We start from the raw sequence: 84,815 nt of genomic DNA, 5'->3' as shown, positions 1-84,815 counted from the left end.
ACCGATGATCCAAACGAAACTGCCTAGTCCGTCTTGCCGTACCGGCCCAGCCACTGCCGGCCAACATGCGCGGTAGCGGTGCCGTCCTTGCGGTCCCCGGAGTCGTCGATCACGATGACCCCGCCGTCGTGCGGAGCCGTAGCCGGCTCCTCGCGTAGCAGCTCAAGCCGCCGGTCGTTGATCTGCTCGGCCTCCCAGGGCGACTCGGACAGGAAGAACTGCGGCCACTGCGCCCCTGCCAGGGCAAGTGACACGGCCTACGACCAACCGAAACGGCACCCTCAACCCACATCACCACCGGACTTAACGAACTACCGGTAATCGCTCCCCTGCCGGAGAAGTGCATTGGACATAGCCGAGAGCCTGCGGGCGACAGGCCGTCGGCTGTACGGGCGGAGGCTGCGGCCCCGTGACCGCCGCCTCGGACCTGGCCATCAGGACGTGTGGCATCCCGTCAGACGTGGCTCACCCAACGCCATCCGTACTGCCGTCCGGCACGCCGTCTGCCATGCCGGCCGCCAGCGTCGTACCGTCCACCGGGTCGATGAGCAGAAAGGAGCCTGTACGCCGTGATTGTGCGTACGAATCCAGCGCCAACGGCTCGGTCGTACGCACCCGAACCCGACCGATGTCGTTGGCGAGCAGCTCGCCGGGCGCCGGCTGTTGCGAGAGATCTTCCAGGGTGAGCCGCGACGAAATCTCCTCGATGATCGCCTTGACCGTGCGGGTGGTGTGCTTCAGCAGCACCCGCTGGCCGGCTGTCAGCGGCCGGTCGGAGAGATGGCACACGGTCGCCTCGACATTGCGCGTGAGGGTGGGCGCGACGGCCGTCGGCGCGATGAGATCGCCACGCGAGACGTCGATGCCGTCGCGCAGCCGCACGGTCACCGACTGCGGAGCCCACGCGGAGTCCACGGCCCGGCCGAGCAGGTCGATGGCCTCAATGGTGCTGGTGCGGCCGGACGGGAGCACGGTCACCGGCTCGCCGACGCACAGCGCGCCCGAGGCGATCTGGCACGCGTAGCCGCGGTAGTCGGGGTGCTCGGCGGTCTGCGGACGGATGACGTACTGGACGGGCACGCGGGTCGGCTCCTCGCCCGGGCGGTGGCCGGCCGGCACGGATCCCAGGTGCTCGAGAACCGTCGGGCCCCCGTACCAGTCCATGCTCCTCGACGGCTCGACCACGTTGTCCCCGGCGAGCGCCGAGACCGGGATCGCGGTGACCTCCAGGACGCCCAGCTCGCGCGCGTATGCGCTGAACGCGTCGGCGATGGCGGCGAAGACGGACTCCTCGTGTGCCACGAGGTCCATCTTGTTGACGGCCAGGACCACATGGGGGACGCGGAGCAGGGCCGCCACGGCGACATGGCGCCGGGTCTGCTCCACCACCCCGTTGCGGGCGTCGACGAGGACCACGGCCAGGTCGGCCGTGGAGGCCCCGGTGACCATGTTCCGCGTGTACTGGACGTGCCCCGGCGTGTCGGCGAGGATGAACCGCCGCCGCAGCGTGGCGAAGTACCGGTAGGCCACGTCGATGGTGATGCCCTGCTCGCGCTCGGCGCGCAGGCCGTCGGTGAACAGCGCCAGGTCCGGTGCCTCCTGGCCGCGTGATCGGGAGAGGCGTTCCACTGCCTGGAGCTGATCGGCGAGGACCGACTTGGAGTCGTGCAGCAGCCGACCGACCAAGGTGGACTTCCCGTCGTCCACCGATCCGGCGGTGGCGAAGCGCAGCGTGTCGATGGCCATCGTCAGAAGTACCCCTCGCGCTTGCGGTCTTCCATGGCGGTTTCGGAGAGCCTGTCGTCGGCGCGGGTCGCGCCGCGCTCGGTGAGCCGGGAGGCGGCGATCTCGGCGATCACGGCGTCCAGCGTGGTGGCGTCGGAGTCGACGGCACCGGTGCAGGACATGTCCCCGACCGTGCGGTACCGGACCAGCCGGGTCTCGACGGTCTCACCGTCCTTCGGCCCGCCCCAGTCGCCGGCGGCGAGCCACATGCCGTCGCGCGCGAACACCTCGCGCTCGTGGGCGAAGTAGATCCCGGGAAGCTCGATGTGCTCGCGGGCGATGTACTGCCAGACGTCCAGCTCGGTCCAGTTCGAAAGCGGGAAGACGCGCACGTGCTCGCCGGGGGCGTGCCGGCCGTTGTACAGGTTCCACAGCTCGGGGCGCTGGCGGCGGGGGTCCCACTGCGAGAACTCGTCGCGCAGCGAGAACACCCGCTCCTTGGCGCGGGCCTTCTCCTCGTCCCGGCGCCCGCCGCCGAAGACCGCGTCGAACTTCTCCGCCTGGATTTTCTCGGTCAGCGGCACCGTCTGCAGCGGGTTGCGCGTTCCGTCGGGGCGCTCGCGCAGTCTGCCGGTGTCGATGTACTCCTGCACCGAGGTGACGTGCAGCCGCAGCCCGTGCTTCTCCACCGTACGGTCGCGGTACTCGATGACCTCGGGGAAGTTGTGCCCGGTGTCCACGTGCAGCAGCGAGAAGGGGATCGGCGCGGGGGCGAACGCCTTCAGCGCCAGGTGCAGCATGACGATGGAGTCCTTGCCGCCCGAGAAGAGGATCACCGGGCGTTCGAACTCGCCCGCCACTTCGCGGAGGATGTGGACGGCCTCGGACTCCAGCGTGTCCAGGTGGGAGAGCGCGTACGGGTTGTCGGTTTGCGGGTGGTCCGCCACGACTGTGGTCATGCCAGTCCTCTCTCTTTGAGCACTGTGTGCAGCGTCGTCGCGGATTGCGCGGCGGTCTGCTGGTGCGTCTCGATTCGCAGGTCGGGGTTCTCCGGGATCTGGTACGGGTCGTCCACGCCGGTCAGGCAGGAGATCTCACCGGCCGCCTGCCGGGCGTACAGCCCCTTCACGTCGCGCGCGCGGCACACGTCGACGGGGGTCGCGACATGCACTTCGACGTAGGGGGTCGCGCTGCTCGCGTGGCGTTCGCGTACGGCCGCGCGGCTGTCCGCGTACGGGGCGATCACCGGCACCAGCGCGATGACGCCGTTGCGGGCCAGGACCTCGGCGACGAGGCCGATGCGCTGGACATGGGTGTCCCGCTCCGCCCGGCTGAAGCCGAGCCCGGCGGACAGCGAGGAGCGGATCTCGTCGCCGTCCAGCACCTCGACACGGCGGCCTTCGGCGCCCAGCCGCCCGGCGAGTTCATGGGCGATCGTGGTCTTGCCCGCGCTCGGCAGTCCGGTCAGCCAGACCGTCGCACCGGGCAGACACGTGCAGAACTTCTGCGAGGTCATGAGCCCCTCTCCTTATTCGCGGTCGTGTCAGGCGGAGGCTTGAGGGAAGCTCCCTGCCTGCGCGGGGCCGGGCGTGCCGAGCTCCGCGCAGGAGATGTGCACCGTGGTGCCGGCCCCGGCGAGCGCTCGGCTGACGGGTTCGGGCGTGCGTCCGTCCGCGATGCGTACGGTGGTCACTCCGCCGGCGAGTGCTTCGCGTGCGGCGATCAGTTTGAGCGCCATGCCGCCAGTGGCGGACGGGTCGGGAGGGCCGGTGGGAGCTATCCGGCAGGTGCTCTGCACGCTGGTGGGGTCGTCGGGGTCGGCAAGTACGCCGGGCGCGCCGGTGAGGAGGAGGAGTCGGTCGGCGCCGAGTGCCGCTGCCAGCGCCGCTGCGGCGCGATCGGCGTCGACGTTGACGGGGCGGCCCTGTTCGTCGATGGCGGGCGGTGAGACCACGGGTACGTACCCGGCGCGCAGGAGCGTCTCGGGAAGTTCGGTGCGCACCGTGGCGATGCGGCCGCTGTGGTTGTCGCGGATCAGGACGGTGCGGCCGTCGACAACGGCCCGGACGACCGATTTCCGGCGGGCGCGGAGCATGCCGCCGTCCATGCCGGTGAGGCCGACCGAGGGCACCTTGTGACGGGAGAGCTCCGCCACGAGCACGGGCTTGACCGCACCGGCCAGGGCGAGGACGACCACTTCGAGGGTGTCCGGGTCGGTGTAGCGGGTGGTCACGTTGTCCGGGGCGACGAGGGTGCGCTGGGCGACGCCGAGTCTGCCGGCAAGGCGCCCGATCTCGCCGGAGCCCCCGTGCACCAGGAGGATGGAGTGTCCTTCGTGGACGAGACGGGCGATGTCGGCGCAGATGCCCGCAGCGTCCACGGCCGGATTGCCGCCGCATTTGACGACGGTCAGCGGTTTGGTGGTCACGCTCTCTCCGGTGGGCCGGGATTTACAGGGGGTGGAGGCCGGGGAAGGTCAGGCCGAGGGTCTCGGGCCACCCCATGCGGATGTTGAGGCACTGCACGGCGTTGCCTGCTCCGCCTTTGACGAGGTTGTCCAGGGCGGCGATGGTGGTCAGGCGGCCGGTGTCCTCGTCGAGGGCGTAGCCGACGTCGCAGTAGTTGGATCCCAGGAGGATCTTCGGGTCGGGGTAGCGGAAGATGCCGCGTTGGTGCGCCACTACTCGGACGAAGGGCTCCGCGGCGTACTGCTCACGGTAGGCGCGGCGCACGGTCTGGTTGTCGACGCCGGTGCGCAGGGTGGCATGGCAGATGGTCTGGACCCCTCGGACCGCTTCGACGCCGGTGGCGGTCATCGCGGCCGGCAGGCCCAGGTGCTGGGAGATCTCGGCCTCGTGCCGGTGGCCGGTGGGTGCGAACACCCGCATGGCGCCGCTGCGTTCTGCGTGCAGGTTGGCCGGGCCGGCGGTGGCACCCGAGCCGCTGGACCCGGTACGGGCGTCGAACTGTGCTCCTCGCTCGGGATCGATCAGACCCCGAGTCACCAAGGGGTACAGGGCGAGCACGCCGGCCGCGGCCATGCAGCCGGGAACACTGATCAGGTCTGCGGTGCGCAGGTCCTCGCGGTGCAGTTCGGGGAGGCCGGGCACGAAGTCGTCGAGCAGATGGGGGGCTTGGTGCTCCTCACCGTAGTAGCGCCGGAAGACTTCGGCGTCGTTGAGCCGGAAGTCCCCTGTCAGATCGACGACGAGTTTCGCGCGCCGGGTCCACTGCTCGACCTGTGTCATCGCGACGCGGTGCGGCAGGGCCAGGAACACCACGTCGCACTCGTCCACCTGATCGGCCGAGCAGAACAGCAGATCCGTGGCGGACCGCAGATTCGGATGCACCCCGTCGACCCGCTTGCCCGGGAATCGCGAGGAGACCGCGCCCACCACCTCGACCTCGGGATGGCCGATCAGCAGCCGCAACAATTCTCCACCGATATAACCCGCCGCACCGACTACCACCACCCGGGTCACGACCAGACCTCCCCCGTCGACATATTCGGATTCCCCACCAGGGTTCGCTTTCGTAGGAATCAACACCGATATGCAAGGAATCTACGAACCCGCCCGCATGATCCGCGTCCGCACTGCGCTTACTTCTTCGTTCACCGATTCAGGACCGGGTTCCCTGTGTAAAGGACACGTTCGATCTCGCGCAGCTTCTCGTAGTCCGCGCGGAGCTGTGCCGGATCGTCGGAGATGAGAATCACGTAACCCGGCTGCGAGGGGAAGTCGACCGTCCGCGTCAGCGGTTGGCCTTCCGGGTGCATCAGAACGGTATGGGCCCAGGACGGCAGCGCGCGGACGACACCCATGTCCTCGTGGGAGGGTGCGACGCCGTGGTCGTTCGGGTTGACGAGATGCACGTAAAGGGTGTGCCGCAGCAACCGGTGCACGCTGATGGGCAGGCGGTTGAACTCGTCGGGTCTGGCCACCGAAAGGGCGAGGAGATCGATCTGGTTGGCGGCCATACTGCGGCTGAGGATCTGCGGGGCCGCGCCACCGCCGAGACGGCCGGCGCACTCGACCAGTACGGGGCCGTCGGCGGTCATCATGATCTCGGCATGTGCGGCGCCGTTGTGGATCTCCAGCGCGTCGAGCACCTGGTGACAGTAGGACTCCAGCCTCTGGGCGTCCGGATCGTCCGGCGACAGCGGCTCGACGTAGTCGTGGATGATGTGGCCGCCGGGAATGCGGCTTTTGCAGTATCGCCAGATCTCGGCCGTGTGATGCCGGCCGTCACGGCTTACCGTGTTGACGAAGTATTCGGTGCCGGCCAGGAATTCCTGGGCGAGCACCAGGGTGTTGATCCGGCCCTGGCGGTTGGTGCTGCTCCGGATCTTGTCGTGGGCGGCGCGCACCTCCTCCGCGGACGCACAGGCCATGACGTTGTCCTGCCCGGCGCTGGAGACCGGCTTCAGGACGACCGGGTAGCCCGCAGTCGTCTCGGCCCACTCGACGATCTCGTCGGCGTCGGACGAGACGATGGTGGCCGCGTGCGGGAGTCCGGCATCGCGTACCGCCAGGACCATCTCGTATTTGTCGCGGCGACAGGTCGGCCGGCTCATCCCGTTGCCCGGCGTGCCGAGTTCCGCGTTGAGCTGATCGGCCAGTTCGACGCCCGACTCGCCACCGGCGATCACGCAGTCGATCCCCCACTCACGCAGCGCGGCGGCCGTGGCCGCGAGGTCGCCCTCGTGCCTGATGTCGTCGATGAAGCCGTCGGGGAACTTCAGCTTCACCATGTTGACGTCGGGTTCGGGTGACCGGACGTGCACACACTCCACGCCCTCCCGGTTCAGCGCGGGAATCAGCAGATTCCCTGCCGAGTAGGCGTCGACCAGAGCCACTCGTGTCGTGGGGGAGCACAAATCGGTTGCCATAGTCAGGTACCTCCGAACAGGGGGCTGGTGTCGTGGTCGGAATGGTGTTCGGTGATGCACCGGCCGGGCGGGCCGGCGCCGCGCGGGCGGCCCGCTGGGCTACGTCTGGCCCCGGGGCCGTAGCCGTAGACCGTGCATGCCGTTGTCCACGGCGAGCACCGTGCCCACCGAAGCGCTGGACAAGGGGCTGGCCAGGTAGGCGATCGCACCCGCGACCTCGTCGGCCGTCACCAGGCGGCCGGTCGGCTGGAAGGCGTCGAGCGCGGCCCGGGCGGCCACTGGATTCGCTGCCTGCTGGAGTGACCTGTCGATCCAGGGGGTGTCCGCGGAGCCGGGGGCGACGCAGTTGACCCGGATGCCCTCGCGCACGTGATCGGCCGCCATGGCCAGCGTCAGCGCGTACACGGCCCCCTTGCTGGCCGAGTACAGCACCCTCTGTTCCACCCCGGCCCAGGCCACGATCGAAGAGGTGTTGACGATCGAGGCGGCGGGTGAGCGCCGCAGATGCGGTACCGCGTGCCGGGCGACCCTGACCATCCCGACCACGTTGACGTCCAGCACGCGCGACCACTCGTCGTCGTCGTTCGCGGTGACGTCCCCGACAGCGCCGATCCCGGCGTTGTTCACCACGACGTCCAGCCTGCCGAACCGCTCGACCACGGCGTCGATGGCGGCTTTGACCTCGGCGTCGTCGGTGACGTCGGCCTGGACCCCCATGATGCCGTCCGGGAGCCCCTCCGGCTTCAGATCGAGAGCGGCGACCCTGGCTCCCCTGCTGCTCAGCAGCTTCGCCGTGGCCAGACCGATTCCCGATGCGCCGCCGGTGACGATGGCGACCAGTCCTGCGAAGTCACTCATGAATCCCTCTCCCGTCCACTCGGTGGCAAAGTCGCCTTCGTCAGGCGCGTGCGTCGGTGGACCCGGTTCACCCCAGTACGTCGGCTATGATGTCGACGCCCAGGTCGATCTCCTCGTGCGTGACGACCAGCGGGGGTGCGACCCGCAGGTGGCCCTTGGCCTCCTTGCACAGCAGACCGCGCTCGGCCAGTTCCTCCGTCACCCGGCGTCCGGCCACCCGCTCCTCCGCGAGCTGCACACCAGCCCACAAGCCGCGCCCCCTGACCTCCGTCACGCCGTCCAGGTCGGCGAGGCGGGAGTGCAGGTGCGCACCCAGTTCACGGGAGCGGGCCTGGAACTCCCCGGTCGCCAGGAGCCGCACTGCCGCTCGGCCGACCGCGCACGCCAGCGGGTTGCCGCCGAAGGTCGATCCGTGGTCGCCGGGCGTGATCACGCCCAGCACGTCGGCGCGGCCGATCACCGCGGACACCGGCAGAAGTCCGCCGCTGAGGCTCTTGCCCAGGGTGTACATGTCCGATCGGACACCTTCGTGGTCCAGCGCCAGGGTCGAGCCGGTGCGGGCCATTCCGCACTGGACCTCATCGGCGACGAACAGCGTGTTGCTGTCGTCGCACAGTTCACGGACCTCGCCGAGGTAACCCTTCGGCGGAACGACCACACCGGCCTCGCCCTGGATCGGTTCCAGCAGGACCGCCGCCGTGTTCTCGGTGATCGCCGAGCGCAGCGCCTCGATGTCGCCGAACGGCACCGCCTTGAAGCCGGGCGTGAACGGGCCGAAGCCGGCCCGGTGGGCGGCCTGCGTGGAGAACGACACGATGGTCGTGGTCCGGCCGTGGAAGTTCGCGCCCGCGACGATGATCTCGGCGGCTCCGTCCGGCACGCCCTTGACCTGGTAGGCCCACTTCCTGGCGATCTTCACGGCCGTGTCGACGGCCTCACCGCCGGAGTTGGAGAGCAGCACCTTCTCGGTGCCTGTCAGCTCGGCCAGCTCACGGCAGAACGGCCCGTACTGATCGTTGTGGAACGCCCGGGTGCTCAGCGTCATCCTGTCGAGCTGCGCCTTCGCCGCAGCGACGAGTTCGGGGTGCCCGTGGCCGAAGTTCAGCGCGGAGTACCCACCGTGGAAGTCGAGATAGCGTCGGCCCTCCACATCGGTCGCCCAGGCACCCTCCCCCTGGGCGAGCACCACCGGGAACGGCACGGAGTCATGTGCTCCCCAGCGCTCGGCGAGGCTGATGTGGTCCTGAGCGGAGAGGACGTCCACAGTCATGGCGAAACTCCTCGTGCGGGCTCCTCGTCGGAGCCGCTGTCGTAGAGATGGTCCTGCTGGGTCTGCCGCGGTCTTCGCGCGTCCGTCATGTCGCCGCCCCTACACCTTGCGGCCGACTCCGGCATAGATGGCGAGGTCGGGCTTTTCTCCGGAATTTCCCTCGGCCGGGTGCCATTGGGCTGCGGGCACCACACCGGGCGCGACCATTTCGAAATGGCCGAAGAATTCGGTGACCTGCGCCCGGGTGCGGGGATACATGTCCTCGAAGGCGCGCCTCAGCGTCTCTTCGTTGTTGCGTTCCGCCCAGGGGATGTCGCCCGCGATGTGGGAGACGACCAGATAGCTCCCCTGGGGCAGGGCTTCACGCAGAACCGCGGTGATCCTTTCGGGATCCCCGTCCTCCGGCACGAAATGCAGCACCGCGGCCAGCACACAGGCCACCGGGCGGCCGGAACGGATCAGCTTCTGGATGGCCGGCTGAGCCACCAGCTCCTCAGGGTCTCGAATGTCGCCCAGGACGAAGTCCGCCCCCTTCGTGCCGGCGATGAGCGCGCGCGTGCGCCTCCCCACCTGGGGATCGACGTCGCAGTAGACGACGGAACCCGAAGGTGACATCGACAAGGCGATCTCGTGCGTGTTCGGCGGGACGGGGAAGCCGGAACCGATGTCGATGAACTGATCGACACCCTGCCGGCTCAGCCAGCGCACCGCCCGCGAAAGGAAGAACCGGTTCTCCTGCATGGCCGCAAGCAGGTCGGGCGCCTGCAGTCGAATCCAGGCACCGGCCGACCGGTCGGCTTCGAGACCGCTGTCGCCACCTATGAAGTAGTCGTAGACGCGTGCGGGGTCACTGCCCCCGGCAGGCCGCTGAGTCACATTCTCGATGGTCATGGCGCGACTGCTTCCCCTCGACGATCCACTTCTGCCGACCCGTGGCCGGTCGCCTGGCAGGAAAAGAGTGGCACGGACCGCGGGAGCACCGAGGTAAGCAGGACGCTTATCCACAGCGGAGAAAATTCAACGTACCGTGTCCTCGCCAACGAACCTGTCACAGACGCGTGTTCGACCTCCGCGTGGAAGCATTGATGCGCACCGTTGACACTGAAACGCTGGGGGATTGATGCCGCTTCATCCCGTCGTCAAGGGAATCAGAAACTTTCGCATGGCAACCGGGTTCACCCCGCTCTACACGATGTCGGTGGAGGAGGCCAGGAAAGCGGACAGTGAAACCGAAGCCGAGATCTGGGAGTGGATCAAGCGACCCGAAGAGATATTCGATCTGGACATCGACGGTCCGGCGGGTCCCCTGACCCTCAGGGTGTACCGCCCGGAGAAGGAGAGCGACGAGCCACTTCCCGTCCTGGTGTATTTCTTTGGCGGCGGTTTCGTCGTCGGCTCGCTGGACACCTCGGAGGCGATCTGCCGCGCACTGGCCAGCATGGTTCCCTGCGTGGTCGTTTCCGTGGGCTACCGGCTGGCGCCCGAGCACCCCTTCCCGGCGGCCACCGAAGACTGCTATGCCGCCGTGCGATGGGTGGCGGAGAACGCCTCTCGGATCGGTGCGGACGGCGAGCGGATCGCCGTCGCGGGGGACAGCAACGGCGGGACCCTGGCCGCGGCGATATCGCTGATGGCCAGAGATGCCGACAGACCTCGGATCTCCGCCCAGGTGCTCATCTACCCGGCGATGCGCCATGGATCGGTGACGGCTTCCATGCGCGACAACAAGGACCCGATGTTCTTCAACGCCCACTCGGTCCCCTGGTTCTGGAACCATTACCTGGCTGATCCCGCGGACGGCGCCTCGCCCTACGCCTCACCGCTCAACGCGACCGACCACAGCGGGCTTCCCGCGACGCTGATGATCACCGCCGAATTCTGTCCACTGCGTGACGAGGGCGAGGCCTACGCGGACGCGCTCTCGGTCGCCGACGTGCCGGTGGAGTACCACCGGTACAAGGACCTGCCGCACGGTTTCATGTCCATGACATCAGTCCTCGACACCGCCAGGGAGGCACTGGACGAGATCGTCGCGTTCCTGCGCCGGCGACTGGCCTCGGACGACATGGAACAGAACCGTCCCGAGCACTGATCGGAGTACTGATCGACGTGCATAACCCGACCGCTAAGCGAGGTACAAGGTGAGCGACTCGGACGTCCTGCGACAGACGGAAGCAGACCCCGCCCCTCGCACTCCGCAGAAATCCATCGGTGGCCGCAACACAGCGGTCCTGGTCGGCTTCACCGCCGTGACGAGCCTCGCCGACGGCGTCATGAGGACGGTCCTGCCGTTTCTCGCGGCGCAGCTCACCGATTCCCCCACCCGGATCACCGCGGTCTCGATGACGCTCACGCTGCCCTGGTTGCTGATCGCGCTGCACATCGGTGTACTCGTCGACCGCTTCGACCGGCGGCGGCTGCTGTGGGTGGCGAACGGGATGCGGATGGCGGTGATGAGCTGGCTCACCCTCTCCGCCCTGAGCGGTGGCGTCGGCCTGACCCAGCTCTTCGCCGCCGGCGCGGTCCTCGGCGTCGCCGACGTGCTCGCGTCGGTCTCCGCCTCCGCCCTGGTGCCCGCAGCGGTCCCGGAGGCGGGCCGGGAACGGACCAACGCCTGGATGCTCGGCGCCGAGACCGTGGGCTTCGAATTCGCCGGGCCGTTCATCGGTGGCCTGCTGTTGGCCGCGGGGACCGCGCTGGCGCTGGGGGCCATCGGCATCTCGTACACCGTGGCAGCGCTCGCGCTGCTCCTGCTGGTGGGCCGGTTCCAGGCGGCCGGGCGCGCTCCCGCGGCGGCTCCCGCCTCGGTCGGCAGCCGGATCGCCGAAGGGCTGCGCTTCATCTGGCGGAACCGGGTGCTGCGCACCCTGATGTTGGTCGTGGCCGTACTGAACGCCACGTGGGGCGCGTGGCTGGCGCTGTTTCCGCTGTACGCCACCCAGACCCTGGCGCTGAGCCCGCAGGGGTACGGCCTCGCGCTCAGCGCTCTCGGCATCGGCGGACTGACCGGCACGCTGGTGGTGGCCCCGGTGAACCGGCTTCTGGGCGCGCGCTGGGCCATGTTCGCCGCCCCCTTCGGGACCACTACCCTGGTCGCTCTGCCCGCCCTGACCACCAGTGTGTGGCCGGTGACGGTCGGGGCCTTCCTCGGTGGCATGGGAGGAACACTCTGGACCGTCAACGCCCGCACCGTCACCCAGCGGTTGGTGCCCGACGAGATGCTCGGCAGGTTCAGCGCCACGTTCCGCTTCTTCGCCTTCGGCGCCCTGCCCGTGGGCGCCGGCCTGGTGGGCGTGCTGGCCGAACTCGTCGACGTCCGGCTGGCCTTCGGGGCGTTCGCCGTGGCCACGACGGCAACCCTGCTGCCCTTCTTCAGGAACGTCACCCCCTCGGCGCTGGGATCACGCTGAGTCGGGCCGCCGTACCGTCCGGATGAAAAGACCGTCCGGCCCGGCGAGCGAGATGGAGAACATCTCGCTCGCCGCGCCGGACGGTCTGGTGCTGCGTCAGCCCCGTACCGACGACCGCCCGCCGGAGACCAGCCGCGCGGCTTCGCCGACGAGCTCCGCGCCTTCGTGCACGGTCAGGTCCGGCCGCGGTCCACGCACCGCGAGCGCTCCCACGTACGGGGCAGGCAGCGGAAGGTCGCACAGAGCGAAGTCACCGGAGCGGCCGAGCTCCTCGGGGAGCTCGGCCGGCGTCGAGTCGAGAACCTCGATGCGCCTCGGGTGGATCCCAAGGCCCTTGCCGACGGACTTCAGCAGGGCCTCCTTGCGCGTCCACAGCCGCGCGAAGTCCGCGTAGCTCGCACAGGTCGCGCGCTCCCGCTCCGTCAGCGCCGACGCCAGTGGCTGCTCGCCCACCGCGGCATCCTCGATGTCGACGCCGACGGCCCGATCCGACACGGCCACCACGGCGAGCCCTCCGACGTGCGAGAGTGAGAAGTCGGGACCGGCGCCCGCGGTCTCCACGACCGGTTTCCCATGTGTCCGGTCACCGCAGTGGGCGCAGGTCCGGTCGAAGCTCAGCGCCGCCGGATCCACTCCCGTCCTCTCGCCGAGGACGAGCCGTGCCAGAACCCATGCGGCGAGAAAGCGCTGCCGGTCCGCCTCGCGCAGGATCCGCCGGCCGCGGGCGCGGTCGTGGTCGTCCAGGAGTACGGCGAGCGACTCGGGCACCTGGTCCACGCCGACGTACCAGACGTCGGCCGCGGACGCTGCGCTCCTGCCCGCAGCCCGGATCGCCGGGTCTGCGGCCGGCACCGTCCCCAGCGGTCCTGCCATTCTTCTCGGCCTCCGACTCGGGTAACTCCCTCGGCGGCCACGGCGAGTTCGTGTGGCCAACGCCGCATGGAGCGCCGCGGAACATGAGCACGGTGTCCACGACGCTCCTGCGTTCTCGACGTCGAGTCGTTCCGTCAGCCCACCGGCATGAGGAACTTCGCGCTGATCCGGTCGAGCGTACGGAAATCACTGACGTCCAGCGAGCCGACGTCGATCGGCTCTCCGGACAGCTCCTCCAGCAGTGCGACGAACTCCAGGAACGAGACCGACGCGATGAGCCGGGATTCGATGAGATCGGTGTCCCCGGTGATCTCCGTCTGCAGATCCGGGTTCTTGGACCGGATCCAGTTGATGACTTCCTCCATGCCATTCCTCCTAAGCTACGGACTCGTTGAGCGCGGCGAGCGCCCGCTGAGGGTCGCCGTACACCTGCAGTGCGGCATGGACCCAGCGCTCCACACCGAAGGCCAGGCAGCCGCTGTAGGCGGCCTCGTCCCCGAAGGAGATCCCCAGACGCTCACCGAAGAAATTGCGGTGCCGATTGACCGATGCGATGGCCGTCCCGTCCTCCGACACGAACTCGAACTTCACGGGATCCATCTGGTTGAGGAGCGCCCGCGATCCGCTGCCGAGGTAGAACGGATCAGTCGCGGGTTCGTGACGGACCTTGATCCCCAGCCGGTCGGCCAGGTCCAGCACGAGCTCGGTGGAGCGGGTCAGGTGGTCCACCACGCCTTCCCTGGTGCCGACGTAGAGCGCTTCGCGCATGTGGAAGGAACGCAGCCGGCGCAGGCCGTCGTAGTGGTCCTCGTTCCTGAAGCAGCGGCCGATCGACGTGATGACCTCCGGCGTCCCCAGGCGGCGCCCCCCGAGACTCAGGAGAAGGCCGTAACAGGTCGCCGTCGGGAGGCAGTTGCCGGTCGGCGCGAGAGTGTGTCCGCCGGACGGAGCCGTGGCCTCTCCGCGCGCCAGCACTCCGCGGGCCTCGTCCGTGAGCGTGGCCACGGGCAGCGCGAGGTGCGGGAAGTTGCGGAAGAAGTCGAGGCGCGCCAGGTCCTCCACGGGGAGCAACGCCGGGCCGGCCACCGGACGTGCCCCCAAGGTGACAGCGATTTCCTGGAAGCGAGCCTCCAGTGCGTCGAATAGGGCGACCTCCTCAGATTCAAGAACCGTGATTCCAGGGGCGACAAACGCCGGCATGAGGATCTCCCGTCAGCGGAACAGGCCGATGCGTCGGTAGAAGTTGTTGGTGCGTCGGGTGATGCGAGCCGTGATCGCCGCCCTCGCCGGGTCGGCGATGACAGCGGCACGAAACCGTGCCGGATCGGGAATACCGGCATCCTGGTAGGCTTCGCGGCTGTAGAGCATCTGGATGATCAGATCGATGTATCCGCGCAGATACCGGCCAACCTCTTCGATTTCTTCGGCGGAGTGCTTCCGCCGGACCTCGTCGAAGAGTGCCGATACCAGCTTGCCGCCGAACGCGATGTGCCGGGACTCGTCGCGGTGGTGGATGCGGTTGACTTCGCGCACCGTCTCCGGAAGATCCTCGTCGGCCGCCATCTTGGCGTTGAAGTAGTCACCGATCTGCTCGAAGATGAGTATCTGGCTGAAGACGATGAAGTTGTTCATCTCCGGCGAGCGGTCATCTGTCGGGAACACCATGCGCCGGTCGGGATAGATGCGGCCGGCGTACCGCAGACAGAACTCGGCGAAGAACCACATGTGCTCGTTCTCTTCACCGATGAAGTGATGGAAGTACGGCGTGGGAATCTCGTAGCCGGGCGTGTGGATGCGGCGCATCACCTCGATGAGCAGTTCCCTGATGCCATGAGCGATCAGGCTGTAGAGGTTGACGCTTTCCCATCGCGAGAGTTCGACGAGCTGCTCCCGGCTCAGTTCCTGTTCCGCGAGTGTGCCGTGGACGGACAGCAGATCCCGGCTCATCCACAGGTCTTTGGGCTCGATCGATTCGGGCCACTGGAAAGCGCGGTACGGATTGTAGTAGTCATCGACGGAAACGTCGATCAGCCGGTGCACGGCTCGGGAGAACTCTTCCGTCCACTCGATCGTCGTCGGGGCTGACACGTGACCTCCGCAATAGGACCATTGGTTGACCGGCCGACACCACCGGTTGCCGCGCCTGGAACAACGCTACGACCGGGCCGGCGTCAGGAGCGTCCGCAACGATTTCATTCGCGGGGACCCAGTGCGTTGACCTTCTCCCCCGCCGCTAGACGTCCCGCTTACCCGCCGGGGACCTCATGCCGTCGTGGACTCGGGCCGACCTGGAATCCGGACCCGACCAGCGCTCCCTGGAAGTGGTTGAGCACGTCCTTGCCCGCCTCGGCAGGGGCGCTCCGGGTGAAGAACCCACCGTGCCCGCAGGCCATCATGACCACCCCCCAGCTCACGATCCAGGGCCGGGATCCGCCGTCCGGCTCGGGGAAGGGCTCGGGGACCGGATGGATGCGCCGCTGCAGCACGTAAGGACCGTCCATGGCGTCGAGCAGCAGCTTGCGCCACTGGTCCGAGGAGACGTCGGACGACCAGCCGGGGACGACACCCTGACCACCGTGCAGCAGGGTGGGCTTGAGGATGAGCTCGTGCTGCTCGGCCATCGCGTGATCCAGCAGCGAGGTCTCCGTCCCGTCCTCGAGGATGACCGGTCCCGATGTCACCGGTGAGGTCCACGGAAGCAGCCGGTCGATGACATCCAGCTCCTCCTGCGAGAACAGATGCCGGTGTGCCCGGTCGGAGAGCATGGCCAAGGAGGCCTTGCTGCCGTACAGCTCCGACTCCAGCGAGGTGAACATGCGCACCTCGCCGTCTTCCAGCGCCCCGAGCAAGGGCTCCATCAGCGCGTCGGCGTCGTCCGAGAGGAGGTCCTCCATGAGGAACTGCCGGTAGACGATGTCGATGGGGCGATCCTCGAGCCACAGCCTTCCGTCCCGCCTTTCGAGCTGCCCGACGTGGCACGGACGGGCTTCCAGTCCGTGGTCACCCCACCGCTTGCACATGGCGCTCATGTACGGCTCGTTCACCGCGAAGTGCCGGGGCCATTCCACGTGCGCGACGAACGGGCGGGCGTCGGGCGCCAGCCCCATCTCGGCCCGGACGGTGCGGACCTGCTCCGACAATGAGTGGACGTGCTGAAGTCCTTCCTCTGCGGCGAACCGGCTGAATTCGGGGTCCTCCAGGAACCCGCGGCAGATGTCGAGCTCGAAACCGATCGTGCCGCCCATGTTGAATTCCATGAGGCGGAAACCCGTCCGGTCCTGGTAGAGATCCGCCCGCCCCATACTCGTAGGAGGGTTCGGCACGCCGGCGGAGGCGCACTCGATGGCGCGTACCTGCACGTCCTCCATTCCGTTGGCACGTGCGAACGCGGCGAGATCTCCGTCGAACAGAAGACCCGGGAGGCGGAAGAGCGCATCGCGCAGCACTTCCAGGTCCCGGTGCAGCGCTTCGGTCTTCGCCGCGGAGAGGAACACCGGGCGCGGAGCGTACGCGTCTCCGTAGGAGGCACGACCGGCTTCGCTCCTGTGGACCGGTCCCAGGAGTCGTCCCCCTATCCGCTCCAGGTACTTCTCGGTCAGTGCGTGGTCACGTGACATCTTCCTGGCACCCCTCAATATCCGGTGGGACCGCGGTGAACCGCCGGTCGGACGTCGTCGATGCCCGGCTCCCGCGGGCCGGCCTCCCGCTGGGCGGCGAGCCATGCCTCGACCTCGTGCGAATCCGTGGGGAGCGCCTCGGTCAGCAGACGGTGGCCATGGGCCGTGACCAGGACGTCGTCTTCGATCCGCACCCCGATACCGCGCAGCTCCTCGGGTACGAGTTCGTCGTGCGGCTGCAGATAGAGGCCGGGTTCCATGGTCAGTACGTGGTTCTCCCGCAGCACACCGCTGCCGTAGGCCTCCGGCCGGGCGTGCCCGCAGTCGTGGACGTCCAGGCCGAGCATGTGCCCGAAGCCGTGCAGCGACCAACGGCGGTAGGCGAGGGAGGACGGGTCCATCGCCTCATCCGCGCTGCCCTTCAGGAGGCCGAGAGACCTCAGCCCCTCGGCCAGCACGCGCATGCAGACGTCGTGGATCTCCGCGAAGGCCGCGCCCGGAGCCAGCGCCGCCAGCCCCGCGTTCCGCGAGGCGTGCACGATGTCGTACACATCGCGCTGGGCCGGACTGAACGTCCCCGAGACCGGCAGTACGCGCGTGACGTCCGCGGTGTAGCAGTTGTTGTTCTCGATGCCCATGTCCATGAGCAGGATCTGTCCGGGTTCGACGCTGCCGTCGTTGCGGGCCCAGTGCAGGATCGTGGAGCGGGGTCCGCCCGCCACGACGGAGCTGTAACCGAGGGCGTTGCCGTCGACGCGGGCACGCCAGGAGAACACCCCCTCGATGTACCGCTCGGATGTCGGGGCGTCGGGCCGCAGCCGCCGGGCGACGTCCTCGAAACCGCGGACGGTGGCGTCCACCGCATCCTGGATCTGGGCGAGTTCCCACTCGTCCTTCTCCATCCGCAGCTCGCTCAGCACGCTGGCCAGCATGGCGTCGCGGCCGGTGTTGTCGGGTGTCACGGGCAGCATGCCGCGGTCGAGGCCGCCGTCGAGGCCGGCGTCGTAGCCGCGCAGGACACGCAGCCGGTCCGAGGAGGCCACCGCGCTCAGCACCGCGGGCAGCCGGTGCAGCGGGCGCGTGTCGATCGCCAGGACGGCGGCCTTCTCCTGCGGGGACTTGCGCCGACCGACCCAGATCTCGCCGTCCGTCCGGTCGAGGTACTGAGCACCGGACTCCGCGTTCGAACGGGGCCGCGTGTAGAGGACGGCGTCGTGTCCGCCGGCCGTCGGGTGCATCACGAGCACCGAATCGGGCTCCTGGTCGCCGGTCAGCCACAGGAAGTCGCTGCCCGCCCGGAAGGGGTAGGGGGAGCCGAACGTGCGCGAGTGGATGGTGCCCGTGGGGATCACCAGGGTGTCGCCCGGGAACGCCGCCGAGAGCAGGTCCCGGCGCCGGGCGAGGTGCTTCACCTGGGGAACAGGGGTGAGATCTGTTTCCTCGGTGCGCCAGCCGGTCGTCATGAAGTCGAGGAATCGCTGAGGGAGCGCCCGATCGTGGCCGCCCGAGCGCTCTTCCCGTCCGATGTTGGCCAACCTCTTGTCCTCATCCGTGTGTGGTCGGTGATGCGTCGTGGTTGAGCAGATGGGCGCAGGTGATCAGGTCGAGGTAGGCGCACCCGGTGGACGCGAAGACCGTCCGCCGTTGCGCGAAGCCGGCCGAGGCGGGGCCGGTCAGGACGTCGAGTTCCGCGGCCGCCGCGTGGCTCTCGCCGGCCTCGGCGACCGCCGTGGCCAGGTCCTCGACGATCACGACGCTGGTCCGCAGGAGTTCAGCGGGCAGCTCGCGGGATTCGGTGGTGTGCGCACCCATGCAGTTGATGTGAACGTGGGCGGGCAGGTCCGCCGAGAGCGACAGCGGTGCCGCGGACGTGGTCGCGGTCGACAGGATGTCGACTCCCCGGCTTGCCTCTTCGGCCGAGTCGCACACCACGACCTCGACCCCGGACCCGGCGGCGCTCGCCATGGTGGCGATGTCACGGGCGAACGCCGTTGCCCGGCGTGCGTCACGGGAGAAGACCCGCACCTCGGCGAGGTCGCGCACCGCCGACACCCCGAGGAACTGCTGCCGGGCCTGGACTCCCGACCCGATGATCCCCAGCACCCGGCTGTCCCGCACGGCGCACCGATCGGTCACCAGCGCCGTCACGGCCGCACACTTCACGTTGGTGACGGTCTCTCCGTCCAGCGTGCCGAGGTGGCGGCCGGTGGAGAAGGAGAACGTCGGAACCCGCGCGGTGACGGTCGCGCCCCGGCCTGCCACGGGGGCCGCCACGATCGTGGCGACCTTGTTGATGTAGAGGTCATGGTCGGGGGACACGGCGGGCATGGAGATGAACTTCGCCCCCGCCCCGTCCTCGATGGTCTCGCGCGGCGGAACAAGCATCCGCGCCACGGATCCGCTGCACAGGGCTTCGCCCATCGCCTCGGCCAGCGAGCGGACGAACCGCGCGGACGACGTGAGCTCTGTCGCCGTTGCCGTCACAGAAATCCGTCCAGCACGTCCTGGAGGGTGTCGACGAACTTCTCGGTCATCGCCGTGGTCATGTCGCCGCGCAGCATCAGCCGGATGCCGGCCTGCCCACGCGGCACCACCGGGAAGAACATCGCCGAACAGTAGTAGCCGCGCCGGAAGAGCTCGGTGGCCAGTTCCACGGCCCAGTCGTTCTCGCCCACGGTGACGAACTTGATGTGCGATCCGACGCCGCGGATCGGCCGGTTCTCCATCCGCCGGTCGAACAGCGCGATGTTCTCGGCCAGCTGTCGCTGGCGCTCACCGAGCTCCGGAGACCGGTGGACGGCGATGCTGCCCAGGGTCGTCCCGATGGCGGCGGTACGCAGTCCCTGGGACCAGCCCATCGGGCCGGAGCGGTACAGGAAGTCGAAGACACCGGACGAGCCGAGCATCGCGATCCCGCCGGTGGAGCCGAACGCCTTGGCTATGGAGGCGACGATCATGGTGCGTTCGTCGAGTTCACGGAACACCGACCGGGCGTAGCCCTCGCCGTTCGGGCCCTGGGTGGACAGGGCGTGGGAGTCGTCCATGTAGACGTACATGCCGTACTTCTCCTGCAGGACCCTGATGCCCTCCAGGTCGGCGAGGCCGCCGGTGGAGTAGGCGCCCTCGCAGACGTACGCGACGCGCGGGTACTTGCGGCACACGTCTTCCAGGAAGTTCATGTCGTTGTGCGGGGAGGTGAGCACGAGCGTCTCGTCGGCCACGACCGGTTTGAGGAAGTTCATCGAGAAGTGCGCGAACCGGTCGAAGACGACGACCAGGGGATCGGTCCCGGTGATATGCCCGGACGCCAGCAGCGGCAGCACCGCCGCGCTGATCACCCCACACGAGATCGAGGGCAGCACGGGCGTGCCGAACAGCGCCGAGAGCTCCTCCTCGAGGCGGTGGGCGGCCTCCAACCGGATCCGGAACTCGGCCATGGCCAGTCCGGTGACGTTCTCGGTCCGCAGCGCCTCGACGCCACTCTCGACGACCGTCGGATGGCTGTTGAGGCCGAGGTAGGAACAGGAGGCGAGGTTCAGGAACTCATGCCCTGTGCGTACGTCGCGCAGCCGGTTCTGGCCGCCACTCGCGTCGACGCGGATGTCGAGCATGCCGTGCTCCGCGGCCAGGTTCCAGGCTGCCTCGCCCGCCGGGACCATGCGCTGGTTGTTGCGGAACCGGTGCGGTCCCATCGTGGTGTCGTAAGGGCGGTCGATCACGGTGTCGCGGGTGTGCATGCGTCTCCTCGTCGGGGCGGATGTGAGGGAGGGCGGCACCGGGCGTGGATCGTCCCCGGCCGGACCACGGCGGCGGCCGGTGCCCGGTACCGGCCGGCTCGATCCCGGACCGCCGGCCGCCGCCGTCAGCCTCGGGCGGACGGTCCGTGGGCCGTGAGGACGCGGTCCACGCCCCGGTGGTAGCGGTCGTGGTCCGACGTGTTCACCTCGGGCACCCTGACGTTGACCTCGGGCATGTCGAGGCGGTAGTGGCGGTACCAGTTGTTCAGGTTCTGTCCGTCCGCGAACTGCAGCTCCATGTGGCGCAGCGGGCGCTTGCCGGGCTTGTCGGGGTCCACCAGCCGCGGCATGGAGCCCGCGTGCGCGAGCCCCCCGTCGACCTCGTTGTTGAGGACGACCATGATCATGTCGTTGAGGAGGTCGCTGTCCACGACGACCGCGTGGTCGGCGAGGATCGCCTCGACGTGCTCCTGCTTGACCGCGACGTTGTAGCTGTGCGGCATCAGTTCGATGAGGTCGGCCGGATCCACGCCGGCCCGGCTGCAGTACTCACGGGTGTTGCAGACGATCGGCCGGCCGCCGTCGATGTTCGTGTTGGGGCCGTAGACGTTGGCGATGAACGTCGTGGCGGCATCGAAGTGGACGCACTTGGTGGTGAGGAACTCACGGGAGTCGGTGTGGTCCGAATTGGGCGTGAAGCTGGTGTTCTTGTTGAACCCGTCCACGTCCATGCTCGCCACCTGGTCGTAGTCCATGACGACCGGGGTGTGCCGCGAAAGGTCGGTCTGCGCGGTGAAGGAGCGGAAGATCGCCTCGAGGTAGTCGCGCGCGGCCGCGGCGTCGGCCTCGTCGTGGATGTCCTTGCCGTGCTTGGCCAGCAGCGTGCTGAGGCCGTGGCACACCGCCAGACCGGCCCCGTCCGCGACCAGGTCCTCCAGGCGGGCCGTGAGATGGGCCGGCACGGGGCCGAACCGGCCGTCGGTCAGCTCGACCTCGTAGTCGGAGATGTCGACCATCGCCTGCTGCGCGATGTCCTTCATCGGGATGCTCACTGTGCTCCTCCTCGGGTGGCGGTGTTCGGTTCAGCGGACGGGACGTGCGATGCCGCTGTGCAGCGCGATCGTGCGCCGGGCTTTCAGGACGAAGGGCGGCGCGAGCACCCGGTCCTTGCTGACGGCGAAGCCGGCCTCGTCGGCCTCGTAGTCCTTGATGGTCTGGTAGTGGCGGTCCAGTTCTCCGGGTGAGGTGCCGAACGTCTCGACGATGACGTCGACCTGCTTCGGGTGGATGGCCGCCTTGCCGGTGTAGCCGCACTGTTTCGCCGCCTCGCTCTGGGCCAGGACGACGTCCATGTCCCACAGCTCGAAGGAGTTCGTGTCGATCACCGGCAGGCCGTAGCGGGATGCCGCCACACACATCCGGGCCCGCGCATGGGCCAGGTAGGACTCGTCCGGCGCCCACATCTCGGCCACCAGGTCGGCTTGTCCGAAGCACAGGCCGTCGCTGACCGCCGCGATCTCGAAGGCGTTCTCGACGGCGTCCACCGTCTCGATGAAGCTGCAGATCTCCGGCGGGTCGGACAGGCCGGACAGCAGCGACCGGTAGATGGAGACGTCGCGGGCGCCGCAGATCTTCGGCACCAGCACCGTCTCCACGGGCAGACCGCCGATCCGCCCGTCGAGCGCGAGGAGCGTCTGGATGTCGAGCAGACCCTCCGGCGTCTCGATGCTGTTGATGCGCACCCAGACTCCGGCATGACCCGTCCCCGTCAGATCGACTGCGCCGAGCCGCTCACGGGCGGCGCGCTTCGCCTGCTTCGGGACGGAGTCCTCGAGGTCCAGCACCAGCGCGACCGACTCGCGCGGCACGTGCTTCAGCAGCTTGTCGACGCGCGAGGCGGGGACGTAGAACAGGCAGGGGTGAACCTTCACGAGCGGACCTCCTCCCGCCCGAAGAGGGCGTTCAGCTTCTCCAGCGAGAACTTCTCGTAGGGGGCCGGCTCATACGCGTCCGGCAGCGCCTGGGTGTATGTCGGGAACCACTCGATGACGGCGTCGTCGCGAGTCGGTTTGAAGAGCGCGATCGACTGCCTCGGCCGGTCCCCCTGTTCGTCCGTCCTCTGCGCGGAGAGGCGGGCCTCGTGCGACCAGCGCACCTTGAACGCGCCGGTGCTGACGAGGAACCAGTCCCTCCCGGGGACGTCCACGTCGATCCAGTCGCCGGCCGGATCGCACAGCTGCAGCCCTGGGCCGTCCTTGGTGAACAGCGTGATCAGCGAGTCGTCGACGAACTCGCCCAGTCCCAGCGCCACCGTCAGCATCCCGGTCACCCGGTCGGCGACGGTCCGGCAGGCGGCGAAGTAGGTCTTCATCGCGTCGCGCAGTGCAATTCCCCGCTTGTCGGCCGGGAAGGGGAGCTGCTCGGAGCCGTCGAGCACGAGCCGTCCCACGCCCGACTTCTCGGTGTGCTTCGCCGGCCTGCCCTTCCTGCCGGTGTACGCGCAGGGACTCTCCGGCGCCTGCCGGAAGAAGTCGTGGGCCAGTTCGTAGGCGTTGTCGAAGACCTGCCGGTCGATGCCGTGGTCGCACACGATCAGGAATCCGGTCTCGGTGCAGGCCCGGAAGATCTCGGCGGCGATCTCCACCTCGTCTCCCTGCTCGGCCTGGGCCAGACTGATCACGGGAATATCGGTCATGGGCGTTTCCTGTCTCGGAACGAGGCGCCTGCGGCGGGATCCTCCGGGTCGCGCATGGTGGCCAGGAGGGTGCGGTCGAACTCGACGACCTTGACCCCGTCCTGGTTGCGGCCCACGGTGTGGACCGTGACGATGCCCTCGCCGGGCCGGGTGGCGGAGGGGCGCTTGGAGACGATCGTGGTCTCGGCGTAGAGCGTGTCCCCGACGAACACCGGTGCGCTGAGCCGGACCTTGTCCCAGCCGAGGTTGGCGACCCCCTTCTGGCTGATGGTCCTGACCGTCATCCCGTTCACGATCCCGAACGTGACCAGGCTGGACACCAGCAGCTTCTTGAACGGGGTCTCGGACGCGTACACCTCGTCGATGTGGAGGGGGTGCTGGTTGAGGCAGAGCAGCGAGCTCCAGATGTTGTCGGTCGTGGTGACGGTGCGGCCGGGCCGGTGCTCGAAGACATGGCCGACGACGTAGTCCTCGTAGCTCAGGCCGGGGTCCTCACGGAACCGCCCGGGTTCGACTTCGACGTACGGCGTCGGGATCGGGTCGTTCACTGGCCCCCCTCCCGTGCGCCGGCGAGCTGCGGCACGGAGCCGGCGTCGCCCACCCGGGCACCGCTGCGGTGCAGGGCAGACAGCACCGCCCGTACGGCCGCCTCGTCGGGGCTCGCACCGAGTCCCGCTCCCCACACCGGCTCGTGCGCCACGATCAACCGCGCGTAGCAGACGTGCCGTGCACCGGAACCCGGCCCGCTCTCGTCGCAGACCAGGTGCTCCAGGTGGGCGTCCACGCCGTACGCACGGGCCTCGGCCAGCAGCGCCTCGACCGGGTTGTCGGCGGAGGCGTGCGCCGCGAAGCCGGCCCAGTCACCGGCATCGCAGTACTCGGCGCGGAAGATGTCCCAGATCCGGCCCGGATCCACCTCGGTGCCGGAGAGATCGGTGACCCGCTGCATGACGCGGGCGAACTCGGCGCGCAGCGCGACGGGCAGCTCGATCCCCCATCGTGTGCGCAGCACATGGGCGATGCCGCCCTTGCCCGACTGGCTGTTGACCCGGATGACCGCCTCGTAACTGCGACCGAGGTCCTGCGGATCGACCGGCAGGTAGGGCACGTCCCACGGCAGCTCCGCGGTCGGCACTCCGGCGGCGGAGGCCTGGTCCTCCAGGTGCCGCAGTCCCTTGGCGATGGCGTCCTGGTGGGTGCCGGAGAAGGCGGTGAAGACGAGATCGCCGGCGTACGGGTGCCGGTCCGGCACCGGCATCTGGTTGCACTCCTCCACAGCGCGGCGGACGGACGGGATGTCGGAGAGGTCGAGCTGGGGGTCGACGCCACGGCTGAACAGGTTCAGCGCCAGGGTGACCAGGCAGACGTTGCCGGTCCGCTCACCGTTGCCGAAGAGGGTGCCCTCGACCCGGTCGGCGCCCGCGGCGAGCGCGAACTCCGCCGCGGCCACCGCGGTACCGCGGTCGTTGTGCGGGTGGACCGAGAGGATGATGCCGTCCCGCCGATCGAGATTGCGGCTCATCCACTCGATCTGATCGGCGAACACACTGGGCGCGTGCATCTCCACCGTGCTGGGCAGGTTGAGCGTCAGCGGACGCTCCGGCGTGGCCTCGACGATCTCGGCCACCGTGTTCGCGATCTCCAGCGCGAACTGCGGCTCGGTGACGTTGAACGTCTCCGGCGAGTACTCGAACCGGATGGCCGAGTCGGCCCGGTCGGCCAGCCGCACCAGACGCTGCGCGCTCTCCTGCGCCAGCGCCATCACCTCGGACGGCGTCTTGCGGAAGACGACCTCGCGCCAGAGGCAGGCCGTGGCGTGGCAGAGATGGACGACGACGCGGTCCGTGCCACGTATGGCCTCGAAGGTGCGGTCGATCAGCTCCGGGATGGCCGGGGTGAAGACCGTGACGGTGACGTCGTCGGGTATGTGGCCGCCGGTGATGAGGTGGCGCACGAACTCGAACTCGGTCTCACTGGCCGAGGGATAGCCGATTTCGATGTCCTTGAAGCCCAGGCGGACCAGCAGGTCGAACATCTTCCGCTTGCGCCGCAGGTCCATCGGGTTGGCCAGAGCCTGGTTGCCGTCGCGCAGGTCCACCGAGCTCCACAGCGGAGCGTGTGCGGGCGCACGGCCGAGCCAGGTACGCGTGCCGGGCTCGAGGAGTTCCTGCGGCTCGGCACGCTGGTAGCGGTGAATCGGCATGCCGGATGGTTGCTGAGCGTTCCACCAGGGCTGTGTGTGCAGCCGCTGGTCCGCGGATGTCTTCGTCTTCATGAATCCCCTTGGCTCGTTGCTTTTCCGGCAGTTCTCCAGTCGGCGGTTCACCGTGGTGGCGAGCTCGGAGGCGGCGGGCTGTCCGCACCGCGGGGCAGGTCACGCTGCCCGGCGTTCCCGCCGTCATCCGGACGCCCTGGTCTCGCCGGCACGTGCCCTCCGCAGTGGGACCTCTGATCGACCGGACGTCCACGTCCGTTCCTCCGCGTAGGAGCACGGTACGAGCGGGTCGCCACCAGGTGCGTCTGCGGCAAGTTCATTCGGGGGGACGCGTTGCGTCGACTTCGGGCCCCTGCCGCTGCGTATTTCACTTACCCGTCGCCCGCGGCGCGGTGAGATGCCCGGCCGCCTTCACCTGTGTGCCGCGGTGGGCTTCGTCCGCGTGGGCCCGGCGTCGCGGGACCCGGCCGGCACGGGCAGACCGTCGGACCTGCCGCGGAAGGGCCGGGTCCTGGCGGCCTGCCGCGTGCGCGGCGGGGGTCACCGCGCGGTGTAGGCCATGATCAGGACGTCGCGACGACCCGGTTCACCGTCGTCCTCGGGATGCACCGCCGTGACCTCGTGGAGGGTGCGGCGGTCGTCACCGAGCAGGATGTCGCCGGGCTCACGGAGCGTGGTGGTGACGAGTGGATCGCCGTCGTCCGCGTACACCGTGCTCTGCCCGCCGGTCACGTTGCGGCGACCGATCATCAGTGACGTGATGAAGGTGACGCCGTCCTTGTGCCGGCCCTCAGGAGTGGGCTCGCCGGCCTCGTCCTTCGTGGCGGTGGTCCGGATGGGGGTCACCTTGATGTTCCACTTCTTGGTGCCGTCGACACCGGTGAAGATCTCGGCCAGCCCCACCAGCACGTCGCGCAGGACGGGGTCGCCCACGAACGCCTCGGTGAGCGGTTCGTACACCCGGTCGACGCCGCCGTGCAGCTTGTTGACGTCTGCCTCCTGGCGGTACGGACCGTGCGGAAGCTGGGTGAGGTCACCGGTTTCCATGTCGAGCTCGAACTGGCCGTACCTGCGGTAGCGATAGGTGCCGCCGTCGGCCATGTAGGGGTCGCGCCGGAGGACCTCCCAGTTCTCGGCGAAACGCGCCCAGTCGGCGGGACGGACGCCCGTGAGGGCAGAGAACTCGTCGTGCCGGATGAGATGGGCACCGGAGTCGGACAGGTCTTTGATTGCGGCGAGCGCGACGTCGCTGGTCAGCTTTGCAGTGATCATCGGTACTCCATGGGTACTTCAAGGTGAAGCGTGAGCGGCAAAGTCCCCGGCAGCCATCGCCTGGCCTCGGGACAGGTGCGCCTGACGGGTTCGAACCTGTCTTCGGTCGTCACTCCCCCCAGTCCTCTTCGACCTCGGGCGCGAGGGCGAGCACGAGGGGGCTCAGCGCCACGATCTCCAGTTCGCTGCGGCAGCCCGCGCACTCCAGAATCTCGTTGAGCCGCACGGATGGGCCGATCTGTACCGGCTCCTCGCAGCTCGGGCAGGCCTGTGCAGTGGTCGTGATCATGAGATGAGTTCCTTCCGATCGGTCTTTGCGGGGCGGGCCGCGGTGTCGAGGGCGGCACGAACCGCCCTCACGACCCGCTCCGCGGTGAGCTCGTAATGCGCGACGAGATGTTCCTGGTTGCCCACCTCGTCGACGAACTGATCCGGCATGCCCAGCCTCAGCACCCGAGTGGGCGCCTCCTCCGCCAAGGTCTCGGCCACCACGCCGCCGAGACCGCCGCCGCGCCAGTGCTCCTCCAGCGTCACGACGACCTGGACCGGCCGGGCCGCGGCCACCAGCGTCTGCGTGTCGAACGGCCGCAGAGTGTGCACGTTGAGGACCGTGGCCTCGATCCCCTGTCGGGCGAGGACGTCCGCCGCGGTCAGACAGGCGAGCACCGGGTACGGGCCGCAGCAGGCGAGCACCACGTCACCGCCCTCCCGCAGCGTCTGCGCCTGCCCGATGACCGGTGGCGGGGCAGCCGACAGTTCGGGGGTCGGTTTGCGGCCGAGCCGGACGTAGAGCGGTCCGGGCAGGTTCAGACTCTGTTCGACGAACGCCTCCGTGGCGGCCGCGTCGGCGGGCACCACCACGGTCATCGAGGGCAGCACCCGCATCACCGCGAGATCTTCCAGTGCCTGGTGCGTCGGACCCAGATGACCCGCCGCGAGGCCGCCGTGGGTGGCCATGATGCGGACCGGCAACCGGTTGTAGGCGATGTCGATCTTGATCGCCTCCAGAGCCCGGGAGGTTGCGAAGGCAGCCATCGTGTTGACGAACGGGACGCGTCCGCACGCGGCCATCCCCGCGGCCATGCCCATCAGGTTGTGTTCGGCGATGCCGAGATTGAGGTACTGGTCGCCGGCCGCCGCGGCGAACTCGGCGCTGAACAGACCGGTGTCGGAGTCCAGGCACATCAGTTCGGGATGCCGCTTCAGGAGCGGAAGCAGGCTGTCCCGGTACGCCTCCCGTGTCGCACGGCTCATGTGGCGTCCTCCGCGGCTCGCAGTCCTCGGACCGCCCGTGCGTGGTTGCGCGGCGACAGCGTCACGTAGTGGCTGACACTGCGGCCGGCGAGGAACGGCAGCCCCTGGCCCTTGACCGTCCGGGCGATCAGCACACTCGGCCTGCCCGGCTCCCAGGGCGCGGCGCCGAGGTGCACCGCCAGCTCGTCGGGGTCGTGCCCGTCGACCTCGCGGACCGCCCAGCCGAAGCCGCGCCAGCGGTCGGCCAGCGGTTCCATCGGCGCGATGCCGTCGGTGGGGCCGGTCAGCTGCAGTCCGTTGCGGTCCACTACGGCGACCAGCCGGTCGAGGCGCAGCGACACTGCCGCGATGGCCGCCTCCCACACCGAGCCTTCCTGGAGCTCGCCGTCGCCGAGCAGGACGAAGCTGCGCGCGGGGCGGCCGGCGTACCGGGCGGCCAGCGCGAAACCGCAGCCCAGCGCGAGTCCGTGGCCGAGCGATCCGGTCGGCAGCTCCACGCCGGGCACCGCGCGAACCGGATGGCCCATCAGCCTGCTGCCCGGGCGTCCGTACCCGGCAAGCTCCTCGACCGGGAAGAAGCCGCGTTCGGCGAGCGTCGCGTAGAGGCCGACGGCGGCGTGGCCCTTGCTGAGCAGGAAGCGATCGCGATCCGGGTCGTCCGGACGCCGCGGGTCCACGTTCAGCACCGAGAAGTACAGCGCCGCCAGTACGTCCGCGCAGGAGAGCGCGCCGCCGAGATGCCCGCCTTCGGGTCCCGCGCACATGTCGACGACGTGCGAGCGGATGCGTGCGGCAACCGCGTCCAAAGAGGTCCGCTCCAGGACCGGGGTCGCGTTCATGAAGCCGCCTTCGCGAACGTGGCCACCATGTCGCGGTTCGCCCACACCTTCTCGAAGGCGTCCGCGTACAGGCCGAGCAGTTCGCCCGCTCCTGGATGGAGGTGGCGCTTTTGCAGGGTCAGGGAGTCGGCGATGACCGCGCGGGTGACCGGGTAGTCCTCACCGGCGACGGTTCCGGGCGCGCCGGTGACGGACCACGGGTAGCCCGAGCCGAAGCCGGCGCGGTCCACGAACACCTTCTGGTCGGGCAGCGGCATGAGCTGGTACTGCGACATCGGCACACCCTCGGCGCGCAGCAGCCGCCGCAGAGTCCCGCGCAGTGCCTCCGGCCGCACCCCGTCCAGACCGAACGCGGCCGGGTCGAACCGGAACCGCAGGATGTGCCAGGCGTGGGTGGTGTCCGGCAGCGCGGTCGGCACTCGCAGACCGGGGAGCTGTGCGAGCCGGGCGAGGAACTCGGTGACGTTGTGCTGCCGCGCACGCTCGTACTCCTCATACCGGTCGAGCTGCGCGATGGTGAACGCGGCTTGGAGAGCGTTCATCTTGTGATTCCAGCCCAGGCCGTACGAGATGTAGTCGCGTTCCCGACCGGCTTCGATCACCTCGCCGAACTGCCTGCCGCGGCGCATCGCCTCGGCCAGTTCCGCGTCGCGGGTCACCAGCAGGCCGCCTTCACCGCAGGTCGGTATGTTCTTGCTGACCTGGAGGCTGAAGGCGCCGGCGTCACCGATCCCGCCGACCGGTCGACCGCGGTGGGTCGCGCCGGGAGCCTGTGCGGCATCCTCGATCACCGCGATGCCGTGCTTACGCGCGATCTCGGTGATGCGGTCCATGTCGGCGGGCGCGCCGTGCAGGTGCACGGGGATGATCGCCTTGGTCCGGGCCGTGATCCGGCGCTCCACGTCGTCCGGGTCGATGTTGAAGGTGACCGGGTCGATGTCGGCGAACACGGGAGCGGCCATCTGGTGCACCGGTGCGAGCCCGGTGGCGATGAAACTGAGTGCGGGCACGATCACCTCGTCCCCCGGTCCGACACCGAGCGCGGCCAGCGCGAGGGACAGCGCCGCGGTGCCGTTGGACACCGCGACGCAGTGCTCGAAACCGAAGCGACGGGCCCACCCCTCCTCCAGAGCGGACACCGGGTTCACGCCGTCCGTGTCGGACACCAGTCTCGCCCCGTCGAGCGCGTCCAGAACCGCCTTGCGGTCCTCGTCCTGCACCAGGGGCCACGGCACGTGACGCCGGTCCGTCGGCACGGTCACGGTGCCGCCGAGCGCTGCCAGCTTGCTCATCACTCTCCACTCCACAGGTTCACGGTGATCGATGCGTACGCGGTCACAGCCGGACCGCCGCCGCGCCGACGGCATCGATCGCGAGGGCGTACGCGCCGCGCAGCCGCGTGACGTGGCGCGCGATGTCGGGTGCGGCGGCGCGCGGGTCCGTGAGCCCGTGCGCGCCGGTGAAGCGCAGGCCGGTCCAGGCGTGTGCGACGCACTCGACCGCTCGTCCGGCTCCAGCGAGCACCGGATCGTCCCATCGGCGACCGCAGCGGCGCAGGAGCTCACCGTGCAGTGACGCCTGCGCCTGCATGCCCCAGCCGAAGGGGTACAGCTCGCGCAGTGCGCCGGCGTCTGCGGCCCGGCACCGGTCGAGGAGTTCCGCGGCGAACTCGTCGTATCCGGCGAGACCGGTACGAGCCGAGGTGGCCACGGTGAAGCCGTCGACGTCGGTGCGCAGGAACTCGCCGAGCCGTTCGGGCGTCAAGGGCTCGGGCGGGGCGTCGAGGCGGACGTCGAGACAGCGCCGGCCGATCCGTGAGTCGCTGAAGAACGCGTCCTGGACGTCGGACGGGTTCGCCGAGCCCCAGCTCCGCAGGAAGTCCTCGATCGGGACGGCACCGTGGAACGCGGGCGGCATCGCGTCCGAGACATGCACCACCCCGCGCGTCTCGTCCAGTCCGTGGACGATCACCAGGTGTGCGGCGTGCACGTCTCCGTACGCGGGCCGGAACGGCAGGTGGAAGTTGTCCACGGCGGCGATGACCAACCGGTCGTCGTCCAGCGTCTCGCGCACCTCCCGCCAGACGTCGTTGTCGTCGGCAGGTTGCCACCAGCGCGCGTGCAGCTCGTGGTGGGGCGCCAGCGCGGCACCGAGGTCGGTGACGCCGGACTCGTCGGCGAGGCAGGGGTAGTAGAACTCCTCGGACCTGACGTCGCCCGGCAGGTGCAGGAACCGCCAGCCCGCGCCGAGCACGGCCAGCGGATCGGCGCCCGCCCGTGCCAGCACCGAGCCGAAGGTGGACTGCAGGCAGCTGATGAGATCGCGGTACCACAACTCGGGTTCCGGCCCGGTGATCATGTAAGTGCGTGCCGTCGTGTCGACGGTCATCTCAGAGCTCCGTCCGCTGGAGGGTGACCGCGAAGAGATGGATCGCCACGTTGCGCGGCAGCAGGATGCCGGTGAGCCCGGCCCGCCGGGTGACCGGCACCCGTTGCGCCCACATGACGGCGGGAATGCCTCGTTGCACGTGGTGCGGGTAGTGCATGACCAGACTCTCGAACGCCTTGACCTCGCCGAACCACGCCGGCGCCGCCCAGAAGTCGGAGACCCGCAGCGCTTCCGCGTCGACGAATCCGTCGGCGAAGCTCAGCTCGACGGTGTCCTCACAGCGCCGTTCGGACGCCGCCAGGACATGGATCCAGTCGTAACGGCCTTCAGGCACACGAATGAACTGTCCGGCGCAGCGGACATTGTCCGGTCCCTCACAGACCGGAGGGAACTCGAAGGGAACACCGTCCACGTGCACAAGGCTCTTGCCCGTCGGCAGATAATCGGCAGAGAACGAGTTTCCCCATACGTTGAACTCTCCCGCCTTGGTCTCCGTGGCAGCGGAGACGGCTACATTGTTGCGATGGCCGGAAATGTCCACCGGTTCGCACAGGCCTGTCCTGGCGGAGAACACCGAATTGCCCCTCAAGTGATCCACCTCACTGAAGCACCGTCTTAAGCCCCAAACCTAGCCCGGTCATTCAAGTCTTTCGTCCGGGCCGCACCTACCTTGAACAAGCGAATTGCCGTGCTGCGCATCCCCCCGTGCTGATGTATTAATTTCACCAACCCCGGGGTGTCCGGTCAATGGATTCTCGATCGGCTTAGGGAATCGCGGGGTTCGGACATTCTGATGGGTCGCGGTTCCGGGTCGGGAGCGGCGGCCGGTCGAGAATTCAGGCGGCTATTCGATCGGTTTCTTCGGTCAGGAATTCACTGACCTTTTCCGCGAAGACCCGCATTCCCATGGTCAGTCGTGTGCCGCGGCGCCACAGGAGCTGGGTGCTGACCTCGAAGGGTGGCCGCCAGGCGAGCGGGGCGAGGACACCGGTGTCGATGTCGTCCGCCACGGCCACGGCGGGCAGCAGGGCGATCCCGAGCCCGGCTGCCGCCCAGCGCTTCGCGGACTCCACGGTCCCGGATTCCAGCAGCGGCACGGGCTCCCGCCCGCTCCACAGCTCCCGTTCCAGCAGCCTGCGGCAGCGCGGCCCCGCCTCGGGCACCAGGAGGGGCGTTTCCCGCAACTGGTCCGCGGTCACCCGCCGGCGTGCGGCCAGCAGGTGGTCCGGACAGACGACGGCGACCAGCGGCTCGGTGCGCAGCACGACGCTCTCCATGCCGGCGTGCCGGGTCTCCACGTCCATCACCAGCCCGAGGTCGAGGGCGCCCCGTCCGAGTGCCTGGAGGGTGTCCTCGCCGGAACCCGGCCGCAGTACCACTTGCAGTCCCGGGTGGCGGTGATGGAAGAACTCCAGCATCGGCGGCATGCGGTAGGTCGCGATGCTCTCCATGGTTCCGATGAGGACCCGGCCGACCGGCTCACTGCCGCCCCGGGCCGCGCTGCGGGCCTCGTCGGCCAGGCAGAGCAACTGCTCGGCGTACGGCAGGAACCGTTCCCCGGCCTGGGTGAGCCGGACGCTGCGGCCCGAGAGCCGCTCGAACAACTCGATGCCGAGTGCGTTCTCCAGGCCCCTGATCTGGCCGGTGACGCTGGACTGGGCGTAGTTGAGCTCCGCTGCCGCCCGGCTGAAGCTGAGCAGGGTGGCAGCCTTCTGAAAGGTCGTGAGCTGGCGGATGTCCACGTGGTCCTCCGGGGGTTGTCGCGCCGCTTGCCGGTCAGTCGCCGTACGTGCTTCCGTCGCTGCCCTCGCCGAGGCCTGCCTCGGCCAGTTCCCGGGCGACGGCGGCGATGTCCACCAGCAGTTCGTCGATGTCCGCCTCGGTCGTCGCCGGGTTGAGGAAGACGAGCTTGAGGTGGACCCGGGGTTCACTATCCGGGCCAGCCACCTTGGTGCGGGCCACGAGCGCGCGTCCCCGCGCCATGAGCGTGCGCCGGACCGCGGCGTTCCAGGCGCTCTCGTCAGTCACGCCCCACGCGGGCGGCCGGCAGCGGAAGATCACCGTGCTGAGCAGCGGCTCGGCCAGCAGGTCCAGGTCCGTGCCGGCCGTGATGCGGGCCGCGGCGTACCGGGCCAGGCCGTGGCACCGGTCCATCCAGGCGCCCATGCCCTCCCGACCCAGCGTCAGCAGGGACGCGGCCATCTTGAAGGCGTCCGAGCGACGCGTGGTCTGCATCGAGGTGCCCAGCAGCGCGGTGAACCCGGCCGCCTCGTCGTCCGCCGGGTTGAGGTACACAGCCTGCTGGTCCAGGCACCGCAGGTGCCGCTCGTCGCGGACCAGGAGCACGCTCGACGAGGCCGGCGTCCAGCCGAACTTGTGCAGGTCGAAGGCGACGGAGTCGGCGCGGTCCAGCCCGGTCAGGAGCGGGGCGAGCGTGGGGGAGAACAGTGCCCCGATGCCGTACGCCGCGTCGACGTGCAGCCACATGTCCCGCTCGGCGGCCAGGTCGGCCAGCTCGGGCAGCGGGTCGAAGGAACCGCGGTCCGTCGTGCCCGCCGTCGCGACCAGCGCCAGGGGGAGCTCGTCGGGGCCGAACCGGTCGAGGATGCGGCGTGCTTCGTCCACCCGCATCCGGCCGAGGTCGTCCACCGGCACACACACCACGGCGTCCTGGCCGAGGCCGAGGAAGCCGGCCGCGCGGGCCACGGAGAAATGGGCGGCCGCCGAGCACAGGATCCTCGGCCCGACCCGCAGACCGGTCAGGCCCGAGCGGGACACCTCGCCGCTCTCCCGCAGCGCGTGCTCCCTGGCAACCAGCAGACCCATCAGGTTGGAGATGCTGCCGCCCGGTGTGAGGGTGCCCGACGCCCCGGCGCCGAAGCCGGCCCACGACGCCATCTCCGCGAGCAGCCGCCGCTCCAGCTGCAGGGCGAAGGGACCGCTCTCCCAGGAGTGCAGGGACTGGTTGAGGGCGGCGGCGAGCAGCTCGGCGGCGACGGAGGCGGCCGTGGGCGCGCATTGCATGCGGGACACGGCGGCCGGGTGCGCGAGGTCGGCCGCCCCGGCGGCGTACGCCTCAAACAGCTCGGTCACCCGCCGGGGGTCGGGGCTCTCGGCGAGGAACGCTCCCCCCTCGAGGAACCGGTCCATCGCGGCGGCCGCCGCCTGGGGGCCGCCGGCCGCGACCGGTCCGCCCCGCTTCAGCGAGGCGTCGTGGAGCGCGCCGAGCGCGGAGTCCACCAGTGTCCTCAGCTGTTCGAAGGCTTCCGGCCGGCCGGCCAGCGCCGCGTTCCTGCCCGTGTCGATCATTGGCGGAGTCCTTGCTCTCGTGAGTCCGGTATGTCTCGTGAACTGGCGTCCCGCTCGACGGGGGCGCCGCGTGTGCCGCGGATGACGCCGATCGACGCGACGACGACGGCCGCGAGGCCCAGCGTCTGCAACGGCGAGATGGTCTCGTGCAGGACGAGCAGGGCCACCAGGGCGCCGATCGCCGGTTCCAGGCTGAGCAGCACCCCGAAGACGAGCGCGGAAACCCGGCGCAGCGTCTCCATCTCGCAGGTGTACGGCACCAGGGACGACAGCATCGCGACGCCGAACCCGAAGGCGAGCACCGCCGGGTCTGCCAGCGCGGAGCCGCCCTCGGACAGCCCGGCCGGCAGCGCGCACAGCGTGCCGAAGGCCATCGCGAGCGCCAGTCCGCCCCCGCCGGGCAGCAGCGCGCCGACCCTGGCCGACAGCGGCACGTACGCGCCCCAGAACACCGCGCAGGCCAGGGCGATGAGCAGCCCGGTGATCCCGGCGGCGCCACCCTGCCAGCCGAGGAGGGCGATGCCGCACCCGGCGAGCACCGCCCACAGCCGGTCGCGGGCCCGACGTGAGGACAGGGCCGCGACGGTGAGCGGCCCCGCCATCCCGACGGTCAGCGCGACACCGACGGGCATTCGGGCCATGGCCAGGTAGAAGCACAGATTCATGCCTGCGATGGCGATGCCGAGGACGGCGACCGCACCCGTCGTGCGCCGGTCCAGGCGCAGCGACGGCCGCCAGAACAGCAGCAGCACCGCCGCGGCGAAGCCGAGCCGCAGCACGGTCATCGCGGCGGGTCCCACGGTGCCGAACAACTGCTTGGCGAAGGCGGCCCCGAGTTGGGTGCTCACCATCCCGACCAGCATCAGCACCGGTGCCGGGACGGCACCGATGCCCCGGGGGGCGGTGCCGCCGGCCGGGACCGCGGTCACCTCGGTGGCTACGTCGGCGCTCATGATGTAGTCCTTCCTCCGCTTCCACAGCGGCTGCGGGTACGGCTCGGGGTACGGCCGGCGGCGGGGCCCGGCCGGTGCGTCATGGCGCGAGGAGGACCTTGCCGGTGGTGGCCCGGCTCTCCAGCAGGGCGTGGGCCCGTGCCGCCTCGGCCAGCGGCAGCCGTTCACCGACGCCGGGACGGACCACGCCGTCGGCGACGTGCGTGAAGAGCTCGGCGGCCGCCGCCCTGAGCGAGGCGGCGTCCGGGACGTGGTCGGCGAGGGTGGGCCTGGTCAGGTACAGGGAGCCCGCCGTGCGCAGCAGTTCGACGTCGACCGGCGGGACCGGGCCGCTGGACAGCCCGCACACGGCGAGGGTGCCCCGGCGGCGCAGTGCCATGACGCTCTCCTCGAACGTGGCCGCGCCCACCGAGTCGTAGACCGCGTGCGCGCCCTCGCCGCCGGTGAGTTCGCGCACCCCGGCCGCGAAGTCCCCGTACGGCAGGGCGTGGTGGGCGCCCGCGGCCAGGGCGGCCTCTCGCTTCTCCTTGGTGGAAGCGACGGCGACGACCTGCGCGCCGCGGTGTGCGGCCAGCCGTACCAGGAGCTGCCCCAGCCCCCCGGCGGCGGCCAGTACCACCACGGTTTCGCCGGCCGCCACGGGGTGCGTGGTACCGCTGAGGTACAGCGCGGCGAGCCCCTGGAGCAGGACCGCTGCCGCGTCGGACAGCGTGACGCCGTCGGGAACGGGCACCAGCTTGGCCTGGGGGACGGCGGTGTACTCGGCGTAGGCACCGAGCTGGGTGGCGTACGCGACCCGGTCGCCCGGGGCGAAGTCCGTGACGCCGTCGCCCACGGCGGTGACCACTCCGGCGGCCTCCTGGCCGGGGACGAACGGGTAGGCCGTGGGGTAGGTGCCGTCGCGGAAGTAGACGTCGATGAAGTTGAGGCCGACGGCCTCGTTGCGGACCACGACCTGGCCGGGCGCGGCCTCGGGGCGGGGCAGGTCGGTGACGGCCAGGACGTCGGGTCGGCCGGGGCGGGTCACTTGCAGGGCACGCATCAGTTCCTCGATTCGCCGGGTGCGATGGGGGTGGCGGCCGTCGCGTTGCGCCACCGCTCAGGTCCGTGGGCCCCGGTGTGCGGCTCGGACTCGCGAAAGAGCCCGCGGAAGTAGTTGATGTCGCCGGTGAGGCCCGCCATCAGGGTGTCGATACCCGGTTCGCCGAGGCCGTCCACGCGGTGCAGCAGTTCCTCGTTGCGGCGCAGCCGGGCCGGGGCGAAGGGCAGGGCGCCCACGGTCCGGTAGCGGATGGCGCCGGTGGCGTCGCGCCGCGGGATGATGTCGGATCGGGCGGAACGGCTGGCGCTGAACGGTATGTCCAGCCGCCCCTCGGCGAACGCCTCGACGACCGCCTCGATCAGATCGGGGCGCTGCAGCAGCGGCTCGACGAGATCAGCGACCTCGTCGAGGATCCACCTCTGCTCCTCGGTGACCCGGCCGTCGTCGACGGTGACGAAGTCAAGCAGCGGCGAGTTGGCCCGGTTTGCCAGCCGCAGACCGGCCACGTTGGCCGCGGTGTCGGGGATGCCGTACGCCTCCTGGTACGTCTTGGTGATCAGTTTGGAGGCCCCGCCGAGCCGGGCCGCCAGTGCCCCGTAGAGGATGAGGTCCTCGGCGTTGTCGCGCTTGCGGGGGAAGACGCCCATGAACTCGTGCAGCACCGCGTGGACCTGGACGCCGGCGGGGAGATAGCGCTCGGCGAGGACCGGAATGCTGCGCAGGGCCGCGACGTCCTGGACCAGGTGCCCGCCCTGCGGATAGGCCACGGATACACAGCGGACACCGGCCCGGGTGGCGAGCACCGCCTCCAGCACGCTGACGGCGAGGCTGATCGACGGCGGCACGAGCACCGCGGTCAGGGTGCCGAACAGCTCCCGGTCGACGATCACCCCGTGCTCGGCCAGTTCGCCGCAGGCGCGGTCCACGTCCTGCCATGCCGTCAGGGACTCGGCCAGCGGCACGGCCTTGGAGTAGGGCAGGTTGTACGAGATGCCGCCGCCCTCGAAGGAGGTGATGCCGGAGGCGACGGAGACGTCGAAGAGGAGGCGGGCGTCGGGGGATCCGTGCCGGATCTCCAGTGGCGCGTCGACCAGTTCGTTCAGTTCACGGCCGCGCTGCCAGCCGTGGGCGACCAGCGGGTAGCCGTTGAGGTCGGCCGGCCGCAGGTGCAGGGTGCGGCGGGCCTCGCCGAACCGCTTGAGACGGGTGTGGGAGTCGATGGTCAGTGTCAGGATGTCGGGGCGGGCCTCCTCCTCCAGGGTCGTCAGAAGCCGCTTCATCTCCTCGTGCCCGCCCACGCCGCAGCGCGGCTGCAGGGCCACCCGGCCCCGGTCCTTGCAGTCCTGGAGGATCTGGGCGGCGGTGGGCTTGCCGAGCGAGGCGATGTACGCGGCGGACTGGGACGGCGTGGGCAGTGAGGTGGCGCAGGCCAGTGGGACGGTGGCGGAGCCGCCGGCGGACGGGATGGACGTGACGCTCATGACGCCGCCAGGTCGGTGAGCCTGGCACCGCGGCGGTCGAGCCGCAACCGGTCGAGCAGGCGGGGCAGTTCGGCGGCGTCGGCCAAGATGTGATCCACTCCGGCGGCGTACAGGCGGTCGTGGGCCGAGCCGTCCTTGTGGCTGCCCACGGAGAGGTTGCCGCCGACGACGACCGGGCAGGTGATCCGGCCCGACCGCTTGGCCTGGTCGAGACCGCGCAGGTCCTCGTGGACATGTCCGTTGAGACTGCCGATGACCACGGCCTCGGCTTGCGGGTACTGCTCGCAGGCCTCGGCGAACTCCTCGACGGTCGTGCAGGTGCCGAGGTTGACGACGTGGTAGCCGAGGCCGCGCAGGGAGTGGGCGATGAGATGGTTGGCGACCGCGTGGCTGTCGCTGGCCGCCACGCCGAGGACGACTGTAGGAGGTGCGGAGTGCTGGTTCGGCAGAGTACGCATCGAGCTTCCTGGTTCGGGGTCGGTCGTTGGTGGGGTGCCGGTGGCTGTGCGGTCAGTCGTCGAAGGCGGCGAAGAGCTCCCGTTTGCTCACGGACCTCAGCCGGTCGACGTCGAACTCGCCGGGGTCGGCGGCGGCCAGTGAGTCGAGGACGTGACTGATCGCGGGCACCAGGCCCCATACCTCGTGGTAGGGCGGCTGCCCCGGCGTGAGGCGGTCGGCGTCCTCCTGGCGGGCGAAGACGTAGTTCGGCCAGTCCGCGGCGCGCGGGTGGCGGTGGTGGAAGTCGTGGACCACGGTGTCGCCGGTCAGCACGAGGTAGCGGGACGGGGCGTGCACGAACAGCAACCGCAGGGTCCAGCGCGTCCACGCCAGGGCGCGGCGCCCGGCGGGCAACTGCGGCGCGGGGACCGGGTCGCCGAGGAAGATGGCGTTGGTCAGCGAGGCGAAGTACGCCCGGCTGCGCCGGTCCTCCAGGCCGGGCTCGGGGAAGGTGTGCTTGACGCACAGCCGCAGGGTGTTGCTGACCTGGAACAGCGGGACGAGCGGCACGAACCACACGACGAGCAGGGCCGGCCAGGTGCCGGTCGCCGCCGTGACCAGGGTGAGCGTGCCGTAGAGGGTGACGGCCGCCACCTTCTCGGTGCGCACCGACTCGCTCCAGAAGGAGCGCACCCGGGAGACGGCGAAGGCGAAGTGGAAGCGCGGGGAGAGCAGCTTGCCGAGGAGCCGGCGCCACATTTGGCGGCGGGTCATGCCCGGGTGCAGGCCCAGGCTGACCAGGAAGGCCTGGACCGTGGGGTCCTTCAGCGTCATGTGCTCGAGCGCGTGGTGGTCGCTGACGTGCTCGCGGCTGTAGCGCTGGAAGTTCTGGATGATCAGGAGGCTGGACACGGCGTGGCCTATGGCCCGGTCCGGCCCGCGGTGGCGGTACATGTTCCGGTGCGAGCACTGGTGGTAGATCATCATCCGCAGGTTGCGCATCCCGTGCAGGGTCACCGCCCAGCCGGCCGCGAGCAGCAGCAGGAACGGCCCGCCCATGACGTAGGCCAGCGTGCTGAGCAGGACACCGGCGGCCATGGACGCCGTGGCGGTCACCAGGTGGAAGGTGGGTGTCCAGCCCGGCGACCGCTGGCCGGGCAGCGCCTTGCCGGTGAGGATCGTCAGCGGGAACTGGAGGAATCCCGGGAGCACGGTCATGGACTCGCGCGGGTCACGGGCCGCGGCGGCAGGGGAGGCGGCAGGGGCGGAGAAGCCTTGCTGGTCGAGCAGTGCCATCGGGGCTCCTAGAGGGAGGAGAGGGCGGGGAAGGGCGCGCTGTTCAGCCGGACGCCGACGGAGCAGGCCACGGGCGCGGACCGCTCGGGGGCCGACATGAGAGCACGGGCGTCCTGCTGGGTGAGGACGACCTCGATGTGGTCGGCCTCCTCGGGCCGCAGGCCGCTGTCGCGGATCGTGATGCGGAACGAGACATGGCCGTCGGCGTCCACGCAGGACGTGACCGTGCCGTCCACGACGCCGGGGATCATGGTGTGCTGTCGCATGGTGTTCCTCCACTGAGGTGGTGGGGGGAGGCGGTGCCGTGCCGGCCTGCGCTCACTGCTGCACGACGCGGACGGTCGCGGCGCCCAGGAGGCGGCACTGGCAGGCGAGCCGGTGGTTCCCGTCGGCCCGGCCGAGGTCCTCGAGGAAGTCCCTCTCGTCGGGATCGGCCTCCCCGAGCGACGCGGAGCCGTCGAGGACCTCGATGACGCAGGCGCCGCACGCGCCTGAGCGGCAGCCGAACGGGATCAGCTGTTCCGGCCTCTCGTACTCGATGTCGGTGAGGCAGGAGCCGTCGGGCAGCAGGATCTCCACCCTGTCGGGCATGAGGGTGAGTTTGTTGAGCGGCATTGCTGTGCAGCCCCCTTGAGGCGGGTCGGGCATCCCGGCGCGCGGGATGCGATGCGGTGACCGAGGCGCCGGTGTCACGCGGCCGACGCGGACGGGACGGCCGCGCGGTCGCCTGCACCGGGGAACGTGTCGGAGGAGTGCTCGGGCGCGAGCCGTTCGCCGGGGCGCAGGGTCACGGCCGCGTGGTTCACAGCGGTGCCGGCCTCGCCGAAGCCGACGGTGATCAGCGGGACGCGGCCCGGGTAGGTGCACACGTCGCCGACCGCGTGGACGCCGGGCAGGTTGGTGCACATGGACCGGTCGACCCGGATCCTGCGGTGCTCCAGGTCGATTCCCCACTCGGCGACGGGACCGAGGCCGGAGGTGAAGCCGAGGGCGGCGACCAGCGCCTGCGACGGCAGGGTGAACACCTCCTCGCCTCGCCGGAACTCGACCTGTTCGAGCCGCTGGGCACCGTGGCAGGCGACCACCTCGGCGTCGGTGACGACCCGGACGGCGGAGGCGTACAGCTGCCGCACGCTGTACTCGTGGGCGCGGAAGGTGCTCCGCCGGTGGACGAGGGTTGTACTGCGGGCCAGCGGGGCCAGGGCCAGCGCCCAGTCCACGGCACTGTCGCCGCCGCCGACCACGACTACGTCCCGTCCTGCGTGCGCCTCCGGGCGCGGGACGTGGTAGGCGACGCCCCTGCCCTCGTACGGCACCGAGCAGGGCAGCCTGCGGGGCACGAACCTGCCGAGCCCGGCGGCGATCACCACGGCTCCGGCGTCCACTCTGCCGCCGTCGTCGGTGCTCAGGGTCCAGCCTCCGGTTCGGCGGGCGAGGCCGACCACCGTCCGGCCGAGCAGGTACCGCGTATCGAACGGGGCGGCCTGCTCCAGCAGGTTGTCGATCAACTGCCGCCCCTTGACGGCGGGGTGACCGGCCACGTCGTACAGCAGCTTCTCCGGGTAGAGAGCGGACACCTGGCCGCCGGGCTCGTCGAGCGCGTCGACGACCACCGCCGACAGGCCGCGGAACCCGGCGTAGTACGCGGCGTACAGCCCGGCGGGTCCCGCGCCCACGACTGCGACGTCCACCGCCGCCTCGGCGGGCCGGTCGACGGCGCTCACGACTGCTGGCATCTCACGCTCCTCCTGCCTCGATTGCCGCGTACCTGTCGATACGCGGTGTGGGGGCGGGCGCTGCCCACCCCACCAGCCGACGATTCCGGCCGGCATGCTCACGGCTGGAGCGCGGCGGCGCGCAGTTTCTCGTAGTACGGCTGGTGGTAATCGCGGTAGGCGCGCAGCACAGGGTCCGCCTCGACCGCCTCCGCTCCGCCGCTCCTGACCCGCGTGAAGCCGGTCGTCTCGCTGGTCGACCTGTGCCACTTGCTGGTCGACTGCCATTCCGACCGCATGCCCGGCGCCCAGCTCAGCGCGTCCGGACGGAAGTCGATGCCCACCGCCGCGCAGTAGGCCCGCACGGTGCCCTCCGGCCGGTCGAGCAGATCGTCGGAGTCGATCACGACCGGCGTGCTGCCGGTGGCGGCCTGCACGGCCGTGAAGATCTCGTACAGCCGGGCGAAGCCGATCTCGTCGCGGCCGACGCCCGGGTGGAGCGCATGGTGCGACGCGATGGCCTCGGCCGGGTCTCGGATGATGAAGGTGTGGGTCGCCGCCGAGAGGAAGGACCCGTCGGCGAGAAGCGCCGGGTAGTGGAAGTCCGTGGTGTCCTTGAAGAACACCGGCGTCCTGGCCGCCATGGCCCGCAACGCCGCGAGCACGTCCCACTCGTTGTGCGCGACCGTGTCGCCGACCTCCACCTCACCGAAGTCGACGACCCGGGAGAACGGCTCGTGCACGACGGCACAGTCGCCCCGCTCGGCCATCATCCGCGCGAAGGCGGTTGAGCGGCAGCGTGGTGCGCTCCACAGAGCGAGCACCGGGATCCGCTCCGGTTGATGTACCACGTTTTCCCCCTCTTCCCTGCTGGCCGTAAACCATTGCGGCGGCGTTCGAATCAATTCGAGAGTGACACGATGGCGGCCCGGGCGAGGTAACCAGAATTCGCAAACCAAGGGACGAGAAGTCAACGAAATACGCCCCCGTGAATACTCTTGACGCGGACGCATACGGTGCCGGCGCACTCGTAGTTTCCTTTCCACGCGGTAGGCCGGTGTGCCGCCCTGTGAACCGGTGGCCCTAATACGGAGGTCATGTGTCAGCGGCATCAGAGCGCCCAAGTGGCCGCAAGATCGCCATACTCGCCAGCCGGGTCGGCGCGGACGAGAAAAGACTGTTCGACGCATTCGACCGGCGCGGTGTGCCCTTCGACCACGTCGACACGCGCCGGCAGTGGTTCCTGGCCGGCCGGTGCGACGTGCCGTGGACTCTCGCGCTGAACCGCGAGATAGGCCAGGTCCGCGCGGCATACGCGGCCCGCAGCCTCACCGCGGCGGGAGTCGAGGTGGTCAACAGCGCGGAGGCGACCGAGGCATGCGGCGACAAGTGGCGCACCACCATGGTCCTGGAGGCTGCTCGGGTGCCGACACCGCGCACCGCGCTCGGCCTCACTCCGCAGGCGGCGCTGGACGCCCTCGACTCCATCGGCTACCCGGCGCTGATCAAACCGCTGGTCGGCTCGTGGGGCCGGCTGGTGGCCCGGCTGCCCGACCGCGTCAGTGCCGAAGGTGTGCTCGAGTACGTCGCCGCGCTGTCCGGACCGCAGTCGCATCTCGGGTACGTGCAGGAGCTCATCGACAAGCCGGACCGGGATATCAGGGTGATCGTGGTCGGTGGTCAGGTGCTGGGCGCCGTCTACCGGACCAGCGAGTCCCTGCGTACCAATGTGGCACTCGGCGGACAGGCCCGGCCGTGCGAGGTGACACCGGAGATCGCCAAGCTATCCCTCGACGCGGCCGCGGCCGTCGGCGCCGAGATCGCCGGTGTCGATCTGATCGAGGACCAGGACGGTCGGCTGCTGGTCCTGGAGGTCAACCACCGGGTCGAGTTCACCGGTTTCCAATCCGCACTCGGCGATCGGGTCGATGTCGCGGGCCTCGTCGTCGACCACCTACTGGAACGGGCGCAACGATGAACTGGGCGTTCACTTCATCCGGCACCGTCACCGAGACGTACGCCGCCGGACTGCTGCGCAACATGCTGGAGATCCCCTCCTCCTCCTATCAGGAGCGGGCGCTGGCCGACTACTTGGCCGATGCGATGTCGGACCTGGGGTTCGAGGCGCACATCGACGGCGTGGGCAATGTGATCGGCGTGACCGAGCGCGGTGCCGGCCCGACCCTGATGCTCCTCGGGCACATGGACACCGTCCCGGGCCATGTCCCGGTCCGCTCCGAGGACGGACGTCTCTATGGCCGAGGCGCGGTGGACGCGAAGGGACCGCTCGCGGCGATGATCTGCGCGGCGGCCGGGGCGGTGGACTTCCCCGGCCGGATCGTGGTGATCGGCGTCGTCGAGGAGGAGACCCCGCAGTCCCGTGGAGCGATGGCGATCCGGGCCACGCACGACCGGCCGGATGCGCTGATCATCGGCGAACCGAGCGGCTGGTCCAGCGTGGTGCTCGGCTACAAGGGCAAGCTCGACCTGCGCTACACCGTGAAGTGTCCCGCCACGCACCCGAGCAACCCGGTGCCCAAGGCGTCCGAACTGGCCGTCGCGTGCTGGCACGCGCTGGTCGAGCTGCTCGGGCCGGACGCGAGCCACGGCGTGTTCGACCAGCCCGGCGCGACCCTGTGCCGGCTCAACGGCGACCTGACCACGGCGACGGCGGACCTCAGCGTCCGCACTCCACCGGAATTCGACGTCGACGGGTTCGTGCGCGAGCTGCGTGAGCGTCTGCCGGCCGGTGATCTCGACGTGCTGAACTCGGTGGCGGCCTGCCGAGTGGGACGGGCCGACCCTGCTGTCCGCGCGCTGGTGTCCGGTATCCGGCGGCTGCACGCCCAACCGCGCCTGGTGGTGAAGACGGCCACCTCGGACATGAACACGCTCGCCGAGGCCTGGGACATCCCGATGGCGACCTACGGGCCGGGCGACAGCAGTCTCGATCACGCCGACGACGAGCACATCGTGCTCTCGGACTACCAGCGAGGCATCGACGTGCTGACCGCCGCCATCTCGGAGTTGGCACACCTGCCCGTGCGCCCGGACGGCCGGGTGGCCGACGCACCACCGCGCGTTAGGAGTCTCAGGTGACAGACATGGCCCAGCGCCTCGCCGCGTTGCCCGCTCAGCGCCGCGCACGGTTCCTCGCCCGGCTCAGGGAGCATGCGGAGGTCGTGGCGAGGCGTGGCCCGACGTCACGCGGTGACACGGGCCCGACGCCGCTGTCGTACGAGCAGGAGTCGCTCCGGTTCTTCCCCCACCCGGCAACGGGCGTCCCGCGCACCCCGCTGTGCCTGCGTCTGCAGGGTGAGCTGGACGCGAAGGCGTTGCACTCGGCGCTGTCCGCGGCCGTGGCGAGGCACGAGGCGCTGCGGACCTCGATCGCGCAGCGCGAGGGCGGCCCGATGCAGGTCGTCGTGGCCACGGTCCCGGTCGAGATGCCGGTCCTCGAAGCGGAGGGCGAGGACCACGGGCAGAGGCTGGCCGCGGCTCGGGCACTGGTCGAGCGACAGGTCGCGAGCCCGTTCGACCTGAACCGCACGCCGGTGTGGCGCGCGATGCTGGTCAAGGTGGCGCCGGACGACCACCTGTTCCTCTGCGACGTGCCCGCCGTCGTCTGCGACGCCTCGTCGCGTGACCTGCTGCTGCGCGAACTCGCCGAGTCCTACCGGTCGTCGCGCGAAGGTGACGCACCGCGGCTGCCCGACCTGCCCGTGCAGTACCCGGACTACGCCGTGTGGCAGCGCGACCGCCTCGGCGGCGGCCGGGACCGGCTCGCCGCGTACTGGCGCGACAAGCTCGCAGGTGCCGAGGTGCTGGAGTTCCCGACCGACCGGCCCCGGGGCGAGACGCGGACCCGCGCGGGCGGCAGAGCCGACTTCACCATCGGGCACGAGGCGCTGGAGCGGGCGGAGGAGCTGGCCCGGCAGGAGGGCGCGAGTCCGTTCGACGTCCTCGTCGCCGCCTTCTTCACCCTGCTGCACCGCTACACCGGCCTGGACGACCTGGTGATCGGCTCGCCCGAGGCGACCCGGCGGCACGACGAGGTGTCCTCGGTGATCGGACTCTTCACGGACATGCGGGTGCTGCGCGCGGACCTCTCCGGTGACCCGACCTTCCGCGCACTGGTCCAACGGGTCGGGCGTGTGACGCGCGAGGCGTCCGAGCACGGCGGTCTGCCGTTCGGCGAGCTGGTCGCCGCGGTCGATCCGGTCGTCGACCCGTCGCGCCCACCGATCTTCCAGATCGTGTTCGGCGTGGAGCACGCGATCCCCCCGGCGGACTTGTCCGACCTGTCCGTCTCACCCGAGGACGTCCGGACCGGCACCACCCCGTTCGACATGACCTGGACCCTGGTGGAGCAGCCAGATCCCGGCGCCGATCCCCACCTCGCCATCGATTTCGACACGGACCTGTTCGACGCCAAGAGCATCGCCAGGTTCGCCCGGCACTACGACGGACTGCTGCACACCCTGACCGCGACCCCCGACGCCCCCCTGTCCGCCGCCGAGATGCTGAGCCCGGCGGACAAGGAGTTCCTGGCCCGCGCCGCCCAGGGACCGGTGCGCCCGATACGCGAGTCCACCGTCGTGGCCGAATTCGAGGCACGTGTCCAGGAGTCCCCGGACAGCGTGGCGGTCGTCGTCGACGGCGTCGCGACCAGCTACGCCGAACTCAACGCCGGAGCGAACCGACTCGCCGCCTTGCTGCGCCGGCGCGGCGTCGACCCGGGCGCACGGGTCGGCCTCTGTCTGAGCAGGAACGTGGACGTGCCGACCGCGATGCTCGCCGTGCTCAAGACCGGCGCGGCCTACGTGCCGCTCGACCCGGCGCATCCCCCCGGGCGGGTGGCGGAGATCGCCGCCGACGCGGACCTGCGGGTGGTGATCGCGCACGCCGGGGCCGACCGGGCCCTGAGCGAGGTCCACGTGCCCGTCGTGACGCTGGACGACGTCCGTGGGGCACTGGCGGCGCTGCCCGATCACAACCCCCCGCTCGCGGCACGGCCCTTCGACGTCGCGTACGTCATCTACACCTCCGGCAGCACCGGCAAACCGAAGGGGGTACTCCTCGAGCACCGCGGCCTGGTCAACTTCGTCGACTCCACACGAGAGCTGTTCGACCTGACACCGGCCGACCGGGTGCTCGGGTTCGCTTCGATCACCTTCGACGTCTCTGTGTTCGAGACGTTCTCGGCGCTGCTGACCGGAGCCCGTCTCTGCCTGGCGACCGACGAGGAACGGCTGTCCGTCGACCGGCTCCAGTCGCTGATGGAACAGGCCCGCGTCACCGTCATCGACCTGCCCCCGACCGTGATGCCGCTGCTGGAGCCGGAACGGTTCACCGACCTGCGGATCGCGTTCGTCGGCGGCGAGGCGTTCAGCGGTGAACTGGTGAACAGGTGGAACCCCGGCAGGCGGCTGTTCAACGGCTACGGACCGACCGAGTGCACGGTGACGATGATCGTCGAGGAGTGCCCAGGTACCTGGGACGCCTCGCCGCCGATCGGCCTGCCCATGACCAACCATGTGGCGCACGTGCTCGACCGCGATCTGCGCCAGGTGCCGACCGGCGTACCGGGTGAACTCGTGATCGGCGGCGGTGGTCTGGCGCGTGGCTACCTCAACCGGGACGAGCTGACCGCCCAGAAGTTCATCGCCGATCCCTTCGGCACCGCGCCCGGTGGGCGGCTGTACCGGACCGGGGACCTGGTGAAGCGGTTGCCGGACGGACGCCTGGTCTTCCTCGGCCGGATCGACCAGCAGGTCAAGATTCGCGGACTGCGGATCGAACTGGGCGAGGTGGAGTCGGCGCTGACCGGCTTCGACGGGATCGGCCCGGTCAGCGTACGGGCGTGGACCGACGACAAGGGAGTCAAGCACCTGGTCGGTTATCTGACCGGGGTCACCGAGCAGCAGGCACCGGCGGTCCGCGAGTATCTGGGCACACTCCTGCCGTCGTACATGATCCCGTCGTACTTCGTGGTCCTCGACGAACTTCCGCTCACCAGCAGCGGCAAGGTCGACTGGCGCAGGCTGCCCGCGCCGGACCTGAGCCGTGCGGGCGACGGGTACAGCGACGAGTCGCTCACCGCGACGGAACGCGGGCTGCTGCGTGAGGTGCTCGCTCCCCTGCTGCGCGACGACCGGATCGGCGTGCGCGACGACTTCTTCCTGGCAGGCGGCAACAGCCTGCAGGCCGTCCAGCTGATGTCGGCGATCAACCGCAGGTTCGGAGTGGAGATCGCGCTCGGCGACTTCTTCGTCTCGCCCACCGTCGCGCACCTGGCCGCCACCATCGACGCCGTGCGCGCCGCACGGGGCGATGACGACGGCGATCCGCTCGACGCGTTGGAGAGCCTGTCCGGGCAGGAGGCCGCCCGGACCGCCGCGCCGGGTGAGGACCGGCCACCGGTGGTGATGCGTGCGTCGGGTCCGGCGCAGGCCATCCTGCTGCACCCGTCGGGCGGTGAACTCTTCTGCTACATGCCGCTAGCCAGGGCACTGCGCGAGGACATCGGTGTGACCGGTTTCGCCGCCGATCCACGCGACGCCTCCGTGGCCCCGCGGGACGGACTGGCGACGACCGCCGCCAGGATCGCGCAGTCCCTGGTCGAGAGCGGCCTGCCTCGGTCGTGTTGCCTGGCCGGCTGGTCCTACGGCGGTGTGCTCGCCTTCGAGGTCGCCCGGCAGATCGAGCAGAAGACCGGAGAACAGCCGCCGGTGGTTCTGCTGGACGCCGCCTACGACGAGGACTCCGTCCCCCTCGACGAGGAGACGGTGCGGCAGCGCTTCGTGCACGACGTCGCGAGGCTGACGGGGCGCGACGGCCCTAGGGTGCGCGCGGTCCTCGACGACCCCGCCGCCGACGTGGCCGACGTCAGAAGGCAGTTGACCGGCCTCGGCGTCGAACTGGAACTCACCGAGGCGGAGCTGACCGCCCGGTTCGAGACGTTCCGGTTCTGTGCCCTGTCCATGCAGGCGTACCGCCCGCCGGGCCCGTACGGCGGACCGGTCACCGTGCTCACCGCCTCAGCTCACATCGCCATGGAAGAGCAGTGGCGGACGGTGTGCACGGGCCCGTTCCGGGCCGAAAGCGTGCCCGGGGACCACTACACCCTTTTCGCAGAGCCGGCGTTGAGCCGGGTCGTCGCGGCGATCGAAGAGACGCTCGCCCCTTGAGGAGACGTACATGCGGTTCGGATTCACCGAAGATCAGCAACGGTTCCGGGCGGACGTGCGAAAGACTTTGCGTTCCGCCGAGGTACGCGCCGCGGCGGCGGAGGCCACCGGCGCGGACGGTGTCGAGCCGGACGCGCGTCCGCTCTACCGTATGCTCGGAAAGCTGGGCCTGCTCGCCGTGCACTGGCCCGTCGAGTTCGGCGGAGAGGGCCGCCCGCTCACCGACGCCGCGATCGTCGCCGAGGAACTGGTGCACGCGGGAGTGCCGGACACGTTCCACGTCAACACCATCCAGATCGTCGGCCAGTTCCTTCTGATGGCGGGCAGCGACGAGCAGAAGCGCCGGTACCTGCCCGCGATGGCCCGCGGGGAGAGCTTCGCCTCGGTGCTCTACACCGAACCGGACGCGGCATCGGATCTCGGTGCCCTGCGGGCCGTGGCCGAACCCGACGGCGACGGATACCGGATCACCGGCACGAAGGTGTTCAGCCTCAAGACACGGTTCGTCGACCTCGGGCTGTGCGCGGCCCGTACGACGCCGGGTGCCGGGAAGTACCAGGGCATCAGTCTGTTCCTGGTCGACATGGGCGCTCCCGGTGTGGCGGTGTCGGTGATCCCCGGTGTCGGCGACGAGCACTTCCACCGGGTGGACCTCGACTCGGTCCCGGTGTCGGGCGACGACCTCCTCGGTCCGCGCGACGAGGGGTGGCCGCTGCTCAACGAGGCACTGGCCATCGAACGCACCGGGCTCGACTACTACCTCAAGGCGGAGCACTGGCTGCAGGCCGCGCTGGACGCACTGATCGACAGGGCCCCCGACTCTCCGCACGACGACCGCCTCGAGCAGATCGGCCGCTGGTACGGCGCGCTGACGGCCGACCACGTCCTCGCCTGGGAGGTCCTCACCGGCCTTGCGTCGGACCAGGTCGACCAGGTCTCGACGGCCGTCGCCAAGTACCACAGCAGCGAACTCGCCCAGAGCATCGCGGTGTGGGCCGCCGGCATTCCGAGCCCGGAGCAGCGGGCGAACCGCACGAGGGCGGCTGTGACCCTGGACTCCGCCTACCGGGAGGCGCCGGGGCTCACGCTGTCGGCAGGGACCTCCGAGGTGATGCTCCAGCTCGTGGCCGCCGCGTTCGACTCCATCGGACAGGAAGAGCACTGAAATGGACCTCACCCCCGATCCGCTCGTCATCCGGTTGCGCAAGGCATTGCGTACGGGTCTGGCCGGCGTCCCCGCCCGGATCGAGCTGCACGGCCCGCCGGTGACCGACGGACCCTCCGGTCCGACCCGGGCGGTGCTCGACGCGCTGGGCGCGGCCGGCTTCGAACAGCCGGCCTCCGCCGGCGGCCTCGGCCTCGGCCTCACGGCCGGGGTGCTGGTCAGCGAGGAGCTCGGCCGCGCGGCCTGTGGCAACTCCTACCGGGCCGACGCAATGGCTGCCGACATGAGCGGTCCGGCAGGCGCGGCGCTGGCGGGGCTGGAGGCGCTGCCGGTCGGCAGTGCGGTCACCGCGACCCCGCGAGCGGGTGGCTGGGAGCTGACCGGTGCGGTCACGGTCGACGACGTGAACGTCCGCACGCTTCTGGTGGCCACCAGGACAGGCGGCGAGTCGGTGCTTGTCGCGGTGGGGCGCGAGGCGGCCGGCTGCACCACGGAGAGCGGGTGCTGGCCGCCGGTCGCCCGGTTCGAGGCCACGCCGGTCACCCCGGCGGACGTGGTCGGGACCCTGGACGACTCGCCCACGGGTCCGCTCACGCGGGCGCGGCTGCGGCAGGCTGCCTACCTGCTGGGCATCGCCGACGGCGCGCACCGGATGGCGGTGGAGTACGCCGGCTTCCGGCAGCAGTTCGGCACCCGGCTACGTGATCTGCCCGCTGTCTCCTTCCCGTTGGCGCGTGCCCTGGTCGCGTTGCGCGCGACCAGGGCAGCGGTGTACCGGGGCGCCTGGTCGGTCGACTTCGAGCCGGACGCCGTCGGCACCGCGCCAGTCATGGCGCTGGCGATGGCCGCCGAGACCGCGCGCGACGTCGTGCGGCTGAGCATGCAGAGCTGCGGGGTGCGCGCGATGACGTCCGAGCTGGGCCTGCACCGGCACTTCCGGCTGGCCGCGGCCGAGTCCGCCCGGTACGGCGATCCCGCCGCGCTGTGGCGGATGGTCGGCGCCGACCGCATCCGATCGGCCCGGCGCGCCGCGGTCGGCGGGAAGCCTCCGGTCGCGGCGACCACCCTGGCATAGCCGGTCAACTGGCACGCAGGCCCCCCGGCGACAGCACCCTCTCGTCGCCGAGGGGCTGTCCGGTCGAGTGGATGAGTCCGGTCCTGTAAGCCAGTGACACGAGCTCGGCGCGGTCGCGGACGCCGAGCTTGGTGCGCACTCGGTAGAGATGGGTACGGACCGTGGCCTCGCCGATGACCAGTTCGCTGGCCACCTCCTCGGTGGACATGCCCAGCGCCACCATTCTCGTCACCTCCCGTTCCCGCCGGGTCAGTTCGGTCACCTCCGGGCACGTCTCGGCCTCCTGGGGCTCCGGCTGCGCGCGGAACCAGGTGACCAGACGCTGCGCGATGTCCGGCGCCAGCATGGTCTGTCCGGCGGCTGCCGCCTGGATCGCGTTGATCAGCTCCTGCGGACTCGCGTCCTTGCCGAGCAGGCAGCTCGCGCCGGCGTGCAGCACGTCGCTCACCGTCTTGTCGGTGTCGGCCGCGGTGAACACGACGACGTTGGGAGGCTCGTCCTCCTTGCCGAGCCTGCGGATCATCTCGAGGCCGGAGATGGTCTGGAGGTTCAGATCCGTGACCACGACGTCGGGCCGCGTGGTGCGCACAAGGACGATGGCTTCCATGCCGTTGTGTGTCGTGCCGACCACGTCGATGTCCGGCACCGCGTCGAGGAGGGTCTTCAGACCGTCCGCGATCACGGGCAGCTGGTCGCAGATGAGCACCCGAATGGTCATTGTGTTCCCCCTCAATAAGGACAGGCGAGCGATGCGAGGCCGGACGGGAGGGGCGCAACCAGTGGTTGCGGCCCACTCGCTCAGCCGTTGCCGTTGTTGTCGCCCGGCCCGAGGACGATCGTGTCCGTCACGGGGGCGGAGGCGACGGTCCGCTGCTGGACCGTCTTCTCCGGCGCGGCGGCGGCGGAGGAGGCCGTGAATCCCCCCAGAACCGCCCCGAGAGCGATGACGGAGGTGGCGGCGACAGGGGCGAAGCGCATGAGTGAACTCCCTTTGGAAAGGATGGCCTTTTCGATGGAGCTGATACTTCCGATCTGTCTTCCCTGCTCGTTCCCCTCTGGATACCCGCCAGATCCCCGAGTGGTGGGCCGAACGACGCGCAGGTCTCAACGTGCGGTATCGGGCACCTTCATGAGGGAGAAGAGGTTGTCCGCTGCCGAGCGGTGCTGCCGGGCCATCTGCGAGTGCCCCTGGGCCTCGGCGGTACGGCCGAGACCCCACAGCGCGCACGCCTCGTCGTAGCGCAACTCCATACGGCAGGCGATCTCGTGGGCCAGCAGCTGCTGGGCCTGCGCCATGTCCAGGTCCCCCTGCGCGTACCGCACGCGCCCGACCGAGAGGTGCACGGTGGCACGGTGGATGTCGTCGGTGCTGCTGGTGGCCTTGGCGAGTGCGTGGTCGGCGCTGTCCGCCGCCTCCTCCAGCTTTCCCATGCGCACCAGCACGTCCGCTCTGCGGGCGAGTACGAGCGGCAGCACCGAGGGCATGCTCATGCGCTGGCACCGTTCCAGCGCCGCGTCGGCCCAGGCGAGCGCCTCCTCGAAGCGGCCGAGGTGCTCGATCGCCTGGGAAAGATTGCTCAGCGCGTCCACGGAGAGCTGTACCTCCTTGATGGAGTCGAAGATGGCCACCGCCCGCTCCGCCGCCTCCGCCGCCTCGTCGAACCGCCCGAGCCGCACCTGGACCAGGCTGAGCGTGCTCAGCGACGAGCCGTCGAGCCGGGTGAAGCCCAGCTCCTGCGCACGCGCGTTGGCCTCCTGGCAGAGCTGCAGCGCGCGTTCCAGCTCCCCCATGCTGCTGCACGCCTGTCCCAGCCGGGCCCGGCACTCCGCCTCGCTGTGCACGTCCCCCATCTGCCGGGACAGGTCCATGGCTTCCTCCAACCGGGCGACCGCCTCGCTCAGCTGCCCCAGCCGCCACTTGCCCATGGCCAGATTCATCAGGTTCAGCCGGGTCAACGACCGGTCCCCGAGCCGACGCGACGCGCTGACGCCCTTCTCCAGCGCCGCGTTCGCGCTGGCGTCGTAGGCGCGGATGCTGGAGTGGAAGCCCAGCTCACGCGGCAGCCGCGCGGCGTGCCACAGCAGTCCCTCCTGATACGCGGCGTCCACCGCCGCCAGCAGACTGTCGCGGTGCTGGTCGAGCCACTGGAGCGCCTTGTCCTCGTGGTCGAACTCGTCCGCGCGGGCTCCCTCGTCGCGGTCGCCGAAGTTGCGCCGGCCGGGGAACAGCGTGTCGCAGGCGCGTCCCGCCGTGTTGAGGTAGTGATCCATCAGTCGCCGCACCGCCTGCCCGTCCTCCGGTGCCTTCTCGCCCTGTGCGACGCGTTGCACAAAGCTGCGCACCAGGTCGTGCAGCGCGTACACCCCCGGCTCCCTGGCCTCCAACAGCCGTACGTCGACGAGTTCTTCCATCACGTCCTCGGCCGTCAGGACGTCGGTGTCCAGCAGTGCGGCGGCTTCTCCGGCGTCCAGATAGCGTCCGGGGTGGTGCCCCAGAAGCCGGAAGGCCGTTCGCTGTTCCTTGGGCATGGACTGGTACGACAGCAGCAGCGCGCCCGCCACTCCCCGGCCCTCGCTGGTGAGTTCCTCCAGGCGCCGGTTGTGGTCCCTCAGTCGTTCGACGAGTCGCTGGACGGTCCAGTGCGGACGGTTCGCCAGCCGGGCGGCCGCGATCCGGACCGCCAGCGGGAGTCCTCCGCACAGCCGCAGCAGCTCACGGGCCGCGTCCGGTTCCTTCTCGACGCGTGCGGCGCCGAGGGTGTTGCGCAGGAGCTGGTGGCTGTCCAGCTCTGGGAGGGCGCCCACGGAGAGCCACTCGGCGCCGTCCAGTCCGGTCAGCCGCGGGCGGCTGGTGATCAGGACCAGGCTGTCGGACGAGGCGGGGATCAGCTCCCGCACCTGCTCCGAGGCGGCGGCGTTGTCCAGCACCAGGAGCATGCGACGGCCCCGCATGTAGGACTGCCACCGCGCGGCGCGTCCGGCCGGTACCGCAGGCAGCTCCTCGCTGGGGATGCCGACGGCGGCGAGCAGGTCTCCCTGCGCCTGGAACGCGCTGAGCGGCGTCTGGCCCGGCGTGAAGCCGTGCAGGTCGATGAAGAGACTGCCGTGCGGATACTGCTCGGCCAGTTGATGGGCGGCCCGGATGGCGAGGGCCGTCTTTCCGCCACCGCCCATGCCGTCGAGGGACAGGACCGTCGGCGAGCCCTCCGGGGCACGTCGGGCCGCATCGCAGATCCACTGCAGCTCCATGCTGCGGCCGGAGAAGTCGGGCACGTCGAACGGCAGCGAGTGCGGAGTCTCGGTCACCTGGTGCGGGACACGGGACGCGGCTCGTTCCGGGCGGGTGAGCGACGGGTCCTGGCGCAGGATACGTTCGTGCAGCGCGGTCAGCTCCGCGCTGGGGTCGATGCCCAGTTCCTCCGCGAGGTGCTCTCGGGCGCGGGCGAACTCGTCGAGCGCCGCCGCCTGTTGGCCGGAGTGGTAGAGGGCGAGCATCAGCCGGCTCCGCAGTGTCTCGCGCAGCGGATGCTCGTCGACGAGGACACGCAGCTCGCCCGTGATCCCGGCGGCCTCGCCCGCGTCGATGCACAGACCGTAGAGCTGCTCGGCGGCGGTGAGCCGCTGCTCCTCCAGAGCCGTCGAGGCGGCGTCGACCACACGGCCGCCGGAACCGGCCAGCACCGGCCCTCGCCACAGCGCCAGCGCCTCACGCAACTGTGCGACGGCCTGCTCCGTCTCCCCGGCGTCCAGCGATGCCCTGGCCTGTCGCAAGAGCTCCTGGTAGCGCAGCAGATCAAGTTGCTCGGTGTCGACGACCGCGCGGTATCCGGGCCCGTCGGTGACGATGATGTCGGGGCCGTGCGGAAGACGGCTCCGCAGTTTGGCAACCGTCTTGCGCACCTGGTGCTCGGCGCTGTCCGGTGGTTCTTCGTTCCATCCGGCCGCCACCAGACGGGAGACGGGCACGACGCGCCCGGCCTCCAGAAGCAGCATCACGAGCATGCGCCGTTGCAGAGTCCCGCTGACCGGGATCAGTTCGCTGCCGCTGCGCACTTCCAGAGATCCCAGAACGGCGAATAAGGGTCTTGGACTTGTCTCGTCCTCGTGAACCTTGGCTGTGGCGGCCTGCACCTGCCCTCCCCCCGTCAGCGATGAGATTGGACATACGTCGCCGCTAGCGTAGATCATCTCGCAGAGGGTGCGCAGGAAAATGCAACTGTCCGGCGGCGCGTCAGCGGGTGGCCGGCCGGATGTCGGTCACAAGGTCCTGTCGCGCCTTGGCGACTCGTTCGCGGGTGACCTCCGGTGTGTCCCCCTCGACGACCACATAGGCGCGCCGGGCGTGCGGATCGCCGACGGGCGCGACCCGGTCTCCGACGGTGTACGGGAAGCGGGCCCCACGGACCCACGGGGTCACGGCGATGTCCTCCGTGCCGGTGTACGTCTCCAGCCGCCCCGCGGGCAGCAGGAAGAAACCGACCTCCGCGTAGCAGGAAGCCCTCGGCACGACCGGGCGGCTGCCCAGAAGGCCCCTGAAGACCGCCGCCTCCAGGTCGAACCCGCGCGCGATCTCGAAGAGCAGGGGGATTCGGTCGGTTCCCGGGCGCGCTCGGCAGGACACGATCCGCGGCCCGTAGGGCAGCAGTGCCACCTGCGTGTGGGCCGGGCCGAAGCGGTATCCGCTCGCCGTCAGCCGCTCCTCGACCACCGCCCCGATGATCTTCTGCTCGTCGTCGGTCAACGGCGCCGGGTGGAGGTGTCCCGTCACGAAGAAGTGCGGTGGCCCGGTGGTGCGTTGAGCCGTCATCCCCAGGACATGATGGGTCCCGTCCACGGTCAGCGTCTCGACGCTCACCCTGGGGGCCTCCGCGGGGGCCCCGTCGTCCGCCTCGCCGGCCCGTAGCCGTTCGTACACCGCCGGGGGGTTGGGAGACAGGCCCAGCCGCCATGCCTCCCGGACCACCGGCAGGACGGAGCTGCCATGTCCGCAGTGCAGCACGGCGTCGACGCCATGGCTCTGCGCGGTGCGCGAGATGGTCTCGCGCAAGCCGGTCTCATCGGCGAAGTCGGTGATCAGCAACTGCTCGCTGAACTCTCCGACGCGCGGCGCGAAGTCGGCCTCAAGCTGCGACGGATCCCAGACCGACCAGATGCGGAACCCCAACTCGCTGCCTTTTCGCACAAGTTGATGATCCGGCATCACCAGGAGCAGTCGGAACTGCGGGCTTCTTGGGGAGTGTGCACACATACGCGCCACTGTGCTGTGCGGTCTTCCCGCCCTGTTCCCCTTCTCTTCCCCACCGGGCCGCCTCGGCCGCCGACGGCTCGGCGCCGGCGGATCCGCACGATGTGACGTACGGGCTGGGGCCCGGAGCAGGTAAGCGAGGTGCGCAGCGGCAGCGGAGCAAGGTCAACGCACCGCGTACCGACGGATGAACCTCTCGCTGACGCGCAGGGCGCCGGGGTGTCCGTAACGTCCGTCATGCTCGTCGGCGCACGGCCGGCGCAAGTCGCCACGCGTCCACCGGTGACTCCCTTTTCCTGCTGCGGACTTCTCGCTGAAACAGGTGTACTTCTGTGCTCGAAAATTGGGTAGTGAAACCTGTCCGTCTGCCGCTCATTCGCCGTCGCTGCCACGTGTGCTCGTCCGACACCTTCCGGACAAGCGGTAAATTTCGCATCAACGCGAACCACAAACTCATTGACGTCTGGCTCCTCGCTCTCTGCACGTCCTGCGGGGAGACCACGAAGCTCACGGTCATGGAACGGATGAACGTGCGATCCGTACGTCCCGAACTGCTGGACCGACTGCATGACAACGACGCCGACCTGGCGGCCGAGCTGCTCCAGGACCCGGTCATGCGGCGCCGCAATCGCATCGACCTCGACTGGGCGGACGCCTGGCGCCTCGACACCCACGGATCGGATCACCTGGACCGCGAGGTAGTAGACGTCTCCGTCCGCTTCGCGGCGCGGATTCCTGTCCGGCCGGCGCGACTGATCGCTGAGGGATGCGGCCTCTCGCGGGCCGAGGTCGAGAAACTGATCACGGACGGGAAGCTTGTCTCGGCCGTCCGGCTGCGCGGCAAGCTCTCCGACGACTTCACCTTCACACTCAAGCGTTGAGCCCCCGTCGGCCTTCCACGACGGGCTGGGTATCGTCGCGGAGTAGTGGGTAGCATCGCCGGCATGGCGCTGCGACCTGCTCACGTGATCATCAAGGCACTCGCCCCCGCAGCGGTCGGCCGGTTCTGGGCGGAGGCGCTCGACTGGCAGGCCTACTCCCCCGGCGTGACCACCTACGTCGGACCCGCCGGCGGCCTGGTCTGGCCGCACCCGGTGGTCGTCGGCATCGATGTCGTTCCCGTCCCGGAAGCCAAGACCACCAAGAAGAACCGTGTGCACCTCGATCTCGCCACCCGCTCCGAGGCCCATCAGGCGGAACTGGTCGCACGGCTGAAGGCTCTCGGCGCGACGCCCGCCGACGTGGGTCAGGGCGAAGTGCCATGGACGGTACTCGCCGACCCCGAAGGCAACGAGTTCTGTGTGCTCGAGCCTCGGGAGATCCATCGGGACACCGGGCAGATCGCCGCGGTGGTGGTCGACTGCCTGGATCCCCGGGCCATGGCCCGCTTCTGGGGCGAAGCGATGGACTGGACCTTGCACGAGGTGACCGACGAGCGCGCGGTGCTGCGCTCCGCCAAGGATGTCGGCCCGTACTTCACGTTCCTCCGCACGCCCGACGCGAAGGTCGTGCCGGACCGCGTCCATCTCGACCTGCTTCCGTACCCCGGGGACGACAAGGAGGCGGAGGTGGCCCGGCTGCGGGCCCTCGGCGCCACCGACCTCGACGTCGGCCAGGGCGACGTCCCCTGGACATGTCTGATGGACCCCGAGGGCCACGAGTTCTGCGTTCTCGCCCTGTCCTGACGCGGATCCACGGTCACGGTCGCAACGGGACAAGGTCGTGACCGGTGGGCCGGCGGGCGCTCGGCCGTGGACGCGCGTTCCGGGCCCCGGACGGCCGCCTGACCGTCACGGGGCTTCGGGAGCGTTACCGGCGCCGCTGGGCGAGGACGCAGAACTCGTTGCCTTCGGGGTCTGCCAGTACGACCCACGACTGGTCACCCTGCCCGATGTCGACATGCCGTGCGCCGTGGGCCAGCAGCCGGGCCACCTCGGCCTCCTGGTCATCGGGCCTGAAGTCGAGATGCAGTCGGCTCTTGGCCTTCTTGCTCTCGGCGAGCCGGACGAAGTCCAGCCCCGGCAGGCGGTCCGGAGCCGGGCGGATCTCGAACTCGTCATCGGAGGAGTGGACGACGACCCAGCCGAGTGCGTCCGCCCACCACTGCCCCAAGGCCTCCGGGTCTGCCGAGTGGACGATTACCTGTTCCCATTCCAAGGTCATGCGCCGAGCTTAAGCACGCCACGCGCCGTAGACCATCGAACCGGGCTCATGCGCGAGAACGTGCCCCGCACCAGGCGCGGCGTGACACCTACTGGTCCTTGCCGGCGAGCGCGGCCGCCAGGACAGGCCCGAGCTGGGTCAACGCCGAGGGGCGCATCATCCGCAGATGTGTGGTGGCGATCTCGTGGGTCGTGATGCGGCCGCCGATGTGCGGACGCCATTCGTCGGCCAGTGCGTTCGGTCCAGCCGTGCACAGCAGCAGATCGCCGCCGAACCGGCCGGGGGTGAAGCGGTCACGCAGCCGGCCGCTGTGCCCGACGGTGGCGTTGATTCGGGCGATCGTCTCCTCCGGCAGGCCGGCAACGCCGATCTCCTCCGCGAGTGCCTCGTCGAGCGTGTCGTCGGCAAGGTCCTCCGCCTGCGTGCCATCGGTCTCCGCGGCCACCGGCGACACGTCCAGAACGGCCAGCAACGCCACCTCGTGCCCTTCCTGTTCGAGTTGGACCGCGATCGCGTGCGCGACCAGGCCACCGAACGACCAGCCGAGCAACCGGTACGGTCCACTCGGTTGCACCGTGCGGATGCGGCACAGATAGTCCGCCGCCAACTCCTCGATGGTCTCCGGCAGGTCGGACTCGCCGCTCAAGCTCGGTGCCTGCAGTCCGTACAGCGGCGTCTGCGGATCCAGGTGGTGCAGCAGACCGGCGTAGGACCAGCTCATCCCGCTGGACGGATGAATGCAGAACAGCGGTGGCTGACTGCCGTGCCCGCGCAGCTCGAGCAGTACGTCATGGGCTTCGCCCTCGGTGGTGTGACCCGCGATCAGCCGCGCGAGCGCGGCCGGTGTCGGTGCCTCGAACAGGGCGCCGACTCCCAGCTCCACTCCCAGCGCGGTCCGCACCCGGCCCACCAGACCCGTTGCCACCAGCGAGTGCCCACCGAGGTCGAAGAACCCGTCGTCCGGACCCACTTCCTCGATGCCGAGCACGTCGGCGAACAACGTGCACAGCACCGCCTCCACCGGTGACCGAGGGCGACTGGCCGACGCGTCGAACGTCGGGGCGGGAAGCGCCCGCCGGTCCACCTTGCCGGTGGGCGACAACGGGAACTCCGCGGAGACCATGACCACCGCGGGCACCATGTGGGCGGGAAGGTACTGAGAGACGAACTCCCGTGCCGCCGCACCCAACTGTGACGGGTTCACCGGACCGGCCGACCTGGCCGGCGTGACATGCCCGACCAGGCACGGCTCGCCCCGGCCGTTCGTGCCGGCGACGACCACCGCGTCCGCCACACCACGGCACCGGGCCAGCGCCGACTCGACCTCGCCCAGCTCGATCCGGAACCCCCGGATCTTCACCTGGTCGTCCATCCGCCCCGAGTACTCCAGCCCCCAGCGCCCCCAGCGCACGAGGTCGCCGGTCCGGTACAGCCGCTCGCCGGCACCACCGAACGGATCCGGCACGAACCGGTCGGCCGTCAGCCCTCCACGACCCCAGTAGCCCCATCCCACGCCCATGCCACCCACGTACAGCTCGCCCACCACACCGGGCGGTACCAGGTTCAGCCCCTCGTCCAGGACATAGCACCGAACGCCGGGGAGCGGCCGGCCGACCAGGCCGGTCACGGCCGTCCGGTCGCGGTCGAGAGCGGCGTGCGTGACATGCACGGTGGTCTCGGTGATGCCGTACATGTTCACCAGCTCGGGCTTGCCCGGATCGTGCCGCTCGTACCACTCCTCCAGCCTCGCCAGGTCGAGCGCCTCGCCGCCGAAGACCACGTGACGCAGGGCCAGTTGTCCGGAGGTGACCTGGTCCTCGGCATCGGCTCGCGCCAGCTCGTAGAACACCGACGGGGTCAGGTTGAGTACGGTGACCCGCTGGTCGGCCAGCAGCCGCAGGAAGTCCGGCGCGGACCGGGCGGTGTCGACCGGAACCACCACCAGCGTGCCGCCGTGGAGGAGCGCGCCCCACAGCTCCCAGACCGAGAAGTCGAACGCGTAGGAGTGGAACAGCGTCCAGACGTCGTCCTGGCCGAAGTCGAACAGGTCGCGTGCGGCGGCGAACAACGCCATGACGTTGGCGTGCGCGACGACGACTCCCTTCGGCCGTCCCGTCGACCCGGAGGTGTAGATCATGTAGGCGGCGTCGCCGGGATCCCGCACGACCGGCGGAGCTCCGTCAGGGGCGTCCGCCAGCCGGGCCGCCACCGCCGGATCGTCCAGCAGGATCACGGGGTTCCCGGACCCGGGCACCTCCAACGTGCCGACGACCACGACCGGGTCCGCGTCCCGCACCATCCACGCGACACGTTCCTCGGGATAGCCCGGATCCAGCGGCAGATAGGCCGCGCCGGTCTTCAGCACGGCGAGCAGCGCCACCGGCAGGTCCACGGACCGCGGCAGGCACACCCCGACGAACGCGCCGGGGCGGGCGCCGGACCCGGCCAGCAGGTGGGCCAGTCGGTTCGCCCGGCTGTCCAGTTCCCGGTAGGACAGTGAGCGTTCACCGCACACCACCGCGGTGGCGTCCGGTCGTCGGCGCGCCTGCTCCTCGAACAGGTCGATCAGGTTCGCAGTCATGAGTGAAGACGCTCCCTTTTCCTCGGCGCCGGATCGGAAGAAGCACTGAGCCGCACCCAGGTGGCCTCCGCCCGGCCGAACTCGGTGCCGTCGGGACCGAACAGTGCGCTGGCCACCCGCGCGGTCCGTCCGACGGTCGCGATGTGCTGGGCCACGACGATCGTGGGCTCGCCGGACGGTGGGACCGCGTGGACGCGCGCGGACATCCTGCCGAGCACGTACGGAGAGCCGCTCTGGTCGAGGGTCCAGCCGCCGGGGCAGTCCAGCACGGCCCACAGGGTGTCGAGGTCCGGGTCGTCAGGGGTCCAGGTGCACGCGACGACACCCGGAAGATCGTCCACACCCCCAGGAGTCAGGTGCAACGCGGCCGAGTCGGTCCTGTCGGTTCCGCACACCAGGCACGACGGGAACGGGTGCGCCCTCAACCCCTTGAAGTGCACGCTCGCCCGTTCCGCGGCGGAGACGGTGACGAACGGCGCCACCGCCCACTCGTCGTGCCTCGCGGCGGAAACCGTCGCGACGAGCTCGTCCTCGTGCCAGACGAGTGCACGCCCGCGATGCGCGTGGACGGTCAGCTCGGTGTCGAGCGGTGGGGCGGCGTGCAACTGGACCACCCCGGCCGTCCCGACCACGCCGGCGGCGACCCTGGCGAACATCCCGCACGCGTATCCACCGTTCGCGCTGCCGGTCGGGCCGTTGTGGGTCCGGGCGATCCGGCAGGTCCGCACGTCAGTCATCCGAGGCCATTCCGTCGGTGAACTGCGTCAGCAGCGCGGCCGGGGCTTCGAGGAACGTGTGATGCACGCCCGGCAGCACCACGCGGTGGACCTTCTTGGAGTACTGGTCCCACCCGCTCATGCGCTCGGGAGCGACCTCCTGGTCGGCCGACCAGCCGATCGCGGTGATCGAGGTGTCAAGGAGCACAGGCTCGGCCGGATGGTAGGCCTTGTTGGCCTCGACGTCCGCTCTCAGCACCTCCGTGACGAGGTCCAGAAGGGTGTCGTCGAGCTCGCTGTCGGTCAGCGCGACCAGCTCCGCGCGAAGTTGCTCGTCCGTCATCGTCAGGTAGCTGCCGTAGGGACCCTCGTGTGGCGCGACCTGGGAGGAGCAGAACAACCGCCGTGGCATGGGCAACCCCTCGCGGTGCAGCACGGCGGCGATCTCGAACGCGATCAGCGCGGAACTGCAGTGCCCGAACAGTCCGAAGGGACGGTCCATGACCGGCAGCAGCGCCTCGACCACGTCCTTCGCGAGCTGTTCGTAGGTCCCGAAGTGCGGCTCCCGCAGCCGGTTCTCCCGGCCCGGCAACTGCACCGGGCAGAGTCCGGTGTCGCCCGCGACGTCAGGCCACCGGCTGAACATGGAAGCACCCGCGCCCGAGTAGGGCAGACAGAAGATCCGCGACGGAGTCTCCGGCAGCGGCCGGGGCAGCCACCTGCGCAGGGGATCAGCCGATCCGTTCGTCATGGCCGTACTCCTCGTGCCGTCACCGGCAGGCTGGTGTATCCCGCGATGAAGTTCGACCGCAGCCGTACGGGTTCGCCGACGACCTCGATGTCGGTGAAGCCGGTGAGCAGCTCGTGGAACAGGACTCGCAGCGCGATCCTGGCGACGGTGTGCCCGACGCAGTAGTGCGGGCCGACGCCGAAGGCGACGTGCTTGTTGGGGCGCCTGCGGATGTCGAACGTGTCGGGCCGCGCGAACACGTCCTCGTCCCGGTTGGCCGAACTCAGCCACGCGACGACCGCGTCGCCCGCGTGCACCGTGACGTCACGGATCCGCACGTCCCGCGTGGCGTAGCGCATGAAGTGCTGCGCGGGCGAGGACCAGCGCAACGCTTCCTCCACCCCGCTCACCAGTAGGTCCGGATGCGCCGCCCAGTCGGCCAGCACGTCTGTGCCGGCGAGCTCGAGCAGTGCGGCGCTCGGTGGCTGGGCGGTGGTCACGTTGGCGCCGAGCAGCAGGCTGTAGCAGTTGGACACGATCTCACCCGGCGTGAGCCTCGCCCCGTCGACCCGCATGCCGAGGAGCAGGCCGATCAGGTCGTCGCCGGGGGCGGCGTGCCGCTCCTCGACCACGTCCTGGAAGTAGGCGAACAGCTCGCGGTGTGCTCTGACGAGTGTCCTTTCCGGACCGCCCGGGCCGACGAAGGCCGGGTCGTCCGGCGCGATGGACGCGCCCGTCAGCCGGGCCAGCTCGGGCCAGTCCGACCGGGGAAGCCGCATCCAGGAACCGATGACCGCCATCGGCATGGCCGCCATGGCCGCGGCGAAGTCGAACACGCCGCCGTCCTTCATGGGGGCGAGCAGTTCCCGGATCAGGGACCGGATGCGCGGCAGGTCGCGCTCCACCTCCTTGACCGACAGGGCGCGCTGCAACGGTTCCCGCAGCCGCGCGTGCCGGGGCGGGTCGGTGACCGCCATCTGCCGGCCACCGGCCGGGTCGCCCTTCCCGAGGAGGGTGAGCAGCGATCCCTTTTCGGAGGTGAACGTGGTGTGGTCGCGCAACACGTGCTGTACGTCGTCGTACCGGGTCACGGACCAGAACCCGTCGTCGCCGACCGGATGCCAGCTGACCGGCGCCTCCCGTCGCAGGGTGCGCCAGACGGCGTGCATGTCCGTGGTGGCGAACGTGCTTGGTTCGAACAGGTCTCTCCCCGGGTCGGCGTGCATCGGGCACCGGGCCGCCTCTACGGCAACGGTCATCGCTGCGCTCCGCTCCGCATGGCGGTCTCCAGCTGCTCGCCGAGCTCGCCAAGGGTCGGCTGTAGGTAGAGGACTCGCGCCGGAACCGTGACGCCGAATTCCGCCCGCACCGCGCCGAGCAGTTCCGTGGCGTTCAGCGAATGGCCGCCGAGGTCGAAGAAGTCGTCGTCGGCGCCGATCGGCTGCACACCGAGCACGCCCTCCCACAGCTCGGCCAGGCGGTGCTCCACGTCGGTCCGCGGCGCGACGAACTCGTTCGACACGTTGCGTGTCATCAGGTCCGGCACCGGCAGCGCGCCACGGTCGATCTTCCCGTTGCTGGTCAACGGCAGGGTGTCCCGCACCAGGACGGCCCACGGGATCATCGGCGCCGGCAGGGTCGCACGCAGCTGTCCGCGCAGTCGCTCGCCCCAGTGCGGCGGTGGCACGTCCTCCGGTACGACGTAGGCCACCAGTCGTTTCGTGCCGTCGGCGGTGGTCCGCACGACGACGGCGGTCCGGCTGACCCCTGGCAAACGGTGCAACGCGGTTTCGACCGCACCCGGCTCGACCCGGTGGCCGAGGATCTTGACCTGGTCGTCGACCCGACCGACGAACTCGTAGGCGCCGTCGGGCCGCAGCCGGACGATGTCGCCGGTGCGGTACATCCTCGCCCCTGGCTCGGGCGTGAACGGGTCGGGAAGGAATCGGTCGGCCGTGGCACCCGGCTGACCGAGATAGCCGAGAGCGAGTCCGGCTCCCGACACGTACAGCTCGCCGCAGGCCCCTGCCTCGACAGGCTGCAGTTCGGGGTCGAGGACCGCTGTCCGAGTGCCGTTGACGGGCGTTCCGATCGGAATCGTGTCGAGGCGGTCCCCGGCAGCGGCACTGGTCGTCCAGGTAGTGGTGAAGGTCGTGTTCTCGGTCGGACCGTATCCGTTGGTGAACGTGATGCCCGGATGCTCCGCGAGCAGACGCGCGACCGGACCTGGCTGGATCACGTCGCCGCCCGCGACTAGGTGACGCACGTCGGCGAACGCGCCGATGTCGTGCGCGACCATCTCGTGGAACAGGCCGGCCGTCAGCCACATCACGGTCACGCCGTGCTCACGTACGGTTTCCGCCACCCTGTCCACGGTCATCCGGCCGGACGGCGCCACCACGAGGTGGCAGCCGTGGGTCAGCGGTGCCCAGATCTCGAAGGTGGAGGCGTCGAACGCCAGGGGAGCCGCCTGAAGGAACACGTCGTCCTGGCGTACGGTCATCCAGTTCATGTCCGTGACCAGTCTGAGAACCGCGCGGTGCGGGACCATCACGCCCTTCGGCCGCCCGGTCGAGCCGGACGTGAAGCTGACGTAGGCGAGGTCGTCGGCGCTGGTGGCCGCCGGGGTGCTGGAGGACCCGCCCACGGCGGACGGCGAGAGCGTGGTGAACCCGCTGGGCACACACCCGCGCAGCTCGTCGTCCGCCACGACGAACTCCACGCCGGCGTCAGTCAGCAGGTCATTCCGCCGCTGTGGCGGGTCGTCGGGGTCGACCCCGACGTAGGCGGCGCCGGCACGCAGGATCGCCAGCAGCGCCGAGATCATCCGGGTGGACCGTCGCATCAGGACACCGACGACGTCACCCGGCCGGACGCCGGCCGTCGTCAGCGCGTCCGACAACTGGTCCACCCGGCGAACGAGCTGGTCGTAGGTCAGGGTCTCGCCGTCGAACGTGACCGCGGGAGCCGAAGGATTCCGAAGAGCCTGCCGGACGACGCGTTCGTACAGCATTCTAATTCCCTTCCATTCGCCTGCGGACGCTCAGCGGCCGCATATCGGTCCACACCCGGTCGATGTGGTCCAGGCATTCATGCCGCGGCCCGCGGAATCCTTCGACGGCCCACCCTGCCGGAATCTCGCGGTCGGCAGAGAGAATTGAGTACTGTTCCTCACCATTGAGTACGACGATGTAATCGACCTTGTCGTCGATGTCCACCATGATCGACCTCCGCATTTCGTCGACAAAAGTTGACCGTTGCGAGACACCGTCCGATCGCGCACTTCTCCGCGATCGGACCTCGCTATTTCTGTCTGTCGCGAGTCCTCATCACCACCACGACCGCGACCAGTGGTGCCAGTCCCGCCAGGAGCAGCCCCGCCCCGGCGCCGAAGCGCGTCACGAACCAACCGGTCACCGGGCTGGCGAGCGCGATGCCCACGTAGCCGATGGCGGAGAAGTATCCGAACGCCTCCGCCAGCCGCTCCGGCGGAGCCTGTTCGGAGACCAGCAGGATGACCGCGCTGTCGCCCGGTGCGAAGGCCAGTCCGGCCACCAGAAGACAGAGGACGGAAACCCACAACTGGGGTGCCGCGGCAGCCATTGCCATGACGGTGCCGTACGCGGCCATCAGTACGCACGCCACCGTGCGGGTCTTCACCTTCCGCAACGGGTTCGTCGACGGCAGTGCGGCGTAGACCGAACCACTGATCGCACTCGTGGCGAAGAGGCCGGCGAGCACCAGACCGCCGTGCGTCGCGGCCTCGCCGTGATCGGTCATCAGGGCTGGCAGCGCCACGTCGAGCGCACCGAGGTTGACCCCGATCCCCGCGTTGAGCACGAGCGGCGCCCACAACCACCCGAGCAATGCGCGCACCGAGGAGTGCTGCCGCGTCGGGCTGCCCGGTTCCCTCCTCGGCAGCGTCCAGCTGAGCAGGGCGCCTCCGGCCGTCACCGCGGCCACGACGCCGACGCATGCCTGCGGTCCGACCGCGGCAGCCACCACGGCCGCCAGCGCCGGGCCGCCGATCCAGGCCACCTGCACCGCGACCGCGTCGACCGCATAGGCCTGGGTGAGCTGTGTGGAGTGGAGGAAGTGGGGCAGGACCGAACGGTAGGCCCCGCCCACCCCGGAGCCAGCGCACGCGGCCAGGACGACGAACACCAGCAGCAGCCACAAGGGAGCACCCGCGGCCGCCGCGACCGACGTGGCGACGAGCCCGGCGGCCGCCCCGAGCAGTGACCACCCGAGGGCGTTGGGCAACAAGGCCCGGTCCATCTGCCGACCTCGCCACGGCGCGCATAGCGCGTAGGTCATCGCACTCGCGCCGCTGAGCAGTCCACTGCTCACGAACGACCCGGTCACCTCGTGCGCGGTGAGCACCAACGCGACCGGGAGCGAGGTCTGCGGCAGCCTGGCCAGCGAGGCCGCGGCCAGCCACCGTAACCAGATCGGATTCTGCCGCAGTGGCTTGGCCGGCGCGCTCACCGGTGGACTGACAGCGTCCTGCATGTCGTGCCTCCTCATCTCAGACGGGCATCGCGCCGCTGAGCAGCGCTTCGCGCTCGCTGGGCAGCAACACGTCGGCCGTGTCGAGCCGGGCCGCCGGATCGGCCACCGCGGCACGCATCACCTGGACCAGACGCCGGGTGAGCGCGACGACCGTCTCCCGGTCGAAGACGTCGGTGGCGAACTCGACCAGGCCGGCCATACCTTCCGGACTGCCGTCGGCGCCGCGCCGTTCGGTGAACGAGAACGACAGGTCGAACTTGGCGGTCTGCACGTCGATCTGCCGCCCGGTCGCCGCGACGCCCGGGAGGTCGAGCGCGGCCTCGCCCGCCCCTTGCAGCGTGAGCGTCACCTGGAAGAGCGGGTTGTGACTCAGCGAGCGGGTCGGCTTGAGCGCCTCGACCAGCCGCTCGAACGGCACGTCCTGGTTGGCGTACGCGGCCAGGTTGGTCTCGCGCACCCGCGCCAGCAATTCGGTGAACGTCGGATTGCCACTGGTGTCGGTGCGCAGTACCAGTGTGTTGACGAAGAAGCCGACCAGGTCGTCGAGCGCGTCATCGTTGCGACCGGCGATCGGCGCGCCGATCGGGATGTCGGCACCCGCGCCGATCCGGGTGAGCAGACCGGCCAGAGCCGTCTGCAGTGCCATGAACAGGCTGGCGCGTCGTGCGCCGGCGAATCGCGCGAGACCGGCGTGCAGGTCGGCATCCAGTTCGAAATGCACGGTCTCGCCCCGATGCCCGCGCACGGCCGGACGTGGCCGGTCCAGCGGCAGCTCCAGCGGTTCGGGCAAGCCGGCCAGCTGCTCGGTCCAGTACTCCACCTCGCTCGTGACGGCCCCGCCGTCTGCGCCGAGGGTCTCCTGCTGCCACAGCGTGTAGTCCGCGTACTGGACCGGCAACGGCGTCCACTCCGGTGCGTTGCCCGCACGCCGGGCCGCGTACGCGGTGGACAGGTCCCGCAGCAGCGGCCGCATCGACCAGTGGTCGGTGGCGATGTGATGCAGACAGATCAGCAGCACATGCCGGTTCGGGCCGAGCCGGAAGAGCACTGCCCGCATCGGCGGCGCGCCCGCGAGATCGAACCGACGCTCCACCTCGGACCTCATCGCGTCGGCGATCCCGGACTCCGAGGAGTCCACCGTGGTCAGAACGGGGCTCCCGGGGTCGAGGACGCGCTGCCACGGCTCGTCGCCGGACACCGGGAACGCGGTCCGCAGGCTCTCGTGCCTGGTCATCACGTCACCGAACGCCGCTCGCAGGGCGTCAACATCCAGCTCACCGGTCAGAGAGAAGGCCGACGGGATGTGGTAGGCGGAACCATGACCCGCCGACGTCTCCAGCTGTTCGACGAACCACAGGCGGCGCTGCGCGAAGGACAACGGCACCCGCTCCGGGCGGCGCATGACCCTGACGGGCGACCTGCTCGGCGCCAGGTTGTCGATGGCGTTGGCGATACCCGCGACGGTCTGCCGTTCGAAGATCACTCGCACAGGCAGGGTCACGTCAAGGACCGAACGCACCCGGCTCGCCAGCCTGGCGACCTGCAACGAGTGGCCACCGAGCTCGAAGAAGTCGTCGTCGACCCCGACCTCGGCGATCTTCAGCACGTCGGCGACCAGTCGGCACAACAGCTCTTCCTGCGGCGTGCGCGGCGCGCGGCCGCTGACCGTCCACTGCGGTGCCGGCAGTGCCGCGACATCCACCTTGCCGTTCGCGTTCACCGGCATCCGGTCCAGCACGACGAACGACGCCGGGACCATGAAGGCGGGAAGGGTGTCGGAGAGGTACCGCCGCAACCGCGCCGGTACGAGCGAGGTGCCGTCCACCCCCACCGCATAGGCCACCAGCCGGACGTCCCCCGGCACCGGCTCGACCGCGGTCACGACCGCACCGGCCACGTCGGGGTGCTTGAGCAAAGTCGCCTCGACCTCTCCCGGCTCGACCCGGTAACCCCGGATCTTGACCTGGTGGTCGGCCCGGCCGGCGAAGACCAGGGTGCCGTCGCTGGTCCACCTCGCCAGGTCGCCCGTGCGGTACATCCGCCCACCGGCGCCCACGAACGGATCGGGCAGGAACCGCTCCGCGGTCAGTCCCGGCCTGGCCAGATAACCGCGTGCGACGCCCGCACCGGCGATGAAGATCTCGCCGACCACTCCCGGCGGGACCGGCCGCAACTTGTCGTCCAGCAGATAGATCCGCTGGTTCCACACCGGACGGCCGATCGGAACCGCCGGGGACCCCTCCGCGGCTGCCGTCTGCCCGGACTGGGCGAGCATGGTCGCGGCGTGCGTCTCGGTCGGACCGTAGTAGTTGAGCAGCCGGCGCTCCGTGGGACCGCTCAGCAGCGAACGAATGTCGTCGCTCAGCATCAAGGGCGACCCTGCCTGCGCGACGTCGGTGAACGCGGGCAGTTCGAGGCCTTCGGCGACAGAGGCCGAGCAGATGCTGTCGATCATCAGTGTCGGCGCGATGACCATCGTCACCCGATGCCGGTCCATCCAGTGCACCAGTCGTACCGGATCGGTGCGCACATCCGGTTCGGGAATCGCGATCGTGCCGCCGCTGACCAGGGCGGGCAGGGTTTCCTCCAGGGACACGTCGAAGCCCACGCTGGCGAGCTGCGCGATGATGCCGCTCGAGCTCCCCGTGTCGCGGTCCGCCTGCCAGCACACCATGTTGAGCAGACCAGCGGCCGGCATCACCACGCCCTTGGGCACGCCGGTCGAGCCGGACGTGTAGATCAGGTAGGCCGCGGCGGCGTGATCGCCGGAGCGGCGTTCGTCCTCTGTGAGTGCCGTCGCCGGGTGCCGCTCGATCCGCGCCATGTCGTCAGCGGAGTCGATGACCAGCGCGCCGGGCACCCGGTGTGCGTGCTCGCGGTGGGTCACCACGACCACCGGCGCGGCATCCTCGACCATGAAACCGAGCCGTTCGTCGGGGTAGTCCGGATCCACCGGCAGGTAGACCGCACCGGCCTTGACCGTGGCCAGCAGCGCGACCAGGAGGTCCACGGACCGGTCAAGGAGCACCGCGACAACGTGCTCCTGGCCCGCGCCCCGGCTGATCAGCTCTCTGGCCAGCTGGTTGGCCCTGGCGTGCAGCTCCGCGTACGTGACGCGGATCGTGTCGGTGACGGCGGCGATCGCCGATGGCGTGCGCGCGGCCTGGTCCTCAAGCAACGTCACCAGGTCGGCAGCCGGAAGGGGCCGGGCGGAGTCGTTCCACTCGGTCAGCACCCGGTGCCTGCCTGCCGCGGACAGCAGTTCGCCCTGCAACACCGGCCGGTCCGGATCGTCGACGGCCTGGGCCAGCACCAGGCAGAACTGCTCGACCATGGCCTCGACGGTGCCGTGGTCGTACAGGTCGGCGGAATACTCGACCATTCCGTCGATTCCGCACGGCGTGCCGTCGGCGGATCGCCGTTCCTGGACCGAGAAGAACAGTTCGAACCGGGACACCCCGATGTCGACGGGGTCGAACCGGGAACCGATGCCGGGCGCGTCGAGCGCGGGATCGACGTGCGTCTGCACCGCGAGCATCACCTGGAAAAGCGGGTTCAGGCCGAGCGAACGCACCGGGTTGACCGCTTCGACCACCTGCTCGAACGGCACGTCCTGCGCGTCGAATGCGGCAAGGTCGGTCGCCCGGACGCGCTCGACCAACTCTCGGAAAGTCGGCTCGCCAGAGGTGTCGGTGCGCAGCACCAGCGTGTTGACGAAGAAGCCGACGAGGTCGTCGAGCGCCGCGTCGGTGCGCCCGGCGACAGGTGCACCGATCGGCAGGTCGGTACCCGCGCCGAGCCTGGTCAGCAGAGCACCGAGGCCCGCGTGCAGGAGCATGAACAACGTCGCCTGGTGGTCCCGGCCGAGATCGGTGAGCCGCTGGTGCAGTTCCGCGTCGAGGTGAAAGGACACGCGGCCACCGCGGTAGCTGGTGCCGGCGGCGGAACGAGGGCGGTCGGCAGGCAGGGCGATCTGCGCGGGCACCTCTTCGAGCACCGTCAGCCAGTAGCCCAGCTGCTTGACCAGCATCCCGTCGGCGTCGGCGAGTTCCCGCTGCCACTGGGCGTAGTCGGTGTACCGCACGGGCAAGTCCGGCCACGTCGGAGCCTCACCGGCCAGCCGGGAACGGTAGGCGGCGGACAGGTCGTGCCGCAAGGGCTCGAACGACCAGCCGTCGACCGCGATGTGGTGGAACGCAAGCAGGAGCACGTGTTCCTGCGGGCCGAGGACGAACAGGCACGTCCGCAGTGGCACGTCGACGGTCAGGTCGAAGCCCTCGGCCGCACGCCGCCGGACCGCCTCTGCCGCCTCGCCGGGCTCGACGTGGACCACCGACATGACGGTCGCCAGGTCAGGAATCTCCAGGACCTTCTGTGCCGGCGTGCCCGACTCGGCCGGGAAGATCGTCCGGAGCGATTCGTGCCGGGAGATCACATCGCGCACCGCGTGCCGGAGTGCGTCGTGATCCAGCTCGCCCGACAGCCACAACGCCACCGGGATGTTGTAGCCGGCCCCACCGCCGGCAACCTGGTTGAGGAACCACAGTCGTTGCTGCGCGTACGACAACGGGACCTGCGCGGTCCGTTCTTTCGGTTCGACGGGCGGACGTGTCGTCCGGTACGAGTCGAGCTTGCCCGTCAGACCGATCGGAGTCGGCGAGGCGAAGAACTCTCGCGCGGTGATCTCAACACCGAACGCGGCACGCAGCCGGCTGAGAACGCGGGAGGCCAACAGCGACTGCCCGCCCAGTTCGAAGAAGTCACCGTCCGGAGCCACCTCGGGCAGACCGAGGAGCTCGGCGAATATCGACCGGACGAGATCGGTTCTCGGGTCCATTCCCGATCGCTCCCTCGTGGAGTCGTGATACACGGACATTGACGCCCCCTTGTGCGGCAATACAGTGCTGGCCATATCCAGCAGATCGATTTTGCTGGACAATTCCGATCACTCGGAATAAAACGCGAGGGGCAAATACTCGAGACTATTGGTGACGTAAGACGGCGTGCGTCGCTGCTCACCAACCTGCTCGATCCTCGACACGCTGCGCATTGTTTCTTCGAGGAAGACCCTGATCATCACCCTGGCCAACGGTGCGCCGATGCAGAAATGGCGACCGCCGCCGAAGCTCACGTGCCGGTTGGGGTTCCTGTCCAGCCGCAACTCCATCGGCCGGTCGAACACGTTCTCGTCCCGGTTGAGCGACGACAACCACACGCTCACCGCCTGGCCTGCCTTGATCTCGACGTCACCGACAGACGTATCGGCGACAGCGGTGCGCATGAGGTGGGTCACCGGTGCCGTCCAGCGCACGAGCTCCTCGATGGCCGACTTGAGCGGGACCGCCCCCGAGCGCAGCGCGTCCAACTGTCCCGGGTTGGCGAGCAGCGCCAGCAGCCCGCCGCTCAACACCTGGCGCGTCGTCTCCCCAGCTGCCACAGCCAGGTTGTCGCAGGTCAGGATGATCTCGTCGTCAGTGATGTCCAGCCCGTCCGCCTGCGCGAGGACGAACGCCGACACCACGTCGTCCGTCGGTCGCGCCCTGCGCTCCTCGATCACCTCGGCGTAGTAGGCGAGCACCTCGAGGTGCGCCTGCTGCGCGGCCGTCCCGTCCAAGTCCACGATGTTGCCCACGGCCGCCTCGGCGTAGCCTGCGACCCGCTCCACATCCTCACCCTCGACACCGAGCAGACCGGCGATGACCTGGAGCGGATACGGCGCCGCGACGTCATTGACGAAGTCGTGGGGACCGGCGTCGATGACACCACGCAACAGAGACCGCGACACCTCTGTCGCCCTGTCCCGAAACCCGGCGGCCGCCTTGGGCGTGAAAAGCGCGGCTGCCGCCTTTCGGAGCACGTCGTGCCGGGGCGGGTCGGACAACGTCATCATCACCCCCGCCCCTGGGTACGGATCGGAGAGGTTGGGCCGCAGGAACGTTCCCTTGGCCGAACTGAACTGCTTCCAGTCGCTCAGTACGGCCAGGCCCTCGTCATAGGTCGTGACCGCCCAGAACGGTTCATGATCCGGTTCGTCGTGCCAGGAGACCGGGCATTCTCTGCGTAGCCGTGCCCAGGTGGCATGCGGATCGCCGTGGGAATAGAGACGGGGATCGGTCAACCTGGCGATGGCGGGGGCGGTCACGTGTCAACTCCTTCGCGTGGTGAGTGTCAGTCGCTTTCTTCAGCGGAGATCGCATTGGTCACGGAGAACTCCCTTTGCGGTACGAACCGCATCGACGATGACGTCATCCACGGCGATCAATTCCTCAGCACCGTCCGGAAGGCAGGACCATCCCGGTCTCGATGGCCAGTCGGTCGAAGAACGCGGTCCAGTGACGCCACATCTCATCGGCGGAGTCGAGAACCGCCAGTTCCTGCTCCGGGGCGAGTCCCGAGAACAGGGCGTTGGTCGCCTGGTCGACGTGGTCGGGTTCCTGTGTGACATGGATGTCGACCCACGCGTTGCGCTCCGTGCCGGCCTCCCGCTTCACCGCCTCGCCGATCGCCGAGACCATCAGCAGGTCCGTGACCTCGGTGGCAAAGATGCCGCCGAGCGCGGAACACCGGTCCGCCGAGCACTTCTCGTACCAGGCCACCAGCGCGGCGGTCTCCGCGAACGGCTCGGAACCGGTCACCGTCCGGCGTTCGTAGCCCGCCTTCTCCATGCTGTCGGCATAGATCACCTCGTGGGCGGCCTTGGCCGACCGGACACCGGTCTCCTGCGAAAGAATCCGTGTGATCGCGCTCTTGGACTCGATGTCAGGCAAGACCGAGATGCAGCGCGCGAGGAAGGTCGGGAAGTAATGCAGCGGGTGCCACCACTGGCCGAGGAACATCGCAACGTGCTCGTGCGAAAGTTCGCGGCTGTGTACCTGCTTGAAGAACTCGTGGTCGACAAAGGCCCGGTGCGCCTCGGTTCCGACGAGCCGATCGGATATCGATTCAACGATTTCGACTGTCATGATGTCCTTCTCCTTTTCAAGGTAGACCCCGCACCGTCCGAGATTCCCGATAAGGTGCGGAACGGAACGGCTCACTCATGAGCTTCTCTGACCACACAACCTCGCTGCACGCAACTGATGCATTCCATCGATGACGCGTCTGGTGGTCAGATGCCCGACTGTCGAGGCAAGTCCGCCTCCGACAGAACAAGGACCTGCACTTGCTCCGTACTCTCACCGGCCAGCCTCGGTGAGTCCGATGCAAGCCCCGCTTCTGCCGATTGATGGTTCGGCACCTCCGCACCCTTCCCCAACACACTGCGACGGTGAGTTCCCCCGCACCGAGCACCAGTATTGGGGCACCAGTTGAGCGGATACAGAAACATCAGGCTTATCCGGTGTAGTCACCGCGACCACCCACTGTGCGCACTGCAACGTCGGGACGGCGGCTTCGGCCACACCTGGGCGAAAGCCGGAGCCCCGGCTCGTGAGGTCCCACGGAACGCGCCGCTGACCCGCCCCCGCCCCGGCCACACGGACCTCGCCGGCATGCAGAAGTACGGCTTCGACGAGGCCCACCCGATCCTGGAGCGCGCCTCCGCCCGCGAGACCGCGGCCCGGGGGGCGCTCGGCGCGGTGGCCCGGCCGTCGAATTCAGCACGCGCATGCAGACGTCGTGGATCTCCGCGAAGGCCGCGTCTCAAGCAGCGCGGCGGCCGTGGCCGCGAGGTCGCCCTCGTGCCTGATGTCGTCGATGAAGCCGTCGGGGAACTTCAGCTTCACCCCACAGGCTCGGCAAAGCCAGGAGCAGCAGCAAGTGCCCGAACCCAGAAGGCGTTCGATCAGTGAGCCCTTTCACCGTGGCCACCGATCGGGTGATGGCGTCGGTGCCCGCAACGGACAGGGCTCCTGTGCCGTTGGGTGAGGTGTTCGAAGTCTCAACCTGCCGGTCCAGGAGCCCTGTTGGTTCCCTATCCTGCCGCACTCGACCTGCCTCATGCGCTGGTCGAGTGGGTCACGATGCTCATCGTCACCCGTGAGGGTGACCGTCGGTGCAAGCTCCCTCCGCACCAGCGTGCCCTCGTCGCTCTCGTCTACCTGCGCAAGCACGACACCTTCGCCCAGATCGCCGCCGGGTTCGGCATATCCGTGGGCACCGCCCACGCCTACACCACCGCGGTTGTGCGGCTCCTGGCCGACCGGGCGCCGGGCCTGCTCAAGACCCTGCGCGAGCACGACCCCGACTACGTGCTCCTGGACGGAACCCTCAGCGAGTGCGACCGCCTGGGCGACGGACGCACCGACTACTCCCACAAGCACCGACGCCACGGCGTGAACGTGCAGGTCGTGACCGATCCCGAAGGCCGGCTGCTGTGGGTCTCACCGGCCCTGCCGGGCCGAGCCCATGACCTGACCGCCGCACGCACCCATCGCATCATCCGGATCTGCGAGCGCCAGGGCGTCCCGATCGTGGCCGACCGCGCCTACATCGGAGCCGGCTCCTGGGTCACCACCGCCATCCGTCGCCCGCCCAACGGCCAACTCACGCCGACCGAGCGGACGCTGAACCGCGCACTCGCCCACGCCCGCGCTCCCGTCGAACGAGGCGTCGCCCGACTGAAGTCCTGGCGCATCTTCCGCCGAAGCCGCTGCAGCCCAAACCGGATGACGATCACCGTCGCCGCGGTGCTCACCCTGGAGAGGCAACGCTGAAAAGGCTCAGTCTGTCGTGAAGGGCCCGATAGACCCCCCAGTAGTTGTCTGCCTCGGGGTGCACGAGTGCGACCTGTGTCCTGCGGATGAGGCTCCGGAAGGGAACGGGGAGGTACGGATCCCGGGCGGCCCCGGCATCGCTTATGCCGCTCCGTTCCTGGTCACGCACTACATCACCGCTCACGGCTACCGACCGCCGCAGGCCTTCATGGATGCTGTTCTCGCTGTCGATCTCAGCGCATGGGCATCCGCACGGTGGCCTGACGTCCCCTTTCCTTGGGTTCCGGATGACGCGGAACGCATGCTGGAGTAGCGGCGAGCGAGGCTCATGTTCGCAGCCAGAGCCGGATCGATGCGACGGTGACCGTCCCGTGACAGGCGTAGGCCCGCTTGTCGTAACGGGTCGCCACCGCACGGAAGACCTTCAGCCGGTTGATCGTCCGCTCCACTTCGTTGCGGCGTCGGTAGATCTCTCTGTCGAACCCGGTCGGGCGGCCGCCCTTGCTGCCGCGCCGCTGGCGGTTGGCCCGCTGGTCCTTGGGCTCCGGGATCGTGTGCTTGATCTGCGACGCCGCAGATAGCGTCGGTTGCGGCGCGATGAATAGGCCTTGTCGCCGCCAAGGTGATCGGGTCGAGTACGTGGGTGTCCGCCGGCGGGCCGCGGAACCCGGATCTGTTCCAGCACGGGGATCAACTGAGGGGCATCGCCCCACTGGCCGGGAGTGAGGACGAAGGCGAGTGGGCGGCGTCCGCCCTCAGCTGCCAAATGGATCTTGCAGGTCAGTCTGCCCCTTGAACGGCCCAGGGCCTCGTCGCCCCGGTGACGGATGGGAGTGCTTCCTTTGCCGGGAACTCGCGGTGAGCGCGAGTGGGCTCCGGCCGCGTGCTGATGTGCCCGGCAGGAGGTGGAGGCCACGCTGACCATGCTCCAGTCGATCCGGCCCTCGGCGTCGTCGTCGGCCTGGACGGCCCGCAGGATCTTCTCCCATGTGCCGTCCGCTGACCACCTGCGATGACGATCGTGAACTGTCTTCCACTTCCCGAAGCGGGATGATGGCAGATCCCGCCACGGCAAGCCGGTTCGCAAGCCGGTCTTCGTGCACAGATTCCTGAACCCGCTGCGGACTCGGGCGGGCGTGAGCTTGTTCGGCGGAGCCGGTTTCTCCCAGGGCCGCCGGAGATGGCCAGCGGATGGGCGAGCCGGAGCTGGGCATGGGCGGCGATCACCATCCACGTCCACCGGTCGGCAGCCTCCGAGCCGCGAAGCCGGGGCTTGGTCCAGCCGAGCGTCTGCTTGAACAGGCGGATGCCTGCGACGCGGTCGCCTTCCCATAAAGGCGGGTGCCAGTGACCGTCACGGCCTGCTCGATACCCCACGTGGCGGGGTCACCGAAGACGAACTCGCTTCCGTACGGTCGGCCGCCCTTGGGGTCATAGACCCGCGGCGGTGTCGGCCGTCGCATGACGCGGTCTGAGCGGAGTCGGCCGAGGATCAGCAGGTGGGCGATGCGGGGTGCGTCGTATCCGGCGTCCAGCACGACCAGGACGTCCAGGTCACCTTCCTTCCTTCGGCCGGCGGCGACGAGGCGCTCGACTACCTCGCGGATCTGGACCGCGGTCACCGCGGCCACGTCGGCACCAGGCCTCAGGCGGACCGCGTCCAGCACCGCCGTCCACGACGTTCGGCCCTCCCTCACGCAGCCACCACCGATACGGCCAGCCGGGCACCATCTGGTGCTTGCCCTCACCCCGGCCGAACGTCTGGCAAAAGGACCGGCCAGCGCAGGTGTCGGCGTCCGGCCGTAGCCATGGCGAGACATCCACAGCCAGTACGAGCCGACCGTCCGCCGCCCTCGGCAGCAGCATTCCAGCCAACGCGCGACGTCGGACCACAAATGACAAGCTGAGGCGCAGGCCGACGCGCGCACTACCCGTTGAGCCCCTACGGTCGCAGTACGGTCCACCGTGACAGGACACTTCGGGCCTGGGCGGTCCCGCGTCCACTTCGCACGTTGCGCGGGACCGCCTCCCACAGAGTCGCAGTCCCCGCTGGGGCCGACGTCACCAGTCGACGTGCGCGCTGATCCATCTGGCCAGGCCCACCCTCGCCCTCGCACGCCGCCGCCTCGACGTCCTCTGGGCCCTGATACGCGACCATCGCACCTTCACCACAGCACCCCCAGCTAGCGATCACGCACCGGCTTGAACGACTCACACCGCGTCACCAGACCGCTTCACAAACATGATTGGGAATCAGTCACAGTGAGCCGAAGTGCGTTAGTTGTCACCAGCAGGGTCGGACGAGCTGGCAAAAGGGGCTGGACGAAGCATCCTGGTTGTCACAGGAGAGGCATCCGACTTGTCACACACGCTCATTCAGCAGTCCTTCTGCCACCAAAGGGAAGGTCGAGAACCCGAGCTTCTCTGCCCGGATCTTCTACTCGGGCCGCCCCTGCGGCCCGCACGACGCTAACGTCAAGCCCGTGATCGTATGGCTCAACGGCACTCACGGCGCAGGCAAGACGACAACCAGTGCGCTCGTGCAGCAGCTGATCCCGGACTCACGAGTGTTCGACGCCGAGAAAGTCGGCGAGACACTCATGGACATCACGCCAGGACTGCCCGCGACGGACAACTTCCAGCACTGGCCGCCATGGCGGCCACTCGTAGTCGAGACCGCCCGACGCGTCCTCGACTACACCGGCGGCACCCTGGTGATCCCCATGACCGTCCTGGTCGAACAGTACTGGCGCGAGATCAGCTCGGGCCTTGCCCAACACGCCATTCCAGTCCGGCACTTCGTTCTCCACGCCGACCAAGACACCCTCCGCGCGCGCATCGCGGGCGACACCGTTCTCGGCCCCAACTCCCCGTTCCGTCTCCAATACCTTGAGCCCTACGCCGAAGCGGCCCGCACCTGGCTGCACGCCGAGGCCGACGTCGTCGACACCACGCACCTCACCCCCGCCCAGGCCGCCCAACAGATCGCAGAGGCCGTCAAGAGTTGAGAGCACGACCCTCCGGCGCCAAACCATGCAGATGACAACAAGCCTGCCTATGCGACAACTATCATGCGCAGACGGCTGGCGCCCATCTTCCAGCCGGACGCCTTGAACTCCTCCGACAGCGGCAAGATCCCCGAGGGCAGCCCCGGATCCCGCAGCAGCAGCCGGATCAGCACCCCGTAGTCCTCCGGCTGGAGACCGGGCTCGTGAGCCAGCGCGCGTCCGGGCCCGGGCCCTCGGCGTCTACAGGGCGCGCAGCAGGAACTGGGTGGTGGTGTAGCTGGCGCCGCCGGAGCAGGTGTAGCTCTGCTGGGTGGCCGTGTACGTGAACCCGGACGGCACGGAGCAGGCCCACATGCCGGTCACGGGCTTGTGGAGCAGGTACTGGCTGGTCGTGTAGCTCCCGCCGCCGGAGCACGTGTGGCTGCTCATGACCCCGGTGTGGGTGTAGCCGGGCATGGTGGTGCAGGCCCAGAGGCCGTCGGCGGGCGGCTGGACGTAGAACTCGGTGGTCCGATAGCTGCTGCCTCCCGAACAGGTGTAGGAACTGCGGGACGAGGTGTACGTGTAGCCGGACGGGACGGAGCAGGCCCAGAAGCCTGAGGTGGTCCCGGTGGCCCCTGTGGTCCCGGCTTTGGGGGCTTGGGCGATGGTCCCGGCTTCGGCGGCCGGGGCGGCGGCGGCCGGGGCGGTCGCCGTGGTGAGGGCCGTGGCGAAGGCGAGGGCGGCCGTCGCCGTGGCGGCGAGCAGCGTGCGGGGCACACGGAAGGTCGTACGCGGCATGGCGGGCACTCCTGGTCGGTTCGTCCATCGGGCAGAGCCAACGGGTGGGGGCCGGCCGGGGGTCTGGCCCGTGCCCCGGCCGCCGCAGGGCGCGCGCCGGAAGACTGTCAGGGGCACGGGCCCCCGGCAAGGCCGGTGCCGCGCGGTCCGCTGTCTTCCGGCCGCCACCGGCACCCCGGCCGACCTGCGGGCTGACCGGGGCGCACCGCCCTGCCAGGGCGTTCGGTACGGGTGGAACGGCGGGGTCCGCCCCCCTGGGGCCGTACGGGGCAGCCGGCCGGGGCGTCGAAGTGGACCTCCGCCCGGGTGTCGGTACTCGCCGAGTATCCACGCGTACAAGGCCGGCTGGAACGACGCCCTGGTCGAGTTCCGCCGTACTCCGTAGGATCCCGGCGTGAGAAGTCTGTGGTGGATCGTCGCTGTCGGTGTGATCGCATTCAGCGCTTTCTTCTGGGCCGTCGGCGGAGCCGTCGACCTGGGCCTCGAGGAACACGCCCGTGGACGCTACGGCCTTCCCGACGGAGGCGAGCGCTACACGTACGCCCTGTTCGGCGGGGGCGTGATCGCCGTGGGCTCCGCACTCGTCCTCGCCGGTCGCCGCGAGCCCGGCTGGAAGACCGCGCTGCTTCCCGCCTCCGGCCTTGGGTTCGGCGCCGTCTCAGTCCTGGTCCTGGGCCAGCAGACCCGGCACTGGATCGCCGCCTGCGCAATGGGCATCGCCGGGATCGTGATGACGCTGGCCGCGCTCCGGCGCGGACACGCGAGCCAGCCGCCAAGGGGCCAGCGCGCCCCAGGCTGATCGCCAGGGCCACTCACCTGCTCCCCACCGAACCGCACACCGCGAAGCCCCTGCCCTCCCCGCAGGGGCTTCGTCGTATGCCCGCCGAGCGCCGAGAGGCGCTCAACGAAGGAGGCCAGATGGCGAAGAGCCTTGAGCCGGACCTGGACGCCCCACCGCTGGGACGAACGCCCGAACCGCTGCCCATGAGCACACGCCTACCCGCGCGACCTCTAAGGCGGTGGTTCGTGGTGGGTGGTTTTGTCGTCGGAATCCGACACCACCTGTCGCTCAGGGTCGAGAACGCCTCGTTTCGCCGGAGGGCGCCACGGCATCGAAAGATTCGCCCGGGACACCGACGTGGCGTCGGCCCAGATGAAGTCGGCCTGCGGCACCAGCTTCTGAGCCTGCCGGATCTGTACCTCGCTGATGTCGACGCCTGGGCGACGCGCTGACCAGTGGCGCTGCCGCCGCCAAGGAGCGGCAGCAGCGCCAGCCGCCCTACTCCATGACAGCGTGCAGCGAGCAGCACCGGCTCCCATCGGCGCGTTTCATAGGTGGACCACCTATGAAACAGACCCCGTCCGCGAATCGCGGACATGCGACGGGCCGACCGTCGGAGAGGATCGTCCGGGTGATCGCCCGGCGTGTACGGCGGGGGCGGCCAAGCGCGGCCGCGCACAGTGAGGCGGGGCTGGCCCCGGCCTCGACTCCCCAGAGAACGGAAACGCCGGTGACGGTGACCAGTGACAGCACCACGGGCGAGCAGCTCGCCTTGAGCCTGCTGCAAGGCGTGGGTAACGAACAGATGCGGGCGGCGACCCGGCTCCTGGGTGCTCACCAGGACGGTTACTGGCTCCGCCGCCTCCTGGAGGACGAGCACGAACTCACGGCGGCCGCCGACAAGCCGGTCATCGACCGGCGCGGCAAGCACCCTTCGGTGGACTGGGACGCGATCGGCCAGCTCATGCTCGCCCGACCTTGGGCATTCAAGAGCTCCAGCAGCGAGCTGGCCGTGCTGGAGGTCGCCGCCTCCCTGGTAACCCGCTGCGCGGTGCAGCTCGGCCAGGCGCTCAGGGTGGTGGACAACACCAGTTCCGCCTGATCCTCCGGGCGATGGAGGAAGCCGCGTCATAAGGACGTACGAGGACCCGGATTTCCCGTACCCGTTCGTCTACGTGCTGCCCTCCGCGACGGGCCGCTGACAATGGTTAGCCCATTTGGGTCCAAAAGGTCTGACTGGCCGTGACGTGCGGCGGCGCTCACCCCGTGTGCTGTGGAGGTGAGCGCCGTTCTCGTTCGTGTGGTTCCTGCGGTGGCCGGTTCACTGCTCCGCTACGGTGCCGTCATGAGCGAGCCTTTCGCCCAGGGCGAGGACCATCCGGCGTGTGGCATCTGCCCGTCGAAGCGGCTGCCGCGCGAGGCGTTCGTCGTCTACGACCGGCCGTCTTGGGAGTGCCCGTTCGATCCGGCCGACGGCTTCCGGTACACCGCCGACCGGACCCCGGCGTGCGTGCACCCACACAAGGTGGGCCTGGAGCCGGACCGGATCGCGCCTCCGCCGAAAGAGCTCCAGCCCGCCGAGCCGGAGGCTACGCCGCGGCGGCGGAGAGGATGGCTGCCTTCCTTCCTCGCTCGGTGACACCGATCCCGGCGTACACCTCGTCGAGGATCTTCCGGCGCCGTTCGGTCTCGGCCTCGTCGATCCAGAACCGGTCGTTCACCGGGCCGAAGGCGGCGCGGTACGCCTGGTGGGTGAAGTCGCCGGGGTTCCAGGTGCCGCCGGCGAACCCGTCCTCCATGTCGGTGGCGTGGACGAAGCGGATGCCGGTGCGGTCCTGGATGCGGGACAGAACGGTGAACTGCGCCGTGAGCGCGTGGGACATGACGTCGACCGGGACCGGCTGGGCGAGCTCGGCAGCCTTCTCGTCACCGCCGGTCAGCTCGTACACCGCGCTCTTGAGGGCCAGGACCCGGGTGGTCTCGGTGAACAGCGCGGGCGCGTCGGCGACCGCGTCGTAGTCGAGGATGATCGGGTAACCATAGAAGTCGTCCCAGTCGCTGCTGTACTTCGCGCAGCTGTCCCACAGGCGGGCCCACTCCTCGTCGGCCTGCCACGTCTCGAGGATCTGCCGGGCCCGGGTCGCGACGGCGGCGGGCTCGATGACCGTGCTCATGATGGTGCCCCTCTCGTGTCTGTCGAGTGGTGCTCGCCCGGCCCCGGCGGGCCGGACGTGGCGCTGCGCCGCGCACCCGGGGATCGGTGGTCGCGCCCGGGTGCGCGGCAGTCAGAGGGCCCGGACGGGCCGCGTGACTTCGGCAAGGCGGTCCAGGCGTCCGTACAGGGCGCGGCAGAGCCGGGCGCGGCCCTGGGCGCAGCGGACGGTGCCCTGCAGTTCCGCGGACAGGCGGCGGTCGGTCTCGTCGAGGATGTGTTCGGCGAGCACCCGGGCCGCGTGGTCGTCGGGCAGCCTGTCGGCGGCGCGGCGCACGTCGGCGGCCACGGCGCGGGCGGCTCCGGTCAGCTGCAGGGCGATCTGCTGATAGTCCCGCTCGGGCAGGCCCGGGTCGCCGTCCCAGCCGAGGACGGCGGCGACCAGGTGCTGGTGGGCCTCGCGATCGAGGGGGACTTCCGCCTCGATACGGCCGTCAGGGTCGTACAGGGCCGTGTGGGTGCTGGTCATGGGTGCCTCACTGCTGGGTGGGCCGGGACGGCCGTAACCCTGGTCGGCGCGGGCCAGCAGGGGCCGCGGTCGCGGGTGCCGGCGTTGGTGTGGGCGCGCATCAGATCCCGCCTCTCCGGGGCTGTGGCGTCGGACCTTTGACGCTACGGAGGCGGTGGCAGGGCCTCAACGAGATTGCGGGTTGTTGCGCAGATTCACTCCAAGGCATCGGCCGCGGCCCGGATGAGCGTGCGGGCGGCGTCGCCGTGGACGGCCATACGGGCCAGGCCGGTGAAGGCGCGGGCGTAGTCGGCGATTTCGCGGGGCTGGCGGATGCTGATGCCCGCGGTGAGCGTCTCCACGACGGTGTTGTGGTCGTCGTAGAGGTAGAAGGCCTCCAGCGGCCACACGGTGCGCTCGGCGCCGAGGGGGATGATGCCGAGGGAGACCGAGGCCAGCGGCAACACGGTGAGCAGGTGGGCGAGTTGGCCGGCCATCGTCTCGGCGGAGCCGATCCTGGTGCGCAGCACCCACTCCTCGATCAGGACGACGAACCGGTGTCCGCCCTCGTACAGGAAGCAGCTGCGGGCGAGGCGGGCGGCGACGGCGTCGGGGATGTCGTCGGGGGTGCCCTGGAAGTCGGTGATGGAGCGCATCAGAGCCTCGGCGTAGCCGGCGGTCTGGAAGAAGCCGGGGATCACGTTGGAGGTGTAGGCGCGGCAGACCTTCGCGGCGGCGTTGCGGGCGAGGACGTCCTGCTGGGTGCGGCGCATGCCGTCGCGGTGCTGGCGGCGCCACTCCAGGTACATCGACTCCACCGCGCGGGCGGTGGCGATGAGGTCGGCGGTCTGGTCCTCGGCTCTGCAGGCGGCGGCCCAGGCGCGGATGTCGGCGTCGGAGGGGGCGGCTTTGGCGCGCAGGATGCGGGAGGTCTTGGCCGGGTGCCAGCCGCACCGGGCGGACAGCTCACGCCCGTTGATCCCGGCGTCCCGTGCCAGGTGGGCCAGGCGCACGGCGAGGGCTTCGCGGGCGGCCTGGGCGCTGGAGGACGGGGAGGCGGGCATGGGCTGTCCGGGCCGGTCAGACGACGGTGTACTTCTCGTGCGGGACGGCCCTCTGCCACACCGCCTCGAACGCGGCCGCGCACAGTGCCGCAACCTGCGGGTCGTCGGTGCGTTCCTTGGCCGCCCAGTCGCCGTTGCCGGTGAAACGTGTCCACAACCTCTTCGAAGACGACTTCCTCCGGCTCATCACGGGTGAACCACCCCATCGCAGCCGCCTCCCTTCTCTTCGGGCCCGTCGCTCACAGCTTGGCCCACTCGCACGCTCCGCGAACGCCGCATCGACAACAAGGAGTTGCCCCGTGCAGTCCAACGACAACACCCCCGGCCAGAACCGCCAAGAGCTCGCCTACCTCCCGGTACCCTTCCCGAAGGCACCGTCCAAGGAGCCGCGGTTCGCCGCGCTGCGCACCTGGTTGAAGGAAGCGTGGGAAGAGGACGGCGTCCTGAACGCGATGTGGGAGGACATCCTCAGCGCTCCCGAGGACGGCTTCCGGTACATGGCCCCCTGGATCCGCGCCGTCCTGGTGGTGGCCGGAGTCTCCTTCGTCGTGCTGATGGCCAAGGCCGCCGGTGAAGTTGTCCTCCAGGCGCTGCACCAGCTGCTCACCGCCGTGCCCAAGGTGCAGGTCGGCGTCGACACCTCCAGCGGCGTGGCAGCCGTCGTCGACCAGCCGGTGCGCACGTACATCGCGCAGCACTCCGCCGGCCTCCCGGTCGAAGGCTCCACCGTCTACACGCTGTGGCTCCTCACCGGCATCGTCGGCCTGGTCCTCGGCTACCTCTCCCGGAACAACGGAGTGCGCGCGATGTGGACCGCGTGGGGCGCAGCCACCGTGTGGATGGTCTGGACGACCACCCCGCACACCAGCCGCCCCGTCGCGGCCGGGCTCGCCCTCCTCGCCTGGACGTTCCTGTCCGCATTCGCGATGCGCGGCCTGACCCTGCGCCGCCGCGTCCGCGCTGGGCACCCGGCGAAGGTCGTCGTCCGGCCCGAGATCCACGTTCCGGTGCAGCCCCCGACCCCGCCCACCGAACAGCACCCGCACAGCGGCTGCCCGTTCCGCGACTGACCTCCGGACGCTCCGCCTGGTCCTCGCCCACCCGCTCCGGCGCGGCGGGCGAGGACCGGACAGGCCGTCCGGCCTCACGCACCACCAGCCCTGTCCCCCACCGATTGGAGAACTCGGGGCTACCGACGGAATGGCTTGACCTG

Annotated in this window: 76 protein-coding genes and 6 pseudogenes; 17 read left to right on the top strand and 65 right to left on the bottom strand. The window is 69.8% G+C overall.

Annotated elements, in window-relative coordinates:
• Positions 1 to 23: 23 nt before the first annotated feature.
• From HW130_RS28910 to HW130_RS28865, 10 genes are all read right to left on the bottom strand, one after another.
• Entirely contained in the window at positions 24 to 254 is a 231-nt protein-coding gene (locus HW130_RS28910; protein ID WP_309140611.1) for a transposase, read from the bottom strand.
• A gap of 211 nt (positions 255 to 465) precedes the next feature.
• The gene (locus HW130_RS28905) at positions 466 to 1,746 is read right to left on the bottom strand and encodes a sulfate adenylyltransferase subunit 1 (RefSeq protein ID WP_177152695.1); all 1,281 of its coding nucleotides are present in this window, start codon (positions 1,744 to 1,746) and stop codon (positions 466 to 468) included.
• Positions 1,747 to 1,748: 2 nt separating this feature from the next.
• Positions 1,749 to 2,684 (bottom strand): sulfate adenylyltransferase subunit CysD, encoded by a 936-nt coding sequence (cysD, locus tag HW130_RS28900; protein ID WP_177152694.1) that lies wholly within the window; start codon positions 2,682 to 2,684, stop codon positions 1,749 to 1,751.
• On the bottom strand, positions 2,681 to 3,241 hold the full coding sequence (gene cysC, locus HW130_RS28895) for an adenylyl-sulfate kinase (RefSeq protein WP_177152693.1): 561 nt from the start codon (positions 3,239 to 3,241) through the stop codon (positions 2,681 to 2,683). The genes cysD and cysC overlap by 4 nt, the downstream gene beginning before the upstream one ends.
• Positions 3,242 to 3,268: 27 nt before the next feature.
• Positions 3,269 to 4,153: a [LysW]-aminoadipate kinase gene (locus HW130_RS28890; RefSeq protein WP_177152692.1), complete on the bottom strand. Its 885-nt coding sequence runs from the start codon at positions 4,151 to 4,153 to the stop codon at positions 3,269 to 3,271.
• Between the two features lie 22 nt (positions 4,154 to 4,175).
• Entirely contained in the window at positions 4,176 to 5,207 is a 1,032-nt protein-coding gene (argC, locus tag HW130_RS28885) for an N-acetyl-gamma-glutamyl-phosphate reductase (RefSeq protein WP_177152691.1), read from the bottom strand.
• A gap of 131 nt (positions 5,208 to 5,338) precedes the next feature.
• On the bottom strand, positions 5,339 to 6,616 hold the full coding sequence (locus HW130_RS28880) for an ATP-grasp domain-containing protein (RefSeq protein WP_177152690.1): 1,278 nt from the start codon (positions 6,614 to 6,616) through the stop codon (positions 5,339 to 5,341).
• Positions 6,617 to 6,715: 99 nt separating this feature from the next.
• Positions 6,716 to 7,474, bottom strand: coding sequence for an SDR family NAD(P)-dependent oxidoreductase (locus HW130_RS28875; protein WP_177152689.1), 759 nt, complete (start codon positions 7,472 to 7,474; stop codon positions 6,716 to 6,718).
• 67 nt (positions 7,475 to 7,541) lie between these two features.
• A complete protein-coding gene (rocD, locus tag HW130_RS28870; protein WP_177152688.1) occupies positions 7,542 to 8,744 on the bottom strand; it encodes an ornithine--oxo-acid transaminase in 1,203 nt (400 codons plus the stop codon).
• Positions 8,745 to 8,843: 99 nt separating this feature from the next.
• Positions 8,844 to 9,635 (bottom strand): SAM-dependent methyltransferase, encoded by a 792-nt coding sequence (locus tag HW130_RS28865; protein WP_177152687.1) that lies wholly within the window; start codon positions 9,633 to 9,635, stop codon positions 8,844 to 8,846.
• A 229-nt stretch (positions 9,636 to 9,864) separates the two neighbouring features.
• Here HW130_RS28865 and HW130_RS28860 point away from each other — a divergent pair, with 229 nt between their 5' ends.
• Complete coding sequence (locus tag HW130_RS28860) at positions 9,865 to 10,836, top strand: alpha/beta hydrolase (RefSeq protein ID WP_177152686.1); 972 nt, start codon at positions 9,865 to 9,867, stop codon at positions 10,834 to 10,836.
• A gap of 67 nt (positions 10,837 to 10,903) precedes the next feature.
• Entirely contained in the window at positions 10,904 to 12,154 is a 1,251-nt protein-coding gene (locus HW130_RS28855; protein WP_177152701.1) for an MFS transporter, read from the top strand.
• 96 nt (positions 12,155 to 12,250) lie between these two features.
• On the opposite strand, the gene HW130_RS28850 is transcribed toward HW130_RS28855, so the two are convergent.
• From HW130_RS28850 to HW130_RS28700, 31 genes are all read right to left on the bottom strand, one after another.
• Positions 12,251 to 13,027, bottom strand: a complete 777-nt coding sequence (locus tag HW130_RS28850) for a 4'-phosphopantetheinyl transferase superfamily protein (RefSeq protein ID WP_177152685.1) — start codon at positions 13,025 to 13,027, stop codon at positions 12,251 to 12,253.
• Between the two features lie 134 nt (positions 13,028 to 13,161).
• Entirely contained in the window at positions 13,162 to 13,392 is a 231-nt protein-coding gene (locus tag HW130_RS28845; protein ID WP_177152684.1) for an acyl carrier protein, read from the bottom strand.
• A 10-nt stretch (positions 13,393 to 13,402) separates the two neighbouring features.
• On the bottom strand, positions 13,403 to 14,227 hold the full coding sequence (locus HW130_RS28840) for an aminoacyl--tRNA ligase-related protein (RefSeq protein ID WP_177152683.1): 825 nt from the start codon (positions 14,225 to 14,227) through the stop codon (positions 13,403 to 13,405).
• Between the two features lie 12 nt (positions 14,228 to 14,239).
• Positions 14,240 to 15,115, bottom strand: coding sequence for a diiron oxygenase (locus tag HW130_RS28835; RefSeq protein WP_177152682.1), 876 nt, complete (start codon positions 15,113 to 15,115; stop codon positions 14,240 to 14,242).
• Positions 15,116 to 15,273: 158 nt separating this feature from the next.
• Entirely contained in the window at positions 15,274 to 16,644 is a 1,371-nt protein-coding gene (locus HW130_RS28830; protein WP_177152681.1) for a hypothetical protein, read from the bottom strand.
• A gap of 14 nt (positions 16,645 to 16,658) precedes the next feature.
• Entirely contained in the window at positions 16,659 to 18,179 is a 1,521-nt protein-coding gene (locus HW130_RS28825; protein WP_177152680.1) for an aminopeptidase P family protein, read from the bottom strand.
• 10 nt (positions 18,180 to 18,189) lie between these two features.
• Positions 18,190 to 19,128, bottom strand: a complete 939-nt coding sequence (locus tag HW130_RS28820) for an ornithine cyclodeaminase family protein (protein ID WP_177152679.1) — start codon at positions 19,126 to 19,128, stop codon at positions 18,190 to 18,192.
• Complete coding sequence (locus HW130_RS28815) at positions 19,125 to 20,381, bottom strand: aminotransferase class I/II-fold pyridoxal phosphate-dependent enzyme (RefSeq protein WP_177152678.1); 1,257 nt, start codon at positions 20,379 to 20,381, stop codon at positions 19,125 to 19,127. Before HW130_RS28815 ends, HW130_RS28820 begins: the two co-directional genes overlap by 4 nt.
• A 125-nt stretch (positions 20,382 to 20,506) precedes the next feature.
• The gene (locus HW130_RS28810) at positions 20,507 to 21,433 is read right to left on the bottom strand and encodes a hypothetical protein (protein WP_177152677.1); all 927 of its coding nucleotides are present in this window, start codon (positions 21,431 to 21,433) and stop codon (positions 20,507 to 20,509) included.
• Between the two features lie 30 nt (positions 21,434 to 21,463).
• Positions 21,464 to 22,312, bottom strand: coding sequence for an aldolase/citrate lyase family protein (locus HW130_RS28805; protein ID WP_177152676.1), 849 nt, complete (start codon positions 22,310 to 22,312; stop codon positions 21,464 to 21,466).
• Positions 22,309 to 23,076, bottom strand: coding sequence for an isopenicillin N synthase family oxygenase (locus tag HW130_RS28800; RefSeq protein WP_177152675.1), 768 nt, complete (start codon positions 23,074 to 23,076; stop codon positions 22,309 to 22,311). The genes HW130_RS28805 and HW130_RS28800 overlap by 4 nt, the downstream gene beginning before the upstream one ends.
• Positions 23,073 to 23,624: a MaoC family dehydratase gene (locus tag HW130_RS28795; protein WP_177152674.1), complete on the bottom strand. Its 552-nt coding sequence runs from the start codon at positions 23,622 to 23,624 to the stop codon at positions 23,073 to 23,075. The genes HW130_RS28800 and HW130_RS28795 overlap by 4 nt, the downstream gene beginning before the upstream one ends.
• Positions 23,621 to 25,351 (bottom strand): 2-isopropylmalate synthase, encoded by a 1,731-nt coding sequence (locus tag HW130_RS28790; RefSeq protein ID WP_218184077.1) that lies wholly within the window; start codon positions 25,349 to 25,351, stop codon positions 23,621 to 23,623. The genes HW130_RS28795 and HW130_RS28790 overlap by 4 nt, the downstream gene beginning before the upstream one ends.
• Before the next feature lie 480 nt (positions 25,352 to 25,831).
• The gene (locus HW130_RS28785) at positions 25,832 to 26,563 is read right to left on the bottom strand and encodes a 2OG-Fe dioxygenase family protein (RefSeq protein ID WP_177152672.1); all 732 of its coding nucleotides are present in this window, start codon (positions 26,561 to 26,563) and stop codon (positions 25,832 to 25,834) included.
• A 109-nt stretch (positions 26,564 to 26,672) separates the two neighbouring features.
• Complete coding sequence (locus tag HW130_RS28780; RefSeq protein ID WP_177152671.1) at positions 26,673 to 26,852, bottom strand: lysine biosynthesis protein LysW; 180 nt, start codon at positions 26,850 to 26,852, stop codon at positions 26,673 to 26,675.
• The gene (locus tag HW130_RS28775; protein ID WP_177152670.1) at positions 26,849 to 27,817 is read right to left on the bottom strand and encodes a transketolase family protein; all 969 of its coding nucleotides are present in this window, start codon (positions 27,815 to 27,817) and stop codon (positions 26,849 to 26,851) included. Before HW130_RS28775 ends, HW130_RS28780 begins: the two co-directional genes overlap by 4 nt.
• Complete coding sequence (locus HW130_RS28770) at positions 27,814 to 28,656, bottom strand: transketolase (protein WP_177152669.1); 843 nt, start codon at positions 28,654 to 28,656, stop codon at positions 27,814 to 27,816. Before HW130_RS28770 ends, HW130_RS28775 begins: the two co-directional genes overlap by 4 nt.
• A complete protein-coding gene (locus HW130_RS28765; protein ID WP_177152668.1) occupies positions 28,653 to 29,948 on the bottom strand; it encodes a DegT/DnrJ/EryC1/StrS aminotransferase family protein in 1,296 nt (431 codons plus the stop codon). The genes HW130_RS28770 and HW130_RS28765 overlap by 4 nt, the downstream gene beginning before the upstream one ends.
• Positions 29,949 to 29,991: 43 nt before the next feature.
• Complete coding sequence (locus HW130_RS28760; protein WP_177152667.1) at positions 29,992 to 31,044, bottom strand: BtrH N-terminal domain-containing protein; 1,053 nt, start codon at positions 31,042 to 31,044, stop codon at positions 29,992 to 29,994.
• A 1-nt stretch (position 31,045) separates the two neighbouring features.
• Complete coding sequence (locus tag HW130_RS28755) at positions 31,046 to 31,618, bottom strand: hypothetical protein (protein ID WP_309140610.1); 573 nt, start codon at positions 31,616 to 31,618, stop codon at positions 31,046 to 31,048.
• A 262-nt stretch (positions 31,619 to 31,880) separates the two neighbouring features.
• Positions 31,881 to 32,786 (bottom strand): LysR family transcriptional regulator, encoded by a 906-nt coding sequence (locus HW130_RS28750; protein ID WP_177152665.1) that lies wholly within the window; start codon positions 32,784 to 32,786, stop codon positions 31,881 to 31,883.
• 34 nt (positions 32,787 to 32,820) lie between these two features.
• Entirely contained in the window at positions 32,821 to 34,353 is a 1,533-nt protein-coding gene (locus tag HW130_RS36285) for a pyridoxal-dependent decarboxylase (protein WP_177152664.1), read from the bottom strand.
• Entirely contained in the window at positions 34,350 to 35,306 is a 957-nt protein-coding gene (locus tag HW130_RS28740) for a DMT family transporter (RefSeq protein WP_177152663.1), read from the bottom strand. Before HW130_RS28740 ends, HW130_RS36285 begins: the two co-directional genes overlap by 4 nt.
• A 79-nt stretch (positions 35,307 to 35,385) precedes the next feature.
• Positions 35,386 to 36,348 carry a quinone oxidoreductase gene (locus HW130_RS28735; protein ID WP_177152662.1) on the bottom strand — a complete coding sequence of 321 codons (963 nt, stop codon included), beginning with the start codon at positions 36,346 to 36,348 and terminating at the stop codon, positions 35,386 to 35,388.
• Entirely contained in the window at positions 36,348 to 37,829 is a 1,482-nt protein-coding gene (locus tag HW130_RS28730) for a methylaspartate mutase (RefSeq protein ID WP_177152661.1), read from the bottom strand. The genes HW130_RS28735 and HW130_RS28730 overlap by 1 nt, the downstream gene beginning before the upstream one ends.
• Positions 37,826 to 38,287: a cobalamin-dependent protein gene (locus HW130_RS28725; protein ID WP_177152660.1), complete on the bottom strand. Its 462-nt coding sequence runs from the start codon at positions 38,285 to 38,287 to the stop codon at positions 37,826 to 37,828. Before HW130_RS28725 ends, HW130_RS28730 begins: the two co-directional genes overlap by 4 nt.
• 52 nt (positions 38,288 to 38,339) lie before the next feature.
• Positions 38,340 to 39,563, bottom strand: a complete 1,224-nt coding sequence (locus tag HW130_RS28720; RefSeq protein WP_218184074.1) for a fatty acid desaturase — start codon at positions 39,561 to 39,563, stop codon at positions 38,340 to 38,342.
• An 8-nt stretch (positions 39,564 to 39,571) separates the two neighbouring features.
• Positions 39,572 to 39,829 (bottom strand): hypothetical protein, encoded by a 258-nt coding sequence (locus HW130_RS28715; protein ID WP_177152659.1) that lies wholly within the window; start codon positions 39,827 to 39,829, stop codon positions 39,572 to 39,574.
• A gap of 52 nt (positions 39,830 to 39,881) precedes the next feature.
• Entirely contained in the window at positions 39,882 to 40,154 is a 273-nt protein-coding gene (locus tag HW130_RS28710) for a 2Fe-2S iron-sulfur cluster-binding protein (RefSeq protein WP_256356397.1), read from the bottom strand.
• 98 nt (positions 40,155 to 40,252) lie between these two features.
• Complete coding sequence (locus HW130_RS28705) at positions 40,253 to 41,299, bottom strand: NAD(P)/FAD-dependent oxidoreductase (RefSeq protein ID WP_177152657.1); 1,047 nt, start codon at positions 41,297 to 41,299, stop codon at positions 40,253 to 40,255.
• Between the two features lie 98 nt (positions 41,300 to 41,397).
• Positions 41,398 to 42,129, bottom strand: a complete 732-nt coding sequence (locus HW130_RS28700) for a sulfotransferase family protein (RefSeq protein WP_177152656.1) — start codon at positions 42,127 to 42,129, stop codon at positions 41,398 to 41,400.
• A 248-nt stretch (positions 42,130 to 42,377) separates the two neighbouring features.
• Here HW130_RS28700 and lysX point away from each other — a divergent pair, with 248 nt between their 5' ends.
• From lysX to HW130_RS28675, 5 genes are read left to right on the top strand one after another with little or no spacing between them, the layout of a single operon-like run.
• The gene (gene lysX / locus HW130_RS28695; protein WP_177152655.1) at positions 42,378 to 43,256 is read left to right on the top strand and encodes a lysine biosynthesis protein LysX; all 879 of its coding nucleotides are present in this window, start codon (positions 42,378 to 42,380) and stop codon (positions 43,254 to 43,256) included.
• On the top strand, positions 43,253 to 44,377 hold the full coding sequence (locus HW130_RS28690; RefSeq protein ID WP_177152654.1) for a M20/M25/M40 family metallo-hydrolase: 1,125 nt from the start codon (positions 43,253 to 43,255) through the stop codon (positions 44,375 to 44,377). The genes lysX and HW130_RS28690 overlap by 4 nt, the downstream gene beginning before the upstream one ends.
• 5 nt (positions 44,378 to 44,382) lie before the next feature.
• Positions 44,383 to 48,468 carry a non-ribosomal peptide synthetase gene (locus tag HW130_RS28685; RefSeq protein ID WP_177152699.1) on the top strand — a complete coding sequence of 1,362 codons (4,086 nt, stop codon included), beginning with the start codon at positions 44,383 to 44,385 and terminating at the stop codon, positions 48,466 to 48,468.
• A gap of 10 nt (positions 48,469 to 48,478) precedes the next feature.
• Positions 48,479 to 49,633: an acyl-CoA dehydrogenase family protein gene (locus HW130_RS28680; protein WP_177152653.1), complete on the top strand. Its 1,155-nt coding sequence runs from the start codon at positions 48,479 to 48,481 to the stop codon at positions 49,631 to 49,633.
• A gap of 1 nt (position 49,634) precedes the next feature.
• Positions 49,635 to 50,708 carry an acyl-CoA dehydrogenase family protein gene (locus HW130_RS28675; protein WP_177152652.1) on the top strand — a complete coding sequence of 358 codons (1,074 nt, stop codon included), beginning with the start codon at positions 49,635 to 49,637 and terminating at the stop codon, positions 50,706 to 50,708.
• 4 nt (positions 50,709 to 50,712) lie between these two features.
• Here HW130_RS28675 and HW130_RS28670 read toward each other — a convergent pair whose 3' ends face one another.
• The 4 genes from HW130_RS28670 to HW130_RS28655 all read right to left on the bottom strand — a co-directional run bounded on the left by HW130_RS28670 (position 50,713) and on the right by HW130_RS28655 (position 55,890).
• Positions 50,713 to 51,426 carry a response regulator transcription factor gene (locus HW130_RS28670; RefSeq protein ID WP_177152651.1) on the bottom strand — a complete coding sequence of 238 codons (714 nt, stop codon included), beginning with the start codon at positions 51,424 to 51,426 and terminating at the stop codon, positions 50,713 to 50,715.
• A gap of 80 nt (positions 51,427 to 51,506) precedes the next feature.
• Positions 51,507 to 51,686, bottom strand: coding sequence for a hypothetical protein (locus HW130_RS28665; protein WP_177152650.1), 180 nt, complete (start codon positions 51,684 to 51,686; stop codon positions 51,507 to 51,509).
• A 126-nt stretch (positions 51,687 to 51,812) separates the two neighbouring features.
• Positions 51,813 to 54,761, bottom strand: coding sequence for a BTAD domain-containing putative transcriptional regulator (locus HW130_RS28660; RefSeq protein WP_309140609.1), 2,949 nt, complete (start codon positions 54,759 to 54,761; stop codon positions 51,813 to 51,815).
• A gap of 178 nt (positions 54,762 to 54,939) precedes the next feature.
• Complete coding sequence (locus tag HW130_RS28655; protein ID WP_309140608.1) at positions 54,940 to 55,890, bottom strand: phosphoribosylglycinamide synthetase; 951 nt, start codon at positions 55,888 to 55,890, stop codon at positions 54,940 to 54,942.
• Positions 55,891 to 56,285: 395 nt separating this feature from the next.
• On the opposite strand from HW130_RS28655, the gene HW130_RS28650 reads away from it, so the two are divergent.
• Complete coding sequence (locus HW130_RS28650; protein ID WP_177152649.1) at positions 56,286 to 56,834, top strand: DUF1062 domain-containing protein; 549 nt, start codon at positions 56,286 to 56,288, stop codon at positions 56,832 to 56,834.
• Between the two features lie 63 nt (positions 56,835 to 56,897).
• Positions 56,898 to 57,638 carry a VOC family protein gene (locus tag HW130_RS28645; RefSeq protein ID WP_177152648.1) on the top strand — a complete coding sequence of 247 codons (741 nt, stop codon included), beginning with the start codon at positions 56,898 to 56,900 and terminating at the stop codon, positions 57,636 to 57,638.
• A 124-nt stretch (positions 57,639 to 57,762) separates the two neighbouring features.
• Here HW130_RS28645 and HW130_RS28640 read toward each other — a convergent pair whose 3' ends face one another.
• From HW130_RS28640 to HW130_RS37115, 9 genes and pseudogenes are all read right to left on the bottom strand, one after another.
• Positions 57,763 to 58,116, bottom strand: coding sequence for a VOC family protein (locus HW130_RS28640; RefSeq protein ID WP_177152647.1), 354 nt, complete (start codon positions 58,114 to 58,116; stop codon positions 57,763 to 57,765).
• 88 nt (positions 58,117 to 58,204) lie between these two features.
• The gene (locus HW130_RS28635) at positions 58,205 to 60,697 is read right to left on the bottom strand and encodes an amino acid adenylation domain-containing protein (protein ID WP_177152646.1); all 2,493 of its coding nucleotides are present in this window, start codon (positions 60,695 to 60,697) and stop codon (positions 58,205 to 58,207) included.
• Positions 60,694 to 61,434, bottom strand: coding sequence for a hypothetical protein (locus tag HW130_RS28630; protein ID WP_177152645.1), 741 nt, complete (start codon positions 61,432 to 61,434; stop codon positions 60,694 to 60,696). The genes HW130_RS28635 and HW130_RS28630 overlap by 4 nt, the downstream gene beginning before the upstream one ends.
• On the bottom strand, positions 61,427 to 62,164 hold the full coding sequence (locus HW130_RS28625; RefSeq protein WP_177152644.1) for a thioesterase II family protein: 738 nt from the start codon (positions 62,162 to 62,164) through the stop codon (positions 61,427 to 61,429). Before HW130_RS28625 ends, HW130_RS28630 begins: the two co-directional genes overlap by 8 nt.
• Positions 62,161 to 63,402, bottom strand: a complete 1,242-nt coding sequence (locus HW130_RS28620; RefSeq protein ID WP_177152643.1) for a cytochrome P450 — start codon at positions 63,400 to 63,402, stop codon at positions 62,161 to 62,163. Before HW130_RS28620 ends, HW130_RS28625 begins: the two co-directional genes overlap by 4 nt.
• Positions 63,399 to 65,156 (bottom strand): non-ribosomal peptide synthetase, encoded by a 1,758-nt coding sequence (locus tag HW130_RS28615; RefSeq protein ID WP_177152642.1) that lies wholly within the window; start codon positions 65,154 to 65,156, stop codon positions 63,399 to 63,401. The genes HW130_RS28620 and HW130_RS28615 overlap by 4 nt, the downstream gene beginning before the upstream one ends.
• A 1-nt stretch (position 65,157) precedes the next feature.
• A complete protein-coding gene (locus HW130_RS28610; RefSeq protein ID WP_177152641.1) occupies positions 65,158 to 65,364 on the bottom strand; it encodes an MbtH family NRPS accessory protein in 207 nt (68 codons plus the stop codon).
• Positions 65,365 to 65,446: 82 nt separating this feature from the next.
• The gene (locus HW130_RS28605; protein WP_177152640.1) at positions 65,447 to 66,655 is read right to left on the bottom strand and encodes an MFS transporter; all 1,209 of its coding nucleotides are present in this window, start codon (positions 66,653 to 66,655) and stop codon (positions 65,447 to 65,449) included.
• Positions 66,656 to 66,671: 16 nt separating this feature from the next.
• Positions 66,672 to 68,273: pseudogene (locus HW130_RS37115) on the bottom strand (condensation domain-containing protein); the annotation flags it as partial.
• Between HW130_RS37115 and HW130_RS37110 the strand changes: the two are divergent.
• Positions 68,185 to 68,400: pseudogene (locus HW130_RS37110) on the top strand (hypothetical protein); the annotation flags it as partial. The pseudogenes HW130_RS37115 and HW130_RS37110 overlap by 89 nt on opposite strands.
• On the opposite strand, the pseudogene HW130_RS37105 reads toward HW130_RS37110, so the two are convergent.
• The 3 genes and pseudogenes from HW130_RS37105 to HW130_RS28590 all read right to left on the bottom strand — a co-directional run.
• A pseudogene (locus tag HW130_RS37105) lies at positions 68,370 to 71,492 on the bottom strand (amino acid adenylation domain-containing protein); the annotation flags it as partial. The pseudogenes HW130_RS37110 and HW130_RS37105 sit on opposite strands and share 31 nt — an antisense overlap.
• A gap of 108 nt (positions 71,493 to 71,600) precedes the next feature.
• Positions 71,601 to 72,797 carry a cytochrome P450 gene (locus HW130_RS28595; RefSeq protein ID WP_177152638.1) on the bottom strand — a complete coding sequence of 399 codons (1,197 nt, stop codon included), beginning with the start codon at positions 72,795 to 72,797 and terminating at the stop codon, positions 71,601 to 71,603.
• 124 nt (positions 72,798 to 72,921) lie between these two features.
• Entirely contained in the window at positions 72,922 to 73,692 is a 771-nt protein-coding gene (locus tag HW130_RS28590) for a TenA family transcriptional regulator (RefSeq protein ID WP_218184072.1), read from the bottom strand.
• Positions 73,693 to 74,094: 402 nt separating this feature from the next.
• On the opposite strand from HW130_RS28590, the pseudogene HW130_RS28585 reads away from it, so the two are divergent.
• Positions 74,095 to 74,241: pseudogene (locus tag HW130_RS28585) on the top strand (chorismate synthase); the annotation flags it as partial.
• A 318-nt stretch (positions 74,242 to 74,559) separates the two neighbouring features.
• Positions 74,560 to 75,309, top strand: coding sequence for a transposase family protein (locus tag HW130_RS28580; RefSeq protein ID WP_177152637.1), 750 nt, complete (start codon positions 74,560 to 74,562; stop codon positions 75,307 to 75,309).
• A gap of 326 nt (positions 75,310 to 75,635) precedes the next feature.
• On the opposite strand, the pseudogene HW130_RS28575 reads toward HW130_RS28580, so the two are convergent.
• From HW130_RS28575 to HW130_RS37095, 3 genes and pseudogenes are all read right to left on the bottom strand, one after another.
• Positions 75,636 to 76,393: pseudogene (locus tag HW130_RS28575) on the bottom strand (IS5 family transposase); the annotation flags it as partial.
• A gap of 139 nt (positions 76,394 to 76,532) precedes the next feature.
• A complete protein-coding gene (locus HW130_RS37100; protein WP_375256600.1) occupies positions 76,533 to 77,006 on the bottom strand; it encodes a transposase in 474 nt (157 codons plus the stop codon).
• A gap of 67 nt (positions 77,007 to 77,073) precedes the next feature.
• Positions 77,074 to 77,175, bottom strand: a pseudogene (locus HW130_RS37095) (hypothetical protein); the annotation flags it as partial.
• 617 nt (positions 77,176 to 77,792) lie between these two features.
• On the opposite strand from HW130_RS37095, the gene HW130_RS28565 reads away from it, so the two are divergent.
• On the top strand, positions 77,793 to 78,317 hold the full coding sequence (locus HW130_RS28565) for an AAA family ATPase (RefSeq protein ID WP_177152636.1): 525 nt from the start codon (positions 77,793 to 77,795) through the stop codon (positions 78,315 to 78,317).
• Positions 78,318 to 78,557: 240 nt separating this feature from the next.
• On the opposite strand, the gene HW130_RS28560 is transcribed toward HW130_RS28565, so the two are convergent.
• Complete coding sequence (locus HW130_RS28560; protein ID WP_177152635.1) at positions 78,558 to 79,097, bottom strand: hypothetical protein; 540 nt, start codon at positions 79,095 to 79,097, stop codon at positions 78,558 to 78,560.
• Between the two features lie 394 nt (positions 79,098 to 79,491).
• On the opposite strand from HW130_RS28560, the gene HW130_RS28555 reads away from it, so the two are divergent.
• The 3 genes from HW130_RS28555 (at position 79,492) to HW130_RS28545 (ending at position 81,517) form a co-directional block, all read left to right on the top strand.
• Positions 79,492 to 79,896: a hypothetical protein gene (locus HW130_RS28555; protein WP_177152634.1), complete on the top strand. Its 405-nt coding sequence runs from the start codon at positions 79,492 to 79,494 to the stop codon at positions 79,894 to 79,896.
• 712 nt (positions 79,897 to 80,608) lie between these two features.
• Positions 80,609 to 80,980, top strand: a complete 372-nt coding sequence (locus HW130_RS28550; protein WP_177152633.1) for a hypothetical protein — start codon at positions 80,609 to 80,611, stop codon at positions 80,978 to 80,980.
• Positions 80,981 to 81,223: 243 nt separating this feature from the next.
• Positions 81,224 to 81,517: a hypothetical protein gene (locus HW130_RS28545; RefSeq protein WP_177152632.1), complete on the top strand. Its 294-nt coding sequence runs from the start codon at positions 81,224 to 81,226 to the stop codon at positions 81,515 to 81,517.
• Here the strand turns inward: HW130_RS28545 and HW130_RS28540 are convergent.
• The 4 genes from HW130_RS28540 to HW130_RS28525 form a co-directional block, all read right to left on the bottom strand.
• Positions 81,468 to 82,052, bottom strand: a complete 585-nt coding sequence (locus HW130_RS28540; RefSeq protein WP_177152631.1) for a hypothetical protein — start codon at positions 82,050 to 82,052, stop codon at positions 81,468 to 81,470. The two genes, HW130_RS28545 and HW130_RS28540, sit on opposite strands and share 50 nt — an antisense overlap.
• A gap of 111 nt (positions 82,053 to 82,163) precedes the next feature.
• Positions 82,164 to 82,559 (bottom strand): DUF6415 family natural product biosynthesis protein, encoded by a 396-nt coding sequence (locus HW130_RS28535; protein ID WP_177152630.1) that lies wholly within the window; start codon positions 82,557 to 82,559, stop codon positions 82,164 to 82,166.
• Positions 82,560 to 82,753: 194 nt separating this feature from the next.
• Positions 82,754 to 83,602, bottom strand: a complete 849-nt coding sequence (locus HW130_RS28530; protein WP_177152629.1) for a DUF5753 domain-containing protein — start codon at positions 83,600 to 83,602, stop codon at positions 82,754 to 82,756.
• Positions 83,603 to 83,618: 16 nt separating this feature from the next.
• Entirely contained in the window at positions 83,619 to 83,759 is a 141-nt protein-coding gene (locus tag HW130_RS28525) for a DUF6879 family protein (protein ID WP_177152627.1), read from the bottom strand.
• A 142-nt stretch (positions 83,760 to 83,901) separates the two neighbouring features.
• On the opposite strand from HW130_RS28525, the gene HW130_RS28520 reads away from it, so the two are divergent.
• Positions 83,902 to 84,672: a hypothetical protein gene (locus HW130_RS28520; RefSeq protein ID WP_177152628.1), complete on the top strand. Its 771-nt coding sequence runs from the start codon at positions 83,902 to 83,904 to the stop codon at positions 84,670 to 84,672.
• The last annotated feature ends 143 nt before the right edge of the window (positions 84,673 to 84,815 follow it).

This window comes from Streptomyces sp. PKU-EA00015 (assembly GCF_013387495.1).
GTDB lineage: Bacteria > Actinomycetota > Actinomycetes > Streptomycetales > Streptomycetaceae > Streptomyces.
Note: the sequence above shows the minus strand (reverse complement) of the source record. Positions and strands in the feature narration are given on the sequence as shown.

What these genes read in the sequence shown, in the direction of transcription:
- HW130_RS28905 (WP_177152695.1), bottom strand. Translation starts at nt 1,746, where the DNA reads ATGGCCATCGACACGCTGCGCTTCGCCACCGCCGGATCGGTGGACGAC.
- cysD (WP_177152694.1), bottom strand. Translation starts at nt 2,684, where the DNA reads ATGACCACAGTCGTGGCGGACCACCCGCAAACCGACAACCCGTACGCG.
- cysC (WP_177152693.1), bottom strand. Translation starts at nt 3,241, where the DNA reads ATGACCTCGCAGAAGTTCTGCACGTGTCTGCCCGGTGCGACGGTCTGG.
- HW130_RS28880 (WP_177152690.1), bottom strand. Translation starts at nt 6,616, where the DNA reads ATGGCAACCGATTTGTGCTCCCCCACGACACGAGTGGCTCTGGTCGAC.
- HW130_RS28875 (WP_177152689.1), bottom strand. Translation starts at nt 7,474, where the DNA reads ATGAGTGACTTCGCAGGACTGGTCGCCATCGTCACCGGCGGCGCATCG.
- rocD (WP_177152688.1), bottom strand. Translation starts at nt 8,744, where the DNA reads ATGACTGTGGACGTCCTCTCCGCTCAGGACCACATCAGCCTCGCCGAG.
- HW130_RS28865 (WP_177152687.1), bottom strand. Translation starts at nt 9,635, where the DNA reads ATGACCATCGAGAATGTGACTCAGCGGCCTGCCGGGGGCAGTGACCCC.
- HW130_RS28860 (WP_177152686.1), top strand. Translation starts at nt 9,865, where the DNA reads ATGCCGCTTCATCCCGTCGTCAAGGGAATCAGAAACTTTCGCATGGCA.
- HW130_RS28850 (WP_177152685.1), bottom strand. Translation starts at nt 13,027, where the DNA reads ATGGCAGGACCGCTGGGGACGGTGCCGGCCGCAGACCCGGCGATCCGG.
- HW130_RS28845 (WP_177152684.1), bottom strand. Translation starts at nt 13,392, where the DNA reads ATGGAGGAAGTCATCAACTGGATCCGGTCCAAGAACCCGGATCTGCAG.
- HW130_RS28840 (WP_177152683.1), bottom strand. Translation starts at nt 14,227, where the DNA reads ATGCCGGCGTTTGTCGCCCCTGGAATCACGGTTCTTGAATCTGAGGAG.
- HW130_RS28830 (WP_177152681.1), bottom strand. Translation starts at nt 16,644, where the DNA reads ATGTCACGTGACCACGCACTGACCGAGAAGTACCTGGAGCGGATAGGG.
- HW130_RS28815 (WP_177152678.1), bottom strand. Translation starts at nt 20,381, where the DNA reads ATGCACACCCGCGACACCGTGATCGACCGCCCTTACGACACCACGATG.
- HW130_RS28800 (WP_177152675.1), bottom strand. Translation starts at nt 23,076, where the DNA reads ATGACCGATATTCCCGTGATCAGTCTGGCCCAGGCCGAGCAGGGAGAC.
- HW130_RS28790 (WP_218184077.1), bottom strand. Translation starts at nt 25,351, where the DNA reads ATGAAGACGAAGACATCCGCGGACCAGCGGCTGCACACACAGCCCTGG.
- HW130_RS28785 (WP_177152672.1), bottom strand. Translation starts at nt 26,563, where the DNA reads ATGATCACTGCAAAGCTGACCAGCGACGTCGCGCTCGCCGCAATCAAA.
- HW130_RS28780 (WP_177152671.1), bottom strand. Translation starts at nt 26,852, where the DNA reads ATGATCACGACCACTGCACAGGCCTGCCCGAGCTGCGAGGAGCCGGTA.
- HW130_RS28775 (WP_177152670.1), bottom strand. Translation starts at nt 27,817, where the DNA reads ATGAGCCGTGCGACACGGGAGGCGTACCGGGACAGCCTGCTTCCGCTC.
- HW130_RS28770 (WP_177152669.1), bottom strand. Translation starts at nt 28,656, where the DNA reads ATGAACGCGACCCCGGTCCTGGAGCGGACCTCTTTGGACGCGGTTGCC.
- HW130_RS28765 (WP_177152668.1), bottom strand. Translation starts at nt 29,948, where the DNA reads ATGAGCAAGCTGGCAGCGCTCGGCGGCACCGTGACCGTGCCGACGGAC.
- HW130_RS28760 (WP_177152667.1), bottom strand. Translation starts at nt 31,044, where the DNA reads ATGACCGTCGACACGACGGCACGCACTTACATGATCACCGGGCCGGAA.
- HW130_RS36285 (WP_177152664.1), bottom strand. Translation starts at nt 34,353, where the DNA reads ATGATCGACACGGGCAGGAACGCGGCGCTGGCCGGCCGGCCGGAAGCC.
- HW130_RS28740 (WP_177152663.1), bottom strand. Translation starts at nt 35,306, where the DNA reads ATGAGCGCCGACGTAGCCACCGAGGTGACCGCGGTCCCGGCCGGCGGC.
- HW130_RS28735 (WP_177152662.1), bottom strand. Translation starts at nt 36,348, where the DNA reads ATGCGTGCCCTGCAAGTGACCCGCCCCGGCCGACCCGACGTCCTGGCC.
- HW130_RS28730 (WP_177152661.1), bottom strand. Translation starts at nt 37,829, where the DNA reads ATGAGCGTCACGTCCATCCCGTCCGCCGGCGGCTCCGCCACCGTCCCA.
- HW130_RS28725 (WP_177152660.1), bottom strand. Translation starts at nt 38,287, where the DNA reads ATGCGTACTCTGCCGAACCAGCACTCCGCACCTCCTACAGTCGTCCTC.
- HW130_RS28720 (WP_218184074.1), bottom strand. Translation starts at nt 39,563, where the DNA reads ATGGCACTGCTCGACCAGCAAGGCTTCTCCGCCCCTGCCGCCTCCCCT.
- HW130_RS28715 (WP_177152659.1), bottom strand. Translation starts at nt 39,829, where the DNA reads ATGCGACAGCACACCATGATCCCCGGCGTCGTGGACGGCACGGTCACG.
- HW130_RS28710 (WP_256356397.1), bottom strand. Translation starts at nt 40,154, where the DNA reads ATGCCCGACAGGGTGGAGATCCTGCTGCCCGACGGCTCCTGCCTCACC.
- HW130_RS28705 (WP_177152657.1), bottom strand. Translation starts at nt 41,299, where the DNA reads ATGCCAGCAGTCGTGAGCGCCGTCGACCGGCCCGCCGAGGCGGCGGTG.
- HW130_RS28690 (WP_177152654.1), top strand. Translation starts at nt 43,253, where the DNA reads ATGAACTGGGCGTTCACTTCATCCGGCACCGTCACCGAGACGTACGCC.
- HW130_RS28685 (WP_177152699.1), top strand. Translation starts at nt 44,383, where the DNA reads ATGGCCCAGCGCCTCGCCGCGTTGCCCGCTCAGCGCCGCGCACGGTTC.
- HW130_RS28680 (WP_177152653.1), top strand. Translation starts at nt 48,479, where the DNA reads ATGCGGTTCGGATTCACCGAAGATCAGCAACGGTTCCGGGCGGACGTG.
- HW130_RS28675 (WP_177152652.1), top strand. Translation starts at nt 49,635, where the DNA reads ATGGACCTCACCCCCGATCCGCTCGTCATCCGGTTGCGCAAGGCATTG.
- HW130_RS28670 (WP_177152651.1), bottom strand. Translation starts at nt 51,426, where the DNA reads ATGACCATTCGGGTGCTCATCTGCGACCAGCTGCCCGTGATCGCGGAC.
- HW130_RS28665 (WP_177152650.1), bottom strand. Translation starts at nt 51,686, where the DNA reads ATGCGCTTCGCCCCTGTCGCCGCCACCTCCGTCATCGCTCTCGGGGCG.
- HW130_RS28645 (WP_177152648.1), top strand. Translation starts at nt 56,898, where the DNA reads ATGGCGCTGCGACCTGCTCACGTGATCATCAAGGCACTCGCCCCCGCA.
- HW130_RS28640 (WP_177152647.1), bottom strand. Translation starts at nt 58,116, where the DNA reads ATGACCTTGGAATGGGAACAGGTAATCGTCCACTCGGCAGACCCGGAG.
- HW130_RS28635 (WP_177152646.1), bottom strand. Translation starts at nt 60,697, where the DNA reads ATGACTGCGAACCTGATCGACCTGTTCGAGGAGCAGGCGCGCCGACGA.
- HW130_RS28630 (WP_177152645.1), bottom strand. Translation starts at nt 61,434, where the DNA reads ATGACTGACGTGCGGACCTGCCGGATCGCCCGGACCCACAACGGCCCG.
- HW130_RS28625 (WP_177152644.1), bottom strand. Translation starts at nt 62,164, where the DNA reads ATGACGAACGGATCGGCTGATCCCCTGCGCAGGTGGCTGCCCCGGCCG.
- HW130_RS28620 (WP_177152643.1), bottom strand. Translation starts at nt 63,402, where the DNA reads ATGACCGTTGCCGTAGAGGCGGCCCGGTGCCCGATGCACGCCGACCCG.
- HW130_RS28615 (WP_177152642.1), bottom strand. Translation starts at nt 65,156, where the DNA reads ATGCTGTACGAACGCGTCGTCCGGCAGGCTCTTCGGAATCCTTCGGCT.
- HW130_RS28610 (WP_177152641.1), bottom strand. Translation starts at nt 65,364, where the DNA reads ATGGTGGACATCGACGACAAGGTCGATTACATCGTCGTACTCAATGGT.
- HW130_RS28605 (WP_177152640.1), bottom strand. Translation starts at nt 66,655, where the DNA reads ATGCAGGACGCTGTCAGTCCACCGGTGAGCGCGCCGGCCAAGCCACTG.
- HW130_RS28560 (WP_177152635.1), bottom strand. Translation starts at nt 79,097, where the DNA reads ATGCCGCGTACGACCTTCCGTGTGCCCCGCACGCTGCTCGCCGCCACG.
- HW130_RS28545 (WP_177152632.1), top strand. Translation starts at nt 81,224, where the DNA reads ATGAGCGAGCCTTTCGCCCAGGGCGAGGACCATCCGGCGTGTGGCATC.
- HW130_RS28540 (WP_177152631.1), bottom strand. Translation starts at nt 82,052, where the DNA reads ATGAGCACGGTCATCGAGCCCGCCGCCGTCGCGACCCGGGCCCGGCAG.
- HW130_RS28535 (WP_177152630.1), bottom strand. Translation starts at nt 82,559, where the DNA reads ATGACCAGCACCCACACGGCCCTGTACGACCCTGACGGCCGTATCGAG.
- HW130_RS28530 (WP_177152629.1), bottom strand. Translation starts at nt 83,602, where the DNA reads ATGCCCGCCTCCCCGTCCTCCAGCGCCCAGGCCGCCCGCGAAGCCCTC.